Genomic DNA, 113,106 nt, shown 5'->3' on the forward strand with positions numbered 1-113,106 from the left:
CGAAAGTTCCGCGAACACCGCCTTCTTCACGCCCATGTCCTCGAACACGGCTTCGATGACCACGTCGGCCTGCGCGAGCGCGTCATACGACGTGCTGCCCTTGAAGCGCGCGAGCCGCGCCGCGTGCGCGGCCGGCGTCATCCGCCCCTTCGCGACGAGGCCGTCGTACACCTTCTCGACATGCGCGCGGCCGCGCGCGAGCGACGCTTCGTCGCGCTCGATCATCGTCACGGGCAGCCCGGCATCGAGCGCCGCGACCGCGATGCCGGCGCCCATCGTGCCGCCACCGACCACGCCGATCCGCTCGACCGCACGCGCGCTCGCGCGGCGCGCCTCGGGTGCCTTGGCCGCCTCGCGTTCCGCGAAGAATGCATGCACGAGGCCCGCGCGCTGCGGGCTGTCGATGCATTGCAGGAACAGGCCGCGTTCGAGCTTCATCCCCGCGTCGAACGACAGCGTGAGCGCGGCCTCGACCGCATCGACGATCTTCGCCGGCGAGAACAGGCCGCGCGACTTCTTCGGCAGGTCGGCGCGCGCCGCGTCGATCGCGGCCTGCGCGGCCGCGCGATCGGCAAGCCCCTGCGCATCGCGCGTGCGCCGCGCCGGCGCGCCGAGCGACACGAGCTCCTGCGCATAGGCGAGACCTTCGGCGAGCGTGTCGTCGCTGTGCGCGACGCGATCGACGAGGCCGAGCGCGAGCGCTTCGTCGGCGCTTGCGTGACGCCCCGTCAGCATCAGGTCGAGCGCGGCCTTCGCGCCGATCAGGCGCGGCGTGCGCTGCGTGCCGCCCGCGCCGGGCAGCAGGCCGAGCGTGACTTCGGGAAGGCCGAGCTTCGCGCCGGGCACCGCCAGCCGGTAATGCGCGGCGAGCGCGACCTCGAGGCCGCCGCCGAGCGTCGCGCCGTGCAGCGCCACCACGACCGGCTTCGCGCTCGACTCGATCCGCTCGCACACGTCCGGCAGCGACGGCGGCACCGGCGGCTTGCCGAACTCGCGGATGTCGGCGCCCGCGATGAAGTTGCGGCCGGCGCCGACGATCAGCACCGCACGGATCGCGTCGTCGGCCTGCGCGGCGTCGAGCGCGTCGGCGAGACCGCGCCGCACGTCGGCGGACAGCGCGTTGACGGGCGGATGGTCGATCGTGACGACGAGCACCTTGTCGCGCCGTTCGCGCGTGACGGTGCCGGCTCGGGATGGTTCGGTGGAAGCGGGTGAATTCATCGTGTCTCCAGTGCGGTGCGCCGCGCGGGCGGAACCGGTCGTCGGGCCGGCGAGCGGTGCCGGCTCCCGAGCCGGGTGCCGCGCGGCGGGAAACGATCCGGCGTGTTTGCCGGGCATGACTCGATTCTCGATTGATCGAGATTTATTGACAATTCCCGCGCGCCTTTACAAGCTGTCAAGTCTGACTTGACATTGAATGTTTTCGGACCGTTAAACGGGCCGGATCGGGAGACACCGGGCATGGACCTGAACGCGCTGACGCTGCTCGTCGAGATCCTCGACGCGGGCAATCTGAGCAAGGCCGCGCAGCGGCTCAAGATGAGCCGCGCGAACGTCAGCTACCGGCTGAACCAGCTCGAACGCTCGATCGGCCAGCAGCTCGTGCGTCGCACGACGCGCCGCATCGAGCCGACCGAGATCGGGCTGAAGCTGTACGAGCACGGCCGGCGCATCCGCAACGAACTGCTCGCCGCGCAGGAATCGGTGACGACGCTCGGCCAGGACCTGCAGGGCCGCGTGCGGCTGTCAGTGCCGAGCGGCTACGGGCAGATGGTGATGTCCGAGTGGCTGCTCGCGTTCAAGCGCCTGCATCCGGGCATCGTGCTCGACGTGGTGTTCGAGAATCGCGTGGAGGACCTGATGCGCGACGAAGTCGACATCGCGATCCGCGTGATGTCCGAGCCGCCTCAGAACCTCGTCGCGCGCGACATGGGCGCGGTGCGCTACGTCGCGTGCGCGTCGCCCGCGTTCGCGGCCGCGCACGGGATGCCCGCGAGCCTCGAGGCGCTGGCCGCCGCGCCGGTCGTCACCGCGACGGTGCTGGGGCGGCAGTTGCGGATCGCCGCGTATCTCGGCGACGAGCGCCACGAGGTGCTGCTCGAACCCACACTGATTTCGGAGAACTTCCTGTTCCTGCGCCAGGCGATCCTCGCCGGGATCGGCGTCGGCATCGTGCCCGACTACGTGATGCAGGACGACATGCGGCGCGGCATCGTCGTCACGTCGCTCGACGCGTACCGGCTCAGCATCTTCGGCACGCACATGTACATGCTCTACATGCCGAACCGGCACCACACGCGCGCGACCGCGACGTTCATAGAGTTCATCCTCGAACAGGCCGGAAAGACCGGCCGGGGCGGGCCGGACGGGATGCGTCAGGGTTTCCTGTCGGGTGACAACCCGCCGGCCGCGCGGCGACAATAGCGCGCCGCCCGTGCGGAGCGCGTGCCGCGCACACGCTGCCTCCTTCGAATTCACTGTTGCCGAGGGTTCAATGTTCGACCGGATTCGTCCGCATTCGCGTCCCTGGACGCCCGTTGCCGCGCTCGCGCACGTCACGCTCGCCGCGCTCGTCACGTTCAGCGCCGGCTGCACGTCCCCGTCCGCGCCGTCGGGCGCCGTCGTCCCGGTCGCCGCCGCGTCGGGCGCCGCGGTGCCGCTGCCCGGCGTGCACGCGCCGGAACAGTCGTCCGGCTGGACCGACAAGCCGGGCTGGACCTCGCAGCACTTCATGATCGCGGCCGCGAACCCGCTCGCGACGCAGGCCGGCTACGAGATGCTGAAGGCCGGCGGCACCGCGATCGACGCCGCGATCGCGACGCAGATGGTGCTCGCGCTCGTCGAGCCGCAATCGTCGGGGATCGGCGGCGGCGCGTTCATGCTGTACTTCGACGGCCGTGCGACGCAGGCGTACGACGGCCGCGAAACCGCGCCGGCCGCCGCGACCGACCGCCTGTTCTACGGGCCGACCGGCCAGCCGATGGGCTTCTACGAAGGCGTCGTCGGCGGTCGCTCGGTCGGCACTCCGGGCGTGCTGCGCATGCTCGACGCCGCGCACCGTGCGCACGGCAAGCTGCCGTGGCGCCGGCTGTTCCAGCCCGCGATCCGGCTCGCCGAGCACGGCTTCACGATCAGCCCGCGCCTGGCGATGCTGATCGCGAACGACCGGTACCTGAAGAACGACCCGGCCGCGCGTGCGTACTTCTACAACAAGGACGGCACGCCGAAGACGGCCGGCACGGTGTTGAAGAACCCCGCGCTCGCGACCGTGCTGCGCCAGATCGCCGAGCGCGGCGCGAACGCGTTCTACTCCGGCGCGATCGCGCGCGACATCGTCGCGAAGGTGCGCAAGCACCCGACCAACCCGGGCCTGCTGTCGCTGCAGGATCTCGCGCACTACAAGGCGAAGGTGCGCGCGCCGCTGTGCGCCGACTACCGGCGCTCGGTGGTGTGCGGGATGCCGCCGCCGTCGTCGGGCGGCCTCGCGGTCGCGCAGATGCTCGGCATCCTCGAGGCGATGCCCGACTGGCAGCAGATCGGCGCGCAGAAGCCGGTGCGGACCGAGCTGGGCTACGAGCCGACGCCGTTCGCCGCGCACCTGTTCAGCGAGGCCGGACGCCTCGCGTATGCGGACCGCGCGCGCTATGTCGCCGATCCCGATTTCGCGCCGCTGCCGGGCGGCAACTGGGCGAGCCTCACCGACAAGACCTATCTCGCGCAGCGCGCGCGCCTGATCGGCGACACGAGCATGGGCGTCGCGCAGGCCGGCACGCCGCAGGGTGCGACGCTCGCGCTGGCCGACGACCGCAGCCCCGACATGCCGTCGACGTCCGACATCGCCATCGTCGACCGCTACGGCCAGGCGCTGTCGATGACGACCAGCGTCGAGGACGCATTCGGCTCGCGGCTGATGGTGCGCGGTTTCATGCTGAACAACCAGCTCACCGATTTCTCGTTCGTGGCGAGCGAGAACGGCCGGCCCGTCGCGAACCGCGTGCAGCCGGGCAAGCGGCCGCGCTCGTCGATGTCGCCGGAACTCGTGTTCGACAAGAAGACGAAGCAGGTGACCATGATCGTCGGTTCGGCCGGCGGCCCCGCGATCATCAACCACGTCGCGAAGACGCTGATCGGCGTGATGGACTGGGGGATGACGATGCAGCAGGCGATCGCGCTGCCGAACCTCGGGTCGATGAACGGGCCGACGCAGCTCGAGCGCGGCCGCGTGTCGGACGCGCTCGTCGACGGGCTGAAGGGGCGCGGGCACGACGTGCAGGTCGTCGAGATGAATTCGGGACTGCAGGGGATCCAGCGGCTGAACGTGCAGGGGCAGACGGTGTGGTTCGGCGGCGCCGACCCGCGGCGCGAAGGGATCGCGATGGGGGATTGAAAGCAGCCGGCCGAGGCGGCGCGCATGCGCCGCCTGCTGCGTGTCATCCGCGCCCTTTCCACGGCACGATCCGCCGCTCGACCCATCGCATCGCGAGATCGAACAGCCACGCGATCGCGCCGATGATCAGGATGCCCATCACGACGATATCCGTGCGCAGGAAGCTCGACGCATTGAGCACCATCTGCCCGAGTCCGGCCGTCGCGGCGACCATCTCGGCTGCGACGAGCGTCGTCCAGCCGAACCCGATGGCGATCCGCAGGCCGGTGAGGATTTCCGGCAGCGCGGCCGGCAGCACGACGTGGCGCACGACCTGCGCGAAGCTGCCGCCGAGCGAATATGCGGCGTTGATCTGCTCGACCGTCGCCGCACGCACGCCCGCACGGGCGGCCATCGCGATCGGCGCGAAGCACGCGAGGAAGATCACGACCAGCTTCGCCGTCTCGTCGATGCCGAACCAGATCACGACGAGCGGCAGGTACGCGAGCGGCGGCAGCGGCCGGTAGAACTCCAGCAGCGGATCGAGCACGCCGCGCGCGACACGGCTCACGCCCATCAGGACGCCGGCCGGCACGCCGGCCACGGTGGCGAGCAGGAACGCCCCGAACACGCGCGCGGCACTCCACAGCAGATGCTCGGACAGCGGCAGGCCGCCCTGGATGCGGCCGTGCCACGCGTCGACGAATGCCGCCCACACCGCTTCCGGCGCGGGCAGGAACAGTGGCGGCAACCACTGCCGATGCGTCGCGACCCACCACAGCACGGCCAGCGCCGCGACCGTCGCCGCGCTGAGCCCTGCGGTTTTTCCCTGGCCCGGCAACCGGTAGCGGCGCGACGGCCGCGCCGCCTTGCGCCGCGTCGTGCGCTCGTCCTGCTCGAACCTCCCGGCCGCTCGATCGGCCACCCAGGAATCCTGCGTGCTCATGTCGTCCTGCCTGTGCAAAGTACTGATCCGGCCGCGCCCGACGGACGCGCCCTGCCGTGCGAACTCGTGCATCACGCGGTCTCCCCGACCGCCTCGTCGCGATGCAGATACGCGATCAGCCGCTCGCGCCATGCGATGAATTCCGGCGACGACTTCACCGCGCGCGCATCGCGCGATTCGACGTAGCGCCGCGCGAACGGCAGCTCGAAGGTTTCCGCGATGCGGCCGGGGCCGGGCGTCATCACGACGAGACGCGTCGCGAGGAACAGCGCCTCCTCGACGTCGTGCGTGATGAAGAACACCGTCTTGCCCGTGCGCGCCCATACTTCGAGGACGAGCGCCTGCATCGTGCCGCGCGTCATCGCATCGAGCGCGCCCATCGGCTCGTCCATCAGCAGCACGCGCGGATCGCTCGCGAGCGCACGCGCGATGCCGACGCGCTGCTGCATCCCGCCCGACAGTTCGTACACGCGCGCATGCGCATGGCGCTCGAGGCCGACGAGCGCGAGCATCTCCGTCGCACGCGCTTGGCGTTCGGCCTTCGACACGCGTGCGAAGCGCAGCCCGAGCGCGACGTTGTCGAGCACGTCGAGCCATGGCAGCAACGCGTATTTCTGGAATACGACGCCGCGATCGGCGCCGGGGCCCGTGACCGGTACGCCGTCGACGCGCACGTCGCCCGTCGTCGGCGCGACGAAGCCGGCCATGCAGTTCAGCAGCGTCGTCTTCCCGCACCCCGACGCGCCGAGCGCGACGACGAATTCACCGGAATCGATGCGCAGGTCGACGCGCGCGAGCGCCTGCGTCGTCGTCCGACCGCGTGCGCCCGGATAGGCGACCGATACCTGACGGACTTCCAGCGTGCTCATGATCGAGGGCTCCGCGATGAGTGGGCTGAGTCGCCTGATGCGCCGCGCTCAGCGCGCGGCCTTCTGCACGAACTGCGGATCGACGCCGACCGAGTAGTCGGCGAGCACCGTCTGGATCGTGCCTTGCGATTTGAGGAAGGTGGCGGTAGCCGCGAGCGACTTCGCGGCGCCCGACTGCGCACCGCCGCCGAGCCAGGTCGGCGACGCCTGCTCGGCCGGCGTCGGGAACGCGTAGAGCGCGAGGCTCGCGGGCACGTCCTGCACGTTCGCGCCCGACACCTTCGCGACCGCCGCGACCTGCGGCGAACCGGCCTTCCACGCGGTCGCGTGCGCGCGGTAATCGGCGTCGGCGGACGCGAGCACCTTCACGAAGCGCGTGACGAACTCGGGGTTCTCGCGCGCGAACTTGCGGCTCACGACGAAGCCGTCGAACGTCGCCTTGCCACTTTCTTTCGCAACCTGGCCGGACGTCGTCAGCACCGTGCCAGACTGCTTGACCTTCGCGAGCACGGGATCCCAGATATAGGTCGCGTCGATGTCGCCGCGCGCCCACGCGGCCGCGACTTCGGGCGGACGCAGGTTGACGATCTTCACGTCGTTCGGATTCACGCCGGCGGCCTGCAGCGCGACGAGCGTATGGAAATGCGACGTCGACACGAACGGCACGCCGATCTTCTTGCCCTTCAGCGCCGCGATGCTCGTGACGCCCGAGCCGTTGCGCGCGACGAGCGCCTCGGCGTCGTTGATGTTGTCGAGCACCCAGAACAGCGAGATATCGAGCCCCTGCGACAGGCCGGCCGCGATCGGGCTCGACCCGGCCTCGCCGAGCTGCACGGAGCCCGACGCGAGCGCGCGGATCACGTCGGCGCCGCTGTCGAGCTTGCGGAACGTGACCTTGTAGCCGGTCGCCTTTTCGACTTCACCGCTTGCCTGCGCGTAGCGCCACGGCACGACCATGTCCTGGTACGCGATCACGACTTCGCGCGATTCGGCGTGCGCCGCGCCCAGCGCGGCAAAGGCGGTCAGCGCGACGGTGGCGCGGCGGATGAAGCTGAAACGGGACATGCGGCTCTCCTTCGAATGCGGGCATTGCTGCGGGAGAGCCGACTTTACGAGCTTTGCGCGCGGCGGGAGCGAACTTATCCTGCGAAGCTATCGATGCCGTTTCAGCTTTGCTTTCCACGTTCGACCGGATCGGGCATCCGGTCGGGTGGCGATTGTCGTGCGAACGCGCGGGCGGCCGCCGCACCAACGAAAAAGCCCGCATCGCTGCGGGCTTTTTTCGACTGCATGACTTCTGCGGAACAGGCCAATGGCGCTCAGACCACCCCTGCCCCGTGCGCCTGCAGATCGGCGTGATAGCTCGACCGCACCATCGCGCCGACGGCCGCGTGCGTGAAGCCCATCTTGTACGCCTCTTCCTCGTACATCTTGAACGTGTCGGGATGCACATACGCACGCACCGGCAGGTGGTGCTCGGACGGCTGCAGGTACTGGCCGATCGTCAGCATGTCGACGTCGTGCGCGCGCAGGTCGCGCATCACCTGCAGGATTTCCTCTTCGGTCTCGCCGAGGCCGACCATCAGGCCCGACTTCGTCGCGACGTCCGGATGCTGCGCCTTGAAGTCCTTCAGGAGCTTCAGCGAGTGCGCGTAGTCCGAACCCGGGCGCGCTTCCTTGTACAGGCGCGGCACCGTTTCGAGGTTGTGGTTCATCACGTCGGGCGGTGCCGCGTTCAGGATCGAGATCGCGCGGTCGAGACGGCCGCGGAAGTCCGGCGTCAGGATCTCGATGCGCGTTTCCGGCGACTGCGCGCGCGTTTCGCGGATGCACTCGACGAAGTGGGCGGCGCCGCCGTCGCGCAGGTCGTCGCGGTCGACGCTCGTGATCACCACGTACTTGAGCTTCAGCGCGGCGATCGTGCGGGCCAGGTTCTTCGGTTCATCCGCGTCGAGCGGATCGGGACGGCCGTGGCCGACGTCGCAGAACGGGCAGCGGCGCGTGCACTTGTCGCCCATGATCATGAACGTCGCGGTGCCCTTGCCGAAGCATTCGCCGATGTTCGGGCAGCTCGCTTCCTCGCACACGGTGTGCAGGTTGTGCTCGCGCAGGATCGTCTTGATCTCGTTGAAGCGCGAACTGCCGGTGGCCGCCTTCACGCGGATCCATTCCGGCTTCTTCAGCTTCTCGATCGGAATGACCTTGATCGGGATGCGCGCCGTCTTCGCCTGCGCCTTCTGCTTGGCGGTCGGATCGTAGGCAGGGGTCGCGGCCGAATCGGCCGGTGCGGGGGAAGCGGTAACGTCAGTCATTCGATTGTTCCAGTGCCTGCGGCTTGTCGGCGGCCGCGGATTCGCCGTCGAGGTTGGCGATCAGACGCCCCACCAGCGTGTGGGCGACGTCGTTCCAGTCGGCGGCAACCTCGAGGCTCGCCATGTCGACGGTTTCCAGTCCGGCATAGCCGCACGGGTTGATCGCGAGAAACGGGCGCAGATCCATCTTCACGTTCAGGCTCAGGCCGTGATAGCTGCAGCCGTTGCGGATCTTCAGGCCGAGGGCCGCGATCTTCGCGCCCTCGTGCACGCCGGATGCCACGTAGATTCCCGGCGCGCCCGCCTTGCGGACCGAAGCGAGATTATACGCCGCGAGGGTTTCGATCACGGCCTCCTCGATCTTCGTCACGAGCGTGCGCACCATCAGCTTGCGCCGGCGCAGGTCCAGCAGCAGGTAGACGACGATCTGGCCGGGGCCGTGGTAGGTGATTTGTCCGCCGCGGTCGACCTTCACGAGCGGCACGCCGCTGTCGGCCACCAGCAGGTGGGCCGGGTCGCCGGCCTGGCCGAGCGTGTAGACGGGCGGATGCTCGACGACCCAGATTTCGTCGCCGGTGTCGGCCGTGCGCGTGTCGGTGAACGCGCGCATCGCGTCGAAGCTCGTCTCGTAGGCCTCGCTGCCCCGCCAGCGCACGGTGACCGGCACGACGGGCTGAACCGGAGACCCGGCGGGCGATTCGGAAACAGCGACAGGCGTGGACACGATGGCAACCGGCGAGACGGACATGGCCGGTAGTTTACCGAAAACCCATGCGTCTCGCCGGCTCTGGAAGGGGACGGATCGCGAGTATCCGTCGGAGGAAAGGCTCGTCAGACGGTGCGCCAGCCGTCGTGGAGCAGCGCATTCAAGCGATTGCGCAGCCGTGCGAGCGCGCCGCGCGCGACCTCCCCGGCCGGCCGCGACACCGAGAACGCGACCTGCGCGCCCTGCCGGCCTTCCGCGCTGAGCCACAGCCGCTCGCCGCGATGCAGCCGCAGCGTCTCGCCGTCGACCAGGAAGTAGTCTTCGACGTCATTGCTGCGCGTCGCCCATACCGGCCCGCACTGCACCGTCAGGCGGGTGCTGCGCTGCACCTTCATCGGCACGGTTTCGCCCGCGGGAATTTCGAAGGTGATGCTTGAAGAAATTTCTTGCATGATCGACTCCGCCAATAAATGCTTCGATGGCTACAATCGTAGTCATTTGAAGGCACTCGACCAAACGACCAATTTTCACGTCGATGTGAGGAAAATTAGCAAATGGACCTCCGCCAGCTGCCTGCGCTGAACGCGATTCGCGCGTTCGAAGCCGCCGCCCGCCACGAGAATTTCTCCCGCGCCGCTGACGAGCTGTATGTCACGCACGGCGCGGTCAGTCACCAGGTTCGCGCGCTCGAGGAGGAGCTCGGCGTGCAGCTGTTCACGCGCAACGGCAAGCGGCTGTGCCTGACCGACGCCGGCATGCGCTACGCGCAGCAGGTCCGCAGCGCGCTGATGGTGATCGCCGATGCGACGCGCGAGGTGCGCGCAAGCGACCGCAGCCGACGGCTGGTGGTGTCGATGCTGTCGTCGTTCGCCGCACGCTTCATCACGCCGCGCATCGGCACGTTCATCGAGCGGCATCCGGAAATCGACGTCGAGCTGCAGTCGACCAACTCGCTCACCGATTTCGCGCGCGACGACGTCGACCTCGCGATCCGGTTCGGCTCGGGCAGCTATCCGGGGCTGCATGTCGAGCCGCTGTTCGAGGAGGTGTTCTTTCCGGCGTGCTCGCCGACGCTGAACGGCGGCAAGCTGCCGCAGACGCCCGCCGATCTCGTGCACTACAAGCTGCTGCGCTCGGACGACGAGCTGTGGCGGCCGTGGTTCGACGCGGCCGGGCTCGATACGCTGACCGAGCCGAAACGGGGGATTCTGTACCAGGATTCGTCGAACCTGTTGCTGGCCGCGATCGACGGCCAGGGCATCGCGCTGGTGCGCCGCTCGCTCGCGGTGCACGACCTGCTGGACGGGCGCCTCGTGCGCCTGTTCGACATCGACGGGCAGAGCCCGTGGCACTATTTTTTCGTGTGTCCGCCGCCGCTCCTGAACACGCCGCGCGTGCAGGCGTTCAGGACCTGGCTGCTTCAGGAAGTCGCCGAATACAAGCTGCTGTGCGACGAGCTGGACGCGCGGCGCGCGGCGGGGAAGACCCCCGCCGAGTGCGCGCAGGAAGGCGGGTGGAAAGCGGCGCTCAGAGCACGACCTTGACCATCGGATGGCCGGTCAGTGCGCGGTAGATGTCGTCGAGCTGTTGCTGGCTGGTCGCGCGCACGGTGATCGTGAGGCCGGTGTAGTTACCGCCGCTCGATGCACGCTCCTCGATTTTCTCGACGTCGATCTCGTTGTCGTGGACGGCCACGACCTTGAAGATCGTGTCCTTGAATTCCGGGTGCGCCTTGCCCATGATCTTGATCGGGAAATCGCACGGAAACTCCAGCAGCGACTCCTTCCGGGTATCGATCGCGCCGGTGACCTCGATGGTTTTGGTCGGTTCGCTCATCATTTTCTCCGGGTTAGGTCAAACTGTTCAAACTCGCGTGCCTTCGCACGCTGATATGCGTCGTACAACGCCGCGAACACGGGGCCCGGTTTGCCGCCCTGCACGGGCAGATCGTCGAGCGACGTGACGGGCAAAATTTCCTTCGTGGCCGACGTGATCATGATCTCGTCCGCCGAACGCAACTCGACCTCGCTGATCTCGCGCGCGACGAACCGAATGCCGCACTCCTCGGCCAGCTGCTCGACCAGCGCGTAGCGGATCCCTTCAAGGATCCTGTTGCTGCGCGGCGGCGCCATCAGCTCGCCGTTCTTCACGATCCATACGTTCGACGACGAACCTTCGGTCACGTTGTCGTCGCGCAGCTGGATCGTCTCGAACGCGTCGCGTTCGGCCGCATGCTGCGCCATCAGCACGTTGCCGAGCAGCGAAATCGACTTGATGTCGCAATGCAGCCAACGGCGATCCTCCGCCGTCACGCAGCGCACGCCCCGCGCGCGTTCCTCTTCCGACGGCAGCCGCAGCGGGTTCGTCATGACGAACACCGTCGGCACCACATTCGCCGGGAACGCATGGCCGCGCTTCGCGACGCCGCGCGTCACCTGCAGGTAGACGAGCGCATGGCCGTCGCCGAGGCCTTCCGCGTTCGCGGCGACCACGCGCTCGATCAACGCGCGCCAGCCGGCCGCGTCATGCGGATCGTCGATGCCGATCTTCTTCAGGCTGCGCGCGAGCCGCTCCAGATGCTGTTCGATCCGGAACGGCACGTGCGCGCCGTCGTGCGCATAAACGGGGACGACTTCATACACGCCATCGCCGAAGATGAACCCGCGGTCGAGCACCGGCACCCGGGCTTGCGACAGCGGCACCAGCTCCTCCTGCGACGACACGCTGAGGTAGACGATCGGTTCGAATTCGGCTTGGCTCATGGCTATGACAGATGGGGATGAAGTCGTGAAAACAAAGGCCCGTCGTGCTTACTTCTTCTTGCTGAACATCAGCAGGATCGAGTCCCAGATACGACCGAAGATACCCGCTTCCGGCACCGCCTGCAGCGCGACGACCGGGAACTCCGACAGCGTCTTGCCGTCGGCGACGATCTTCACGGTACCGACCTGCTGGCCTTCCGCGAGCGGCGCGATCAGCGGCGCGTTGACCTCGACTTCCGGCTTGACCTTGTCACCCAGGCCGCGCGGCACGGTCACCCACTGGTCGCCCTTCACGCCGACCTGCACGGTGTTTTCCTTGCCCTTGTAGATGCGCGGCGTCGACATCGCCTGGCCGCCCTTGAACAGGCGCACCGCGTCGAACGCGCTATAGCCGTAGTTCAGCATCTTCATGCTGTCCTGCGTGCGCTCGCCTTCCTTCTGCTCGCCCATCATCACCGACACGAGACGGCGCTGGCTGTCGACACCCGGGATCGCGCGCTTGGCCGACGCGATCAGGCAATAGCCGGCCGCTTGCGTATGGCCCGTCTTCAGGCCGTCGACCGTCGGATCCAGCCACAGCAGGCGGTTGCGGTTGCCCTGGCGGATGTTGTTGTACTTGAATTCCTTCTCCGAGAAGATGCTGTAGTACTGCGGAAAATCGCGGATCAGGTGCGCGGACAGCTTCGCGAGGTCGCCGGCCGTCGTGTAGTGGTTCGGGTCGGGCATGCCGTTCACGTCGGCGAAGTGCGTGCCCTTCATGCCGAGGCGCGCCGCCTCGTCGTTCATCATCGTGACGAACTGCCCTTCGCTGCCGCCGACAAGCTCGGCCAGCGCGATCGCGGCGTCGTTGCCCGACTGGATGATCATCCCGTACACGAGATCGTGCACCGACACCGGCTTGTTCGCCTCGATGAACATGCGCGACTCGTCGCGGCCGACGCGGCGCACCGCTTCGCTCGGCGTGACGATCTGCTCCATCGAGATCTTCTTCTTGTCGAGCGCCTCGAACACCAGGTAGGCCGTCATCAGCTTCGTCAGCGACGCGGGCTCGACGCGTTCGTCGGCGTTGCCCGATGCGAGCACGGTGTTGCTCGTCGCATCGACGAGCACCCACGAGCGCGCGTTCACGCCCGGCGGCGGCACCGCGCCCGGCATGAACGTCGCGGGCGCGCCGGTGAACTGCTCGGTGGCGGCGGCCGGCGCGGCATGCGCGGCCTTTGCCTTGGCGGCCGGCTTCGCCTCGGCGACGACGATCGTCGACGCGAGTGCGACGGGCAGCATCACGCCCAGCGCGACGTTGCGCGCGGCGGTGCCGAAGGCGATGGAAGAAGCGAGGGACTTGAGGCCTTGGGGAGACAGACGCATGATCGATTCAGGCTGGTGGCAGAAAGTGCGGCGCGAAACGCGCAGGGGTTGAACGGCAAGGCGGCGAGCGTTCCGGCGTTCGTCCGACTGCGTCGGACGGCGCGAAACGCGCCGGTTGGACTCGTGCGGACGCGTTCGGTTCGCGGCCGTCGCGAGCGGGCGGACAGGCGGCGAAACGAGCGCCGCATGGGCCCGGCCGGGCCGCGGGCGACGCGAAATGCGGCCATTATACGTGGCCGCGAACGGCGTTTTCGCGAACCATGGCTCAGGTGGCCACACCCAGGCTTCGGGAGGATAGCGCGGCTTCGCTGCGGAGAATCGTGCGCGAAGCCGCGCGAAAGGCGTGCGCAGGCGCCGTGCAAGCCGGGTTGCGCCGCGCTGGAGCGGGCATGTGCGATCGTGTCGTGACACGGCGCGGCGCGATGTCGCGCGCGCGGCGGCATCGCGGTCGTGCGGCGGCGGCGCCGCACGCCGGGTTCAGCGGATCAACGCCACGCGTCGACGATGATGCGCTTCAGCACGTGCAGCTTGCGATGCAGGAAATGCTCGGCGCCGGGGATCACGACGACCGGCAGTTCCTGCGGCCGCGCCCAGTCGTAGACCGATCCGATCGGCACCGTGTCATCGGTTTCGCCATGGATCACGAGCGTGTTCTCCGGCACGTCGGCGACCTGCCAGCGGCTCGCGGCCGTGCCGACGAACACCATCCGCTCGACCGTCTCGCCCGCGTCGCGCAACCGCTTCGCGACGTGCGACAGCACGAAAGTGCCGAACGAGAAGCCCGCGAGCACGAGCGGCAGGTCCGCATAGGCGGGCTGCGCGCGCATGTGCGCGAGCACGGCGAGCAGGTCGTCGGCCTCGCCGATGCCGTTGTCGTGCACGCCCTCGGTCGCGCCGACGCCGCGGAAGTTCGACCGGTACACCACGTAGTCGAGCTGGACCAGCGTGCGCGCGAGCGTTTGCGCGACCTTGTTGTCCATCGTGCCGCCGAACAGCGGATGCGGATGCGCGACGAGCGCGATGCCGCGCGGCGCGGCGCCGCCTTCGCGCACGGCGTCGGGCAGGTCGACCGCGATTTCGATCTGCCCGACCGGGCCGGGGATCAGCGACTTCTGCGTATGAACGTTCATTCGGCCAGCCCGCTCAGATCTTCAGGCGGTCGACGACCTTGCCGTCGCGCAGGTGCGATTCGACGATCTCGTCGATGTCGGCCTGATCGACGTACGTGTACCACGTGCCCTCCGGATACACGACCATCACCGGCCCTTCCTCGCAGCGGTCGAGGCAGCCGGCCTTGTTGATGCGCACCTTGCCGGGCCCCGCGAGGCCGAGTTCCTTCACGCGCTTTTTCGCGTACTCCTGCATGGTCTGCGCATCGCATTGCGCGCAGCTCGGACGCTCGGCGCCCGGATCGCGCTGATTCAGGCAGAAAAAGACGTGGTGCTGGTAGTAGGAATCCATGATGGTGACGAGCGGCCCGGTGCGGTGCCGGGCGGAAAGAAGGGCGATTGCCGTTGCGCGCGGCAACGGATGTGCGGACGATTATAGCGACCGGCGCGCACGGCTGCCCGCGATCGCCGCGAGGCGCGGCCGCGCGGCCCCGTTGCCGCTCCTGCGGCGTCAGCGCCGCCGCGCGGCCGGCAGCCACGCGTGCTCGACCCGCTGACCGAGCCAGATCAGCGCCGCGTAGGGCCAGATCCACGCAAGCCAGCGCGCGATGCTGTTGAAGTGCACGTAGCGGCCCTGCCGCCAGCCCGACAGCGTGAAATCGAAGAACGGGTTGACGGGCAGCAGGTTGACGAGCACCACACCGGCCAGCAGCGCGAGCGCCGCGAGCAGCGCGCGCCACGCGGCCGGCACGCGCAACGCGAGCAGCGCCGCCGCGAAGCCGAGCTCGATGCCGAGCCGCGCGCCGGGCGTCGCCCACACGACGACGAGGCCGGTGCTCGACTGCATGAAGGTCGAGGCCGCCTTCAGCGCGAGCGTCGCGCCGACGAACGCGATCAGGAGCCGCACGCGCGGCGCGCCGGCACGCATCGCGAGCGACGCGATCGCCAACGCGGCGAACAGCATCAACCCGCCGAGCGCGGCTTCCCACGCGGAGTCGGACAGCCAGCCGTCGACGCGCTCGGGCCATTCGCTCACGCGCCACGCGGCCGGCAGCCATGCGAGCAGCGCGTCCTGCATCGAGCCGTCGGCGCGCTCCCACAGCGCGGCCGGCCAGTCGCCGATGCCGAACAGGAACGGCGACGGAAACAGGATCGCGAACGGCCACAGCGCGGCGAGCAGCAGCGGCGTCGCGCCGTCGGTCTCGAACCACGCGAAGCGCAGCCGGCGCAATGCGCCGCGGTCGAGCAGCGCGCCGGTGGCCGGTGCCGCGAGCGCCGCGCCGAGCAGCGCGCCGAGCGCGTTGGCCGCGAGGTCGAGATTCGACGCGACGCGCGTCGGCAGGTAGGTCTGCAGCGCCTCCATCGATCCCGACAGCAGCACGCCGAGGCCGCCCACGATCAGCGTCGCGGCGACGCCGCGCCAGCGCGGATGCAGCGCGAGCACGCCGAGTGCGCCGAACGGCATGTAGCCGAGCACGTTGGTGACCACGTCGAACGCGGTCACATAACGCTGCATCGGAGCGAACAAATAATCGAACGGCCCGATGCCGAGCGATACCCAGCCGCCGAACGGATACAGCGATGCATAGACGATGAGCGCCGCATACGCGGCGAACGCCTGCCGCGCCAGCGACGACGCGCGCGACGTGCCCGGCGCGCTCATCGCGGCTGCGCGTGCGGCGTCACGGGTTGCCCGCGTACGCCTGCACGCCGACCCACGCGGCGATCTGCGACACGAGCTCGTCGCTCGCGGCCGCGAGCGCCCGCGCGCCGCCGGCCGCATCGGGCGTGCTCGATGGCGCGCGCGCGACGAACGTGCGCTGGCCGAGCACCTTGCCGCCCTGCACCAGCGTCGCGCGCGCGGTGACCGCGCCGTGGCTCTTCGACTCCCCGTCGAACACCTGCTCGAATTCGTTCAGGTCGACCTTGAGCGTCGGCGCGCGCACGCCGTCGGAACCCTCGAGCACCGCGCCGCGCGACGACAACGCGCCGCGCAGCCGCTGCGTGAGCAGTTGCGCGGGCGGCGCGATCCAGCGGCTGTCGCGATAGACGGCCATGCGCTGCGCATCCGCATACGCGAGCCGGTAGACGAACTTGTCCGTGTCGAGCGCGTCGGGCGCGGCGACGTCGAGCACCTTCAGCGCGGGGCCCGTGCCGGCCGTGACGGCCGATGCGGCCGGCCCGAGGTCGTAGCGGACGTTCGACAGCGCCGCACTGTTGCCGGCGCAGCCGGCGGCGAACACGAGCGTCAGCATCGCGAGCGCGGTCGCGGCGGGACGCAGCCCGCGATCAGGGATTCGTGGCATGGCATGTTCCTGCATGATGTTTCCGGTTTCGATGGCGTCGTGGCCCGGTCTCGCGCCGGGCCGGCCGATCAACGTCGATGGACTGTCGATCGGCTTCATTTCCCGGCCGCGGCCCCTGCCCCCGGCCAGACGAAGCCCGCCTCGCCGGGGCCGGGCGCGGAGCCGGGCGAACCGAACAACAGACTGCTCGGATTGCGGCCGAGTTCACCGGCGACGTCCTTCAATTGCCGCGACGCATCGCCGACGCTGCCGGCCAGCGCGTTGAAGCGCGGCAGCGTGTCGTACTGGACCCGCGCGTTCAGGTCGTTCAGCGCGACGCCGACCTGCTCGGCAGCCGAGCCGGCCTTGTTCAGGTTCGACACGAGCGGCCCGTTCGGCTGCAGCAGCGTGTTCGCCGACGCCATCGCGCGATCGACCTGGTGCATCGTTTCCGGCAGCGCGGCCACCGCCGGCGCGAGCTGCTTCGACAGCGTCGTCGCGCCATCGGCCGCGTGCTGCAGGCTTTCGGCCGTCGCGCGCAACTGCTCGCGCATCTCGGGCGACATCAGCGCGTTCGCGCTTTTCGCGGCCAGTTCGAGCTGCCGCAGCAGCACGTCGCCGCGCTCCTGGATCTGGTCGAACAGGCTCGGCCGCATCGGGATCTGCGCGATCGCCTTCGGCGACGACGGCAGCGGCGCCAGGTCGCGGCCCGTATCCTCGAGCTGCACGAACGCGATGCCCGTCACGCCCTGGAAGCCGAGGCTGCCGTAGGTCGACTGCGTGATCGGCGCATCGTGGTCGACGAGAATCCGGATCCGGATCTGGCCCGGGTGCGTGCGGTCGAAGCCGATCGACTGCACCTTGCCGACGTCGAGGCCGCGAAAGCGCACGGCCGCGTCCGGGAACAGGCCCGTCACGTTGGTGCGCGCGAGCAGGTCGTACGGCACGCGCACGGTCCGGTCGACGTTGAACCAGAACACGGTGCCCGCGATCGCCAGCGTCAGCGCGATCGTGAACAGGCCGGCCCAGAACGCATGTGATTTGTTTTCCATTCGCGGGTTCCTTGCTTCTTGCCTTTCCTACAATTCGACGCTCGACAGCGCCGGCTCGAGGGCCGCCTTCGGCAGCTTCGCGCGCCGCTCGGGCGGCAGCGCCTGCAGTGCGCGGCGCCCGCGCAGCCCCAGGAAATATTCGTGGATGAACGGATGGTCGACGTTCGCGGCCTCCTCGACCGGCGCCGCGACCAGCACCTTGCGATCGGCCAGCACCGCGACGCGCGTCGACAGCGCGACCATCGTGTCGAGATCGTGCGTCACCATCACGACGGTCAGCCCGAGCGTGCGATGCAGCGTCGCGATCAACTCGACGAATTCGTCGGACGCCTGCGGGTCGAGGCCAGCGGTCGGCTCGTCGAGGAACAGCAGCTCGGGCTCGAGCGCGATCGCGCGCGCGATGCCGACCCGCTTCACCATCCCGCCCGACAGCGCGGCCGGCATCTTCGACGCGTGCTTGCACGGCAGCCCGACCATCTCGAGCTTCAGCATCACGATGTCGTGCAGCAGGTCCGACGGCACGCGGCCGAGCTCGCGCAGCGGCTGCGCGACGTTGTCGAACACCGTCATCGACGAAAACAGCGCGCCCTGCTGGAACAGCATCCCCGAACGCGTGCGCATCATCCGCGCGGTCGCGTCGTCGATCTTCGACGTGTCTTCGCCGAACACCTTGATCGTGCCCGACGTCGGCCGCTCGAGGCCGAGGATCTGCCGCACGAGCGTCGTCTTGCCCGAGCCCGAGCCGCCGACGATCGCGACGATCTCGCCGCGCCGCACGTCGAAATCGAGCTTCTGGTGAATGATGTTGCGCCCGTAGCGCTTGGTCAGGTTGCGCACCTCGATCACGAGGTCGCCGCCATGCGCGGCCGCCGCCGGCGGCATGCCGACCGTGCCCGCGCCGACTGCCGTGGCATGTGCGCTGGCGCCATCGGCCGGCGCGGCACCGGCCGGCGATTCATTCGACGCGTTCATCCGAGCCCCACGTTCTGGAACAGGATCGCGAACACCGCGTCGGCGAGGATCACGACCGTGATCGACGACACGACCGACGTCGTCGTGCCTTCGCCGAGGCTTTGCGAGTTCGCCTTGATCCGGAAACCGAAATGACATGCGACCAGCGCGATCAGCATGCCGAACACGACGCCCTTGCCGAGGCCGATGTACAGGTTCGCGATCGGCACGACGCCCGGCAGCGAGCGCACGAAATAGTTGACGTCGATCCCGAGCACGAACTTCGCGGCAAGCGCGCCGCCCGTCAGCGCGACGATGTTGGTCCACATCACGAGCAGCGGCATCGCGACGCCGAGCGCGAGCACGCGCGGCAGGATCAGCCGCAGCCCGTGCGGAATGCCCATCACGCGCATCGCGTCGAGCTCCTCGGTCACGCGCATCACGCCGATCTGCGCGGTGATCGCCGAGCCCGAGCGGCCCGCGACGAGGATCGCCGAAAGCACGGGCCCGAGTTCGCGAATCACCGACAGCCCGAGGATGTTCACGATGTAGCGGTTCGCGCCGAACATCTGCAGCTGCTGCGCGGACAGATAGCTGAGCACGATGCCGATCAGGAATGCGACCAGCGCGGTGATCGGCAGCGCCTGCGCGCCGGCGCTGTAGATGTTCGCCGAGGTTTCCTTCCACGGCATCGTCTGCGGACGGCGCAGCACCGACAGCGCGTCGAGGATCACGAGGCCGAACATCGCGATGCCGCCCTGCAGGTGTTCGCCGAACGCGAAGATCGCCTGGCCGAGGCGCGTGACGGGATCGAAGCGCACGACGCGCTCGGGTGCCTCGCGCTGGCTGTCGAGACGTTCGATCCGCTCGAAGATCGTGCGCTGCGTGTCGGTCAGCTCGACGCCCGCCGGCAGCTTGCGGCCCCATACGCGCCACAGCGCCTGGCCGCCGACGTGGTCGAGCCGCTCGATGCCGGACAGGTCCCATTCGTTCACGCGTCCGGACGCGATGCCCGCGATGCGGCGCGCGACCTCGCCGCGATTGCGTGCGAGCGCGAGCGCGGTCCACTGGCCGGTCAGGCGCACCGTCTGGCCCTGGCCGCCGGCGTCGACCAACAGGCCGGGAGGTGTCTCGAAGTCCAAGGGCGGGTTGTTTGCAAAAGGATGACAGCGGCCATTGTAGCGAACCGTCCGGCGCCGCGACGTGAGGATTTCCGTCGGGGCGCGCAGCCGGCGGCGTCCGGCGGAAATGCCGGGTGAGAGGCGCCTCTTTGCGGATGCCCGCCCCGCCACGGCACGGGGTTCGCCGCCGGAACGGCGTGCCGGGCACGCGACCTTTCATTCTTCCGTCACGTTTCCTTTCGATACTCTCACGCGCCGCACGTCAGGCCGTCGGCGCCCGCGCCGCCATTTCGCTGCGCTCCTCGCGATTCATAGAACAGAACACAGAACAGGACAATCGATGCGTCTCCCCCCGCTTTCCCGCCGCCGCGTGACCGCCGCCGCCGCGCTCGCCAGCCTCGCCTTCGCCCTCGCCGGTTGCGGCGGCGACGACGTCACCGCCCCGCCGTCGTCGCAGACGCAGGCGCCCGCCGGCACGACGGCCACGCTCGCGCTGCTCGAAACGACCGACCTGCACACCAACGTGCTGTCGTACGACTATTTCAAGCTCGCCGCCGACAAGTCGCTCGGCTTCGAGCGCGTGTCGACGCTGATCGCGCAGGCGCGCGCGCAGTACCCGAACACGCTGCTGCTCGACAACGGCGACACGATCCAGGGCACCGCGCTGTCGGACTACCAGGCGCTCGTGAACCCGATCGGCTGCGACCAGACGCTCGCGATCTACAAGGTGATGAACGCGGCGAAGTTCGACGGCGGCGGGATCGGCAACCATGAGTTCAACTACGGGCTGCCGTACCTGTCGCAGGTGACCGGCAACACGTTCGACGTCGACGGGCTGCCGGCCCCCGCGCAGCAGAAGAAGTGCGCGGGCCCGAGCTTCCCGCAGGTGCTCGCGAACGTGATCAGCGCGAAGACCAACGCGCCGCTGTTCACGCCGTACACGATCCTGACCCGCACGGTGACGGCCGTCGCGCCCGACGGCAAGACCATCAGCGCGCCGGTGAAGATCGGCATCATCGGCTTCACGCCGCCCGCGATCATGAGCTGGGACAAGCGCTGGCTCGACGGCAAGGTCTACACGACCGGCCTGAAGGAAGCGGCCGAGAAGTACATCCCGGAGATGCGCGCGAAGGGCGCCGATCTCGTCGTCGCGATCTCGCACGGCGGCCTCGACAACACCGCGTATTCGCCGACCATGGAGAACGGCAGCTGGTGGCTGTCGAAGGTGCCCGGCATCGACGCGATGCTGATCGGCCACTCGCACCAGGTGTTCCCGGACGCGAACAGCACCGTGGCGCAGTTCAACCTGCCGGGCGTCGACAAGGCGAAGGGCACCGTCAACGGCGTGCCGACCGTGATGGCCAACTACTGGGGCAAGCATCTCGGCGTGATCAAGCTCGGCCTGACGTTCGACGGCAAGACGTGGAGCGTCGACAAGTCGCAGACGACCGTCGAGGCGCGGCCGATCCAGAACGCGGACAAGAGCTACGTCGCCGCCGATCCGTCGGTGTCCGCCGCGATCGCCGCCGAACACCAGGCGACGATCGACTACGTGAAGACGCCGATCGGCTCGACCGACTACCGGATGAACTCGTACTTCGCGGACGTCGGCGATCCGGGCGCGATCCAGATCGTCAACGAGGCGCAGGCCGATTACGTGAAGACCTACGTGCAGGCGAACCTGCCGCAATACGCATCGCTGCCGGTGCTGTCGGTCAGCGCGCCGTTCAAGAGCGGCTTCGGCGGCGGCAGCGACTACACCGACGTCGCGCCCGGCGCACTTGCGATCAACAACGCGGCCGACCTGTATCTGTATCCGAACACCGTGTACGCGGTAAAGGTGAGCGGCAGCGACGTGAAGAACTGGCTCGAGACGGCCGCGAAGCGCTTCAACACGATCGATCCGACCAAGGCGACGGTGCAACCGCTCGTCAGCAGCTTCCCCGGCTACAACTTCGACATGTTCACGTCCGCGGATCTCGCTTACGAGATCGACGTCACGCAGCCGGTCGGCAGCCGGATCAGGAACCTGACGTACAAGGGCGCGCCGATCGACCCGAACGCGCAGTTCATCGTCGCGACCAACAACTACCGCGCGAGCGGTGGCGGCAACTTCCCGGGCCTCGACGGCAGCAAGACGATCTTCGCATCGCCCGACGCGAACCGCGACGTGCTGATCGCGTTCATCAAGAAGCGCGGCGCGATCACGCGCGCGGCGGACGGCGCGCAGCGCAGCTGGCGCTTCACGAAGCTGGCGAGCTCGGTCGCGCACGTGCAGTTCACGTCCGCGCCGAACCGGCTCGGCGACGCGGCGGCAGCCGGCCTGACCGGCCTCACGCAGGTCGCGGCCGACGACGGCTCGGGCAAGAACCTCGCCATCTACGAGATCGACCTCACGCAATGACCACGAGACCCGCGATGCAACCGATCCGGACGATGCGGCCTGCCGAGGCCGGCTTCACCACCGCCGCGCGGCGCCTGCTGCGCGCGAAACTCCCGCCGGCCGCGTTGCTCGCGGCGGCGGCCATCACCGTTGCGGCCGTGGTCGCTGCGACCGGCTGGCGCGCCGCCGGCCCCGCGCCGAGCGCCGCGCAGCTCGACGAATGGCAGGCGATGGTCGCGCAGGCCGTCGAGCCGCACGCGCTCGCGCAGTTGCGCACCCTCGCGCGGCACGGCTCGGGCGACGCGCAGGCGGCGCTCGGCATCGCGCTCGTCGATGCGCGCGAGCCGGGGCTGCGCGACGAGGGACGCGGCTGGCTCGAAACCGCCGCGCAGGCGGACACGAAAGCCGACACGCCGGCCGCACGGCGTGCGCAGCTGGCACTCGGCAAGGCGCTGCTGCTCGGCAGCGGCGACATCCCGAAGGACTACGCACGCGCCCGCACGCTGCTCGGCGAAGCGGCCGGCCAAGGCGAGCCAGCCGCCGCGTATTACCTCGGGCTGATCTATCGCAGCGGCTATGGCGTCGCAGCCGATCCGGTGCAGGCCGCGCACTGGTTCGAGATCGCGTCGCGCGCGGACATCCCGGCCGCGGATTTCATGCTTGCGAACGCGTACCGAGAAGGCAGCGGCGTGCCGCGCGACGAGGCGCGCGCGCTCGCGCTGTATCGCCGTGCGGCGGAGCACGAGCTGCCGGAAGCCGTGCAGACGCTCGCGATGGCTTATCGCAACGGCGAGCTGGGGCTGCGACCCGACGCGGACGCGTTCCACGCGCAGTGGATCGAGACCGCGCATGCGTTGAAGCATCCGGTCGTCGCGCCGTAGCGGTGCGTCGGCGGCGCGGGCACGAACGCGCGGCGGCGGCGCGACGGGCATGACCTGGCGCGCCGCCCGTCACGTACTGCCCCCTGTCGCTACAATAGGCGCCATGAACGCCCCCACCTCCTCCGACACGCCCGATTCCGGCGACGCGCACATCGCGCGCAACCGGCTCGAGGCGCACCTGGACGCCGCGCCGCGCGCGTGGCCGCTCGACATCGTCGCCGCCACCGGCTCGACCAACGCCGACGTCGCGACGCGCCTCAAGGCGCTGCCGCGCACCGCGAACGCGCTGCCCGCGCCGCTCGTGCGCGTCGCGTTCGAGCAGACGGCGGGCCGCGGCCGGCAAGGCCGTCCCTGGTTCGCGCAGCCTGGCAACGCACTGCTGTGCTCGGTCGGCTGCATCGTGCCGCGCCCCGTCGATGCGCTCGGCGGCCTCAGCATCGCGATCGGCGTCGCGCTCGCGGAAGGGCTCGCCACGCTGCCGCTCGACGCCCACTCGCGCGTCGCGCTCAAGTGGCCGAACGACCTGCTGCTGACGACCACCGACGACGGCACGTCGCGCATCGTCGGCAAGCTTGCCGGGATCCTGATCGAAACCGTCTGGACCACCGCCGACGCGACCGCCGTCGTGATCGGCTTCGGTATCAACGTGCGCGGCGCGGAGGCCGTCGCCGCGCAGGTCGATGCGCTGCGTGCGCGCGAAGCGTCGCTCGCGAGCGGGCTGCCGCCGGCCGCGTTGTCGGCCGCATGCGCATCGGCGAACCTCACCGATACGCTCGCCGCGGCGCTGAACGCGCTCACGCCCGCACTCGCGCAGTTCGGCACCGACGGGCTCGCGCCGTTCTTGCCGCGCTGGCACGCGCTGCACGCGTACGCGGGACGCGAAGTCGTGCTACTCGAACAGGGCGTCGAACGCGTGCGCGGCATCGCGACGGGCATCGACGCGACCGGCCAACTGCTGCTCGACACGCCCGACGGCATCAAGGCGATCGCGGCCGGCGACATATCGCTGCGCGAAGCGCAATGAACGAACCGCATCTGCTGATCGACGCCGGCAACAGCCGGATCAAGTGGGCGCTCGCCGACGCGCAGCGCACGCTCGTCGAGACCGGCGCATTCGGCCATACGCGCGACGGCGGTGCCGATCCCGACTGGTCGTCCCTGCCGCGTCCGCATGGCGCATGGATCTCGAACGTCGCGGGCGCCGACGTGGCCGCGCGGCTCGACGCGCTGCTCGACGCCCGCTGGCCGGGCCTGGCGCGCACGACGATCCGCTCGCGGCCTGCGCAATGCGGCGTGACGAACGGCTATACGACGCCCGAGCAGCTTGGCAGCGATCGCTGGGCCGGCCTGATCGGTGCACGGGCGGCGTTTCCGGGCGAGCATCTGCTGATCGCGACGTTCGGCACGGCGACGACGCTCGAAGCGCTGCGCGCGGACGGCCGCTTCGCCGGCGGGCTGATCGCGCCGGGCTGGGCCCTGATGATGCGCGCGCTCGGCACGCACACCGCGCAGTTGCCGACGCTGACCACCGACATCGCGAGCGGGCTGCTCGCGGGCGCGCAGGCCGAGCCGTTCCAGGTCGATACGCCGCGCTCGCTGTCGGCGGGCTGCCTGTATGCGCAGGCGGGGCTGATCGAGCGCGCATGGCGCGATCTCGCCGCTGCGTGGCAGGCACCCGTGCGGCTCGTGCTGGCAGGCGGCGCGGCGGACGATGTCGCGCGCGCGCTGACGCTGCCGCATACGCGGCACGACGCGCTGATCCTGTCGGGGCTTGCGTTGATCGCCGCAGAAGCCGCGGCGCAGAATTGACGGAAACCGGTCGGCATCGCGCCGGGCGCGTTGATGCAGGCTCGGCTGCGGGCTTCGTCACGGTGAGGATGGAAAGCGGGCGCCGGTGCGTGCGCCCATGCAGAATGCCGGCCGCGCATGCCTGCGGCCCGGCCGACGCGTAAGATCGCCGGCGGCAACCGCCGCGCGTGCCGTGCGGCCGGCCCGACCGAACGGTTGAACGACTGAACAACGACGAGGAGTGTCGACGATGCTGCGCTGGCTGATCGCTGTTCTCATTCTCGCGAACCTGCTTGCGTTCGTCGCCGTGCGCGGCGTGTTCGGGCCGCTGCCGGCGGCAGGCCCGCGCGAACCGGGCGTGCTGTCCCGGCAGGTTCGGCCCGATGCGTTGCATGCGATGCCGCTCGCGCAGGCGAGCGATCAGCCCGTGATCGGCGGTCCGATCGGCCCGCCGGCCGTGACGGCCGAGCCGCTCGCGGCTTCCGCGCCCTGACGGCGCGGCACCCGCATCAGGACTGCTGCGCGCGCACCTTCTTCAGCAGCGCGGTGGTCGAGCGGTCGTGCTCGAACGGAATCGCGAGCGCACGCCCGCCCCAGCTGCGCACGATGGCCGATTCCGGCAGCACGTCCATGTCGTAGTCGCCGCCCTTCACGAGAATGTCCGGACGGACGGCCTCGATCAGCGACACCGGCGTCTTTTCCTCGAATTTCACGACCCAGTCGACGCTTTCCAGCGCCGCGAGCAACGCCATCCGGTCTTCCTCGCGGTTGATCGGACGGTCGTCGCCCTTGCCGAGCATGCGCACCGACGCATCGCTGTTCACGCCGACGATCAGGCATGCGCCGAGCGCCTTCGCATCGGCGAGATACGTGACGTGGCCACGGTGCAGGATGTCGAACACGCCGTTCGTGAACACGACGGGCGAAGGCAGCGAAGCGCGCAGGGCAACCAAGGCGTCGCGGGTGATCAGCTTGCGTTCGAAGGTAGCGGACATGATGAATATCGGTTGGCGAGAGCGGCGCGCGGTGCACGTCGCGACGGAACACGGCGGCGCCAGATAAAAAGCCCGCCGGATGGCCGGGCGGGCTTCATGCGGGAATACACTGCGGCGATCGCGACCGGCGGCGCTTCACGCCGGCTGCGATGCCGCGCAGCCTCAAGCCGGTTGCGCGGCCGACGACGGGCCACTTTCGGACTGCAGGCGTCCGGTGACTTCCTTGCGGTAGCGGTTCAGCTCCTGGGCGGTCGCGAACGTGCGCTCGAACAGGATCGACAGGTTGTGCAGGATCCGTTCGACGACCTTCTTTTCCCATTCGCCGTCGAAGCGGATCTGCTCGTCGAGCCAGCGCTCGAGCCATTCCGGATCGGGCAGGCGCGACTGCACGGTGTCGCGCGGGAACAGCGCCTGGTTCACGTGCAGGTTGGTCGGGTGCAGCGGCTTCTCGGTGCGGCGCGCCGACGCCATCAGCACGCCGATCTTCGCGAACGCCGCGCGCGCGACGTCGCCGCAATTGTTCAGCGCCTTCTTCATGTAGCGCAGGTAGGCGCCGCCATGGCGCGCTTCATCGCGCGAAATCGTTTCGTAGATGTGCTTGATGACCGGCTCGGTGTGCCAGTCGGCCGCGCAGCGATACCAGTGGTTCAGGCGGATCTCGCCGCAGAAATGCAGCATCAGCGTCTCGAGCGGCGGCGCCGGATCGAACTCGAAGCGCACCGCGTGCAGTTCCTCTTCGGTCGGCACCATTTCCGGCCGGAAGCGGCGCAGGTATTCCATCAGCACGAGCGAATGCTTCTGCTCCTCGAAGAACCACACGCTCATGAACGCGGAAAAGTCGCTGTCGTGCTGGTTGTCGCGCAGGAACATTTCCGTCGCGGGCAGCGCCGACCATTCGGTGATCGCGTTCATCTTGATCGTCTTCGCCTGCTCGTCGGTGAGCAGCGAAGCGTCGAACTTGTCCCACGGAATGTCCTTCTCCATGTCCCAGCGGACAGCTTCGAGCGACCTGTAAAGTTCCGGATAAAGCATGGTGTTCATGATGGTCCCACCCCTGTTCTGCGCAATGCGACTTCTCTAAACGTGACTGTTGCCGCGTCGGCGCGCGAGCGCGCCTTTCGCAGCCAAGACTGTAATTTTACGCGTGTATCCAGCCCCCGGGACGCAGTTTCCGCCTCCGGCAGCCGGGCGGCCGCGTCGCCGCCTTGAAGCACGCCGCGACCCCGCTCCGCTCGAACGGAACCGGCCGCGCGTGCCTGATGTGGGGGCCGGCGCAGGCCGGCTCGGTGGCGAGCCCGCCCGGCGCCACGCGGTTCCCTGACGGGCTCCCGTGCGACCGCCGGACCGGCGGGCTGCTCGATATGGTGTATACGGCGGCGGCCATGATAGCACGTGCGCATGACGGTTCCGAGACGCGGAACCGGTCGCGCGCCGCCACCTGCGGTGCGGCGATCGGTCGCGGGCAGGCGTCGCGAAAACGCAACCGATATGTAAGTTTCATCCGTTTCGGCCCCGCTCTGCTCGCGTCAGACCCGTATTTCGCCGATCGCGCGGCCGCTCTCCGGCGGCATGCCGGATGCCGGCGCGCTGCCGCCGTCGGCCCCCGCGATCCAGTTCGCCAGCGTGTCGCGCTGCGCGCGCCCGTCGCGATAGCCGAGCTCGATCAGCTCGCGCGTGAAGGCTTCCTCGAACAGCAGGTAGCTCGCGAACGACGCGCCGGCCGGCTGGCTGCCGCCGATCGCGCCGAGCAGCCCGCGCATCGTCGCCGGCATCTGCTTCAGGTGTTTCGCGGCGATCAGCTCGATGCGCTCGGACGGCGCGATCGCGAGCACGTCGACGTGCCGCCAGCCGCTGTCCACTTCGACCTGGTGCGGCAGGTGCTCGATCATCCGGTTGATGTGCTCGATCCGCTCGATGTCCGAGCCGATCGAGTCGAGAAACACGCTCGCGAGCACCTGCTGGCCGATCTGCGCGAGCGTCGGGTAGCCGCGCACCCGTCCCGAGCCGTTCGCGGCCGGAATCTCCGGCCGCGGATCGGCCGCGCCGACGACGACGATCCGGTGCGCGCCGAAGTGGATCGCCGGCGACAGCGGCGCGACCTGCCGGATCGAGCCGTCACCGAAATATTCGATCTGGCCGTCGAGCACGAGCGGCACGGCCGGAAACACGAACGGAATGGCCGACGACGCGAGCAGGTGCGATGCCGACAGATCGACGAGCCGCGCGGTGCGCTGCGCGCGCCGCCATGCCTGGATCGGCTCGGCGGCCTGGTAGAACGTCAGGTGCCGGCCGCTCGAATAGCTGAGCGCCGTCACCGAGAGCGCGTGCAGCAGCCTGCTCTCGAGCATCTGCTCGATCCGGTGAAAGCTCAGCTCGCGCTGCAGCAGGTGCGCGAGCGGAGCGTTATCGAGCAGCCCGCGCGGCGAGCGGCGCGCCGCCCAGCCGAATGACATCGTCGCGAGCCAGCGTGCGCCCGCCGCCGCGATGCCGAGCCAGTCGGTGCGATAGACGTAGTCCGCGCGCAGCGGCTCCCAGAATTCGAGCAGACGCCGCACGCCGTGCGAAAAGTCGTCCGCGTGGCTCGCGATCGACGTCGCATTGATCGCGCCGGCCGACGAGCCGCAGACAACCGTGAACGGTACCGTGTGCCGGTTCGGATCGGCCTCGCGCGCGATCTCGGCCAGCGCCTTCAGCACGCCGACCTGGTAGGCGGCACGTGCGCCGCCCCCCATCAGCACGAGCGCGAGCCGCATGATCGACCTGCTATCCGGTTCGCGTCACGTCGAGCGCTTCGGCGGACGCGTTTCGGGCGACGAGGCCGCCGCCGCGCGCGCCGCGGCCGATCCTGCCGGCTTCGCACGCTTCGCGGCCGGCTTGCGCGGCGCGGCGGCCGCGGCCGCAGCCGGTGCGGGCTGCTCCGCCCGCGCCGTCGATGCGGTCTGCCCGGACGGCGCGGCGCCCGGCTCCGCGGGCTGCGCGCCCGGCTGCGTCATCGCGAGGCTCGCGAGCTGGTTGAACTGCGCCTGCAGCAGGTTCCACCAGCCGGCCGGATCGAACGCCTGCTGCGCGGCGTCGCCTGCCGGCGGTGCGTCAGCCGCGCCAGCGGCATCCGGCGCTTGCGGCGCATCGGCGCGCGGCGCGGACGCCGCTTGCGCGGCCGCGACCGCCGCTTCCTCGGCCGCCGACATCGAGCTTTGCGCGAACGCCCCGAACGCACGCAGCGTCGCGAGCGTCGCGCGCTGCACCTCGAGCGCCTGGATCGCGGACTGCAGCATGCCGAGATTGAGCTTGAGCCACTGCTCGACCGCGCGCAGATCGGTGATTCGCTTGTCGAGCTCCTCGACGCTCGTGAGCGGCGCCATCATGTCGGACATGCTCGACAGCGACGGCGGCAGCCCCGACGCGGCGCCGGGAAACGACGCCATCCCGCCGAACGGCGACATCCGCATCATGTCCCACATCCGGTCGAGCATGTCGGCAGGCTTGAAACCGGCAAAGCCGGCAAAAGGATTGGAGCCGGGGGCATCGGTCGTCATACGGGCATCCTGGTTGGCTGGGTGGGCGATGCGGTCGGCACGAGTCGTGCGGCCGCCCTTGGTCCGATCATAACGCGCGTCAGAACGGTGCGTCGCCGGGGAAGTCTGGCGGGCGCCGCTCGCGCAGCGAGCGGATGCCCTCCTGAACGTCGGGCCCCGAGAAGCCCATGAATTCGAGCGCGAGCGACGTATCGAAGGTTGGCCCGGCGCTGCGCAGCCAGTTGTTCAGCGCGTACTTGGTCCAGCGGATCGCCGACTGGGATCCGTGCGCGAGCCGCTCCGCGACCTCGTACGCCTTCGGCAGCAGGTCCGCCGGCTCGACCGCGAGCGACACGAGGCCGATCCGCTCGGCCTCCTCGCCGCTCACCGGTTCGCACAGCAGCAGGTAATACTTCGCCTTCGCCATCCCGCACAACAGCGGCCACACGATCGCCGCGTGATCGCCGGCCGCGACGCCGAGCCGCGTATGGCCGTCGATGATGCGCGCATCCTTCGCGGCGATCGAGATGTCGGCGAGCAGCCCGGCGACGAGCCCCGCGCCGACGGCCGGGCCGTGCATCGCGGACACGATCGGCTTGCTGCAGTTGATCACGTTGTAGACGAGGTCGCGCGCCTCGCGCCACACGCGGGCGCGCACGTCGAAGTCGTTCGCCATCGCCTCGACGAGCGCGAGATCGCCGCCCGCCGAAAAACCCTTGCCCTCGCCGCGGATCACCGCGACGCGCGTGTCGGGATCGCGGTCGACGTCGCGCCAGATGTCGGCGAGCTCGCGATGCATGCGCTCGTTCGCGGTCGCGAGGCCGCTGCGGTTGGCGCCCTCGCCGCTCATCACGATGTCGAGCACGCCATGATCGCGGCGCGTCACCTTCAATGCTTCGTAACCGCCGTATGCGGCGAGATCGGCCATGCGCAGCTCCCGGGTTCGTGAAATGCTTGAAACGCCTGAATCGAGTGTAGCCAAGCCCGCGCGGGCAAACATCAGGCGAAACCCGGCGCGCGGGCCGGGACCGGGTTTCGCGCGGACGTCAGGCCGCGCCGTCGGGCGGGGCGACCGCCTGCTCGATCGCACCGAAGATCGACTTGCCGGCCGCGTCGAACATTTCGATGCGCACGGTGTCGCCGTAGCGCATGAATTCGGTCTGCGGCGCGCCGTGCTCGATCGTCTCGAGGCAGCGCTTCTCGGCGATACAGCAGTAGCCGCGCTTCGCGTCCTTGTTCGACACCGTGCCCGAGCCGACGATCGAGCCGGCACGCAGGTTGCGCGTCTTCGCCGCATGCGCGATCAGCTGGCCGAAGTGGAACACCATGTCGGTGCCCGCGTCGGGCTGGCCGACCTTCCTGCCGTTCCAGTGAACGATCATCGGCCGGTGCACGCGGCCTTCGCGCCATTCGTCGCCGAGTTCGTCGGGCGTCACAGCGACCGGTGCGAATGCGGTGGCCGGCTTGCTCTGGAAGAAACCGAAGCCCTTCGCGAGTTCGGCCGGAATCAGGTTGCGCAGCGACACGTCGTTCACGAGCGTGACCAGCCGCACGGCCTTCAGCGCGTCGTCGGGCGATGCGCTCATCGGCACGTCGCCGGTGATCACCGCGACCTCGGCCTCGAAGTCGATGCCCCACGCCTCGGACGGGCACACGATGTCGTCGCGCGCGCCGAGGAAATCGTCGCTGCCGCCCTGGTACATCAGCGGATCTGTCCAGAACTCCGGCGGCATCTCGGCGCCGCGCGCGCGGCGCACGAGCTCGACGTGGTTCACGTACGCGGAGCCGTCGGCCCACTGGAAGGCGCGCGGCAGCGGCGCCATGCAGTTCGCCGGGTCGAACGCGAACGCGTTGCGCGCGCGGCCGTGGTTCAGCGCGTCGTACAGGTCGCGCAGCTGCGGCGCGTAGAACGCCCAGTCGTCGAGGACGCGCTGCAGCGTCGGTGCGATCGCATCGGCGATCGCCGCGGTGTGCAGGTCGCGCGACACGACGATCAGCTGGCCGTCGCGCGTGCCGTCCTTCAGCGATGCAAGTTTCATGGGGTATCTGCCGTTGTAGTGACGATGGAGGGAATCTATTTTACGATGGTGAATCCGCGCGGCGCGCCACGATCGTGCACGCCGTTTTCGTCCCGACCCTTGCCGCCTTGTCGCGCCCCGTTGCCCATGCCCGCCAGCCCGCTTCCCGACGACGATCTCGCCGATTCCGACACCGACGACACCGGCTCCGGCGAGCATGGCGAAGGCGGCGAGAAGGTCCGCTCCGGCATCCAGTCGATCGAGGTCGGCTTCCGCCTGCTCGACGTGCTGACGAGCGAGCCGCGCGCGATGATGCTGCGCGATCTCGCGCAGCGCGCGGGCATGAGCCCGGCGAAGGCGCACCGCTATCTGGTCAGCTTCTCGCGGCTCGGCGTCGTGTCGCAGGATCCCGTGTCGGGCCGCTACGAACTCGGCGGCTTCGCGCTGCAGATGGGGCTCGCGCGGCTCGCGCGCGTCGACGGTGTGAAGCTCGCGCGGATCGCGCTGACCGAGTTGCGCGACCGCGTCGACCAGACGGTCGGCATCGCGGTGTGGGGCAACCAGGGGCCGACGATCGTGCACTGGATGGAATCGAGCCATCCCGCGAAGGCGTCGCTGAAGCTCGGCGACGTGATGCCGCTGCTCGGCTCCGCGACGGGCCTGCTGTTCGCCGCGTACCTGCCGCGCAGCAAGACCGCGGCGATGCTCGAACGCGAGCTCGCCGACACGCGCCGCTCGCCGCATCACGGCGGCCCGCGCACGCTCGACGAGGTCGAGGCGGTGCTCGCCGACGTGCGCGCGCATCAGGCAGCACGCGTCGAAGGGATGCTGCTGCCAACGATCCATGCATTCTGCATGCCGGTGTTCGACGCGGTCGGCGAACTCGCGCTCGCGATCGTCGCGCTCGGCCAGGAAGGCATGTTCGACATCGCGTGGGGCGGCGAGATGGATACCGCGCTGCGTGCATGCGCGCAGAAACTGTCTTACGAACTCGGCTATAGTCCGGACGCGCGCGACGCCTGACACGCGGGGCGTGTGACACCCGCGCGATGTACCGCGAACGCGCGGCGCACCCGGCGGTCCGATGGCTGTGACGCGCGATGCGCGCCGCGACCGCCCCAACCCTGTTCCGTTTCGCCGATGCCGCCTGCCGACACCCGTCCTCGTCACGCCCTGCCCCGCCACTGGCTGCGCGTGGGCGTCGCGCTCGTCGTCGTGCTGGTGCTGCACGCGCTCGCGGCGTTGTGGCTGGCGCGCAGCCGCGACGCGTTCACGCCGCCCGCGCCCGCCGAGATACCGGTGCAGATCGAGCTGCTGAAGCCGCGGCCGATCGAGCGCCAGCCCGCGCCGAAGCCGGCAGAACGACCGGCCGAGCCAGCGCAGGCGAAGCCGGCCCCCGCCGCACCGAAATCAGCACCGAAATCTGCACCGAAGCCCGCGCCGTCGCCCGAGCCGGTCCTCACGTCGACGCAAACGGCCGAGCAAGGCGAGCCGCCAGCCGCCGCCTCAGCCGCCTCAGCCGCCTCAGCCGCCTCAGCCGCGAGCGGCGCGGCAGGCGCATCCGGCACGCATCCGGCATCGGCCGGCGATGCCGGCAGTGCCGCGACGCCGGGCCCCGCGACGCACGGCGTGAAGTTCGCGGCGCCGCCGCCCGGCGACCTGCAGTACGACACGTTCTACAACGGGATGCAGAACATGATCGGCACGATCCACTGGCGCACCGACGGCCGCACCTACGACCTGTCGGTGTCCATGCCCGTGCCGTTCGTCGGCCCGTTCACCTACCGCAGCGAAGGCCGCATCGACGCATTCGGCGTCGCGCCCGACCGCTATGTCGAGAAACGCGGCAAACGGCCCGAGGACATCGCGATCTTCAACCGCGAAATCCGCCAGGTGGTCTTCACGCGCACGCCGAACAACGCGCCGCTGCCCGACGGCGTGCAGGATCGCTTCAGCATGCTGATGCAGCTGTCGGGGCTCGTGCGCGGCAATCCGTCCGCCTACCAGCCGGGCGTCACGCAGCAGTTCTTCGTGATCGACAACAACAACGGCGAGACCTGGCCGATCACGGTGATCGGCGACGAGGACGTGCAGACGCAGGCCGGCATCGTCCGCGCACGCCACTTCATGCGGCTGCCGCGACGCGACGGCGACACGCGCCGCATCGACATGTGGCTCGCGCCGTCGCTCGACTGGCTGCCCGCGCGGCTCGTACAATCGGAGCCGAACGGCTCGCAGATCGAGCTGCTGTGGCACGGCCGGCTCGCCCCGCCCGGTGCGCCCGCCGATGGCGCGACGCGAGGCGCACCGAACGAAGACGCAACGAACGCGCCCGCCAGCGTGCCGGCCTCCGCCGCACCGGCCATGGAGCCGGCACAGCCCGCAGCGCCGCCCGCGGAGCAGGCGCCCGCGCCAGCGGCTGCGCCGCCGGCAGCGTCGCAGCCCGCGCCGTAACGATCGACTAATCGGCAATTTCGACCGATTAAAGCTCTCGCCAAAATGGCCGATGACACTCTTTAACAACTATTTCGGTATTCCGGATCACAATAAGAAACGTTTGATAGATATCGGCTTCTAACCCGATACACCCCACGCAAACGGGAGAACGGGGTGTGCAGCGCAAGCCCCTTGAAACCGGCAAGGTCTACCCCACCTACGGGACAACAAGGCCAGATGCCACTGCGAAGAGGAGTGCCGCCATGCAAATGATCTACAACAGCCCCAACTACTGCGTCGTCGAATTTGCGCCGCAGGCCGGCCACCATCTGATGAATGCCGGCGGATACGAAATCGTCGACAAGAACGCGCAGCGCGAGATCTTCATCGACGGCGAGCTCGCCGAGCGATTCCGCGCACACGTGAAGCAACTGATCGAGGATGAACCGTCGCTCGACGAAGTGGACGAGTTCCTCGGACAGTTCGACAGTCTGATGATGATGCCCGTCGTCCTGCACTGACGACCCGCGGCCCGGCGCATCGCCGGGCCATTCGCCGCTTTCGGGCGGCGCCGCGAGCACTCCGATCCAAGCCCCCGTCCGGTTCGCCGGGCGGGGGTTTTCATTTGGGGCGGGCCGGGCGGCGCCTTGGCGCACCGGCTACAATGACGGTTTTCCCGTCTTCGCCGCTCTTCCGCCATGTCCGCGACCCCTCTCGCCGCTTCCGCCCCGCTCGACGCGCCCTACACGCGCGGCGCCGACCTGCCCGCGCTGCTGAAATCGCGCATCCTGATCCTCGACGGCGCAATGGGCACGATGATCCAGCGCTACAAGCTCGACGAGGCCGCGTATCGCGGCGAGCGTTTCAAGGATTTCCCGCGCGACATCAAGGGCAACAACGAACTGCTGTCGCTCACGCAGCCGCAGATCATCAGTGAGATCCACGACCAGTATTTCGCGGCCGGCGCGGACATCGTCGAAACCAACACGTTCGGCGCGACGACGGTCGCGCAGGCCGACTACGGGATGGAAGACCTCGTCGTCGAGATGAATGTCGAATCGGCGCGGCTCGCGCGCGAGTCCGCCGCCCGCTACGCCACGCCCGACAAGCCGCGCTTCGTTGCCGGCGCGATCGGGCCGACGCCGAAGACGGCGAGCATCTCGCCGGACGTCAACGACCCGGGCGCGCGCAACGTCACGTTCGACGAGCTGCGCGACGCGTATTACCAGCAGGCGAAGGCGCTGCTCGATGGCGGCGTCGACCTGTTCCTCGTCGAGACGATCTTCGACACGCTGAACGCAAAGGCCGCGCTCTTCGCGCTCGACGAACTGTTCGAGAACACCGGAGAGCGCCTGCCGATCATGATCTCGGGCACCGTGACCGACGCGTCGGGCCGCATCCTGTCGGGCCAGACGGTCGAGGCATTCTGGAATTCGCTGCGTCACGCGAAGCCGCTCACGTTCGGCCTGAACTGCGCGCTCGGCGCGGCGCTGATGCGCCCGTACATCGCCGAGCTCGCGAAGCTGTGCGACACCTACGTGTCGTGCTACCCGAACGCGGGCCTGCCGAACCCGATGAGCGACACCGGCTTCGACGAAACGCCGGACGTGACGTCGGGCCTCCTGAAGGAATTCGCGCAGGCCGGGCTCGTGAACCTCGCGGGCGGCTGCTGCGGCACGACGCCCGAGCACATCGCCGAGATCGCGAAGGCGCTCGCCGACGTGAAACCGCGCCGCTGGCCGAGCCAGTACAGCGACGCCGCCTGACCGACAGCCCCAACGCCCGCCCTACATCACACGAATTCGCACCGCCATGACCGATCACATGATGCGCCTTGCCGGCCTCGAGCCGTTCAACGTCACGTCCGGGACACTCTTCATCAACGTCGGTGAACGCACCAACGTCACCGGCTCGAAGGCATTCGCGCGGATGATCCTCAACGGCCAGTTCGACGAGGCGCTCGCCGTCGCGCGCCAGCAGGTCGAGAACGGCGCGCAGGTGATCGACATCAACATGGACGAGGCGATGCTCGATTCGAAGGCGGCGATGGTGCGCTTCCTGAACCTGATCGCATCCGAGCCGGACATCGCGCGCGTGCCGATCATGATCGACTCGTCGAAGTGGGAAGTCATCGAAGCGGGCCTCAAGTGCGTGCAGGGCAAGGCGATCGTGAACTCGATCTCGCTGAAGGAAGGCGAGGAAGCGTTCCGTCACCACGCGAACCTGATCCGCCGCTACGGCGCGGCCGCGGTCGTGATGGCGTTCGACGAGAAGGGCCAGGCCGATACGTACGAACGCAAGACCGAGATCTGCAAGCGCTCGTACGACTTCCTCGTGAACGAAGTCGGCTTCCCGCCGGAAGACATCATCTTCGACCCGAACATCTTCGCGGTCGCGACCGGCATCGAGGAGCACAACAACTACGCGGTCGACTTCATCGAGGCGACCCGCTGGATCAAGCAGAACCTGCCGTACGCGAAGGTGAGCGGCGGCGTGTCGAACGTGTCGTTCTCGTTCCGCGGCAACGACCCGGTGCGCGAGGCGATCCACACCGTGTTCCTGTACCACGCGATCCAGGCGGGCATGGACATGGGCATCGTGAACGCGGGCCAGCTCGGCGTGTACGCCGATCTCGACCCGGAGCTGCGCGAGCGCGTCGAGGACGTGATCCTGAACCGCCGCGCGGATTCCACCGATCGCCTGCTCGAGATCGCCGACAAGTTCAAGACCGGCGGCGCGAAGAAGGAAGAGAACCTCGAGTGGCGCAACCAGCCGGTCGAGAAACGGCTCTCGCATGCGCTCGTGCACGGCATCACGACCTTCATCGTCGAGGATACCGAGGAAGTGCGCGCGAAGATCGACGCGGCGGGCGGTCGCCCGATCAACGTGATCGAAGGCCCGCTGATGGACGGGATGAACATCGTCGGCGACCTGTTCGGCCAGGGCAAGATGTTCCTGCCGCAGGTCGTGAAGTCGGCGCGCGTGATGAAGCAGGCCGTCGCGCACCTGATCCCGTTCATCGAGGAAGAAAAGCGCCTGCTCGCGGAAGCGGGCGGCGACGTGCGCGCGAAGGGCAAGATCGTCATCGCGACCGTGAAGGGCGATGTGCACGACATCGGCAAGAACATCGTGTCGGTCGTGCTCCAGTGCAACAACTTCGAAGTGGTCAACATGGGCGTGATGGTCCCGTGCAACGAGATCCTCGCGAAGGCGAAGGTCGAGGGCGCGGACATCATCGGGCTGTCGGGCCTCATCACGCCGAGCCTCGAGGAAATGGCGTACGTCGCGTCCGAAATGCAGCGCGACGACTACTTCCGCGTGAAGAAGATTCCGCTCCTGATCGGCGGCGCGACGACCTCGCGCGTGCACACGGCCGTGAAGATCGCGCCGCACTACGAAGGCCCGGTCGTCTACGTGCCGGACGCCTCGCGCTCGGTGTCGGTCGCGTCGAATCTGCTGTCGGACGAAGGCGCGGCGAAGTACCTCGACGAGCTGAAATCCGATTACGAACGGATCCGCGACCAGCACGCGAACCGCAAGGCGCAGCCGATGGTCACGCTCGCCGAGGCGCGCGCGAACAAGACGAAGGTCGACTGGGCAGGCTACCAGCCCGTGAAGCCGAAATTCATCGGCCGGCGCGTGTTCAAGAACTACGACCTGAACGAGCTCGCGAACTACATCGACTGGGGCCCGTTCTTCCAGACCTGGGATCTCGCGGGCCCGTACCCGGCGATCCTGAACGACGAGATCGTCGGCGAATCGGCGCGGCGCGTGTTCTCCGACGCGAAGTCGATGCTCGCGCGCCTGATCCAGGGCCGCTGGCTGACCGCGAACGGCGTGATCTCGCTGCTGCCCGCGAACACGGTCAACGACGACGACATCGAGATCTACACCGACGACTCGCGCTCGGAAGTGCTGATGACGTGGCGCAACCTGCGCCAGCAGAGCGTGCGTCCGGTGGTCGACGGCGTGATGCGCCCGAACCGCTCGCTCGCCGACTTCATCGCGCCGAAGGAAACGGGTGTCGCCGACTACATCGGGATGTTCGCGGTGACGGCCGGGCTCGGTGTCGACGTGAAGGAAAAGCAGTTCGAAGCCGACCACGACGACTACAGCGCGATCATGCTGAAGGCGCTCGCGGACCGCTTCGCGGAAGCGTTCGCCGAAGCGATGCACGCGCGCGTGCGCCGCGAGCTGTGGGGCTACGCGAGCGGCGAGACGCTCGACAACGATGCGCTGATCGCCGAAAAGTACGCGGGCATCCGCCCGGCGCCCGGCTACCCGGCCTGCCCCGACCACCTCGTGAAACGCGACATGTTCGACGCGCTGCAGGCGAACGAGATCGGCATGAGCGTGACCGATTCGCTGGCGATGCTGCCGGCGGCCAGCGTGTCGGGTTTCTACCTCGCGCACCCCGACAGCACGTATTTCTCGGTCGGGAAAATCGGTCAGGATCAGCTCGAGGACTACGCGCGACGCATGGCGCTGTCGCTCGACGATGCGCGCCGCGCGCTCGCGCCGCAGCTCTGATCGATGCGCGACCGGGGCGGCCTCGCCGCATTTTGATCAGACAAATAAAAAGCCCGCATCGAGCGGGCTTTTTCTTGCCGGACCCATCTTGCGGTCGGCGTCGCCGGGCGACGAGGCTCAGAAGCCCCAGTGCACGTCGGCCTGGCCGGCCTTCGCTTCGCGCAGCATCGTGAGGAACGGGGCCACGCGCTGCGCCAGGCTCGGCGGCACTTCGTGGTGCGCGTGGTCGTCTTCGTCCTCGTGGAAATGGCCGGCGTGCTCGGCGCGCTCCTGCTTCGCCTGCGCGACCGCGCCTTCCAGCTTCGCAATCGCGTGGTCCAGTTCGTCGTGCGTAATGACACCGCGTTCGCCCAGCTGCTTGCCGACGAGGCCCAGCACGTACACGGCGAAATCCTTCAGCACGTCGAGATCCTGTGCCGCCTTGCTCTTGAACGTAATCATGACAATTCCCTTTTCATCTTGTTGTGCCTGCGCGGCGCAGTTGGGGGGACGCCGGCAGACCGGCGTCCGGCCTCGCGGACGCGGGGCGCCTGAGCGGCATATTAGCACCTGTTAAAATTCTGCGATCCCTGAAACGCGCGCTTAAAAAGCGCGCCGGCCGGCCGGCGTTTCCGGCCGCCACCAACGAAGCCTTCTACCAGCATGCTGCCAGCACACAAACAGACCCTCGAAGCCCTGCTCGCGGATAGCGTCACGCAGGTCGCACACGCGCTGAAAGGCGCCGACGCGGCATTCGTCACCCCGGCCATCACGCTGGAGCGCCCGAAGGTCGCCGCGCACGGCGACGTCGCGTGCAACGTCGCCATGCAGCTCGCCAAGCCGCTCGGCACGAACCCGCGCCAGCTCGCCGAGAAGATCGTCGCCGCCCTCACGGCCCAGCCGGCCGCGCAAGGGCTCGTCGACGCAGCCGAAATCGCCGGCCCCGGCTTCATCAACCTGCGCCTGACGGCCGCCGCGAAACAGGCGGTGATCGCCGCCGTGTTCGACCAGGGCCGCGCGTTCGGCACGTCGGATCGCGAAAAGGGCAAGCAGGTGCTGCTCGAGTTCGTGTCGGCCAACCCGACCGGCCCGCTGCACGTCGGCCACGGCCGCCAGGCAGCGCTCGGCGACGTGCTCGCGAACGTGATCGCGAGCCAGGGCTACGCGGTACACCGCGAGTTCTACTACAACGACGCCGGCGTGCAGATCGGCAACCTCGCGATCTCGACGCAGGCGCGCGCGCGCGGCCTGAAGCCGGGCGACGCGGGCTGGCCGGAAGCCGCGTACAACGGTGAATACATCGCCGACATCGCACGCGACTACCTGAACCGCGAGACGGTGGCCGCGAAGGACGGCGAGCCGGTCACCGGCGCCGGAGACATCGACGATCTCGACGCGATCCGCAAGTTCGCGGTCGCGTACCTGCGTCACGAGCAGGACATGGACCTGCAGGCGTTCGGCGTGAAATTCGACCAGTACTACCTCGAGTCGTCGCTGTACAGCGAAGGCCGGGTCGAGAAGACGGTCGACGCGCTGGTCAAGGCCGGCATGACCTACGAGCAGGACGGCGCGCTGTGGCTGCGCACGACCGACGAAGGCGACGACAAGGACCGCGTGATGCGCAAGTCGGACGGCACGTACACGTACTTCGTGCCGGACGTCGCGTACCACGTGACGAAATGGGAGCGCGGCTTCACGAAGGTGATCAACATCCAGGGCTCGGACCACCACGGCACGATCGCGCGCGTGCGCGCGGGCCTGCAAGGCCTGCACGTCGGCATCCCGAAGGGCTACCCCGACTACGTGCTGCACAAGATGGTCACCGTGATGCGCGACGGCCAGGAAGTGAAGCTGTCGAAGCGCGCGGGCAGCTACGTGACGGTCCGTGACCTGATCGAATGGTCGGGCGGCGCGACGCCGGGCCAGGAAGCGGCACCCGACCTGATCGACGAGGCGACCATCACGCGCGGTCGCGACGCGGTCCGTTTCTTCCTGATCTCCCGCAAGGCCGACACCGAATTCGTGTTCGACATCGACCTCGCGCTGAAACAGAACGACGAGAACCCGGTCTATTACGTCCAGTACGCGCATGCGCGGATCTGCTCGGTGCTCAACGAACTGAAGTCGCGCTACAACGTCGAGGCGGCGCAGCTGCCGGGCGCCGACCTGTCGCAGCTCACGAGCCCGCAGGCCGTGTCGCTGATGCAGAAGCTCGCCGAGTATCCGGACATGCTCACGCACGCGGCGAACGAACTGGCGCCGCACGCGGTCGCGTTCTACCTGCGCGATCTCGCTGGTGAATTCCACTCGTTCTACAATGCGGAGCGCGTGCTGGTCGACGACGAAGCGCCGCGCAACGCGCGCGCCGCGCTCCTCGCCGCGACCCGGCAGGTGCTCGAGAATGGTCTGGCGGTACTCGGCGTGTCTGCGCCCGCCAAGATGTAACGACGCAAGCGGCCCGAACCGGGCAACGAATGGCCGCGGCAGCGCCCGCCGCGACCTTTTCACGATTCTTTTTGCAGGTGACTCAAGCAATGGCACAACCACGCCGAACTTCGAAGCAATCGAAACAAGCCGGAGGGACATTTCTTGGAATCGTGCTGGGCCTGATCGTCGGCCTCGCGATCGCGGTGGTGGTGGCGCTCTACATCACGCGTTCGCCGTCGCCGTTCGTGTCGAAGGTCGCGCCGCCGCCCGCCGACAACGGCGCGAGCCAGCCGCAGCAGTTCGACCCGAACCGCGCGCTGCAGGGCAAGACGCCCGGCCAGCCGGTGCCGCAGGCCGCGCAGTCCGCGCCGCCCAATACCGCGCCCGGCCAGGCCGCGAACCAGACCCAGGGCGGCCTGCTGCCCGAGCCGCAGATCGTCGAAGTGCCGCCGTCGGGCGACACGAACGGCACGACCGGCTCGAGCAACACCACCGCGTCGAACAATGCGTCTTCGGGCAACGGCGTCGCCGTCGCGCCGAAGCCGGCCGACAACACGCCGCCGCCGAAGAAGACGCAGCAGGCGCAGCAACACCCACAACAGCAGCAAGGCGGCGAGGACAATCTCGCGCGCTTCGCCGCGCAGAAGCAGGCGCAGCAGGCTGCCGCGCAAAAGCAGCAGCAACAGCAACTGGCCGCGAACACGCCGAAGCCGACCTCGTCGGCCACGGCCGCCGCCGCAGCGAAGCCGCCGACCGCGAACGACGCGAACACCGGCTACTTCCTGCAGGTCGGCGCGTACAAGACGGAAGGCGACGCCGAGCAGCAACGCGCGCGCCTGGGCTTCCAGGGCTTCGAGTCGAAGGTGTCGAAGCGCGATGTCAGCGGCGTGACCTATTTCCGCGTGCGCGTCGGCCCGTTCTCGAAATTCGAGGATATGAACTCGGCCCGTCAGCGCCTGTCCGATGCAGGTGTCGACACGGCGGTGATCCGTTTCACGAAGCAGTAAGCAACCGGCCGCGCCCACGCAGAACCCGTTACGTTTCGTAACCCGAGCAACTGATTCGACGTCTACAACATGAAAAAACTGCTTAGCACGCTTCTTCTGTCCCTGGGCCTCGCCGCTGCAGGCTTCGCCCAGGCAACGCCTGCCGCACCGGTGTCCGGCAAGGACTTCGAGGTGATGAAGTCGCCGCAGCCGGTGTCCGCGCCGGCCGGCAAGGTCGAGGTCATCGAGTTCTTCTGGTACGGCTGCCCGCACTGCTACGAATTCGAGCCGACGATCGAGGCCTGGGTGAAGAAGCAGGGCAACAACATCGACTTCAAGCGCGTGCCGGTCGCCTTCCGCGACGATTTCGTCCCGCACTCGAAGCTGTTCTACGCGGTGTCGGCGCTCGGCATCTCGGAGAAGGTCACGCCGGCGATCTTCAACGCGATCCACAAGCAGAAGAACTACCTGCTCACGCCGCAGGCGCAAGCCGACTTCCTGGCGACGCAAGGCGTCGACAAGAAGCAGTTCATGGACGCGTACAACTCGTTCAGCGTGCAGGGCCAGGTGAAGCAGTCGGCCGAGCTGCTGAAGAACTACGCGATCGACGGCGTGCCGACGGTCATCGTCCAGGGCAAGTACAAGACGGGCCCGGCTTACACGAACAGCATCCCGGGTACCGCGCAGGTGCTCGATTACCTCGTGAAGCAGGTTCAGGACAAGAAACTCTGATCCCCGCCCGCGCGCCGGCATGACTACTCCGCTGAAGGTCTTCATCACCGGCGCGTCGAGCGGCCTCGGCCTCGCGATGGCCGAGGAATACGCCCGCCAGGGCGCCACGCTCGCACTCGTCGCGCGCCGCACCGATGCCCTCGATGCGTTCGCGCGACGCTTTCCCAAGCTGTCCGTCTCCGTCTATTCCGCCGACGTGCGCGACGCCGATGCGCTCGCCACGGCCGCCGCGTCGTTCATCGCCGCGCACGGCTGCCCCGACGTCGTGATCGCGAACGCGGGCATCAGCCAGGGCGCCGTCACCGGACAAGGCGATCTCGCCACGTTCCGCAACGTCATGGACATCAATTACTACGGGATGGTCGCGACGTTCGAGCCGTTCGTCGGCCCGATGACGGCCGCGCGCCACGGCACGCTGGTGGGCGTCGCGAGCGTCGCCGGCGTGCGCGGCCTGCCCGGTTCCGGCGCGTACAGCGCGTCCAAATCGGCCGCGATCAAGTATCTCGAGGCGCTGCGCGTCGAGTTGCGCCCGGCCGGCGTCGGCGTCGTGACGATCGCGCCCGGCTACATCCGCACGCCGATGACCGCGCACAACCCGTACCGGATGCCGTTCCTGATGGACGCCGACCGCTTCGCGGCCCGCGCCGCACGCGCGATCGCTCGGCAGCACGCGTTCCGCGTGATTCCATGGCAGATGGGCGTCGTCGCGAAGGTGCTGCACGTGCTGCCGCGCTGGCTCTACGACCGTCTGTTCGAAAAGGCGCCGCGCAAGCCGAAGGCCGGCACGCACTGAGCGCATCGGGGGCATCGGGCGTCCGGCGCGTCTGGCGCGCCGTTCATGCCGGCCGGTGCAGCGCCACGGTTCGGTGCCAACGCAGCGCGCGCCGCTTCCTCCTGTCGGCCGTACCACGCGTCGCACGCCGGTACCGAGCTTCCTCCGCTTCTTCCGCTTCTTCCGCTTCTTCCGCTTCTTCCGCTTCTTCCGCTTCTTCCGCTTCTTCCGCTTCTTCCGCTTCCCTCGCCTCCGCCGCTCCAACAGATTCGCGCCGACCCGCTTCGATTCGCGGCCTCCCCACAACAGTCTCGCCCGCCCGCCGTTCGCCGCCGCACCTGCCCCGCCTCCCCGCCGCTGCGCCGCCCCAACACGCATTCCGTCGCCAACGCAGCCGTTTTTCGCTCAACTCACCTCGTTCCGGCGCCTTTTTTCACGCGCGGCACGCTTTGACGGTATGCTATCCGCCAGCCGCGCCGGCCCTGCCCGCTTCCGGGCCGCGCCCGCATTCCGACACCCGGCAAAAAATCACAAGTCACGTGGGAGATCCTATGCAGGTCAAGCTGTTCGCCGCGGCCACGCTCGCCGCCGCCCTCGCCGCCCCCGGCCTCGCCGCCAAGCCGCTCACCGTCTGCACGGAGTCGAGCCCGGACGGCTTCGACGTCGTGCAGTACAACTCGCTCGTCACGACCAACGCATCGGCCGACGTGATCTTCAACACGCTCGTGTCGTACGACGAAGCCGCGAAGAAGGTCGTACCCGCGCTCGCCGACAAATGGGAAGCGAGCGCCGACGGCCTGACGTACACGTTCCACCTGCGCCCCAACGTCGCGTTCCAGACCACCGACTACTTCAAGCCGGGCCGCACGCTCAATGCGGACGACGTCGTGTTCACGTTCTCGCGGATGCTCGACGATACGAATCCGTGGCACAAGGTGGCCGGCGCGAGCGGCTTCCCGCACGCGCAGTCGATGGGCCTCGTGAAACTCGTGAAGTCGGTCACGAAGGTCGACGACAGCACGGTGAAGTTCGTGCTGAACGAGCCGAATGCGACGTTCGTGCCGATCCTGACGATGGGCTTCGCGTCGATCTACTCGGCCGAATACGCGGACCAGCTGCTGAAGGCCGGCAAGCAGGCCGACCTGAATGCGAAGCCGGTCGGCACCGGCCCGTTCGTGCTCAAGAGCTACACGAAGGATGCGCTGATCCGCTACGACGTGAACCCGGCCTACTGGGGCACGAAGCCGAAGGTCGACCGGCTGATCTACGCGATCACGCCCGACGCGTCGGTGCGCATGCAGAAGGTGAAGGCCGGCGAATGCCAGATCGCGCTGTCGCCGAAGCCGCAGGACGTGCTCGCGGCGAAGGGCGAAAGCGCGCTGAAGGTCGTGCAGACGCCCGCGTTCATGACCGCGTTCGTCGCGCTGAACACGCAGAAGAAGCCGCTCGACAACGACAAGGTGCGCGAGGCCCTGAACCTCGCGTTCGATCGCGCGACCTATCTGAAGGTGGTGTTCGACAACACCGCGACGGCCGCGAACAACCCGTATCCGCCGAACACGTGGAGCTACGCGAAGGACATCGCGCCGTATGCGTACGATCCCGCGAAGGCGAAGCAGCTGCTCGCGCAGGCCGGCTTCCCGAACGGCTTTTCGACGACGATCTGGACGCGCCCGACGGGCAGCGTGCTGAACCCGAACCCGAAGGCCGGCGCGGAACTGCTGCAGGCCGACCTCGCGAAGATCGGTGTGAAGGCCGAAGTCAAGGTGATCGAATGGGGCGAGCTCATCAAGCAGGCGAAGCTCGGCCAGCATGACATGCTGTTCATGGGCTGGGCCGGCGACAACGGCGATCCGGACAACTACCTGTCGCCGCTGTTCAGTTGCAACGCGGTGAAGTCGGGCATCAACTTCGCACGCTTTTGCGACGCGCAGCTCGACAAGCTGATCGCCGACGGCAAGTCGACCGCCGATCAGGCCAAGCGCGCGAAGCTGTACGAATCCGCGCAGAAGATCATCCACGACCAGGCGCTGTGGATTCCGCTCGGCTACCCGACCGCGGCCGCGCTCACGCGCGCGAACGTGAGCGGCTATCGCGTGAGCCCGTTCGGCCGCCAGAACTTCGCTGCGGTCACGGTGCAGTAACCGCGCGTGGCACGCAAGCGACGGCATGCTCGCCCGTCGCTTGGGGCGCGCGCGCCGCGCTTGCTACACTGCGCGCTCATTCCTCATACCGGACGCCAGCCGAAGTGAACAACTAAGCCTTCCCAAAAATGTTTTCGCCGCCGTGCCACGCACGCCGCGCGAAGGGTTTCACGCATTTTCGGAGGTGCTTATGGCTGCTGCCACGCCGACCGGCGCGCTCGTCGCGCTTCATCACGTTTCCTTCCGCTTCGACGACGGCGTCACGCTGTTCGACTCGCTCGACCTGTCCATCGATCGCACGCCGACGGGCATCGTCGGCCGCAACGGCGCCGGCAAGAGCCTGCTCGCGCAACTGATCGCGGGCCGGCGTGCGCCGAGCGCGGGCACGATCGACCGGCAGACGCCGGTCGTCTACGTCGCGCAGCAGCATGACGACGCGCCGGCCGGCACGCGGACCGTCGCCGAGATCGCCGCGCTGGATGGGCCGCTCGCGGCCCTGGCGCGCCTCGCCGACGGGCGCGCGCACGCGCACGACTTCGACCTGATCGGCGATCGCTGGGACCTCGCCGAGCGGTTGCGCGCGGCGCTCGACGCAGCCGGCCTGCACGACGTGCGCGCCGACACGCCGGCGCACGCGCTGAGCGGTGGCCAGCTCGCGCGCGTCGCGCTGATCGGCGCCCTGCTGTCGGAAGCCGGGCTGCTGGTGCTCGACGAACCGACCAACCACCTCGATGCGCCGGGCCGTGCGTGGCTGCGCGCGGCGCTCGACGGCTGGCGCGGCGGTGTCGTCGTCGTCAGCCATGACCGCGCGTTACTCGCGCACGTGCAGCGCATCGTCGAACTGACGCCGCACGGCGTGCGCACGTATGGCGGCAACTACGCGCTGTACCGCGCGCAGCGCGATGCGGAGCACGATGCCGCGCAGGCGGCGCTCGAGCATGCGCGCAACGAGCGCGGACGCGCGCGGCGTCGGCTCGAACAGGAACACGACACGATCCAGCGTCATGCGGCCGGCTCGCTGCGCGATGCGAAGACGGCCAACCTGTCGTCGATGGCAAAACAGAGCCGCAAGGGAGCGGCACGCAGCATCATGGGGGCGGTCCGCCGTCACCAGAGCGAATTCAAGGCGACGCTCGATGCGCGCGTGCAGGAAGCAGCCGCGCGCGTCGAAGCCGCCGCGCCGGTGCTCGTATCGCTGCCGGGCACCGAGGTGAGCGCGCGCCGCCATCTGTTCGCGCTCGAGCGCGCGCAATTGCCGTGGCGCACCGCGGGCCGCACGGACGCGATCACCTGGTCGGCCAGCGGCCCCGTGCGCATCGCGCTGACGGGCCCGAACGGCTGCGGAAAATCGACGCTGCTGCGCATGCTCGCCGGCGAACTCGCTCCGCGCGCCGGGACCTGCACGACGCACGTGAGCGCTGCGTATCTCGACCAGCGGCTCGCGCTGCTCGATCCTGAACGCTCGATCGTCGAGCAGTTGGGACTCCTCGACACGCCGCTCTCCGAAGGCGAACTGCGCAGCCGGCTCGCGCTGCTGCAGCTCAATGCCGCGCGCGCGACGCAGCCGGTGCACCGCCTGAGCGGCGGCGAACGGCTGAAGGCCGCGCTCGCATGCGCGCTGTGGCGCGGCACGCCCGCGCAGCTGCTGCTGCTCGACGAGCCGACCAATCACCTCGATCTGGAATCGGTGCGCGCGATCGAAGCCGCGCTGGCCGGCTTCCCCGGCGCGATCGTGGTCGCGTCGCACGACGCCGCGTTTCTCGCGGCGCTCGCACCGACGCACACGATGCAATGGCAGCGCGACGGGTGGCGTTACGAACCCGTCGCGTGACGGTAACGACGCGCGCTCAGCGCGCGGTACGGAAACGCAGCACGCCGTCGTCACCCTGCTCGCGCACGAGTTCGCCCGCGAGCCACAGCAGGTTCAGGTGGGCGAGCGCCTCGCCGAGCGCGAACGTCATCTGGTGGATGTCGAGCTCGCGGCGGCGGAACATGATCGGCACGATGTCGGCCGCGCTCGCCGGCTTCTCCGCGCAGGCGACGCGCACTTCGTCGAGCCGCGCGTCGTGGTGCGCGCGCAGTTGCGCGATGCGCGTGCGCACGCCGCGGAACGGCTTGCCGTGCGACGGCAGCACGAGCGTGTCGGGCGCCATCGTCTCGTAGCGGCCGAGCGATTCCAGGTACAGCGCGAGCGGGTTGGCTTCCGGTTCGAGATCGAACACGGACACGTTGGTCGAGATGCGCGGCAGCACCATGTCGCCGGAAATCAGCACGCCGTCCGCTTCACTGTGGAGCGCGCAATGTTCAGGCGAATGACCGTAGCCGGTGACGACGCGCCACGTGCGCGCGCCGATCTTCACCGCGTCGCCTTCGCGCAGGCGCCGGTAGCGCGGCGGCACGGCCGGCACGAGGTCCGAGTAGTAGCTGCGGCGGCTGCGCAGCTTCTCGAGCGCGACCGGGTCGGTCAGGCCGTGGCGCGCGAAATGATCGGCCGCGGCCGCGCCGCCGGCGTTCGAACCGTTGCCGGCCGCCATCAGGCAGCCGAACATGTATTCGCCGAGCGTCATCCACAGCCGCACGTTCCAGCGGCCCTTGTCGCCGCCTTCGCAAAGCCAGTTCGCGAGGCCGAAGTGATCGGGATGGCAATGCGTGACGAGCACGCGCAGCACCGGCAGCCCGTCGAGATGCGTGTCGAAAATCTGTTCCCAGTGCGTACGGATCGCGTCCGACGAGATCCCGCAGTCGACGATCGTCCAGCCGGCCTGTCCGTCGATCTCGTCGCGCAGCAGCCAGAGGTTGATGTGATCCAGCGAGAACGGCAGCGGCATGCGCAGCCAGCGCACGCCGGGCGCGACCTCGAACGTGTCGCCCGCGGCGGGCAGCGTGTCGGCGAAGGGATAGTCGAGTTGGTGTTCCAGTGCGTTCATCGGTGGGGCGTCTCGTCGTTATCAGGGCAGGCAAGTGCGAATGCGGGGCAGGCGCGCGCGGGCTGCAGGCCGCGCGGGGATCGCGTCGATTCTATCGCCGTCGCGCGAAACGCGCGCCCGCGCTGGCGCCGGACGGGCAAAAAAAGTTCGTGCCAGAATCAATTCCGTACCCGTATCTTTACGCGAAGATGCACCGAACGGCATGTAACGGCGCACAACCCGCGCATTGACGGCGCTTGGGCGCCGGCCCTGAAAGTCATTGAAACGCCGACTTGGGCGCTAAAATGGCGAGTGCTTACAGCCCCTCTCGAACGAGCCTGCACGCGATGAATCACTTCCCCAAACTGCTGTCGTCGCAGATCGGTTTCGACGTCGCACAGACGATGCTCGAATACTTCGACCGCCACTACCGGATCTTCCGGGAAGCCGCCGTCGAGGCGAAGACGCTATACGAGCGCACCGACTGGCACGGCCTGCAGCGGCTGGCGCGCGAGCGGATCACGTCGTACGACGATCGCGTGCAGGAATGCGTCGAGGTGCTGGAGGACGAATACGACGCGGAGAACATCGACGACGAGGTGTGGCAGCAGATCAAGCTGCACTACATCGGCCTGCTCACGTCGCACCGCCAGCCCGAGTGCGCGGAGACGTTCTTCAATTCGGTGTGCTGCAAGATCCTGCACCGCTCGTATTTCAGCAACGATTTCATCTTCGTGCGGCCCGCGATCTCGACCGAATACCTCGAGAACGACGAGCCGGCCGCGAAGCCGACCTATCGCGCGTACTACCCGGGCACCGACGGGCTCGCGGCCACGCTCGAGCGCATCGTCACGAACTTCCAGCTCGAGCCGCCGTTCGAGGATCTCACGCGCGACATCGGCTGCGTGATGCAGTCGATCACCGACGAATTCGGCGAGTTCGACGCCGCGCCGAATTTCCAGATCCACGTGCTGTCGTCGCTCTTCTTCCGCAACAAGAGCGCGTACATCGTCGGCCGCATCATCAACGCCGATCGCGTGCTGCCGTTCGCGGTGCCGATCCGCCACGTGCGCCCGGGCCTGCTCGCGCTCGACACCGTGCTGCTGCGCCGCGAGCAGCTGCAGATCATCTTCAGCTTCTCGCATTCGTATTTCCTCGTCGACATGGGCGTGCCGTCCGCGTACGTGGACTTCCTCTGCACGATCATGCCGGGCAAGCCGAAGGCCGAGATCTACACGTCGGTCGGCTTGCAGAAGCAGGGCAAGAACCTGTTCTACCGCGACCTGCTGCACCATCTGTCGCATTCGAGCGACCGCTTCATCATCGCGCCCGGCATCAAGGGCCTCGTGATGCTCGTGTTCACGCTGCCGTCGTTCCCGTACGTGTTCAAGATCATCAAGGATCACTTCCCGCCGCCGAAGGAAACGACGCGCGCGCAGATCATGGAGAAGTACCAGCTCGTGAAGCGCCACGACCGTCTCGGGCGGATGGCCGACACGCTCGAGTATTCGAGCGTCGCGCTGCCGCTGTCGCGGCTCGACCATGCGCTCGTGCGCGAGCTGGAGAAGGAAGTGCCGTCGCTGCTCGAATACGAGGACGACAATCTCGTGATCAAGCACCTGTACATCGAGCGCCGGATGACGCCGCTCAACCTGTACCTGCAGAACGGCACCGACGCGGACATCGAGCACGGCGTGAAGGAATACGGCAACGCGGTGAAAGAGCTGATGAAGGCCAACATCTTCCCGGGCGACATGCTGTACAAGAACTTCGGCGTCACGCGCCACGGCCGCGTCGTGTTCTACGACTACGACGAGATCGAGTACCTGACCGACTGCAACGTGCGGCGCGTGCCGCCGCCGCGCAACGAGGAAGACGAACTGTCCGGCGAGCCGTGGTATACCGTCGGCCCGCACGACATCTTTCCGGAAACCTACGGACCGTTCCTGCTCGGCGACCCGCGCGTGCGGACGGTCTTCATGAAGCATCACGCGGACTTTTTCGACCCTGCGCTGTGGCAGTCCAGCAAGGACAAGCTGCTGCAGGGCGAGTTGCCCGATTTTTTCCCGTACGACGCGTCGCTGCGCTTCAGCGTGCGCTACCCCGCGCGCTTCGACGCGACGCCGGGCGCCGATGACGCCGGTGACGATGCAGGCGACGCGCAGCGCGCCGCCTGACGCGCGACCGGATCCGATCGAATCGAACCCGTTATCGACCCGCTTTCCGCCAACGGAATCCACACCGATGAATACCCAAGACAATCCGCTTTCACATCTGTTCGACAACAACGACGCCTGGGTCAAGCGCCAGCTCGCCGAAGATCCCGACTTCTTCGCGCGTCTCGCCGACCAGCAGGCGCCGGAATATCTGTGGATCGGCTGCTCGGATTCGCGCGTGCCCGCGAACCAGATCATCGGCCTGCCGCCGGGCGAAGTGTTCGTGCACCGCAACATCGCGAACGTCGTCGTCCATAGCGACCTGAACTGCCTGTCGGTCATCCAGTTCGCGGTCGACATCCTGCGCGTGAAGCACATCATGGTCGTCGGCCACTACGGCTGCTCGGGCGTGAACGCGGCGCTCCACAACCGCCGCGTCGGCCTCGCCGACAACTGGCTGCATCACGTGCAGGACGTGCGCGAGCGCCACGCGGCGCTGCTCGACGAATGGCCGGTCGGGGAGGCGCGCTATCGCCGCCTGATCGAGCTGAACTCGATCGAGCAGGTCGTCAACGTGTGCCGCACGACGATCGTCAACGACGCCTGGGCGCGCGGCCAGTCGCTCACCGTGCACGGGCTCGTGTATGGCGTGCACGACGGGCGGATGCGCAACCTCGGGATGTCCGTGTCGAACTTCGACGCGCTCGATGCGACCTACAAGCGCTGCGTCGCGGCGCTGACCGCGCGTGGCCAGCACGCGCCCGACAACGACATGGTCGCGGCGGATGCCGCGCGGCTCGACGACGTCGCGCAGGCGGTCGCCGCCACGCTGAAACCGTGCGGCGACGCGAAGTAACGTCCGCCGGCGCGGCGCGCACGCGCCGCGCGGCACCCGGCCGAAGACGCATCACGCGCCTGGCCGCGACGGGCATCGCATTGATCTGACACCGACACTGCCGCGACGGCGGTGCACTGAGAAGGAGCGGCGAACATGAAAACCGTATTGATCGTCGGCGCATCGCGCGGCCTCGGACGCGAATTCGTCCGGCAATACCGGCGCGACGGCTGGAACGTGATCGCGACCGCGCGCGACGACGCGTCGCTCGCCGCGCTGCGCGAACTCGGCGCGCACGCGCACGCGCTCGACATCGCGCGGCCCGAACAGATCGCGGCGCTCGGCTGGAAGCTCGACGGCGAACGGCTCGACGCCGCGGTGCTCGTGTCGGGCGTGTACGGGCCGCGCACCGAAGGCGTCGAAACGATCGGCGCCGAGGATTTCGACGCGGTGATGCATACGAACGTGCGCGGGCCGATGCAGTTGCTGCCGATCCTGCTGCCGCTCGTCGAGGACGCGCGCGGCGTGCTCGCCGTCGTCTCGAGCCGGATGGGCAGCATCGCCGAGGCGACCGGCACGACCGGCTGGCTGTACCGCGCGAGCAAGGCCGCGCTGAACGACGTGCTGCGCATCGCGTCGCTGCAGACGCGCCACGCCGCATGCATCTCGCTCCATCCCGGCTGGGTGCGCACCGACATGGGCGGCGCGCAGGCCGCGATCGATCCGGAAACCAGCGTGACCGGCATGCGCCGCGTGATCGCGGAAGCCGGCGCGGACGTGTCGCGGTCCAACGGCCGTTTCTTCCAGTACGACGGCGTCGAGCTCAGCTGGTGAGCCGACATCACAACCCGGCGTCGTTAATTCACGATTCGCATGATTTTGAACCGACCTGACGCGTGCCCGTGCGGCGGCGCGTCCCCCGCGCCTGCCGGCAAAGCCCCGGCACCGCGCTATGCGGCCTGCTGCGGCCGCTTCATCGACGGCGGCGAAGCCGCGCCGACCGCGCTCGAGTTGATGCGCTCGCGGTACAGCGCGTACGTGCTCGGCGCGACCGACTACCTGCGCGCGACCTGGGACGCGCGCACCTGCCCGGCCGATCTCGATGCGGACCCGGATGCGCCCGACGCGCCGCGCTGGCTCGGCCTCGCGATCAAGCGCCATGCGCCGCTCGACGAACGGCACGCGGAGGTTGAATTCGTGGCCCGCTACAAGGTCGGCGGGCGCGCTTACCGGCTCCACGAGACGAGCCGGTTCACCCGCGACGAGCACGGGTTCTGGCGCTATGTCGACGGTGAAGTAAGTGAACGCTGACAAATAGTTGCTGTGTCAGACGCCGGGTAATTCCCGCATTGCACAACCTGAATTTGTCGGGCTAGGATGGCCCTCAGATTGGTCATGTTGCATGGCAGGGCTTACGAATGGCGTTCAGCAAGGTATTGGTGGGATGGATGGCGGCCTGTGCGCTGTCGGCCGCTCAGGCCGGTGCGCTGCCGAACGTCGGCGCGGCCACGGCAAGCGGCTCGCTCGCCCACGCCGAGCGCTTCGATTACGGCGATTCGGGCCTCCCGCAAGTCGCCGCGAACCTCAACGAACAAATCATCAGCATTCCGGCCGATGCCTCGGGTTCCGTGATGCTCGAGGCCACGCTGTTCAAGCCGAACGGCCCCGGCCCCTTCCCGCTCGTCGTCTTCAACCACGGCAAGAACACCGGTGACCTCCATCAGCAGCCGCGCAGCCGGCCGCTCGCGTTCGCGCGCGAATTCGTGCGCCGCGGCTATGCGGTGATCGCGCCGAACCGCCAGGGCTTCGCCGGGTCGGGCGGCTCGTACCAGCAGGAAGGCTGCAACGTCGGCAAGAACGGGCTCACGCAGGCCGCCGACGTCGACGCGACGGTCCGCTACATGTCGCGTCAGTCGTACATCGATGCGTCGCGCATCGTCGTCGCGGGCACGTCGCACGGCGGCCTCGTGTCGGTCGCGTACGGCACCGAAGCGGCGCCCGGCGTGCGCGGCATCATCAACTTCTCCGGCGGGCTGCGCCAGGATCTTTGCGACGGCTGGCAGCGCAATCTCGTCGATGCGTTCGACCAGTACGGCGCGCATACGGCCGTACGTTCGCTGTGGCTGTACGGCGACAACGATTCGGTGTGGACCCCCGCGCTCGTCGCTCAGATGCACGACGCGTACGTGTCGCACGGCACGCAGGCGCAGTTCATCGATTTCGGCCGCTACAAGGACGACGCGCACCGGCTGATCGTCGATCGCGACGGCGTGCCCGTGTGGTGGCCGGCCGTCAATGCGTTCCTCGCGGAACTGAACCTGCCGACCTCGGTGCGCTACGCGGTCGCCAACCCGCACGAACCGAAGGCGACCGGCTATGCGTCGATCGATGCGATCGACGCGGTGCCGTTCCTCGACGAGGCCGGCCGCGAAGGCTATCGCCGCTTCCTGAGCCAGCATCCGAGCCGTGCCTTCGCGGTGTCCGCCGAAGGCGCGTGGTCGTGGGCCGAAGGCGGCGACGATCCGATGGCGCTCGCGCTCGACAACTGCTCGAAGCAGGGTGCGGGCGCATGCCGGCTGTATGCGGTCAACGACCGCGTCGTGTGGAACGCGAACGCGACGCAGACGGCCGACGACGGCAACGCCAACTCGCGCGCACTCGCTTCGCGCTGACGCGCGAGCCGCGGCGCTCCGGGGCGGGCGCGGCCTGCGTCTGCCCTTCTCCCTTCTCCGTTTCGTGAACGCTCGCGCGGCCCGTGGCGGCGTTCGCACGCCCGTTCCCACGCCCGTTCACGCGGCCGCATGAGCCGCCGAAGAGCGCCCCGCCCGCCAAGCCCTCCGGGGTCGCTTTCCGGTCTTTCCTGAACCGCGGCCGCGCCTGAGTCCGCACGCCATTCGCCTACGACCGCGCACATCGCATCGCGCTTCCGCCCCTTTTTATTCGTGCCCCGATTTTTCGCCCATCGGCAACCGCCTGCGCCGCGATTTTTTTCTGTCGGGGGGTGTCACTCGAACGTCGTCATCTGCGGTCATTTCTGGGCATCTGGCGCGTACCGTCCCGAGCACCCCGTATCTGCGCCGAACTCCCGTCCAGCAAGGCTTTGCGGTGTTTGTAACCGGTAGTGCAACGTGCGGCGGAACACGCTAATCTCACCGCGTTTTCCGTCTGTCGCCGCGCGGCATCCCGTTCGATGCCCGCCGCCGTTTTACCCCCGGAGTTGCCTTGAGTACGCCAGCCACCGACGACTGGGTCGCGCGCAGCCTGCGCGCGGTCTGGCATCCCTGCACCCAGATGAAGCACCACGAGCGCATGCCGCTCATTCCCGTCGCGCGCGGCGCGGGCCTGTGGCTGTACGATCGCGACGGGCGCCGCTACTTCGACGCGATCAGCTCGTGGTGGGTGAACCTGTTCGGCCATGCGAACCCGGACATCAACGCGGCGCTGAAGGACCAGCTCGACACGCTCGAGCACGCGATGCTCGCCGGCTGCACGCACGAGCCGGCGATCGAGCTCGCCGAGCGGCTGCATGCGCTCACCGCGCGCACGCTCGGCCATGCGTTCTTCGCGTCGGACGGCGCGTCGGCGGTCGAGATCGCGCTGAAGATGAGCTTCCATGCGTGGCGCAACCGCGGCCGCGCGGACAAGCGCGAATTCGTGTGCGTTGCAAACAGCTATCACGGCGAGACCATCGGCGCGCTCGGCGTGACCGACGTCGCGCTGTTCAAGGATGCGTACGACCCGTTGATCCGCCACGCGCACGTGGTCGCGTCGCCCGACGCACGCGGCGCGCTGCCGGGCGAGACGGCCGCCGACGTCGCGGGGCGCGCGCTCGACGACGTGCGGCGCCTGTTCACCGAACGCGCCGACCGGATCGCCGCGTTGATCGTCGAGCCGCTCGTGCAATGCGCGGCCGGCATGGCGATGCACGATCCGTCGTACGTGCGCGGGCTGCGCGCGCTGTGCGACGAATTCGGCGTGCACCTGATCGCCGACGAGATCGCGGTCGGCTGCGGCCGCACCGGCACCTTCTTCGCATGCGAGCAGGCAGGCGTGTGGCCCGATTTCCTGTGCCTGTCGAAGGGCATCAGCGGCGGGTACCTGCCGCTGTCGCTCGTGCTCACGCGCGACGACGTGTTCGCGGCCTTCTACGACGACGACACGACGCGCGGCTTCCTGCATTCGCATTCGTACACCGGCAACCCGCTCGCGTGCCGCGCGGCGGTCGCGACGCTCGACCTGTTCGCGCGCGACGACGTGCTCGCGAGCAACGCGCGCAAGTCGGCCGCGATGCGCGCGGCGCTCGCTCCGCTCGACGCGCACCCGCAGGTGCGTCACCTGCGCGAGCGCGGCACGCTGTTCGCCTTCGACGTCGCGCTCGACGGCGACGCGGCACGCGGCTTCTCGCGGCGCTTCTTCGAACGCGCGCTGGAACGCGAGCTGCTGCTGCGCCCGATCGGCACGACCGTGTACCTGATGCCGCCGTACGTGATGAGCGACGACGACATCGCGTGGCTCGCGCAACGCACGCGCGACACGCTCGACGTGACGCTCGCGGAGGTGGCGCGATGAAGCAATCCTCACGGGAAACGACCATGCCCCTGCTCGACACGCTGCAGCGCGGCCTCGCCGAACTCGATGCGCAGGGCCTGCGACGCGTGCGCCGCACCGCCGACACCGCGTGCGACGCGCACATGCGCGTCGACGGCCGCGACATCGTCGGCTTCGCGAGCAACGATTACCTCGGCCTCGCCGCGCATCCCGCGCTCGTCGCCGCGTTCGCCGAAGGCGCGCAGCGCTACGGCTCCGGCAGCGGCGGCTCGCATCTGCTCGGCGGCCATTCGCGCGCGCACGCGACGCTCGAGGACGAACTCGCCGGCTTCGCGGGCGGCTTCTCCGATGCACCGCGCGCGCTGTACTTCAGCACCGGCTACATGGCGAACCTCGCCGCGATGACGGCGCTTGCGGGCAAGCACGCGACGATCTTCTCGGACGCGCTGAATCACGCATCGCTGATCGACGGGATCCGGCTGTCGCGCGCGACCGTGCAGGTCTACCCGCATGCGGACATGGCCGCGCTCGCCGCGCTGCTCGATGCGTCGGAGGCCGAAACGAAACTGATCGTCAGCGACACCGTGTTCAGCATGGACGGCGACATCGCGCCGCTCGCCGAACTCGTCGCGCTGGCCGAACGCCACGGCGCGTGGCTCGTCGTCGACGACGCGCACGGCTTCGGCGTGCTCGGCCCGCAGGGCCGCGGCGCGCTCGCGGCCGCCGCGCTACGCTCGCCGAACCTTGTGTACGTCGGCACGCTGGGCAAGGCCGCCGGCGTCGCGGGTGCATTCGTCATCGCGCACGAGACCGTGATCGAATGGATGATCCAGCGCGCGCGCAGCTACATCTTCACGACGGCCGCGCCGCCGGCCGTCGCGCATGCCGTCTCGGCAAGCCTGAAGGTCATCGCCGGCGACGAAGGCGATGCGCGACGCGCACACCTCGCAGCGCTGATCGAGCGCACGCGCGCGCTGCTGCGCATGACGCGGTGGCAGCCGGTCGACTCGCACACGGCCGTGCAGCCGCTCGTGATCGGCAGCAACGACGCGACGCTCGCGGCGATGCGCTCGCTCGACGCGCACGGCCTGTGGGTGCCCGCGATCCGGCCGCCGACGGTGCCCGCCGGCACGTCGCGGCTGCGCATCTCGCTGTCGGCCGCGCATTCGTTCGACGATCTCGCGCGGCTCGAAACCGCGCTGATCGAAGCCAGCGAAGGACCGGACCACCCCGACGCTCACGCGCGTTCGCTGCCCCCCGAGGAGGCTGCAGCATGACGGCCCCGCTTTCCCTCTTCGTCACCGGCACCGACACCGAGATCGGCAAGACCTTCGTGTCGGCCGCGATGCTGCACGGCTTCGCGCGGCACGGGCTGCGCGCGGCCGCGCTGAAGCCCGTCGCCGCCGGCGCGTACGAACGCGACGGCGTCTGGCGCAACGAGGACGCCGACCAGCTCGACGCGGCCGCGAACGTCGTGCTGCCGCCCGAGCTGCGCACGCCGTTCCTGCTGAAGGCGCCGGCCGCACCGCACATCGTCGCCGCGCAGGAAGGCGTGACGCTCGACATCGACACGATCGTCGCGAGCCACCGCGAAGCGCTGACGCGCGCGGACGTCGTCGTCGTCGAAGGCGTCGGCGGCTTCCGCGTGCCGCTGAACGACACGCAGGACACGGCCGATCTCGCGGTTGCGCTCGCCCTGCCCGTCGTGCTGGTCGTCGGCGTGCGGCTCGGCTGCATCAGCCACGCGCTGCTGACGGCCGACGCGATTCGCCAGCGCGGTCTCACGCTCGCCGGCTGGGTGGCGAACCACGTCGACCCGGCCATGTCGTACACCGACGAGAACATCGCGACGATCCGCGACTGGCTCGCGCGCGAGCATCGCGCGCCGCTCCTCGGCCGCATCGCGCACCTGCGCCCGGCCGCCCCCGAATCCGCGGCGGCGATGCTCGACATCGCCACGCTCATCGACACGCTGCGCCACGCGCGGCACTGATCTCCCGATCCCCGCATCCACGACAGGAAAACCACCATGACCCAAGCCCAGACCGCCGCCGTGCAACCCGACGCGATCCCCGTGGCCGCCCCGGCATCGCAGCGCTGGCGCGTCGCCGACGTCGTCGCGCTGTTCGAGCTGCCGTTCAACGACCTGATGTTCCGCGCGCAGCAGGTGCATCGCGAGCACTTCGACGCGAACGCGGTGCAACTGTCGACGCTGCTGTCGATCAAGACGGGCGGCTGCGAGGAGGATTGCGGCTACTGCTCCCAGTCGTCGCATCACGAAACGGGCCTGAAGGCCGAGAAGCTGATGGACGTCGACACGGTGCTCGACGCCGCGCGCGCGGCGAAGGCGAACGGCGCGAGCCGCTTCTGCATGGGCGCCGCATGGCGCAACCCCAAGGAGCGCCACATGCCGGCGCTGACCGAGATGGTGCGCGGCGTGAAGGAGCTGGGCCTCGAGACCTGCATGACGCTCGGCATGCTCGAGGACGAGCAGGCGCAGCAACTCGCCGACGCGGGCCTCGACTACTACAACCACAACCTCGACACGTCGCCGGAGTTCTACGGCCAGGTGATCTCGACGCGCACGTACCAGGACCGTCTCGACACGCTCGACCGCGTGCGCGATGCGGGCATCAACGTGTGCTGCGGCGGCATCATCGGGATGGGCGAATCGCGCCGCGAACGCGCGGGCCTGATTTCGCAGCTCGCGAATCTGAACCCGTATCCGGAGTCGGTGCCGATCAACAACCTCGTCGCGATCGAAGGCACGCCGCTCGAAGGCACCGCGCCGCTCGACCCGTTCGAATTCGTGCGCACGATCGCGGTTGCGCGCATCACGATGCCCAAGGCCGTGGTGCGCCTGTCGGCCGGCCGAGAGCAGCTCGACGACGCGATGCAGGCGATGTGCTTCCTCGCGGGCGCGAACTCGATGTTCTACGGCGACCAGTTGCTGACCACGAGCAATCCGCAGACGCAGCGCGACCGCGCGCTGTTCGAGCGCCTCGGCATCCGCGCAAGCCAGGCCGACGCGCTGGCGGAGAACGCGTAAGCGACTGCGGCGCGTCTGGCTTGCAGACGAAAAAGCCGGGGCAGGCCCCGGCTTTTTTTCACCCGATCGTCAGCGCACGGCTTTCAGCACCGCCCGTCACACATGCGCCGCCGCGCCGTCGAGCGCCGCGCGCACGCGCTCGACGCGCTGTTCGTCGACGGGCGCCAGCACCTCGCCGCGCGGCCGCACGCCCGAGCCGAAATGCACCGCGCGCACGCCGGTGGCGCGGATGAAATCACCCACGGCGTCGATCGTGAGCCCCGAGCCGGCCAGCACCGTGCAGGTCGAACCCGCCGCCTGCCGCACCAGCCGCGTGATCGTCGCGACCGCGTCCAGCACCGACGGATGGCCGCCCGAGGTCAGCACCGACGTGACGGCCGGCACGCGCAGCAGCGCGTCGAACGCGGCATTGAGGTCGCGCGACACGTCGAATGCACGATGAAACGTCAGGTCGCGTCCGTCCACGGCTGTCGCGACGCGCTCGAGCGCATCGAGATCGACGTCGCCGCGCGCATCGAGCGCGCCGAACACGACGCCGTTCGCACCGGCCGCGACAGCCGCGCGCACATCGCGCTCGATCACGCGCAGGTCGTCGGTGTCGTAGACGAACGATCGGCTGTGCGGCCGCACGATCACGTTCACCGGAATCGCCACGGCAGCCACGACGGCCTCGATCAGGCCGATGCTCGGCGTCAGCCCGCCTTCGCTGATGGCGGTCACGAGTTCGAGGCGGTCGGCGCCCGCGCGGGCGGCGGCCTTCGCGTCGCCGACGGTGGTGGCGATCACTTCGAGGAGGACGGAGGAAGCGGCGGTTCGGCTCATCGGCGGCTCGCGAATCGTCAGGACAATTCGCGCATCCTAGCCGAGCGGCGTGAACCGCGCCAGCGCGACGCCGTGGCTATGCGCCGTCCGCTTCCTCGTCGATCCAGTCGATATCGCCGCACAGCACGTGCTGCGCATCGCCGATGCGCACGGCCACCGACAGCGTCACGCATGGCTGCGCCTCGTTGATCGACAGGTACGGGCGCGTGACCTGCACGCGTCCGGGCTCGGCGATCGCCGTGCGGAAATACGGCCTGCGCAGCCAGTTCGCACCCTGCGCGTCGGACAGCGGCGAGAAACGCGCCTCGGCGAGCGCGCGGTCCGCGCGCAGCACGACGTTGCGGCCCGCCTGGCGGCCCCGCGCGTCGAGCAGGAAGCAGCGCGCGGCGGCGTCGAGGGCGAGGAAGTTCCAGCACACCTCGTCGAGCGGCGCGCCGGCCGCCACCCGCTCGGCCGCACGCTCGAACGCGCGCAGGTACGGCGCGAGCCGCTGCGTATCGCGCCGCTCGCGCGCTTCGGTTTGTTGCCGAAAGCGCTCGGTCAGCTCGCCGATGCAGCCGGTCGCCGTCGCGCTGTCGGGCAGCCCGGGCGCCGGGCGGCCGAAGTAATAGCCCTGCACGAAATCCGCCTCGCACGACAGCGCGATCTGCGCGTCGTGCTCGGTCTCGATCCCCTCGACGAGCACGAGCTTGCCGGCCTCGTGCAGCAGCGTGACGAGCCCGTGCAGGATCGCGGTGAGCCCCGTGCGGTGCGCCGCGTGCGACAGCATGATCCGGTCGAGTTTCACGATGTCGGGGTTCAACTGCCAGATCCGCTCGAGGTTCGAGTGGCCGGCGCCGAAATCGTCGAGCGCGATCAGGAAGCCCTGCGCGCGGAATTCGCGCACGGCTTCGGCGAGCCGCTCGATGTCCTCCGCGCGCTGTTCGAGCACTTCGAGCACGACGCGGCGCGGCGGCATGCCGACCCGCTTCAGGTTCGCGAGCAGCGCGGCCGCCTGGAACGGGTCGGTGAGCACGCCGGGATGCACGTTGAGGAACAGCCATTCGCGCTCGGCGCCGAGCAGCGCGAAGTTCTCGAGATGCAGCGCCTGCGCGAGCCGGTCGAGCTGCAGCAATTCGCCCTGGCGCGCGGCCTCGCCGAACACGTCGAGCGGCGACACCGCCCGGTCGAGCGCGTCATGGGCGCGCAATAGCGCCTCGTAGCCCACCGCACGCTGGTGCGACAGGCTGAAGATCGGCTGGAACACGGTCGTGAGCGTCAGGTCGCGATGCTGCGTCGCGAGGCGTTCGAGGCCGGAGCTCATCTCCCGCTCGAAACGATACGGCGAAGCGGTGGCCGGACGCTCCTGTTGCACGATCGTCATGGCGCCCTCCTGGTGTTGCAGCCGAACGCGGCGAGTGCTTGAAACGGCGCGCGCAATGTCATGGTGGAATCCTCGGTTGTCCGGCCGGTGCCGGACGGTACGCAAGCATCAAGCAAGCTCCGTGCAAGGCCTTGAACCACGCGCCACGCATACGTGCGGCGCCGCCGCACCAGCGTGGCGCAGGCCGGATGCACCGTTTGCGTGCACCCGCACCGGCGCGCTCGAGCGCACCCGTCATGCCGTCACGCTAAACTCCGTACGGTCGTTTCATTCTCCGCAATTGCCGTATCGATGGAAATCGTCTTCACAGTCCTGATCCTGCTGCTGACCGTCGCGCTGTCCGGCGCGGTCACGCGCATCCTGCCGCTGCAGTTGCCGCTGCCACTGATGCAGATCGCGTTCGGCGCGATGCTCGCGTGGCCGAAGCTGAACCTGCACGTCACGTTCGATCCCGAAATCTTCATGCTGCTGTTCATTCCGCCGCTGCTGTTCGCGGACGGCTGGCGGATTCCGAAACGCGAGCTGTACCTGCAGCGCCGCGCGATCCTGATGCTCGCATTCGGGCTCGTGTTCATGACGGTACTCGCAGTCGGGTACTTCGCGCACTGGCTGATACCCGAGTTGCCGCTGCCGATCGCGTTCGCGCTCGCGGCCGTGCTGTCGCCCACCGACGCGGTCGCGCTGTCAGGCATCGCCGGCAAGGGGCGGATTCCGCCGCAGCTGATGCACATCCTCGAAGGCGAGGCGCTGATGAACGACGCGTCGGGCCTGGTCGCGCTGAAGTTCGCGGTCGCGGCTGCGCTCACCGGCGTGTTCTCGCTGCGCGATGCGTCGATCTCGTTCGTGATCGTCGCCGCCGGCGGGCTCGCGACGGGCGCGGTCGTGTCGTGGGTGTTCAGCGCGCTGTCGACGCGCTTCCTGAACGCCGAGCAGGAAGGCGACCCGGCCCCCGGCATCGTGATGACGCTGCTCGTGCCGTTCGCCGCCTATCTGTTCGCCGAGCACCTCGAGCTGTCGGGCGTGCTCGCGGCCGTGTCGGCCGGGATGATGATGAACTACACGAGCTTCTCCCGCAAAAGCACGGTCGCGTCGCGCGTGCGGGCCGAAAGCACGTGGGCGATGATCGAGTTCGTGTTCAACGGCATGGTGTTCATCATGCTCGGGCTGCAGCTGCCGCACATCATCGGCCGCGCGCTCGTCGACGCGCATCACACGAGCGACGCGCTCGTCGGCCGGATGATCTTCAACGTATGCGCGATGATGCTCGCGCTGTACGCGATCCGCTTCCTGTGGGTCTGGCTGCTGCGCTGGATCGCGAGCCGCCGCGCCGCGCGCCACGGCCTCGCGGGCACGATGGCCGGCGTGCGCACGATCGCGGTGATGACGGTCGGCGGCGTGCGCGGCGCGGTCACGCTCGCGGGCGTGCTGTCGATCCCCGTCGCGCTCGCCGACGGCGCGCCGCTGCCCGGGCGCGACACCGCGATCTTCGTCGCGTCGGCCGTGATCCTCGGTTCGCTGGTCGTGGCGGTGATCGGCCTGCCGTTGCTGCTGCGCGGCGTGCGCTCGACGCGCAACCCGCTCGCCGACGAGGAGCGCACCGCGCGCGCGGCCGCCGCGCAGGCCGCGATTCGCGCGATCGACTCGTCGCACGACGCGATCTCGGCCGATCTCGACGAATCGGGCGCCGCGCGCTGCGCTGACATCTCCGCGCGCGTGATGGACCAGTATCGCCGCCGCCTCGCCGCGCTCGCCGAGGATGGCCCGACGCCGCGCGCGGAAGCCAAGCAGACCGAAACGATGGAACTGCAGATGCGGATCGCGGCGGTGCGCGCGGAACGTTCGGTGTTGTACCGGCTGCGCAGCGAAAGCAAGATTTCCGACGAAACGCTGACGAAGCTCATCCGCGAGATCGATCTGTCGGAAACGGCGCTGTCGACGCGCAAGAAAGGCATTCTCTGACGGGCTGGTCGATGCTCGTAAGCAATCGCCCATAAAAAACGGCGACGCCGAAGCGTCGCCGTTTCCCCATCCGCCCGTGTTCGCGTTACTTCGCGACGACGACCGGAATTCCCTTCAACATGCCGGCGCCCTTCATCTCGTCGAGCGCGTGCTGCACGGCCGCGCTCGTCGCCGCGTCGATGCCGAGCTGCAGCGCGAGCTCGCGCTCCGCGCGCTTCACGCCGGCCAGGTTGCGCACCTTCACGTGACCGAAGCCGCGCACGCGGGCGTGCAGGTCGGCCAGTTGCGCGACCTGCGCCGCATTGCCGGCCGTCATCGCGGCGAGCGCACGGGCGATCGTCATCTCGTAGTCGTCCGCGAGCGCGCGCTCCATCCTGCGCTCGACGGTGCGGCCGAACGGATCGAGCCACGTGCCGCGCAGGCTGCGCACACGCGCCAGCATGCCGAACACCGGCCACATCCACTGGCCGAACACGCGCTTCTTCGGCACGCTGCCGTCGCGGCCGGCCTTCGCGACCGTCGGCGGCGCCAGGTTGAACTTCACGCGATATGCCTGCCCCGGCACGCCTTCGAACTGCGCCTCGAGCGCCGTGCGGAACGCGTCGTCCGTGAAAAGCCGCGCGACCTCGTATTCGTCCTTCACCGCGAGCAGCCGGTAGAACGTCGTGGCGACCGCGCGTGTCAGCGCGTCGTCGCCCTTCGCGGCCGCCGCGTTCACGAGCGCACGGTAACGCTCGACGTAACGCGCGCCGCCATATGCCTCGAGACGCGCTTCGCGATCGGCGATCAGTTCGGCAAGCGTTTCCGGCGCGGCGTGCGCGGCCACCGCGTGACGCGCGTTCCACAACGCATCGAGGCCCGCCGCATCGCCGGCCGCCATTCGGCCGATCGCGAACGCGAGCTTGTTCATCGGCACCGCGACGTTGTTCAGCTCGATCGCGCGCATCATCGCGGCGAGCGACACCGGCACGAGGCCGAGCTGCCATGCGTAGCCGAGCATCAGGATGTTCGCGCCGATCGAATCGCCGAGGAATTTCGCGGCGAGCGCCTGAGCGTCGCAGCTCGACAGGTAGCCTTCACCGGCCGCATGGTGCATTTTTTCGAGCAGCGCATCCGCGTGCAGGTTCGCGTCGGGGTTCTGCACGAACGACGCGTTCGGAATCCTGTGCGTGTTGACGACGATCCGCGTGCGCTCATGGCGCACCGTCTGCAGCGCCTCGGCGCTCGCGCCGACGACCATGTCGCACGCGAGCAGCACGTCGGCCTGCTGCGTGTCGATGCGCACCTGGTTGAGCCACCGGTCGCTCGACGCGATCCGCACGAACGACAGCACCGAACCGCCCTTCTGCGCGAAGCCCATGAAGTCGAGCACCGACGCGCTCTTGCCTTCGAGGTGCGCGGCCATGCTGATAAGCGCGCCGACCGTCACGACGCCGGTGCCGCCTACGCCCGTGACGAGCATGTCGTACGGCGCCGCGTCGAGATGCGTCGCGGGCACCGGCAGCGCGTCGACGCGCACGGCGAGCGCCGCCTCGTCGAACGCCGCGCCCGCGGCCTTCTTCAACGCCGCGCCTTCGACCGTCACGAAGCTCGGGCAGAAACCGTTCACGCACGAGTAGTCCTTGTTGCACGACGACTGATCGATGCGGCGCTTGCGGCCGAGCGGCGTCTCGAGCGGCTCGACCGACAGGCAGTTCGACTGCACGCCGCAGTCGCCGCAGCCTTCGCATACTGCGTCGTTGATGAACAGGCGCTTGTCCGGGTCGGGGAACTCGCCCTTCTTGCGGCGGCGGCGCTTCTCGGCCGCGCAAGTCTGGTCGTAGATCAGCACGGTGACGCCCGGCGTCTCGCGCAGCTCGCGCTGCACCGCGTCGAGTTCGCTGCGGTGATGGAACGTCGTGCCCTTCGGGAACAAGCCGTGATGGCCGTCGTACTTCTCCGGTTCGTCGGACACCACGACGAAGCGCGACACGCCTTCCGCCTCGACCTGCCGTGCGATCTGCGGCACCGAGATGCTGCCGTCGACCGGCTGGCCGCCCGTCATCGCGACCGCATCGTTGTAGAGGATCTTGTACGTGATGTTCGCTTTCGCGGCGACGGCCTGGCGGATCGCGAGGATGCCCGAGTGGAAGTAGGTGCCGTCGCCGAGGTTCTGGAACACGTGCTTCGTGTTGGTGAACATCGCGTGCGCGGCCCAGTCGACGCCCTCGCCGCCCATCTGGATGAGGCCCGTCGTGTCGCGCTCCATCCACGACGCCATGAAGTGGCAGCCGATGCCGGCCTGCGCGATCGATCCTTCGGGCACCTTCGTCGACGTGTTGTGCGGGCAGCCGGAGCAGAAGTACGGCGTGCGCTTCACCGCGTCCGCCTCGTTCGACAGGATCTGCGGCGCGACGAGATCGACGACGCGCTCGCGGCGATCGAGCGCCGGCTTGTGGCGCGCGAGCCAGGTGGCGAACACCGGCAGAATGCGCGACGGGCGCAGCTCGCCGAGCTCGGACAGCAGGCACGCGCCTTCGGCATCGTGCTTGCCGAGCACGCGCGGGCGCGCACCGTCCGCGCGGTTGTACAGGTAGTCCTTGATCTGCTGCTCGATCACCGGGCCCTTCTCTTCGATGACGAGCACTTCCGACAGGCCGTCGACGAAGGTTTCGATCCGCGTCATCTCGAGCGGATACGACAGGCCGACCTTGTAGATCCGCACGCCGGCCGCTTCCAGGTCGGCGACGGTGAGGTCGAGCCGGCGCAGCGCTTCCATCAGGTCGAGGTGCGCCTTGCCGCACGTGACGATGCCGACGTTCGCGTGCGTGCTCGGCGCGATCCACTTGTCGATGCTGTTGGTGCGCGCGAAATGGCGCACCGCGTCGAGCTTCGCCGCGAGGCGCGCCTCGATCGTGAGGCTCGGCAGGTCGGGCCAGCGGTTGTGCAGACCGCCCGACGGCGGCGTAAAGCCCGCTGGCGCCGGCCATTGCGTCTGCAGCGCGTCGAGATCGACGGTCGAGCCCGACTCGACGGTCTCCGAGATCGCCTTGAAGCCGACCCACGCGCCCGAGAAGCGCGACAGCGCCCAGCCGTACAGCCCGAACTCGAGCATGTCCGCGATGTTCGACGGGTTCACGACCGGCATGTGCCACGCGATCATCGCGAAGTCGCTCTGGTGCGGCATCGACGACGACACGCAGCCATGGTCATCGCCCGCCACCACCAGCACGCCGCCGTGGGGCGACGAGCCATATGCGTTGCCGTGCTTCAGCGCGTCGCCGGCGCGGTCGACGCCGGGGCCCTTGCCGTACCACATCGCATACACGCCATCGACGGTGCGCTCCGGGTCGGCCTCGACGCGCTGCGTGCCGAGCACCGCGGTGCCGCCGAGTTCCTCGTTGATCGCGGGCAGGAAGCGCACGCCGCCGCCGTCGAGCAGCTTCTTCGCCTTCCATAGCTGCTGGTCGACCATCCCGAGCGGCGAGCCGCGGTAGCCGCTGACGAAGCCGGCCGTGTTCAGGCCCTGCGCGGTATCGGACGCGCGCTGCATCAGCAGCAGGCGTACCAGCGCCTGCGTGCCGGTCAGGAAGATCCGGCCGCGCGTGGCGGTCAGGTTGTCGGTCAGGCGGTAGTCGGATAGCGCGGGCGTGCCGTCAACGGGCAGTCGGGCGGTCATGGGGGATGTCTCCTGATTGTGTGTTCTGGGCTGTGCATCGGGGGCGTCGGGCGACGCCGGCCGGGGCCAACTGGATGGCTCTATTTTTTCGCGGGAGGACGAGAAAGTTTTTTCTCATCTTGCTCGAACGGCGCCGGAGTGAGAAAAACTGCGCAGGATTTGGCCGGGAATTGAGAGAGTTTTCGCGCGGGGCGGCGGACGGCTTCTGGAGGCATCTCGGCGTGGGCGAAGCGGTTGCCTCGAAAACGCGGGGATAGGCGGGAAGCCGCCCGCGGGCGCGGCGGTGGGCGCTCGCGGGCCGTGCGGCAAGGGTTCACGCGGCAGAACAGGCGCGTCCTCACCCATCGGATGCACAGCGTTCCGATTGGTCGCGGATGCGGGATGTCCACAATGCCGGGGATTGCGGGCGAAACGGGCGGGCGCGCTCACCGGTCGATTGCACAGGGTTTCGAGTCGCGTCGGAGGCCGGATGTCCACACCTCGATCGCCCCGCGGTTCGAGCGGATGCCGGCGCTCACCGTTGAAATCCACAGCAAGGCGAGTCGATGTTGGCGGGAGATATCCACACCGCCCGATGCCTGTCCGGCCGCGGCGACGCTCGCTCTCACCTGTCGGATGCACAGATTTGCGACTCGGTTCGGCGGTGCGATATCCACACCGCTGTCCGCCCGTGCGTTGCTCCGGAGCGCGGTCCGCTCGTCGCGGCAATGCAAGCGCGGGTCCTGCGAGCGCGTGTCGGGTGCCGCGGCCGGCTTCGGCGCGGATGGGGGCGTCCGTGCGCGAGCCCTGACGAGGCTTTGGGGTTCATCGATACATGCCGTCGCGCGGCCGAACGAGGCGCAGGTCCGCGTGTGGACATCACCACCACCAGACACTAAAAACCCTGTGAATTTCGATGGTGAGCACCGGCACGCGATCGAACGAGGATGTCGATTCAGGTGTGGACAACCCAACCCGCGACGACTCGAAACGCTGTGAAATTCGACGGTGAGCGGCAATCGTCGATCAAACGAGAGCGCCGATTCCGGTGTGAACAGCGCGATCCACGACGACTCGAAACGCTGTGAATTCCGACGGTGAGCGGTGGCACGGCGATCGAACGAGGACGCCACCCCCGGGTGCGGACAGCCCGACCCACGACCACTCCAAACGCTGTGAAATTCAACGGTGAGCGTCGGCACGCTATCGCACGCAGTCGCCGCACGCAGTCGCCGATTCAGGCATGAACAGCAGCGCCCGCAACCCCGCCGAGGCCGCTAGATCCGGCCTCACACCGACGCGGCCGAACAGCACGCGCCCGCCCTCACCGCTGAAATACACAGCACGTCGACTGGTTCCGGCGACCGGATATCCACATCGCGGCACACACTCGAATGAAACGCGCGATCGCGAGTGCGGTTAGAATGCGCGACCCTCGAAGCCGCAGTCGACGATCAGAAACCGGCGCACGAGCCGACGCCCGGTCCGACCGGTCGCCGACGCTCACCATTGAAATACACAGCGATTCGAGTGAAGCCTGCGGCAGGATATCCACACCATGATGCGGGTGCGGACCTGTCGACGATCCGCGCACGCCGTTAGAATGCGCGGCGTTCCGGATTGTGCGCGACGCCCTGAAAGTCCGCACCAGGCAAGTCTCACGTGCAATCGGGCGACGGCGCTCACCGTTCCAGCGCACAGCTTTTTTCGTCGTCGGGAACCCGGTTGTCCACACCCCGCCTCGCGCATCGGGCCGCACGAGGTCGCACTCACCGGTGAAATGCACAGCGTGCCGAGTGGTTCCGGGGCCCGGATATCCACAACCGCCCCGGCGCGAAGATTTGCCGTCGGCGCATCGGCAACGTCGGTTCACGGCCCTGCCGGCGATCGGCGTCAAATGCCGGAAAGCCCCGCAAATTCGGCCTCCGGCGGCACGCTCACCGCTCGAATCCACAGCATTTCGAGTGAACCGCGCGGCCGGTTGTCCACATTCGCTCCGCAGCCGGCGGCGCCCGCAAGCGCCCTCACTCGGCAATCGAACGGATGATCCGCGCCGGGTTTCCGCCGACCAGCGTATTCGGTGGAACGTCGCGCGTCACGACGGAACCCGCGCCGACAACCGAGTTCTCGCCAACCGACACGCCGCCGATGATCGTCGCGCCCGCGCCGATCCACACATTGCGCCCGATCGCGATCGGCCGGGCGACGACTGCGTCGCGTCGGCGGGATGGCTCGAGCGGATGGCCCGACGTGATGAGGCTGACGTTCGGGCCGATCATCACGTCGTCGCCGATATCGAGGCCGCCGAGGTCGTAGAATGTGCAGTTCTGGTTGACGAATACATTGCGGCCGATCCGCGTATCGGCGCCGCCCGTTGCGTAGAACGGCGGGATCAGCAGGAAGCCGTCGTCCATCGGCTTGCCGATCAGTTCCCCGAACAATGCCCGGACTTCGTCCGCATCGTCGAACGTCAGACGGTTGAGCCGCGTCGTGATCGCCATCGTCCGCTGGAGCTCCGTGCGCATCGCAGCCGATTGCGGCGTGCGCCGGGGAATGATCGTGGTGCGATCGTCGTTCGCCATTCGTTGATGTGCTCCGTATGCGATCGAACCGGCACGCTGCGCATCACGCAGCGCCTGACTCGCCGAATGCGATCGCCTGGCCTTGAATTCAATCTACTCGTTCGACCCGCTGGGTGGCCGACTTTCGTGTTTCGCGTCCCGTCGACGACCATCGTCCGGGCTCGCGCGACCAGCCGCCGACTCTGCCGTCGGACCCGCGTGGTCGCGGCCGCGTCGGTCGGGCATTCATCCGTCAATTCACGACTAGTTCATTAATAACTAGTTATTTCATGAACTTCGGCAGCACCTGGCTTTGCGCGGAACTCGCTACCAGATTCCAGCTTCCACCTTCCGCCCCTGTCCGAACCTCTCCCGCTCGGGTACGCTTGAGCATCCACCGAACGACACGCACACCGATACGCGGAGGCGCGATGAAGCTCTACTACTGGCCGAAGACCCGGGCATTCCGGGCGCTGTGGATGCTGGAGGAAATCGGCGCCGTCTACGAGCTCGTGCCGATCGACCTGCGTTCGCACGAACAGGGCAGCGACGCGTTCGTCCAGGTCAATCCGATGGCCAAGCTGCCCGCGCTCGACGACGGCAGCGAACCGTTCGCCGAATCCGGTGCCGTGCTGCTCTATCTCGCCGATCGCTGCCCGGGCGCCGGGCTCGGCATCGCGCCGGACGATCCGCTGCGTGGCCGCTTCCTGCAGTGGATGTTCTTCACGTCCACCTGCCTCGAACCCGCGATGGCCGAGAAATTCACCGGCGCGTCGGGCAATCCGGTCGCCTTCGGCTGGGGCAACATCACGCGCGTGCAGCGTGCACTCGCGCAAACGCTCGCTCACAATCGCTGGCTCGTCGGCGATCATTTCACTGCGGCCGACCTGTTGCTCGCCAGCACGCTGAAGACCGCGTTCGACGCGCACCTGCTGCCGCACGAAGGCGTGCTCGGCGACTATGTCGCGCGCGCCGAGGATCGCGACGGCCATCGCCGCGCGGTCGTGGTCGAACAGCGGGAAGCGGCGCGTCTGCTGCATGCGTGACGCATGAACGGCACGGCATTCGGTCGCGACAGCCGCGACCGAATGCCGGCGACCGTTAGCGCCGGTCGCCGACGTCATGCAGCCGACCCGGGCGCCTGCGTCGCCGCGTCGGCCCCGACCACCACGCCCGGCGAGCCACGCTCGTCGGTATCGGCATCGACCGGCACGACTTCGTGAAAATGCGTGTAATCGATGTGCGTGATGCCGCCTTCGTCGTGCATCAGGTCGACATAGCGATGACGCCAGCGGATCTCCGCATGCGCCCATGAGTAGCGCGCCTGCATGACTTGCGCGGTCGTCTCGTCGGAACCTTCGATCGTGATCAACAGCGACGCATCGCGCGCGGCGAGCGACTCGGCGGTCTCGCCGAACAGCGGGCTCGTTTCGTCGATCACGTGCATCAGGTTCCAGCCGAGCAGGAAGATCGGATGCTCGCTGCGCACGAGCGGCAGGTCGTGGATCTTGCGCAGCGTATAACCCTCGTGCGTGCCTTCGACGCGCATCAGCCGCAGTTTCGCCTGCGCTTCGGCGATCACGTTCTGGCGCGCATTCGCGGCACGCACCATCAGCGTCATCTTGCCGTTCAGCGGGCGCACGATCGCGTAACGCGCGAACAGGATCTTCGCCTGCGGCCGCGAGAACCGCGCGAACACGAGGCCGGTCGCCAGCGCGATGCCCGACATCCCGATGAAGATTTCGAAGGTTGAGACAAGATGCGCATAGACGGTCTGCGGATGCATGTCGCCGTAGCCGACCGTGGCGAGCGTCTCGACGCTGAAGAAGAATGCGCCGACGAACCCGGCCGGCGACTGGTTCGCGATCGGCGCGTCGCCGAGCAGGTAAAGCGTCGCGAAGCCGCCGTTGAGCAGCAGGAACAGCACCGCGAGCGACAGGAAGAATACGGGCCAGCTCACCGTCAGCGCACGGTGATAGAGGTCGCGCCAGCCGAGCGGCGGCATCCCGTAAGCAATCACGGGGCGAGTGCCCGACCAGAGCTTGCGGCCACGGCCGCGGGAAGCTGGAGAGGACGGATCGACGTTCATCGCGCGAGGCCTGAAGCAGGGAGGCGATGAGCGTAGCACGCGAAGGCGGTGGCCGGGAATGCGGAGCGGGCGTGACGCGTGACGCGCAAAAAAAACGGCCGCATGAGCGGCCGGTTTCGCGGTCAGCTTGACCGCACGCGCGCGGCGTGCGGCGTGCTTACTTGCGGTCGACGATCACGCGGTCGAACGTGCCGCCGTCGGCGAAGTGGGTCTTCTGCGCGTTCGCCCAGCTGCCGAAAACCTGCTCGACGCTGAACGTCTTCAGCGGCTTGAACTCGGCCGCATGCTTCTTCAGCACGGCCGCGTCGCGCGGGCGCAGATGGTGCCGCGCGATGATCTCCTGCGCCTGCGGCGTGTACAGGTAGTCGAGATACGCCTGCGCGACCTTGCGCGTGCCCTTCTTGTCGACGACCTTGTCGACGACGGCGACGGGCGGCTCCGCGAGGATGCTCGCCGACGGGTACACGGCGTCGAATTCCGCCCCCGACGCGCCCGTGTCCATCAGCGCGACCTCGTTCTCGAACGTGACGAGCACGTCGCCGATGCCGCGCTGCGTGAAGGTCGTCGTCGCGCCGCGGCCGCCCGAGTCCAGCACCGGCACGTTGCGGAACACCGCCTTCTCGAAGTCGAGCGCCTGCTGATCGGTCGCGCCCTTCTGCTTCTGATAGCCCCACGCGGCGAGGTACGCGTAGCGGCCGTTGCCCGACGTCTTCGGGTTCGCGATGATCACCTGCACGCCCGGCTTCGCGAGATCGCTCCAGTCCTTGATCGCCTTCGGATTGCCCTTGCGCACGAGGAACACCATCGTCGTCGAGTACGGCGAGCTGTTGTCCGGGAAGCGCGTGCGCCAGTCCTTCGGCAGCAGCTGGCCGCGCTCGGCGAGCAGGTCGATGTCGTTCGGCTGGTTCATCGTCACGACGTCGGCCTGCAGCCCCTGCAGCACCGACAGCGCCTGCGCGCTCGACGCGCCGTGCGACTGCTTGATCGTCACGGTTTCGCCTGTCTGCTGCTTGTACGCGGCCGCGAAGCTCGTGTTGATGTCCTTGTACAGCTCGCGCGTCACGTCGTACGACACGTTCAGGATCGACGTGTCCGCGTGCGCGGCCGTTGCCGCCACGACCAGCGCCGCCGCGGCGCCCGTGTGCAGCCAGCGGCCGATCCCGTTGATGCTTGCCATCGTGATATGCCCCGTTTCCAGTGATGGTGAATGTGCGTGACGGCACGCGTACGCGCTGTCATCCAAACGTAAGCGGGCATTCTAGCGGCCGGACGCCGCGCGCTTTCCAATCTGTCGTGCAAAGCAAATCTCGAATCCTGCTAAACGGGGCGCGCATCGCTCGCGTACGCGCCGGATCCGATGTTAAGATCGCCGCTCAGCCCTTTTCACGGTTCATCCATGTCCGCTGCCCTGCGCTCGCCCTCGATCCTTGCCGCCATCGCGGCAGGTGCGCGCGCGGCCGGGCTGAAACTGAAAAAACGACTCCTCGACTGACGGGGACGTCGCGTCCCGTCAGGCGAATGCCGGACGGGATGCGCGCAGGTCGTTTTCATCTTCTTGCTTGCACGCCTCGCTCCGGCGCACCGCCGGCGGAACGGTTCCTTTCCACTCCGTTTCCACCATGAGGTTTTTCATGCAAGCACGTTTCGAAGGTATCTGGCTGCCGCTCATCACGCCGTTCCACGACGGCGACGTCGACCACGGCGCGCTCGCGCGGCTCGCGCGTCACTATGCGACGGCGGGCATCGCGGGTTTCGTCGCGTGCGCGACGACCGGTGAAGGCGTGCTGCTCGACGCGCGCGAACAGGACGCCGTGTTCGCGACGCTGCGCGATGCCGTACCCGGCCTGCCGATCGTCGTCGGGCTCACCGCGAGCGCGACGCACTTCGCGGCCGCCCGCGCACGCGAACTCGCCGCGCTGCGCCCCGACGGGCTACTCGTCACGCCGCCCGTCTACGTTCGGCCGACGCAGGACGGAATCCGCCGCCACGTCGAAGCGATCGTCGATGCGGCCGACCTGCCGGTGCTCGTCTACAACATCCCGTACCGCACCGGCGTGAACGTCGAACTGGAAACGCTGCAGGCGCTCGCGCGCGATCCGCGCGTCGCGGGCATCAAGGAGTGCGGCGGGACGCTCGACCGGATGAGCCGGCTCGTGCACGACACGCCGCTCGCGATCCTCTCCGGCGACGACAACCAGAACTTCGCCGCGCTGTGTGCCGGTGCGCACGGCGCGATCGCCAGCAGCGCGCATGTGCTGCCCGAATGGCACGTGCGCATTCATGCGCTGCTGCGCGACGGCCGGCTCGCCGACGCGCGGCGGCTGTCGGTCGCGCTGCAGCCGCTCGTCGCGGCACTGTTCGCGGAGCCGAATCCGGCACCGGTGAAGGCGGTGCTGGCCGCGCAAGGGTGGTGCGAAGACGGGTTGAGGTTGCCGTTCGTGCCGGCGAGCGAGGGGTTGCGGGAGCGGCTGGCAGCGACGCTTGCGGCACTCGACGAGATCGAGCCGGACATGGCCGTTGCATAGGCAACGGCTCGCTGCTCGACTCGGCTCGACTCGACTCGGCAACCAGCGCGTTCTGCGTCCGGCGTGTTTCAAGCAGTCGGAACCTGAGACAGGCCGTAGCGTGCAAGCCGGGCGTCGGCCGTCACGCGTTTCTGCGGTTCATGCCGAGCTTGCGCGACGAGCAAGCGATCGAACGGGTCGCGACGATGGTGCGGCAGATCATGCACTGCGGCCCCGTGCACGGCGCGAACCGGCAGTTCGCCTTGCGGGACGCCGAGTCACGCCGCGAGCGCCGCCCCCTCCCGCGCCGTCGCGTCCCGCACCGCCTGCGTGACGATCCGCGCGAGCCGCTCGACGGTCGGTGTCGCCGACGACGTTCGCCGCAGCAGCATCAGCGGCAGGCTCGGCAGCGCCGGCAGCCCGGACGACCCCGCGTCGAGCACGCGCACCGACGCGGGCAACCCGTAGTGCGAGCGCACCGTCAGCCCGAGGCCGGCCGCCGCCGCGGCCCACAGCCCGGCCAGGCTCGGCGTCGTGAACGCGACGCGCCACGGCACGTTCGCGCGATCGAGCGCATCGGTCGCCGCGCCGAAGAAGCGGCACGGCCGGTCGAACACGACGAGCGGCAGCGGCTCGCCCGACGCGCGCATCGCACGAAGACGCGCGCCGCCGTCGTCATCCGCCTCCGCCGGCCCGTCGCCGTCCGGCATCCCGAAGCCGCTCGCGCCGACCGCCGCGATCCACTGCATCGGCACCTGCGCGATCGCGTCGCTGTCGATGCCCGCGCGCGACACCAGCGTCGCCGACGCCGGGTCGCCCCACACGAGCGCGAGATCGAGCTGGTTGGCGTCCAGCCGCTCGAGCAACTCGGCATTGCGCGCGACGCGCGCCTCGATCCTCACCTTCGGATGCGCCCGCGCGAAACGCCCGAGCACGTCGGGCAGGATCGCTTCGCCGAAGTCCTCCTGCAGGCCGACCCGCACCCAGCCGTCGAGATTCACGCCGCGCACCGCCGCGGCCGCTTCATCGTTCAACTCGATCATCCGCCGCGCATAGCGCAGCATCGCGTCGCCGGCGTCGGTCAGGGCGAGCCCGCGCCCGGCCTTCACGAACAACGGCGTGCCGGCCTGTTCCTCGAGCTTGCGGATCTGCGCGCTCACCGCCGACGACGAACGCGCGACGCGATCGGCGGCCTTCGCGAAGCTGCCGAGATCCACGCCCGCCACCAGGCTGCGCAACGCCGCGACGTCGAAGTTCGGCCGGGCCAGCGCGGCGTCGGGTGCGAGCGCCACCGCGCCGTGGGCATTGTCTTGTCCGGACATCTCAATCATCCCGTTTTATCGAACGATTCATCAAAAACTTTCCGATTTTCGGGATGAATGTAGATCGCCACACTGACGATGTCAATTTCCAGAACGGGCCCTGTCGCCATGGATACCTCCTGCCTTGCTTCCCCGCCCTCGCCCGCGCACGCCGCGCGCGGCCCGGCCCACCGCTGGCGCGTGCTCGCGGCCGGCGTCGCCGCGAACATGAGCTTTTCCGCGGCCGCGGCCGGCATTCCGACCACCGCCGTGTGGATGCGCTCGGCCTATCACCTCGACAACGGCGCGCTCGGCCTCGTGCTCGGCGCGCTCGGCTTCGGCGTCGCGCTCTCGGAGTTGCCGTGGGGAATCGCCGCCGACCGTTTCGGCGATCGCCGCGTGCTGCTCACCGGCCTCGTCGCGACGGCCGCGATGCTCGCGCTGATGGTGGCCACGATCGTCCCGACCGCGCACGCGGTGCCGCCGCTCATGCGCGTCGTCGCGGCGATGTGCTGCGTCGGCCTGCTCGGCGGCAGCGTGAACGGATCGAGCGGACGCGCGGTGATGCGCTGGTTCGGCGAGCGCGAACGCGGGCTCGCGATGAGCATCCGCCAGACGGCCGTGCCGCTCGGCGGCGGCGTCGGCGCGGCGCTGCTGCCGTCGCTCGCGTCGCATGCGGGCTTCGCCGCGGTGTACGGCGCGTTGATGCTGCTGTGCGCCGGATCGGCCGCGCTGACGTGGCGCTGGCTGCACGAACCGCCCAACGCGCCGGCCGGCACGCACCGCCCTGTCGCGCAGCAGCAGCCGGCCGCGCCCGTGCGCAGTCCGCTTGCGAGCGGCCGCGTGTGGCGCATCGTGCTCGGCATCGGCGCGCTGTGTGCGCCGCAGTTCGCGGTGCTCACGTTCGCGACCGTCTTCTTGCACGATTTCGGCCGGCTCGGCCTCGCCGGCATCAGCGCGGCGATGGTGGCGCTGCAGCTCGGCGCAATGGTGATGCGCGTGTGGAGCGGCCGCCATACCGACCGGCACGGCAACCGGCGCGCGTACCTGCGCGGGTCGGTCTGCGTCGCGGCCGGATCGTTCGCGCTGCTCGCGGCCGCGACCGCCGGCAGCCCACACGTACCGCTCGCCGCGATCGTCGCGATCCTCGTGTTCGCCGGCATCTGCGTGTCGGCCTGGCACGGCGTCGCGTATACCGAACTTGCGACGCTCGCGGGCGCGAACCACGCAGGCACCGCGCTCGGGATGGCGAACACGATCGTCTATCTCGGGCTGTTCGCGACGCCGCTCGCGATTCCGCCGCTGCTCGCCGTCAGTTCGTGGAGCGTGGTCTGGCTCGCGGCCGCGCTGATCGCGGGCGCGACCTGGCCGCTGTTTGCCCGATAGCGAGCCGTCGCGCGGAACACGCGGACGCCGCGCGGTCCATACCGCGACGCAAGCACGCCGTCGTCCCACCTCGCGGGCCAGCGCGCGCCGAGCGGCGGCTGCGTCGCCCGCACGGCCACCGTGCGACATCCGTTGCGCGTTCGCACGTGATCGCTTCCACTGCGTTGCCCTCCCGTGCAAACGTGGTGGTTGCGTGCGCGGCGCGCACGGCGGCGGCGATGTTCGGGGACGCGCCGCAGCGACACAGGTTGCCGCTCATGCGCTCGCGAATCTTGTCGTCCGACAGTTGCACGGGACGATGCCGCACGTCGCCGGTGGCAGCGCTCGCGGCACCCGCCGCGAACGCGTCGAACAGCGCGGCCGCGCAGCAGGGCTGGCCGGACGTGGAATAGCCGCCCTGAAATGCATCGTGTTCGATGAATGATGCTGCACCGGGCTCGACACGCCGCCGCGTGCGGGCCCTTCGACGGTCGTGATCCGCGCACCTTCGTGCATCACCGCGAGCCCCCGGTCGTCGCGCCGCACGCGCATGCTAATGCGTGCAGCATCTGCATCCGCCGGAAAATTCCGCCATCCGTGGATGCGACTTTCCGCGAAAGCGTTCGGTCAGGTTTGCGAAAGCATTTCGCGATCATGCTCCGGTCGCAAACGATTCACCGAATCGTCGCATCCTCCCGGCATACTCGAAAACGTTTCCCGATCCGCCTGCCAGGAGAGAAGTCATGCGTCGCGCTGCCCTCGTCGTCGTTCTATGTGCCGCCACCCTCGCCGCCGCCTGCAGCGACGACGCGCCGCACGACGCGCACGCGGCCGACGCCTCCCAACAGGCCGGCGCATCGTCCGGCTCCGCGAGCGCGTTCAACAGCGCCGCGGGCGCGAGCGCCGCCGCGTCCGATGCCGCACCGCTCGCGCCGCCCGTCGTCCACTACCCGCCCGACGATGACGACGACACGAAGCCCGCGATGAACCCGGGCGCGTCCGGCGTCGCCGCATCGTCGGCGCATTGATTCCGCCGTTCCTGTCCCTGCCCCCCGATCGCAGAACCGAGGTGAAATAACATGACGTCATCGAGCCGCCGCCGTTTCCTGCATACCGTCGCACAATCCGCGGGCGCCGCCGTCGCGCTCAACGCGTTCCCCGAATCGATCCGCCGCGCGCTCGCGATTCCTGCCGCGCGCGGCACCGGCACGATCCGCGATGTCGAGCACATCGTCGTGTTCATGCAGGAGAACCGTTCGTTCGATCATTACTTCGGACACCTGCGCGGTGTGCGCGGCTACAACGACCGCTTCCCGATTCCGCTGCCGAACGGCAAGCCGGTGTGGTATCAGCCGTCCAAGGAAGACCCGGCGAAGCCCGTGCTGCCGTTCCGGCTCGACACGAAGACGACCAGCGCGCAGTGCCTCGGCGCGCTCGACCACTCGTGGGCGAAGACCCACGCGGCGATCGACGGCGGCCGCTACGACCAGTGGCCCGCGAACAAGACCGACATGACGATGGGCTATCACGTGCGCGAGGACATCCCGTTCCACTACGCGCTCGCCGATGCGTTCACCGTCTGCGACAACTACTTCTGCTCGCTGCCGGGGCCGACGCACCCGAACCGCTCGTACCTGATGACGGGCACGGTCGACCCGACCGGCAAGTTCGGCGGCCCGCTGCTCGACAACGCCGACTACGTCGACGGCGACCTGCCGCCCGCGTACCAGCTGCTGTCGTGGACGACCTTCCCCGAACGGCTCGAGGCGCGCGGCGTGTCGTGGCAGATCTACCAGCAGGGGCTCACGTGGGCCGATCCGTACAACGGCAACTACGGCACGAACATCCTGCAGAACTTCACGAACTTCATCAACGCGAAGCCGGGCTCGTCGCTGTACCAGCGCGCGCAGACGGTACGCACGCTCGACAACCTGAAGGACGACGTGATCAACGACCGGCTGCCGCAGGTGTCGTGGCTGCTGCCGCCCGCCGTGTTCTCCGAACATCCGAAATACACGCCGGCATACGGCGCGAACTACACGTCGCAGATCCTCGACGCGCTCACGGCGAATCCGGACGTGTGGGCGAAGACCGTGCTGTTCATCATGTACGACGAGAACGACGGCTTCTTCGATCACGTCGTGCCGCCGCAGCCGCCGACGTCGGCCGCGCAGGGCGCATCGACCGTGACCACCGACGGCGAACTGCACACGGTCGTGAATCCCGGCCGAGGTGGCAGCTACACGGCCGACGGCCTGCCGTACGGCCTCGGGCCGCGCGTGCCGATGACGGTCGTGTCGCCGTGGTCGAAAGGCGGCTTCGTGTGCTCGCAGGTGTTCGACCATACCTCGGTGATCCGCTTCATCGGCGAACGCTTCGGTGTCGACGAGCCGAACATCACGCCGTGGCGCCGGACCGTCTGCGGCGACCTCACCGCCGCGTTCGACTTCCGCTCGTCCGACGCGTCGTTTCCGACGCTGCCCGACACGAGCCAGTACCGCTCGATCGCCGACCAGCAATGCACGTCGCAACCCGCTCCGACCGTACCCGCGATGCCGTCGCCGATCGATCCGCAGGAGCCCGGCGTGCGGCCGGCCCGCGCGCTGCCGTACGAACTGCACGTGAACGCGAGCATCTACGGCGGCAACACGCTGCGCATCGAGTTCGCGAACCGCGGCAACCAGGGCGCGCACTTCCAGGTGTACGCAACGAACCGCACCGACGGCCCGTGGCGCTACACGGTCGGCGCGCGCCGCGTGCTGCACGCGGACTTCGACCTGACGGAGACGAACGGCGCGTATGCGTTCTCGGTGTACGGCCCGAACGGCTTCGTGCGGATGTTCGCGGGCAACGTGTCGGCCGCAACGGCGCGCCGCCGCAACCATGCGCAGCCGGAAGTGAAGGCCGGCTACGACATCGCGAACGGCAACCTGTACCTGAAGCTGCGCAACCATGGCGCGGGCCACGTGACGCTCACGCTGGCCGACAACGCATACGGCACGCCCGCGCGCCAGGTGACGCTGCACGGCGGCGACGAACACGTCGAGCAATGGGCGCTCGCGTCGAGCCATCACTGGTATGACGTGACGGTGAGCGACGGCGCGAACGGCACGTTCTCGCGCCGCTTCGCGGGCCACGTCGAGAACGGCCGGCCGAGCTACTCGGATCCGGCCGCGGTGCGGCCCGTTTCAGCGTCGTAAGTCCGGCGGCACGACGGTGCGCGGCCCGCGCCGCGCAGCGCGTGCGCGTGAGTGTCAGATCGCGTGCGCGAGCGCGCGGTCGACGAGCGCGGCGTCGAAGCCGTCGTCCGCGTCGCGAAAGCGCAGCGGCGCCGCGCAGTGCACCAGCGTGTCGATGAAATGCTTCGCGCGCGGCCACGGCCCGAAGCCGGCCGCGGTGTTGATGTGCCCGGCGTCGCCGAGATTGACGAATGCGCTGCCGAGCCGCTGCGCGAGCGTGCGCGCATCGGCGAGCGGCATCCACGGATCGGTCTCGCTGCCGATCACGATCGACGGCACCGCGAGCCGGCGCGCGTCGAACGGCCCGGCGAACGTGAATTTCTTCGGACTGGCCGGTGCGACAAGCAGCACGCCCGCGACGTCGGCCGCCAGCGGCCATTGCGCGAGCGCATGCGCGGCCGCGAGGCAGCCGAAGCTGTGCGCGGCCAGCACGAACGGGCCGCGCTCGCGCTCGAGCAGCGCGCGCACGGACTGCGCCCAGCGCGCGAGATCGGGGGCATCCCAGTCGGCCTGTTCGACCCGCAGCGAACGCGAGAACTGCCGCTCCAGCCAGGTCTGCCAGTGGGCGCCTTCGCTGCCGTGCAGGCCCGGAACGGTCACGAGCCGCGGCGGCCACGCCGATTTGCTGCATGCGCGCATGATTGCCCTCGCTTGCTTTGCTTGGAGACGAGATTCAATTGTGGCGTGCCGCGCACGGCGGCCGAACCAATATTTTGTGCTTTGCTTTTGCGCGGGACGGCCGCCGGCTCGGGCCGCGCGGTATGGGCTGGCCGCCTCGCGGCGGCGCAACGCGCCGCGAAACCGTAGAATGTGGGCTTCCCGCTTGCCTTGCATCGGATCGAACCGGGCGCCGCCGCGCCGGTTCCGATCGACAGGAGACGCCCGATGTCCGCTACGCCCGCCGGCGCGCTGCGCCCGTTCCATCTCGCCTTTCCCGTGTCGAGCCTCGCCGGCGCGCGCGCGTTCTACGGCGGCCTGCTCGGCTGCCCCGAGGGCCGCAGCTCGGAACACTGGGTCGACTTCGATTTCTTCGGGCACCAGCTCGTCGCGCACCTCGCGCCGGACGAAACCGGCAAGAGCGCGGTGAACCCGGTCGACGGCGACGACGTGCCCGTCCGCCATTTCGGCGTCGTGCTGTCGATGGATGAATGGCATGCGCTCGCCGACAAGCTCAAGGCCGCGCATACGCGCTTCGTGATCGAGCCGCACATCCGCTTCAAGGGCGAGGTCGGCGAGCAGGCGACGATGTTCTTCCTCGATCCATGCGGCAACGCGCTGGAATTCAAGGCGTTCGCCGACATCGGCCAGCTGTTCGCGAAGTAGGCGCATGAAGATCCTGTTCTACTCGCCGCATCAGGAAGCCGACGCATGGCGCGGCGCGATCGCACGGGCGCTGCCCGAGGCCGAGCTGCGCGCCTGGCAGCCGGGCGACACGGGCGCGGCCGACTACGCGCTCGTATGGCGCGCGCCCCGCGAGCTGTTCGCGCCGCGCGACGGCCTGCGCGCGATCTTCAATCTGGGCGCGGGCGTCGACGCGCTGCTCGCGCTCGACCGCGCGCATCCCGGCACGCTGCCGCGCGACGTGCCGCTGGTGCGCCTCGAGGATTCGGGCATGGCGCGGCAGATGATCGAATACGTGACGCACGCGGTGCTGCGCTATCTGCGCCGCTTCGACGAATACGACGCGCTGCAGCGCGAGCGCCGCTGGCAGGCGCTCGAACCGCATCCGCGCGCGAGTTTCACCGTCGCGGTACTCGGTCTCGGCGTGCTCGGCGCGCAGGTCGCGCAGGCGCTCGCGGCGCTCGGCCTGCCGGTGCGCGGCTACAGCCGCAGCCCGAAACGGCTCGACGGTGTCGAGACCTTCGCGGGCGACGACGCGTTCGACGCGTGCATCGACGGCGCGAAGGTGCTCGTGAACCTGCTGCCGAGCACGCGCGATACCGACGGGATCCTGTCGGCACGGACCTTCGCCAGGCTGGCGCCGGGCGCATACCTGGTGAACGTCGCACGCGGCGCGCATCTCGTCGAGGCCGACCTGCTCGACGCGCTCGCGAGCGGCCGGATCGCCGCCGCCACGCTCGACGTGTTCCAGCATGAGCCGCTGCCCGTCGACCACCCGTTCTGGCACGCGCCGCGCATCACGATCACGCCGCACAGCTCGGCCGAGACGCTGCGCGACGAAGCCGTCGAGCAGATCGCCGGCAAGATCCGCGCGCTCGAGCGCGGCGAGCGCGTCGGCGGCATCGTCGACTACGCGCGCGGCTACTGAATTCCGCTTATACAAAACTGGAGACAACCATGACGTTCCCCACCGCCGTCAAGATCGTCGAAGTCGGCCCGCGCGACGGGCTGCAGAACGAAAAGACCTTCGTGCCGACCGACGTGAAGATCGCGCTCGTCGACCGGCTGTCGCGCGCCGGCTTCCGCAATATCGAGGCCGCGTCGTTCGTGTCGCCGAAATGGGTGCCCCAGATGGCCGACGGCGCCGACGTGATGGCCGGCATCGAGCGTCGCGCGGGCACCGTGTATTCGGTGCTCACGCCGAACCTGAAGGGCTTCGAGAACGCGCTCGCCGCGCGCGCCGACGAAGTGGTGATCTTCGGCGCGGCGAGCGAGGCGTTCTCGCAGCGGAACATCAACTGCAGCATCGCCGAGAGCATCGCGCGCTTCGAGCCGGTCGCGAAGGCCGCGAAGGATGCCGGCCTGCGGCTGCGCGGCAGCGTGTCGTGCACGCTCGGCTGCCCGTACCAGGGCGAGGTGCCGGTCGCCTCGGTCGTCGACGTCGTCGAGCGCTTCGCCGCGCTCGGCTGCGACGAGATCGACATCGCCGACACGATCGGCGTCGGCACGCCGAAGCGCACGCGTGAAGTGCTCGAAGCGGTCACCCGCGTGTTTCCGCGCGAGCGGCTGTCGGGCCACTTCCACGACACCTACGGCCAGGCGCTCGCGAACATCTACGCGGCGCTGTTCGAAGGGATCGAGATCTTTCACGCGTCGGTCGCCGGCCTCGGCGGCTGCCCGTATGCGAAGGGCGCGACCGGCAACGTCGCGACCGAGGACGTGCTGTACCTGATGCAGGGCCTCGGCATCGACACCGGCATCGACCTCGCGCAGGTGGTCGCCGCCGGCGACTTCATCTCCAACGCGATCGGCCGCGCGAACGTGTCGCGCGCCGGTCGCGCGCTGCTCGCCAAGGCGCAAAGCGCGGCCGACACGCCGAGTTGCGTCTGACCCCAACACTGACGGATTCTCCATGACGACACCCGCTTCATTCGACTCTCTCCCCGACTCCGCGCGACGCGTCGCGCTGCTGCTGCGCGAACGCGGGCACGCGAAAGGGATCGTGATGCTCGCCGAAACCGGCAAGACCTCCGCCGAGGCCGCGGCCGGGCTCGGCTGCGAGGTCGCGCAGATCGCGAAGTCGATCCTGTTTCGCCGCGAATCGGACGGCCTGCCGGTACTCGTCGTCGCGAGCGGCGTGAACCGCGTCGACGAGAAGAAGGTCGCCGCGCAAGTTGGCGCGGTCGGCCGCGCCGATGCGAAATTCGTGCGCGACAACACCGGCTACGCGATCGGCGGCGTCTGCCCGATCGGCCATCTCGTCGAACCGGTCACGCTGATCGACGCCGACCTGCTCGAACTGGACAGCCTGTGGGCGGCCGCCGGCCATCCGCACGCGGTGTTCAACCTGTCGCCGCAGGAACTCGTGTCGCTGACGGGTGCGCCGGTCGCCGACGTCGCGCTGCGCAACGACGCATGAGCGAGATGCCGGTATCGGTCGGCACGGTCGCGTCGCCGTGCACCGACGTATGCAGGATCGATCCGCGCACCGACTGGTGCGCGGGCTGCCTGCGCACGCGCGACGAGATCAAGGGATGGCGCGCGTCCGACGACGACGCGAGGCGCGTGTTGCTCGCGCGGCTCGACGCGCGGCGGCGCCTGCTCGCGCGGAGCGGCGCATAAAAAAATGCCGTTCGGCCTGCTTGGCGAACGGCATGAGATCGGAATCCTGTGAACGTGATCAACGTCACAGCCCGCATCATACGAGCGACGCTGCGGCGTCGCATCGGGTGTTTCCCTACAACTTCTTACAGCGTTTTTCACGCGCAACCTTCGTTCCCGGGCGCGGCGCCAGCGGGTGTCGGCAACCTGCCGTGGCGGCAAGCCGAATCGCACGACCGTTTCAGTTGCCGGCCGCCGCGCGACGCGCGGGCACGATGCGCCAGCCGAGATTCACGCCGGCCGCCGCGAGCAGGATCAGCAGCGCGCCGAGCACCTGCGTCCACGCGAGCGTCTGCCCGAACGCGATGCGATCGACGATGATCGCGACGACCGGATAGACGAACGACAGCGCGCCCGTCATCGCGACCGGCAGCTTCTGGATCGCACCGTACAGCAGCACATACATCACGCCGGTGTTCACGACGCCGAGCACGACGAGATCGAGCCACTGCGCGGCCGTCGCGGGCAACGTGCCGAAGTGCGCGAACGGCGCGAGCAGCACGATGCCGAGGCCGGCCTGCAGCAGCGCGAGCAGGTGCGGCGGCGTGCCCTTCAGGTGCTTCGTGATGATCGACGACACCGCGTACAGAAACGCCGCGCCAAGCGACAGCGCGACGCCTTCGAGATATTCGCCGGGCACCGCGAGCACGGCCGGCTCGACGCGCACCACGCACACGAGCCCGATGAAGGCGAGCGCGAGCCACGCGATCGTCGACGCGCTGATCCGTTCGCGGAACACGATCGCGCCGAGCGCGACGAGCATGAACGGCTGCGTGTTGTAGACGGCGGTCGCCATCGAGATCGACGCACGCGAATACGCGGCGAACAGCAGCAGCCAGTTTGCGACGATCGCGATGCTGCCGAGCGCCGCGAGCGCGAGCATGCGCGGCGAGAACAGCGCGCGACGCAGGAAGCCGAGCGCCGCGCAGACGATCGCGAGCGTCGCGGCGCCGAACAGGCAGCGGAAGAACACGACGTTGGTGAGCGGCTGCTGCGACGACATCACGAGCCAGCCGATCGTGCCGGACATCATCATCGCGACGACCATCTCGGCGGCACCGCGGCGGGTTTCGTTCGAGGCCATCATGGACTCCGTTTGACGAGAGAAGATGACTTCGATTCTAGGAACTTGCTTTCCGCGCATCCACGACTAAACTGAAGCGAAACCACCGATTCACCTTCGAAAGCAAAGCGATCATGGCGAAACGCCTTTCCCCTCCCGCCGTCGCGTCGCTGGACGCAACCGACCGCGCGATCCTCGCGGCGCTCGCCGAGGATGCGCGCATTGCCACCAGCGAACTGGCGCGACAGATCGGGCTGTCGGCGCCCGCGACCGCCGACCGCGTGCGACGGCTCGAAGCGCAGGGTGTGATCGCGGGTTTCACCGTCGAGCTCGACCCGCGCGCGCTCGGCTACACGCTGCAGGCGATCGTGCGCGTGAAGCCGCTGCCGGGGCAGCTGCATCTCGTCGAGGAAGTGTTGCGGCGGATTCCGGAATTCGTCGAATGCGACAAGGTGACCGGCGAGGACTGCTTCATCTGCCGGCTCTATCTGCGCACGATCGAGCACCTCGACGACATCCTGTCGAAGGTGACGGAGCGCGCGGAAACGAGCACGGCGATCGTGAAATCGACGCCGGTGCCGCGCCGCCTGCCGCCGCTCGTCGACGACGACGACGCCACGCGCCGCTGATCGTCGTCGCGCGGCAAGCACCGCGCTGCCCGCGGCGGCCGGCGCCGCTCACGCGGCCGCGTCGCGTGCCTCGAAGAACGCGAGCAGCTCGTCGATCAGCGCGACGGGCGCCTCCTCCGGAATGTAGTGCCCGCAATCGAGCGCGCGGCCGCCGACGTCGCGCGCGACGCGCCGCCACTCGCCGAGCGGATCGAAGCAGCGCCCGACGATCCCGTGCTCGCCCCACAGCACGCGCAGCGGGCACGCGACCTTGTTGCCGCGCTCGAGATCCGCGCGGTCGTGCTCGAGATCGATCGTCGCCGACGCGCGGTAGTCCTCGCACATCGCATGCACCGCGCCCGGCTGCGCGAGCGCGGCGCGATACGCGGCGAGCGCCTCCGGCGCGAACGGCGCGAGCCCGGCGGACCGGTTGCCCATCACGCGCTCGATGTACGCATCGGTGCGGCCTTCGATCAGCGTTTCGGGGAGCGGCGCCGGCTGGATCAGGAAGAACCAGTGAAAATACGCGGTCGCGAACGCGCGGTCCGTCTGCTCGTACATCGCGAGCGTCGGCGCGATGTCGAGCAGCATCATCCGCTCGACGGCCGCCGGATGATCGAGCGCGAGCCGGTGCGCGACGCGCGCGCCGCGATCGTGTGCGCAGACGTGGAATTGCTCGAAGCCGAAATGCCGCATCACGGCAACCTGGTCGGCCGCCATCGCGCGTTTCGAATACGGCGCATGCCGCGCGTCGCTCGGCGGCTTGCCCGACGCGCCGTAGCCGCGCAGGTCGGTCGCGATCACCGTGAAGTGATCCGCCAGCGTCGCGGCGACGCGATGCCAGATCATGTGGGTCTGCGGATGGCCGTGCAGCAACAGAAGCGGTGGCCCCGCGCCTCCTTTGACACCGAAGATGTCGGTGTCCTGCACCGTCACGCGAAACGGTGCAAACGCCTCAAACGACATGGTTTGTTTCTCGTTGGTTTGTTATGGCGGCTATTGTAGGAGCGCGCGGCCGACCGCTGCGCGCGGCAGATGCCCGAATGCGTAGAAAGAGAACACTCACTCGATTGCCGCCATGCCGCGCCGTTTGCTAAGCTCGCGTAGAATCGCACGACCGTTCGTATTAATATGGGCGAATCGCTGCACCGCTACACTCGAAGCACCGTTCGACCGCCAAGCATGGATGCCGGCGTCGGCGCGACCGCGCCGCATCCGGCCGCCCCTCGAGACTGGAGACATCACATGGCATTGCCCGCCGTCCTGCAGAACCTGACGCTGCCCGTCATCGCGTCGCCGATGTTCATCGTCAGCTACCCCGAACTCGTGCTCGCGCAGTGCAAGGCGGGTATCGTCGGATCATTTCCCGCGCTCAACGCCCGTCCGGCCGAACTGCTGGACGAGTGGCTCACGCAGATCCAGTCGGAGCTTGCCGACCACAAGGCGAAGCACCCGGATGCGGTGATCGGCCCGATCGCGGTCAACCAGATCGTCCATCAGTCGAACGTACGGCTCGAGCATGACGTGCGCGTGTGCGTCGAGCACAAGGTGCCGATCTTCATCACGAGCCTGCGCGCGCCGGCGCGCGAGATCGTCGACGCCGTGCACAGCTACGGCGGCATCGTGCTGCACGACGTGATCAACCTGCGCCACGCGCAGAAGGCGCTCGAAGCCGGCGTCGACGGGCTGATCCTCGTCGCGGCCGGCGCCGGCGGCCACGCGGGCACGACGTCGCCGTTCGCGCTCGTCGGCGAAGTGCGCAAGATCTTCGACGGTCCGATCGTGCTGTCCGGCTCGATCGCGAACGGCGGCTCGATCCTCGCCGCGCAGGCGATGGGCGCCGACTTCGCGTACATGGGCACGCGCTTCATCGCGACGCAGGAAGCGCACGCGGTCGACGACTACAAGCACGCGATCCTCAACGCGAAATCGTCCGACATCATCTACACGAACCTCTTCACCGGCGTGCACGGCAACTACATCCGCGAGAGCATCGAGAAGGCCGGGCTCGATCCGGACGCGCTGCCGGAATCCGACAAGACGAAGATGAATTTCGGCGGCGACAAGACGAAGGCGTGGAAGGACATCTGGGGTGCCGGCCAGGGCGTCGGCCTGATGGACGACCTGCCGAGCGTGGGCACGCTCGTCGAGCGGCTCAAGCGCGAGTACGACGACGCGAAGGCACGGCTCGGCATCGCACGCTGACGCAGGCGGCGGGTTGCGCCGCCGCCGCGCATGACGTCGGACAAAAAACAAAAAGCGCGAACCGCAACGGCTCGCGCTTTTTTCACGTCCGCCCGCGGGCGGCCGACGCCGCTCAGCTGGCGCGCTTGATCCGCGTGATCGGCAGCACGCGCAGGCGCGACTCGATCGACGGGCACAGCGACTGCCCTTCGAAGCGTGCGGCAAGGAAGTCGACGAACGAGCGCACCTTCGCAGACACGTGGCGGCGGCTCGCATACACCGCGTAGATCGGCGCCTCGTGCGGCGGCACCGCGTCGAGCAGCACCGGCACGAGGCGGCCGGATTCGATGTCGTCGCCGATCACCTCGGTGCCGAGCAGCGCGATGCCCGCGCCCGCGAGCACCGCCGCGCGCAGCCCCTCGAGGTGGTTCACGATCAGGTTGCCGTTCAGGTTCACGCGCGACGCGGCGGCCGCGTCGATCATCAGCGAATCGAGCATCGTCGAATTCGAATCGCGGCGCAGGTAATTGTGATGCGCGAGATCGGCGATCGTCTGAGGCGTGCCGTGCTTCTCGAGATACTCGGGCGACGCGACCAGCAGGATGTGCGCGGTCGCGATCTGGCGCGCGACCAACGACGACGATTTCAGCCCGTTCGGCGCCGCGCGCACCGCGACGTCGTAGCCTTCCTCGATCAGGTCGACCACGCGATCGGACAGCGTCATGTCGACGGTCACGTCCGGGAACCGGCCCGCATAATCGGTGACGGCCTGCATCACGTGCCGCAAGCCGAACGCGGACAGCGACGTCACGCGCAGGCGGCCCTGCGGCACGACGCTCGCGGCGCCGACCGCCTGTCCGGCTTCGTCGAGTTCCGACAGCGCCTGCACGAGGCGCTCATAGTATTCGCGTCCCGCCTCGGTCGGCGCGACACGTCGTGTCGTGCGATGCAGCAGCCGCGCGCCGAGCTGCTGCTCGAGATGCATCACGTGCTTGCTCGCCATCGCGGCCGACATCTGCATGCGCTCGGCCGCGCCGACGAAGCTGCCCACTTCGACGACGTAGCGAAACACATTCATGCTGACGAGGGTATCCATCGAACTAGCCCGTAATGACGGGGGAATGGTGCAATTACGAGATAGGGTAACAAAGGCGAGGAAACAGAAAGGTCAACAAAAGCAAAACGGCGCCGCGAGTGGCGGCGCCGTTCCGTTCCGTTTCGTTTCGAGAGGGAAAACATGCGGCCGGCACGCGCGATTTTCGCGCGCGGCCGGCGCACCGATCGCACGTGCGCGTCAGAACTTCGCGCGGATCCCCGCGCCGAACGTGTTGCCGGTCGACAGGCTGCTGATGTGGTCGTTCATGTACGCGGCGTAGATGTCCGTGCGCTTGGACAGCGGATAGTCGTAGCCGACGGCCCAGGTCTGGCGCGTCTGGTCGAGGCCGCCGGCATCGCGCGAATACGCGTACGACGCCATCGCGTTGCCCACGCCGAGCGGCACCGACACGCCGCCCTGCGCGGTGTTCACGTGCCAGCTGCCCGCGACCTGGTCATTCTTCGTATACATGTACTGGCCGAACAGCTTCACGTACTTCAGGTCGTAGGTCGCGCCGACCAGCGCGATGCCCTGGCTCTTCATGCCCGTCACGAGCGCGCTCAGGTCCTGCGGGCCGTTGTTGAAGTTCACGTACTGATAGACGGCGGTCGCCGCGAACGGGCCGTTCGCGTAATTGAACTGCGCGCTCCATTTCTTCGAGCGGTTGTCGCCGGCCGTGTTGCCGAGCGCGTACATCGCCGCGAAATTCAGGCCGCCGAACGAAGGCGACGTGTACGACAGCGCGTTGTTCCAGCCCGAATCGCCGACCGCGCCCTGGTCGCTCGGATAGGTCGGGAACGTGCCGAGGCCGAGGAACACGTGGTACACCATCGGCGAGAAGGTGTACGAATCGTAGAACGGGTTGAACAGGATCGTCGACAGGAACAGGTGGGTCGTCAGGCGGCCGGCCGTCACCGTGCCGTACGGCGAGCTGACGCCGACGTATGCGTTGCGCGCGAAGAACGTGTCGCCCTGGAAGCGGCCGAACTGGCCGTTCTGCGCACGGAAGAAGCTCTCCAGCGTGAAGATTGCCTTGTAGCCGCTGCCCAGATCCTCTGCGCCGTGCAGGCCCCAGTACGACGTCGACATCCCGCCGCCCGATACGTTCCATGCGCGATCGCCGCCCGGGAACTTGGTTGCGCCGACCCATTCGTCGACCTGACCGTAGAGCGAGACGCTCGACTGCGCGTGGACGGGTACGGTTGCGGCCACGCAGGCGGCCGCGGCGATCAGCTTGACGGACGTGCGCGACGCACGGCGAGCGAATGCTTTCATGGGATCTCCAGGTGTTGTCGAATGTCGATAAGTGGCGCGAGCGTTGTTTTTTGGAGCCGACTGCTTGCGTCGTATGGGGCGCAGCCATCTTTACGGATCGTGCGTCCGGTCAAAATTGCGCACACTTATTGCGGGTATAGCGGCGGCATTAACTTCGCGGAATCGGCACATGGCCAGGCGCGCGGCAGCGGCTGCGCGCAGCGCGCGGCACGCGACGGGACGGCCGCGGGGCGCGCGCGCCGGGCGCGAAAGATAGCGCAATGCGGCGGGAAAATCAGCGGAAATATGCGCGCGACTGTGGCGAATTCGCATCACAGCCGGCGGGGGACGAACGCGCGGGCGCTCAGTTTCGGTAGAACGGGGAGAAAAACGGCGAGTGGGCAGGTTCTTCCTGCGCGCGGGGGGGCGGCATCGGACGGCCGCCGCGCTCCTCGTTGTAGCGCGCGACGTCGGCGCGGATCGAGCCGGCACGCAGCGGAACATTGCCGCCGCCCGGCGGACGCGGCATCTGGCGGGAGTCGGCGCTGATCGGACGATACGGGCTTTGCGCGGCGTAATGGCCGTAGGACGGCGTCGGCCGCAGCCCCCAGCGGGAACCGTAGCCGCTCACGCCGCCGGCACGCGCGCCGCCTGGCGGCAGCGCCCGGCGCCACGCCGGCGCGTTGCCGGCCGGCCGGCCGTACGCGTGCATGTCGCCGCCACCGAAACCGTGACCGAAACCGTGGCCGCCGCCGAACGCCTGACCGCCGTGCGGCGGTTGCGCGAGCGCGAGCGGTATCAGCAGCGCGCCGAGCACGCCCGCCACCCATCGTCCGACCCTCAGTTTCACCCGTTCCGTCATCATTCAGTGCCTGTTGCAGCTCGCCGCCGGTTGTTTCCGGCCGACGCAAGCCTTTCAGCAGTAATTTATGAGCGGCCCGAAACGGTGTCGAGCCAAAAAGTGTTAGGTCGCGGGCATGGGTGTAACACCATGTTACTGCTAGGTTTTTTCACTTGCGGGCGTACTCGCGGCAGAACATTCTTCTGCCGTTTTGCGCATCGGCCGCCTCCGTTGACGCTTACCGTCACATGCAACCGATTCATCAATCGATTCACACAATGAATTTGTGTATTGAATGACCTACCGGGACAATATCGGTTTCGCGCGCGACCTGCGCGCCTGCCGTTTCCGAATCAACATCCCCGATGGCCCGTCCCCGTTTTCTCCCCGACAACTTCACGCTCGCGCTCGTCGGCACCGTCGTGCTCGCGAGCCAGCTGCCGTGCCGCGGCCCGGCCGCCCATGCGTTCAACTGGGCGACCAACATCGCGGTCGGCCTGCTGTTCTTCCTGCACGGCGCGAAGCTGTCGCGCGAGGCTGTCGTCGCGGGCGCGACCCACTGGCGGCTGCATGCGGTCGTGCTGCTCAGCACGTTCGCGCTGTTCCCGCTGCTCGGCCTCGCGCTCAAGCCCGTGCTGCAGCCGCTCGTCACGCCTGCGCTCTACGCCGGCGTGCTGTTTCTGTGCACGCTGCCGTCGACAGTCCAGTCATCGATCGCGTTCACGTCGATCGCGAAGGGCAACGTGCCGGCCGCCGTGTGCGCGGCGTCCGCGTCGAGCCTGCTCGGAATCTTCGTGACGCCGGCGCTCGTCGGGCTGATGATCACGTCTCAGTCGGCCGCGGCCGCGTCGCCGTGGAGCACCGTCGGGAGCATCGTGATGCAGCTGCTCGTGCCGTTCGTCGCCGGCCAGCTGCTGCGGCCCGTGATCGGCGGCTGGATCGAACGCAATCGCGGCGTGCTGCGCTTCGTCGACCAGGGCTCGATCCTGCTCGTCGTCTACGTCGCGTTCAGCGAGGCCGTGAACCAGGGGCTGTGGCACCAGATGCCGGCGCGCGCGCTCGGCGGCCTGCTGGTCGTCAACGTCGTGCTGCTCGTGATCGCGCTGGTGCTGACCACGTTCGTCAGCAAGCGGCTCGGCTTCAACCGCGCCGACCAGATCACGATCATCTTCTGCGGCTCGAAGAAGAGCCTCGCGGCCGGCGTGCCGATGGCGAAGGTGATCTTCTCCGCGCAGGCGGTCGGCGCGATCGTGCTGCCGCTGATGCTGTTCCACCAGATCCAGCTGATGGCGTGCGCGGCGCTCGCGCAGCGCTGGGGCACGCGCGACATGCGCGGCGAGCGTGACGGCGACGAGGGGGCGGCCGGTGCCGCACGCGGACGCGGTGCGCTGAGCGCGGGCAAGCGCTGACGCGGGAGGCCGCGCGGCCGGCACGGCTGGCCGCGCGGGTGCATTCGCGTCTTTCTCGTTCCGTTTCTTCCGCTTCCTCCGCTTCTTCCGCCTCCTCCGCCTCCTCCGCCTCCTTCGCCTCCTCCGCTTCCTCCGCTTCCTCCGCCTCCTCCGCCTCCTCCGCCTCCTCCGCTTCCTCCGCTTCCTCCGCTTCCTCCGCTTCCTCCGTCGCACCGCCCCCGTCCACCCAACGCGATGCATGCACCATCAACGCGCATCGCGTCACGAAATCTTCATTCAATTCTTCGCACACGCTGCCGTTAAAGTCGGGCGTCCCGTCGCCTCGGCCGCCCTCACCCTCACCCTCGCCCATGCCCGCGCCCCATCCCGACTCGTCCACCGCCCACACCACGCGCCTGATCGTGGAGCGTGCGCTCGCGGCCGTGTTCCAGCCGATCGTCGACCTCGGGTCGGGGACGGTCGTCGGCTACGAAGGCCTGATCCGCGGCCCGCGCGGCACCGACCTCGAGGCGCCCGCCGCGCTGTTCGCGCAGGCCGCGCGCGAAGGCGCGACCATCGCGCTCGAACAGGCCGCCGCGCTCACCTGCCTCGACGCGTTCGCGGCGCTCGGCTGCGACGGCAAGCTGTTCCTCAATTTCAGCGCCGGCACGATCCTGCAGCTCGCCAGCGAACGCGAGCGCGCGCGCGCGCGCCAGTTTCTCGGCCGCGCGCGGATCGGCGCGGAGCGCATCGTGATCGAGCTGACCGAGCAGAACGCGATACTGGATGTCGCGCACATCGGGCCGGCGGTCGCGTCGCTGCGCGACGCCGGCATCCAGTTCGCGCTCGACGACTACGGCACCGCCAACGCGAGCATGAACCTGTGGCTGCGCCTGCAGCCGGACGTCGTGAAGGTTGACCGCTTCTTCATTCACGACATCTCGCGCGACCCGCTCAAGTTCGAGGCCGTGAAGGCCATGCAGCACTTCGCGCAGGCGAGCGGCGCGCGACTGATCGCGGAAGGCATCGAGAACGAATGCGACCTGATCGTCGTGCGCGACATGGGCATCTGCTGCGTGCAGGGCTTCCTGCTCGGCCGGCCGGACGCGCAGCCGTCGCGGGTCGTCGCGCCGGCCGCGCGCGATGCGATCCGCGCGCCGCACATCGCGGTGTTTCCCGGCGCGACGCGCACCGTGCGGCCGGCCGGCACGATCGCCGCGAAAATGCTCGTCGCCGCGCCGCCGCTGCCGCGCGACGCGACCAGCAACGACGTGCTCGACCTGTTCAACCGGATGCCCGACCTGCATGCGGTCGCGCTCGTCGAACACGGGCGGCCGGTCGCGCTCGTGAATCGCCGCGGCTTCATCGACCGCTTCGCGCTGCCGTATCACCGCGAGGTGTTCGGAAAGAAACCGTGCCTGCAGTTCGCGAACGATGCGCCGCTGATGATCGACAACGCGACGACGTTCGAGCAACTCGCGACGCTGCTCGCGAGCCACGACCAGCGCTATCTCGCGGACGGCTTCGTGATCACCGAACACGGCCGCTACGTCGGGCTCGGCACCGGCGAGAGCCTCGTGCGCGCGGTGACCGAGATGCGCATCGAAGCCGCGCGCTACGCGAACCCGCTGACCTTCCTGCCCGGCAACATTCCGATCAGCGCGCACATCGACCGCCTGCTCCAGCGCGACGCCGGCTTTCATGCGTGCTACGTCGACCTGAACCAGTTCAAGCCGTTCAACGACCAGTACGGCTACTGGCAGGGCGACGAGGTGCTGAAGTTTGCCGCGACGGTGCTGGCCGGCGTGTGCGACCCGCAGCGCGACTTTCTCGGGCACGTCGGCGGCGACGATTTCCTCGTGCTGTTCCAGCGCGACGACTGGCACGCGCGCGCGACCGACGCGATCGCGCGCTTCAACGAAGGCGCGCAGCGCTTCTACACGCAGGCCGACCGGCAGGCAGGCGGGCTGCGCGGCGAGGACCGCCACGGCAACCCGGCGTTCTTCGGCTTCGTGACGATGGCGATCGGCGCGGTCGGCGTGCCGGCGGGTGCGCACGGCGCGATGCGCTATGGCAGCGACGAGATCGCGTCGGTCGCGGCGCTCGCGAAGCGGCGCGCGAAACAGCAGCCGGGCGGGCTCGCGGTCGTCGATCTCGATTCAGGCCGCGCGGCGCTGCGCGATCGCGGCGGGCCGCCGCACGCGGCGGCGGGCTGAACGGCGGGCGGTTGCCGCAGGCAAGCGCGCTGCCGGCCGGTGCGGACGGCGGTGCCGGCGCCGCGCACCTGCGCCGGCCCCCAATCGACTCCGGGCAACGGCCTGCCGTTCGTCCGTCGCGGACCGGGCATCCGAACGCGTGCGCCTCGTCCGCCCCGCCGGCATCGCCCCTTTCCATGCGATCACCTTGCCTTTTCCGCGTTTTGTTTAGTATTTTTAGTAACGTCGTTTTCGCAGATTAGCGCGTAAAAACCCGTTATTTCCGGGTATTCCCCGGTTATCCGGCCCGAATTTGGCGCCGTGTTTTACTATACAATCGCCATCATCCTAAACAAACCGGACCCGAACGATGGGCACCACCATTCGCGACGTAGCGCGGGCGGCAGAGGTCTCGATCGGCACCGTCTCCCGTGCGCTGAAAAACCAGCCGGGCCTGTCGGAAGCCACGCGGGCGCGCGTCGTCGAGATCGCGCAGCACCTCGGCTACGACCCGGCCCAGTTGCGCCCGCGCATCCGCCGGCTCACCTTCCTGCTGCACCGCCAGCACAACCGCTTTCCCGCCAGCCCGTTCTTCTCGCACGTGCTGCACGGCGTCGAGGACGCGTGCCGCGAGCGCGGCATCGTGCCGACGCTGCTCACGGTCGGCCCGAACGACGACGTGTTGCGCCAGATGCGCCCGCACGCGCCCGACGCGATCGCGGTGGCCGGCTTCATCGAGCCCGAGACGATCGAAGCGCTCGCCGCGACCGGCCGACCGCTCGTGCTGATCGACCTGTGGGCGCCCGGCCTGCGCTCGGTGAACATCGACAACGCGACGGGCGCGGCGCTCGCGATGCGCCACCTGCTCGCCATCGGCCGCTCGCGGATCGCGTTCATCGGCGGCTCGGCCGCGCACTTCAGCATCGCGCAGCGCGCGATCGGCTACCGCCGCGCGTTCTTCGAGGCCGGGAGGCTGTTCGATCCCGCGTACGAAGTGACGATCGACGCCGGGCTCGACCCCGACACCGGCGCCGCGCGCGCGATGCAGCAGCTGCTCGACGCGCCCGGCCCACGCCCGGACGCCGTGTTCGCGTACAACGACGCCGCCGCGCTGGCCGCGCAGCGCGTGTGCATCGCGCGCGGCGTGCGGATTCCGGAAGACATCGCGATCGTCGGCTTCGACGACATCCCGGCCGCCGCGCACGCGAACCCGCCGCTCACGACGCTCGCCGTCGACAAGGAAGCGCTCGGCCGCCGCGGCGTCGAACTGCTGCTCGCCGAATCGCCCGAGCGCACCGAGATCTCCCTGCCCGTCGAACTGATCGTACGGGCCAGCAGCCAGCCCGCCGGCTCACCGGCACTCGATACCGCCACGGTCACCGAATCATGAACATGCCCCCGGTCCAATCCCGCACGGCCGCGCCGGCCGCCCACGCGCAAGCGGCACCGTTCGTCGCGAGCTTCCGCGAGCCGTCGTTCCTGCTGTCGCACATCGAGGACACGCTGCGCTTCTACGCGCAGAACGCGTTCGACCCGACGGGCGGCTTCTACCATTACTTCCGCGACGACGGCAGCATCTACAACCGCACGTCGCGGCACCTGGTCAGCAGCTGCCGGTTCGTCTTCAACTACGCGATGGCGTACCGGCATTTCGGCGATCCGCGCCACCTCGACTACGCACGCCACGGGCTGCGCTTCCTGCGCGACGCGCACTGGGATGAAGCGCTGCAGGGCTACGACTGGGAACTCGACTGGCGCGACGGCGCGAAACGCGCGACGCTCGACGGCACGCGCCACTGCTACGGGCTCGCGTTCGTGCTGCTGGCGGCCGCGCACGCTGCGATGGCCGGCATCGATGAAGCGCGCGCGCTGATCGCGTCGACCTACGAGCTCGCCGAGCACCGCTTCTGGGACGCGGCCGCCGGCCTCTATGCGGACGACGCGACGCCGAACTGGAACGTGTCGTCGTACCGCGGCCAGAACGCGAACATGCACATGACGGAAGCGCTGCTCGCGGCGTACGAGGCGACCGGCCATCTCACCTATCTCGATCGCGCGGAAAAGCTCGCGACCCACATCACGCGGCGCCAGGCTTCGCTGTCGGGCGGCCTCGTGTGGGAGCACTACCATGCGGACTGGTCGGTCGACTGGGACTACAACAAGGAGGACAGCTGGAACATCTTCCGTCCGTGGGGCTTCCAGCCCGGGCACCAGACCGAATGGGCGAAGCTGCTGCTGATCCTGGAGCGGCACCGCCCGCTCGACTGGCTCGTGCCGCGCGCGGCCGAGCTGTTCGACGCGGCGCTCACGCATGCGTGGGACGCCGATCACGGCGGCCTCTGCTACGGCTTCGGCCCCGACTTCACGATCTGCGACCACAACAAGTATTTCTGGGTGCAGGCGGAAACCTTCGCGGCGGCCGCGATGCTCGGCGCGCGCACCGGCAGCGAGCGCTTCTGGGACTGGTACGACGAGATCTGGCGCTACAGCTGGACGCATTTCGTCGATCACCGCTACGGCGCGTGGTACCGGATCCTCACCTGCGACAACCGCAAGTACAGCGACGAGAAGAGCCCGGCCGGCAAGACCGACTATCACACGATGGGCGCATGCTACGACGTGCTCGCGACCCTCGCGCGCGCGGCGCGCAGCGAGCCGACGCAATGAGCGGCGGCACCTTTCCGGCCTTCGTGTCGGCGGGCGACATCCTGACCGACATGGTGCGCGCGGGCGACGCGCAGTGGACCTCGGTGCCGGGCGGCGCCGGCTGGAACGTCGCGCGCGCGGTCGCGCGGCTCGGCGTGCCGAGCGCGCTCGCGGGCGCGATCGGCGAAGACTGCTTCTCCGACGTGCTGTGGCGTACCAGCGAGGCGGCCGGGCTCGACCTGCGCTTCCTGCAGCGGGTGCCGCGTGCGCCGCTGCTCGCGATCGTCCACGAGACGCGGCCGCCTGCGTACTTCTTCATCGGCGAAGCGAGCGCGGATCTCGCGTTCGACCCGGCGCGGCTGCCGGCCGGCTGGGCCGGACACGTGAAGTGGGCGCACTTCGGCTGCATCAGCCTCGTGCGCGAACCGCTCGCGAGCACGCTCGTCGCGCTCGCGGCCGACCTGCACGCGCGTGGCGTGAAGATCAGCTTCGATCCGAACTACCGGAACCTGATGACGGCCGCGTACCGGCCGACGCTCGAGAAGATGGCCGCGCTCGCCGACCTGATCAAGGTGTCCGACGAGGACCTGCGCCACCTGTTCGGCGGCGACGGCCCCGATGCGGTCGCGGCGGTGCGCGCGCTGAATCCGCGCGCGGCCGTGCTCGTCACGCGCGGCGCGCAGGCGGCCACGCTTTACGCGGACGGCGACGTGCTCGAGGCCAGCCCGCCGCGCGTCGAGGTGGTCGACACCGTCGGCGCGGGCGACGCGTCGATCGGCGGCATGCTGTTCAGCCTGATGGCCGCGCCGCAGCGGTCGTGGCGCGAGCATCTCGCGTTCGCGCTCGCGGCGGGCGCCGCCGCGTGCCGGCATACGGGCGCGCATGCGCCGACGCTCGACGAGGTCGTCGCGCTGCTCGAACGGTGACGGGACGATGACGGCGCGCTGATCGGTCGCCGATTAGCGGCGCTGTACATGCTGCGCCGCAGTGCTACGATGAAGTGTCCTATTGCGGGAGAGGCACGATGGACACGAACACGTTCACGAAAGGCATCTACACGGCCAAGGCGCATACGCAGCACGCCGCCAACGGACAGTTCCAGGGTTACGTGATCCTCGCCCGGGACGACGGCGACGAGACGGAGAACATGCGCTACGACGTCCACACGACGAGTCCGAGCGAGGAAGAGGCGTTCGACGAAGCGAAGGCGCTCGCGCACCGGATCCTCGGCGAAATCGAACTGTAACGCGCCGAACCATCCCACGCGCGCCGCGGCCCGGTCGCGGCGCGCCGCCGCATTCGGCGCGGCTCAGAGCAGCCGCGCCACCATCGACACCAGCATCGTCAGCACCAGCGTCGACATGAACGGGAACGGGTAGCGCCGCCCGCCGAGCGTCAGCGTGACGTCGCCCGGCATCCGCCCGATGCCGAACTTGCCGAGCCACGGCCAGCAGCGCGTCAGGATCATCACCGCGACGAACGACGCCATCAGCCAGCGCAGCATCCCGGGCTCCCCGTCAGAGCGCGTGCGAGCGGTCGCCGCGCGCGAAGGCGTCGAGCGTGCCGTCGATCCCGCGCGAGAACGCGATCACCTTGAACAACTCGCCCATCTCCGCTTCCGAGATCAGCTTCTGCACCGCGTTCGCGGCCGGCAGGAACTGGTGGATGTCGGAAGGATCGATCGCGGCCAGCGCGTCGGTGATGCCTGCGTTCAACAGGAAGCGCGCCTGCGACGTGTAGCCGAGCAGGTCGGCGCCGGTCGCGACGCCCGCGTCGTAGATGCCCGTGAATTCGACGTGTGCGGTGATGTCCTGCAGCCCCGGGTACAGGAATGCGTCGTCATGCGCGTGATGGCGGTAGTGGCACATCAGCGTGCCGCGGTCGCGCTGCGGATGGTAGTACTCGTGCGCGGGGAACCCGTAGTCGACCAGCAGCACCGCGCCACGCCCGAGCATCGTGCACACGGTACGCGTGAACGCCAGCGCGGCTTCGTGCGTCTCGGTCACGTAGCCGTCGTCGACGTCGAGCGTCGCGAGCACCGGCGGCAGGCCGGCCGCGCCGGCGGGCCGGTCGTCGAACACGAACGCGTGCCGCGCGTCGAGCGCGACGCCGCGCTCGAGCCACACGCCGCCCGCCTTCGCGAAGAGGCGCACCGGCATCGCGTCGAGCACCTCGTTGCCGACCACGACGCCGTCGAAGCGCTCGGGCAGCGCGTCGAGCCAGCGCACCTTCGCGGCGAGCGCCGGCGCGGCCGCCGCAATCGTGTCGCGCTGCCGTTCGCGCAGTTCGCCGGACAGGTCGACGATCAGGTATTCGTCGAGCTCGACGCCGAGCGCATCGAGCGCCGCGAGCAGCCCGGCCGCGAGCTTGCCCGTGCCCGCGCCGAACTCCATCACGCGGCGCGTGCCGCTTGCCGCCAGCGCTTGCGCGACGGGATTCGCGAGCGTCTGCGCGAACAGCGGCGACAGCTCGGGGGCCGTCACGAAGTCGCTGCCGTCGTCGGCGCGGCGGCCGAACTTGCGCGCGCCGCCGCTGTAATAGCCGAGGCCGGGCGCATACAGCGCGCGCTCCATGAAGCGGTCGAACGGCAGCCAGCCGCCGGCCGCCGCGATCTCGTCGCGCAGTTGCGCGGCAAGGGTTTCGGACTGCGCGAGCGCGTCAGGGCCGGGAGCAGGTAAACTAGCGGGTTCGTGAGCTTTCGGGTTCATCCCGGCATTGTAAATGACCGTTTCAGCCGATACGTCGCCCCCGCGCATCGCGCTCGTCGCCGGCGCGCTGGGCAGCGCGGCCGACGCCGCGTCGCTCGGTCGCGCGCTCGCGACCGGATTCGCGCAACACGGCTGGGACGTCGCGCTGCAGCGCAGCCCCGGCACGCCGCGCGCGGCCGCCGACGCGCTCGTCGCCGAAGTCGCCGCCCGCGGGCGCCGTGCAGCCGTGCTCGACGCCGATCTGGCCCTGGAAACCGACGCGGCCGCGCTCGTCGCCGCGTGTGCTGCGGCGCTCGGCCGGCCCGCCTGTGCGGTGTTCGTGAGTGCATGCGCCGCCACCGACGACGCGCACACCGTGGACGGCGCATCGCTCGCCGCCGCGCTCGCGCGCAACGTGACGGCGCCGCTCGCGCTGGCCCGGGCGCTTGCCGACGCGACGCCCGACGCCGCGCGTGACGACGAATCGCTGCGCGCCTGCGTGATCCACGTGCTGGATCAGGCCCTGTTTCACCCGGCGCCGGCGCAGTTGTCGCACGCGCTGATGCAGGCCGCGCTGAACCGCGCGACCTCCGCGCTGGCGCTGGCCCTCGCGCCGAAGGTGCGCGTCGCGGCGCTCGTGCGCGGCCATGCGCCGCACGCGAACGACATCGCGGCGGCGGCCTGCTATCTCGCGAGCGCGCCCGGCGTCACGGGCGCGACGCTGACCGTCGACGGCGGCGAGCACCTGGTGCCGCCCGCCGCCGGCCCGAATGAATGAACCGCGCGGATCGCGCGGCGTGATCGCCGCCGCCCGCGCCGCTTTGCGTGCGCGCACGCCAATTTGACTGGGACGACCATGTTTTCCGCTCTCCTGCACCCCCGCCTCGCGGACTGCCGCAGGCTCTACCTGCGCGACTACGAGGTGCACATCAACATCGGGGCCTTCGAACACGAGAAGCGCGGCGAGCAGCGCGTCGTCATCAACGTCGACCTGTTCGTGCCGCTCGCGCTGTCCACCCCCGTCGACGACCGGCTGCATGAAGTCGTCGACTACGACCTGATGAAGCAGAGCGTCGCGCAGTGCGTGGCGCGCGGCCACATCCACCTGCAGGAAACGCTGTGCGACGCGATCGCCGCGAACCTGCTGGCGCACGACGCCGTGCGCGCGGTACGCGTCTGTACCGAGAAACCGGACGCCTATCCGGACTGCGACGCCGTCGGCGTCGAAGTCTTTCGCATCAAGGACGAGGAGCGCGCATGAACGCCCCCCACATGAACGACACGGCGGCCGATGGCGCCGCCATCGAAGCCACCGCCGCCGACACCGGCCGCCGCGTGCTGACGCGCCGCGAGCAGAAGGAAGCGTACGAGAACAACAAGCTGTTCAAGCGGATCGTGCGCCAGGTCGGCCAGGCGATCGGCGACTACAACATGATCGAGCAGGGCGACAAGGTGATGGTGTGCCTGTCGGGCGGCAAGGACAGCTACGCGATGCTCGACGTGCTGCTGCGCCTGCGCGAGCGCGCGCCGATCGACTTCGACATCGTCGCGGTCAACCTCGACCAGAAGCAGCCGGGCTTCCCTGAACACGTGCTGCCCGAGTACCTGACGCAGGTCGGCGTGCCGTTCCACATCGAGAACCAGGACACCTACAGCATCGTCAAGCGGCTCGTGCCCGAAGGCAAGACGACCTGCTCGCTGTGCTCGCGGCTGCGCCGCGGGATCCTGTACCGCGTGGCCGGCGAGCTCGGCGCGACCAAGATCGCGCTCGGCCACCACCGCGACGACATCCTGCAGACGCTGCTGCTCAACATGTTCTACGGCGGCAAGCTGAAGGGAATGCCGCCGAAGCTGCAGTCGGACGACGGCAGGAATGTCGTGATCCGCCCGCTCGCATACGTGAAGGAAACCGATCTCGAGAAATACGCGGAGCTGCGCGAATTCCCGATCATCCCGTGCAACCTGTGCGGCAGCCAGCCGAACCTGAAGCGCGCGGAAATGAAGGCGCTGATCCGTGAATGGGACAAGCGCTTCCCGGGCCGCGTCGACAACATGTTCAGCGCGCTCGCGAACGTCGTGCCGTCGCACCTGATGGATACGACCCAGTTCCCGTTCGCGTCGCTGCGCGCGACCGGCGTTGCCGATCCGCAGGGCGACATCGCGTTCGACGAGGAGCCGTGCGCGTCCGGCGAAGAGACCGCCGCGCCGGGCGCCGCGAAACCGATCTCGATCGTCCAGTTCGACGACCTGTAAGCAGGGTCCGAACACCCGCCGGAACCGGGGCCGCAGCCTCGTTCCGGCGCTGTCGCCCCGCCGCGACAGGCCCGGAACGACGGGGGCCGCATGCTAAAATGGACGGCTTCGAACTCCTCTGACAAGCTGGCGCCATGAATATCGTGATTTTGGCGGCAGGCACCGGCAAGCGCATGCGTTCCGCGCTGCCGAAAGTGCTCCATCCCCTGGCCGGCAGGCCGCTCCTCTCCCACGTCATCGCCACCGCGCGCACGCTGCAGCCGTCGCGGCTCGTCGTCGTGGTCGGTCACGGCGCCGAGCAGGTCCAGGCCGCCGTCGCCGCGCCCGACGTCCAGTTCGCGGTGCAGGCCGAGCAGCTCGGCACCGGCCACGCGGTACGCCAGGCGCTGCCGCTGCTCGATCCCGCGCAACCGACGCTGGTGCTGTACGGCGACGTGCCGCTCACCCGCGCGTCGACGCTGCGGCGTCTCGTCGACGCCGCGCGCGAGGGCCGCTACGGGATTCTGACCGTCACGCTCGACGACCCGACCGGCTACGGCCGCATCGTGCGCGACGCGTCCGGCTTCGTCACGCGCATCGTCGAGCAGAAGGACGCGTCGCCCGAGCAGCTGAAGATCGCCGAGATCAACACCGGCATCATCGTCACGCCCACGGCCCAGCTGTCGATGTGGCTCGGCGCGCTGAAGAACGAGAACGCGCAGGGCGAGTACTACCTGACCGACGTCGTCGAGCTCGCGATCGAGGCCGGCTTCGAGATCGTCACGGCGCAGCCCGACGAGGAATGGGAAACGCTCGGCGTGAACAGCAAGGCGCAGCTCGCGGAGCTCGAGCGCATCCATCAGCGCAACGTCGCCGATGCGCTGCTCGTCGACGGCGTCACGCTCGCCGATCCGGCGCGGCTCGACGTGCGCGGCACGCTGCGCTGCGGCCGCGACGTGTCGATCGACGTGAACTGCGTGTTCGAAGGCAACGTGACGCTCGCCGACAACGTGACGATCGGCGCGAACTGCGTGATCCGCAACGCGTCGGTCGGCGCCGGCACGCGCATCGACGCGTTCACGCACATCGACGGCGCCGAGCTCGGCGCGAACACCGTGATCGGCCCGTACGCGCGGCTGCGCCCCGGCGCGCAGCTCGCGGACGAGGCGCACGTCGGCAACTTCGTCGAGGTGAAGAACGCGGTGATCGGCCACGGTTCGAAGGCGAACCACCTCACCTACATCGGCGACGCCGACATCGGCGCGCGCGTGAACATCGGCGCGGGCACGATCACCTGCAACTACGACGGCGCGAACAAGTTCCGCACCGTGATCGAGGACGACGTGTTCGTCGGCTCCGACACGCAGCTCGTCGCGCCGGTGCGCGTCGGCCGCGGCGTGACGATCGCGGCCGGCACGACGATCTGGAAGGACGTTGCCGACGGCCTGCTCGCATTGAACGAGAAGACCCAAACGACGAAGAGCGGCTACGTCCGCCCGGTCAAGAAGAAGAGCTGAACCTTTAGCGGGCGCCCGGACGGCGCCCGCGTCGACTTACAGGATGGACCATTCATGTGCGGCATTGTCGGCGCAGTTGCGCAGCGTAATATCGTTCCGGTGCTGATCGAAGGATTGCGGCGCCTCGAATACCGTGGCTACGACTCGTGCGGCGTCGCCGTGCTCGAGCCGGGCGCGCCAAAGCGCGCGCGCAGCGTCGCGCGCGTCGCCGATCTCGATGCGCAGGTGCAGGAATCGCATCTCGAAGGCACGACCGGCGTCGCGCACACGCGCTGGGCGACGCACGGCGCGCCCGTCACGCACAACGCGCACCCGATCTTCTCGTCGAACGCGCTCGCGCTGGTGCACAACGGCATCATCGAGAACTTCGAGCCGCTGCGCGAAGCGCTGCGCGCGAAGGGCTACGAGTTCGTGTCGCAGACCGACACCGAAGTCATCGCGCACCTCGTGCACAGCCTGTATCGCGGCAACCTGTTCGACGCGGTGCGCGAAGCCGTGCAGCAGTTGCACGGCGCGTATGCGATCGCCGTGATCCACAAGGACCAGCCGCACACCGTCGTCGGCGCGCGCCAGGGTTCGCCGCTCGTCGTCGGCCACGGCGACGGCGAGAACTTCCTCGCGTCCGACGCACTCGCGCTGGCCGGCAGCACCGACCACTTCACGTTCCTCGAGGAAGGCGACGTGTGCGAGCTGTCGCTCGACGGCGTGAAGATCGTCGATCGTCACGGCGCGCTCGCGCAGCGCGAGATCCGCGTCGTCAGCGCATACGGCGGCGCGGTCGAGCTGGGCCCGTATCGCCACTTCATGCAGAAGGAAATCTTCGAGCAGCCGCGCGCGATCGGCGACACGGTGCCGCAAACCGAAGCGTTCGACGCGACGCTGTTCGGCGATGCGGCCCCCGCCGCGTTCGCGGAGATCGACAGCCTGCTGATCCTCGCGTGCGGCACGAGCTACTACTCGGGCCTCACCGCGAAATACTGGCTCGAATCGATCGCGAAGATCCCGACCCAGGTCGAGATCGCGAGCGAATACCGCTACCGCGAATCCGTGCCGAACCCGCGCCAGCTCGTGCTGGTGATCTCGCAGTCGGGCGAGACGGCCGACACGCTCGCCGCGCTCAAGCACGCGCAGTCGCTCGGTCACACGCATACGCTCGCGGTGTGCAACGTCGCGACGAGCGCGATGGTGCGCCTCACGGAGATGCAGTTCCTGACGCACGCAGGCACCGAGATCGGCGTTGCGTCGACCAAGGCGTTCACGACGCAGCTCGTCGCGCTGTTCGTGCTGGCCGCGACGCTCGGCAAGCTGCGCGGGCACGTCGACGCCGCGCAGGAAGCCGAATTCCTGAAGCAGTTGCGCCACCTGCCGGCCGCGCTGAACAGCGTGCTCGCGCTCGAGCCGCAGATCATCGCGTGGTCGGAGGAATTCGCGCGCAAGGAAAACGCACTGTTCCTCGGCCGCGGGCTGCACTACCCGATCGCGCTCGAAGGCGCGCTGAAGCTGAAGGAAATCTCATACATCCATGCCGAGGCGTATCCGGCCGGCGAACTGAAGCACGGGCCGCTCGCGCTCGTCACCGAAGCGATGCCGGTCGTCACGGTCGCGCCGAACGACACGCTGCTCGAGAAGCTGAAGTCGAACATGCAGGAAGTGCGCGCACGCGGCGGCGAGCTGTACGTGTTCGCGGATGCCGACACGCAAATCGTCAACGACGAAGGCCTGCACGTGATCCGGATGCCGGAACACTACGGGCAGCTGTCGCCGATCCTGCACGTCGTGCCGCTGCAACTGCTCGCATATCACACCGCATGCGCGCGCGGCACCGACGTCGACAAACCGCGCAACCTCGCGAAGTCGGTGACGGTGGAGTAAGCAATCGGCGCAGCGCGGTCCGGCGCGCCGACGAGACTGACGGAGAGACCATGGTAAGACTGTTTGGATGCGGATTGCTGGCGCTGACCTTCGCGTCGACGGGCTGGGCGGCCGAGCACTACGTCGAAGTCTGGAACCCGCCCGAGGCGCGGTCGCCGGCGGCGCGTACGCCGGATGCCCGTACGCCGGATGCCCGCACGCCGGCAGCGCGCCCAGGTGCCGACGCGCACGCCGGCGGCAAGACCGTGGAAAAGCACGCGAGCGTGCAGCCGAAGGCTGCGGTCAAGCCGCACAAGCGCCGCGTCGCACAAGCCGTGAAAAGCACGCCGCATCGACCGACCGCCGCGACGGTCGATGCGCCGGCCGCACCGCGCCCGGTCGCGCAGCCTACGCCGGGCCGGCTCACGGTGATGCAGCCGGCCATGCCCGACACGCCGCACGCACTCAAGTTCTCGGACATCCCGCGGCAATACACACCGGACGGCAACGTGCTGCGTGTCGGCACGAGCAGCCGCTCCGCGGAGGTGACGCGATAATGGAAGCGCAGACCTATCACGGCTACCAGATCTGGGGCCATTCGATCCTGCAGCAGGATGAAATCCTGCAGCCCGAACGCTTCGCGGCGAGCGGCACGATCACGCAGAACAATCGGCTCGTCGAAGCGTCGGGCGTGCTCGGCGTGTTCGATACCGAGGACGAAGCGCGCGAAGCGGGGCTCGAATGGGCCCGCGCATGGATCGACAACCATCGCTGAACGGGCCGCGCGGCTGCGCGCGAGCCGTCAACGCAAGAAAAAAGGGGCGTCCATGACGCCCCTTTCTGCATTCGGCCCCGGCCCGCTCAGGCAACGGGCCGCGGCGGCGGCACCACCGTCCGGGGCCGGCCGACGAGCCGCGCCAGCACGACGATCGCGACCAGCGTGACGACGTACGCAACGATCTGGATCCCCGCCGGACGCGCGGTATAGCCGATCAGCGTATGCAGCGCCTTGCCGACGATGCTCGATTCCTTGAGCAGCCACGAGGTATCCCAGACCGCATCGCCCCACGACGGCACGAGGCCGGCTGCAAGCAGGAAGCCGACGCACTGGCTCGCCATCCCCGCCGCGAGCAGCACGATCAGCGCGTTGGTGACGGAGAAAAGGCGCTTGAGCGGAATCTGCAGCAGGCCCGCATACATCGCGTAGCCGAGCCCGGCGCCGCCCAGCACGCCGAGCAGCCCGCCGACGATCATCTGCGGCGTCTGTCCCGGATCGCCCGCCGCGATGCCGTACAGGAACAGCACGGCCTCGGAGCCCTCGCGCAGCACCGCGACGCCGACGACGATCGCGAGCCCCGTCAGCGGCCGGCTGCCGGCTGCGACGGCCCGGCCGACCTCGCCCATGTGCAGCGCCATCTCGCGGCCGTGGCGACTCATCCAGATGCAGTGCCACGCGAGCATCAGCGTCGCGACGAACATCACGCCGGCGTTGAAGACTTCCTGCCCCATGCCGGAGGCCCACTGCGAAATCACGTCGGCGAACGCGGCGATCAGGCCGGCGCCGATCACGCCGCCGACGAGGCCGCCGCCGACCCACCAGCCGCGGCTCGGCACGCCCTTGGTCGCGGCCATCACGATCGACACCACCAGCGCGGCCTCGAGCACTTCACGAAAGACGATCAGGGCGGTAGACAGCATGGCGATATCCGCTTATTTGACGGTCAGGTGCGTCTTCGACTGCGCTTCATGATACTCGTCGTGGAACTCGTAGGTGCCGGCGTTCAGCGGCCCGACCAGGATCTCGACCGACTTGCCGGCCGGCACGACCTTCTCCGCCTTGAAATCGTCACTTTCGAATTCCGCGGGCGTCGCATCGAGGTTCTTCACGACGAACTTCACCTTCTCGCCGGCCGGAATCGTCACGCCGTCGGGCGAAAACTTGTGGTTCTTCAGGGTCAGGTTGACGACGTCGTCGGCAGCGAATGCGGACGTTGCCGATGCGCCCAGCAGGGCCAGTGCGAAACCGAAAGCGAAGCGATTCATACGGGTACCGAAATGAAATATCGAGGGGAATCGATAGTAAGATCGATTCGCATTTCCCTCTCCCAGTACCCTTACTCACGGCATGGACATCGGGCGTCAGTGATGCGACGCGCACCTTGTCGCGCAAGGCTCCGCGAGATTTCGCCGGCAATACGCGGCCGTCAATCGGGAAAAATTCGGACTGACGCACACGGGCAGATTGCGATTCGTCTGACATCAGCTTTACAAATTGCTTGTGCGGTGTCGAACGCGACGAATGGCTTGACCTTCCCACCATGGCAAGCTTCATGCTGGCAATGTTTGTGAATCGCCAATCAACCCAGGAGAACACGATGGAATTCGAAGTCCAGGACATGACCTGCGGCGGCTGCGCCAACGCCATCACGCGCGCCGTGACGGCAGCGGACCCCGCCGCGAAGCTCGACATCGACGTGGCCGCGAAGACGGTCAAGGTCGAATCGGCGCAAGGTGCCGAACGCGTGCAGTCGATCATCGAAGCCGCGGGCTTCCACCCGGCATTGCGCTCGGCCTGACGCGCGCGGGCGCGGCGCCCCTCGGCACCGCGCCCGTACACCGGCCGCGTCAGCGCAGCCGGATCAGCGTCGACTTCAGCTCGGTGTATTTCTCGAGCGCGTGCAGCGACTTGTCGCGGCCGTTGCCCGACTGCTTGTAGCCGCCGAACGGGAAGTTCATGTCGCCGCCTTCGTCGTAGCAGTTCACCCACACCGTGCCCGCCCGTAGCCGGCGCGACACGTCGTGCGCGGTCGTCAGGTTCGACGTCCACACGGCCGCGGCCAGCCCGTATTCGGTGTCGTTCGCGATCCGCACCGCCTCGTCGACATCGTCGAACACGATCACCGACAGCACGGGGCCGAAGATCTCCTCGCGCGCGATCTTCGCATCGGGCTTGACCTCGAACACCGTCGGTTCCACGTAGAAGCCGCCCGTCTCCTCCTTCACGCGCGCGCCGCCCGTGACGAGCGTGCCTTCCTTGCGCCCGGCATCGATGTAGCCGAGCACGCGCTCGAGCTGGATCCCGTCGACGATCGCGCCCATCGATACCGACGGATCGAGCGGGTTGCCCGGCACGTACGCACGCGCGGCCGCCACCAGCTTCTCGATGAACGCGTCCTTGATGTCGCGATGCACGAGCAGGCGCGAGCCGGCCGTGCACATCTCGCCCATGTTGTAGAAGATCGCCCCGGCCGCGGCCTGCGCGGCGCGCTCGAGGTCCGGACAATCCGGCAGCACGATGTTCGGCGACTTGCCGCCGAGCTCGAGCCACGCGCGCTTCAGGTTCGACTGCGCGGCGTACTGCATGATCAGCTTGCCGACCGCGGTGGAGCCGGTGAACGCGATGCAGTCGACATCGCGATGCAGCGCGAGCAGCTTGCCCGGTTCGCCGGCGCCCGGCACGACGTTGAACACGCCGGCCGGGATGCCGGCCTCGTATGCGAGCTGCGCGACGCGGATCGCGGTCAGCGGCGATTTCTCCGACGGCTTCAGCACGACGCTGTTGCCGGCCGCGAGCGCCGGGCCGAACTTCCATGCGGCCATCAGGATCGGGAAGTTCCACGGCACGACGGCCGCCACCACGCCGACCGGCTCGCGCGTGACGAGACCGACGAGATGATGGTCGGCCGGCGCGACTTCGCCGCCGACCTTGTCGATCGCTTCGGCGAACCACTCGACGCAATAAGCGGCGCCCGGCACGTCAACCGTCGTGGTGTCGCCGATCGGCTTGCCCGCATCGAGAGTCTCGAGCAGCGAAAGTTCGTCGAGATGCTCGCGCATCAGCGCGGCCCAGCGCAGCAGCACGGCCTTGCGCGCGCGCGGGTTCAGTCCGGCCCACACGCCGGCGTCGAACGCGCGGCGCGCGGCCGCGACGGCGGCGTTCACGTCGGCCTCTCCGCAATCGGCGACCTTCGCGAGCACGCGGCCGTCGATCGGGCTCACGCAGTCGAACGTCCTGCCGCCGTGCGCGTCGCGCGACGTGCCGTCGATGAATGCGCGCCCTTCAATCGTGAGCGACGCCGCCTTGTCCTGCCAGTCAGCCAAAGTCAACTTGTTCATCAGGATGCCTCAATTGTCGTGGCATTCGCGCTGCGGCACGCCGCGCAACGGCAAGACTGCCGGCGACGAATGCAGTGATGCGGGCTCAGAAGGTGGCCGGCGAATTCGCCGACACGACCTCGCAGAGCTGTTCCGCGCTGGGATTGCGAAAACGGTGCGGCAAACGGCTTTCGAAGTAGTAGCCGTCTCCGGGGTCGAGCAGCCAGGTCGCGCCGTCGACGGTGAGCTCGAGCCGGCCCGACACGACCACGCCGCCCTCGTGCCCCGCGTGCACGAGCATCTCGGGCCCCGTATCGGCGAGCGGCTGGTAGATCTCGCGCATGATGCACATGTTGCGGTCCTTCACGCCCGCGCCGACGAGATGAAATGCGAGCGCGTCGTTGCCAAGGTTCGGCATCTCGTCGCGGCGCGATACGACCGAGCGCGATTCGACGAGTTCGAACGTGAAGAACTCCGCGAGACTCATCGGAATGCATTCGAGCAGTTTCTTCAGCGAGCCGACCGACGGGCTTACGCGCCCCTGTTCGATCAGCGAGATCGTGCCGTTGGTCACGCCGGCCCGCTTCGCGAGTTCACGCTGCGACAGGCCATGCTTGTTGCGCACGAAACGCAGGCGCTCGGCGACTTCGGTGGACATCGATTCGGTTTCGGACACGATAGAAGTGCGGTGAAAAAGTGAAACGACGCGTGGAGCGGCGTTACGCAGCCGTTGAATATTCTAATCACTTTATGCCGCGCATCAGCGGGGAAAACCCTGAAAGGCGTTCGAAATAATGAACACCCAGCGGGTCATTCCATTTACGAATATTTTGTTCGGAGTGCCTCGGGAAAGCCCTGACACGAGACCGTCAAAAAACATTTGACGCCGTTTTTGGCTCGTATATGCTGGCTCTCAGGTCAGCGTCATTGGCCATTCATCGGCACCGAAAAACGTTATTGCAACGTAAAAATTGATGCCCATCGATGTAAATGACGCAGGTCCGGCACCTCGATTATTTTAAACGCCTCGCGCGCCGAAACGATCAGGTGTTCAATACTTTCAACAAATCAGTCGAGTGTAATCGTGAGAGTCCGTGGCCCTCTGGTGAGGTGGGATCGAGGCGATGTGCGAAGTTTGCGCAGCGCTGTTCCCGCTTCCGATGGCAGTTGCGGCTGGCATAGTCCTCGCCTGCTGCATCTGTCGATCTACACCATCCTGTCCCGTCGTTCCGTTCGCCGTCACAACGCCGTTTCCGCACGCGCGTTCGTGGCCGTCGATACCGACGAAGTCGCATCGCTGCTGCCATAGCGCCTCTCCTCCTTTTCTCGTCGTTCGTTTCAACTGCCTGCTCGTCAGCCGCGTCGTCTGCGCGGTGACGGAACGCGTTCGCGCATCCATTGCCGCGTCGCGCAGCGCAACGAAACGAACGACGGCCTGACCGTCGCGCGCAGCGCGGATCGCCATGCGACCCCGTTGCGCCCATTCACCAGCGGCCTTGCGCATTTCGCCAGGCTGCGGGGCCGTGTCGCGCCTGCATTTCGCGATTTTCCCGCGTAACGCACGCCATGGCCCTACGGACAACTGATTGACGTCATGGAAAGGAAACCCCTCGTCGGCATCACCGCCGACTTCACGCAAATCGGCGCACATGCGTCGCACACGGTCGGCGACAAGTACGTCGCGGCGATCGTCGACGGCGCACACGCGCTCGCGATGGTGCTGCCCGCGCTCGGCGATCGCCAGTCGACCGACGACGTGCTCGCCACGGTCGACGGCCTGTTGTTTACCGGCAGCTATTCGAACGTCGAGCCGCACCTGTATGGCGGCGAGCCGAGCGAGCCCGGCACGAAGCACGATCCCGCGCGTGACGCGACGACGCTGCCGCTGCTGCGCGCGGCGATCGCCGCTGGCGTGCCCGTGCTGGCCGTGTGCCGCGGCTTCCAGGAGCTGAACGTCGTCTGCGGCGGCACGCTGCATCAGCGCGTGCACGAAGTGCCCGGCCTCGCCGATCACCGCGAGGACGACGACGCGCCGATGGACACGCAATACGGCCCCGCGCACGTCGTGCGCCTGACGCCCGGCGGCGTGCTGCACACGCTCGCCGGCGGCCGCGACGACGTGCACGTGAACTCGCTGCACAAACAGGGCGTCGCGCAGCTCGGTGCCGGCCTCGCCGTCGAAGCCGTCGCGCCGGACGGCCTGGTCGAGGCCGTCAGCGTCGTCGATGCACCAGCCTTCGCCCTCGCCGTGCAATGGCACCCGGAATGGCGGCATGCGCATGACCCGCTGTCGAGCGCGATCTTCCGCGCCTTCGGCGACGCATGCCGCGCCCGCCGGAACGCCAGCGAGCGCACCAGGGCCGCCGCCGCGCTCGCATGAGCGCGTCGAACAACCAACGAGAACGAACATGCAAGACATCGACGAATTTCTGAAGCAGTACCGGATCACCGAGATCGAAGCAATCATTCCCGACATGGCCGGCATCGCGCGCGGCAAGATCACGCCGCGCAACAAGTTCACGTCCGGCGAATCGATGCGCCTGCCGCAGGCCGTGATGGTACAGACCGTCACCGGCGAGTATCCGGAAGACGGCTCGCTGACCGGCGTGACCGACCCCGACATGGTGTGCGTGCCCGACACGTCGACCATTCGCCTGATCCCGTGGGCGGTCGACCCGACCGCGCAAGTGATCCACGACTGCGTGCACTTCGACGGCTCGCCGGTCGAGATCTCGCCGCGCTACGTGCTGCGCCGCGTGCTCGACCTGTACAAGGCGAAGGGCTGGAAGCCCGTCGTCGCGCCGGAGCTCGAGTTCTACCTGGTCGACATGAACAAGGACCCGGACCTGCCGCTGCGTCCGCCGGTCGGCCGCACGGGCCGCCCCGAGACGGGCCGCCAGTCGTATTCGATCGAGGCGGTCAACGAGTTCGACCCGCTGTTCGAGGACATCTACGAGTACTGCGAAGCACAGAACCTCGACATCGACACGCTGATCCACGAAGTCGGCGCCGCGCAGATGGAGATCAACTTCATGCACGGCGACGCGCTGTCGCTCGCCGACCAGGTGTTCCTGTTCAAGCGCACGGTGCGCGAGGCCGCGCTGCGTCACAACATGTACGCGACGTTCATGGCCAAGCCGATGGAAAACGAGCCGGGTTCGGCGATGCACGTGCACCAGAGCATCGTCGACGAGGAGACGGGCCAGAACCTGTTCACGTCGCGGGAAACCGGCGGCGCGACGTCGATGTTCTACAACTACCTCGCGGGGCTGCAGAAATACACGCCCGCCTTGATGCCGATCTTCGCGCCGTACATCAATTCGTACCGCCGGCTGTCGCGCTTCATGGCCGCGCCGATCAACGTGCAGTGGGGCTACGACAACCGCACGGTCGGCTTCCGCATCCCGCACTCGGGCCCGGCCGCGCGCCGCATCGAGAACCGGATCCCGGGCGTCGACTGCAACCCGTATCTCGCGCTCGCGGCGACGCTCGCGGCCGGCTATCTCGGCATGACGCAGCGTCTCGAACCGACCGAACCGCTCGTCAGCGACGGCTACGAACTGCCGTACCAGCTGCCGCGCAACCTCGAGGAAGGGCTCACGCTGATGGCCGCGTGCGAGCCGCTCGGCGAAATTCTCGGCCACAAGTTCCTGAAGGCGTATTTCGCACTGAAGGAAACCGAA

Annotated in this window: 103 protein-coding genes and 2 pseudogenes (2 of these 105 running past the window's edge); 58 read left to right on the forward strand and 47 right to left on the reverse strand. The window is 68.6% G+C overall.

From position 1 onward, the window contains the following. Positions 1-1,221, reverse strand: the 5' portion of a protein-coding gene (locus ACT2FV_RS31340) for a 3-hydroxyacyl-CoA dehydrogenase NAD-binding domain-containing protein (RefSeq protein ID WP_444505369.1). The gene continues 915 nt to the left of window position 1, outside the view; 1,221 of the gene's 2,136 nt are visible here — the first part of the coding sequence; its start codon is at positions 1,219-1,221; its stop codon lies beyond the left edge, outside the window. A gap of 240 nt (positions 1,222-1,461) precedes the next feature. Between ACT2FV_RS31340 and ACT2FV_RS31345 the strand changes: the two genes are divergently transcribed. Continuing rightward, positions 1,462-2,424 (forward strand): LysR family transcriptional regulator, encoded by a 963-nt coding sequence (locus ACT2FV_RS31345; protein ID WP_124626378.1) that lies wholly within the window; start codon positions 1,462-1,464, stop codon positions 2,422-2,424. A gap of 70 nt (positions 2,425-2,494) precedes the next feature. Continuing rightward, complete coding sequence (ggt, locus tag ACT2FV_RS31350) at positions 2,495-4,387, forward strand: gamma-glutamyltransferase (RefSeq protein WP_444505370.1); 1,893 nt, start codon at positions 2,495-2,497, stop codon at positions 4,385-4,387. Positions 4,388-4,430: 43 nt separating this feature from the next. Here the strand turns inward: ggt and ACT2FV_RS31355 are convergent, their stop codons facing one another. From ACT2FV_RS31355 to ACT2FV_RS31380, 6 genes are all read right to left on the reverse strand, one after another. Continuing rightward, positions 4,431-5,384, reverse strand: coding sequence for an ABC transporter permease subunit (locus ACT2FV_RS31355; protein ID WP_124902044.1), 954 nt, complete (start codon positions 5,382-5,384; stop codon positions 4,431-4,433). Next, positions 5,384-6,181: a taurine ABC transporter ATP-binding protein gene (locus tag ACT2FV_RS31360; RefSeq protein ID WP_444505371.1), complete on the reverse strand. Its 798-nt coding sequence runs from the start codon at positions 6,179-6,181 to the stop codon at positions 5,384-5,386. The genes ACT2FV_RS31355 and ACT2FV_RS31360 overlap by 1 nt, the downstream gene beginning before the upstream one ends. Before the next feature lie 48 nt (positions 6,182-6,229). Further along, on the reverse strand, positions 6,230-7,246 hold the full coding sequence (gene tauA, locus ACT2FV_RS31365) for a taurine ABC transporter substrate-binding protein (RefSeq protein WP_444505372.1): 1,017 nt from the start codon (positions 7,244-7,246) through the stop codon (positions 6,230-6,232). A 254-nt stretch (positions 7,247-7,500) separates the two neighbouring features. Beyond that, positions 7,501-8,493, reverse strand: a complete 993-nt coding sequence (gene lipA / locus ACT2FV_RS31370) for a lipoyl synthase (RefSeq protein ID WP_059600040.1) — start codon at positions 8,491-8,493, stop codon at positions 7,501-7,503. Further along, entirely contained in the window at positions 8,486-9,241 is a 756-nt protein-coding gene (gene lipB, locus ACT2FV_RS31375) for a lipoyl(octanoyl) transferase LipB (RefSeq protein ID WP_124902004.1), read from the reverse strand. The genes lipA and lipB overlap by 8 nt, the downstream gene beginning before the upstream one ends. Before the next feature lie 83 nt (positions 9,242-9,324). Next, positions 9,325-9,651 carry a DUF2917 domain-containing protein gene (locus tag ACT2FV_RS31380; protein WP_059600045.1) on the reverse strand — a complete coding sequence of 109 codons (327 nt, stop codon included), beginning with the start codon at positions 9,649-9,651 and terminating at the stop codon, positions 9,325-9,327. Positions 9,652-9,753: 102 nt separating this feature from the next. On the opposite strand from ACT2FV_RS31380, the gene ACT2FV_RS31385 reads away from it, so the two are divergent. Further along, entirely contained in the window at positions 9,754-10,743 is a 990-nt protein-coding gene (locus ACT2FV_RS31385; RefSeq protein WP_059600038.1) for a transcriptional regulator GcvA, read from the forward strand. Here the strand turns inward: ACT2FV_RS31385 and ACT2FV_RS31390 are convergent. The 10 genes from ACT2FV_RS31390 to ACT2FV_RS31435 form a co-directional block, all read right to left on the reverse strand. Beyond that, positions 10,727-11,035: an HP0495 family protein gene (locus ACT2FV_RS31390; protein ID WP_057928637.1), complete on the reverse strand. Its 309-nt coding sequence runs from the start codon at positions 11,033-11,035 to the stop codon at positions 10,727-10,729. The two genes, ACT2FV_RS31385 and ACT2FV_RS31390, sit on opposite strands and share 17 nt — an antisense overlap. Further along, on the reverse strand, positions 11,035-11,961 hold the full coding sequence (locus ACT2FV_RS31395; RefSeq protein WP_226117692.1) for a D-amino acid aminotransferase: 927 nt from the start codon (positions 11,959-11,961) through the stop codon (positions 11,035-11,037). The genes ACT2FV_RS31390 and ACT2FV_RS31395 overlap by 1 nt, the downstream gene beginning before the upstream one ends. 48 nt (positions 11,962-12,009) lie before the next feature. Then, a complete protein-coding gene (locus ACT2FV_RS31400; RefSeq protein ID WP_124626390.1) occupies positions 12,010-13,326 on the reverse strand; it encodes a D-alanyl-D-alanine carboxypeptidase family protein in 1,317 nt (438 codons plus the stop codon). 485 nt (positions 13,327-13,811) lie between these two features. Next, entirely contained in the window at positions 13,812-14,456 is a 645-nt protein-coding gene (locus ACT2FV_RS31405) for an alpha/beta hydrolase (RefSeq protein WP_226117691.1), read from the reverse strand. A gap of 13 nt (positions 14,457-14,469) precedes the next feature. Next, the gene (locus tag ACT2FV_RS31410; RefSeq protein ID WP_006485233.1) at positions 14,470-14,787 is read right to left on the reverse strand and encodes a (2Fe-2S) ferredoxin domain-containing protein; all 318 of its coding nucleotides are present in this window, start codon (positions 14,785-14,787) and stop codon (positions 14,470-14,472) included. 159 nt (positions 14,788-14,946) lie between these two features. Then, positions 14,947-16,098, reverse strand: a complete 1,152-nt coding sequence (locus tag ACT2FV_RS31415) for a VanZ family protein (RefSeq protein ID WP_444505373.1) — start codon at positions 16,096-16,098, stop codon at positions 14,947-14,949. Positions 16,099-16,117: 19 nt separating this feature from the next. Further along, a complete protein-coding gene (locus tag ACT2FV_RS31420) occupies positions 16,118-16,741 on the reverse strand; it encodes an ABC-type transport auxiliary lipoprotein family protein (RefSeq protein ID WP_059681695.1) in 624 nt (207 codons plus the stop codon). A 95-nt stretch (positions 16,742-16,836) separates the two neighbouring features. Then, positions 16,837-17,772, reverse strand: a complete 936-nt coding sequence (locus ACT2FV_RS31425; RefSeq protein WP_124901999.1) for an MlaD family protein — start codon at positions 17,770-17,772, stop codon at positions 16,837-16,839. Between the two features lie 27 nt (positions 17,773-17,799). Next, positions 17,800-18,744 carry an ABC transporter ATP-binding protein gene (locus ACT2FV_RS31430; RefSeq protein ID WP_151052246.1) on the reverse strand — a complete coding sequence of 315 codons (945 nt, stop codon included), beginning with the start codon at positions 18,742-18,744 and terminating at the stop codon, positions 17,800-17,802. Beyond that, positions 18,741-19,865, reverse strand: a complete 1,125-nt coding sequence (locus tag ACT2FV_RS31435) for an MlaE family ABC transporter permease (RefSeq protein ID WP_124626397.1) — start codon at positions 19,863-19,865, stop codon at positions 18,741-18,743. The genes ACT2FV_RS31430 and ACT2FV_RS31435 overlap by 4 nt, the downstream gene beginning before the upstream one ends. A gap of 319 nt (positions 19,866-20,184) precedes the next feature. Between ACT2FV_RS31435 and ACT2FV_RS31440 the strand changes: the two genes are divergently transcribed. From ACT2FV_RS31440 to ACT2FV_RS31460, 5 genes are all read left to right on the forward strand, one after another. Further along, positions 20,185-22,248: a bifunctional 2',3'-cyclic-nucleotide 2'-phosphodiesterase/3'-nucleotidase gene (locus ACT2FV_RS31440; protein ID WP_151052244.1), complete on the forward strand. Its 2,064-nt coding sequence runs from the start codon at positions 20,185-20,187 to the stop codon at positions 22,246-22,248. Positions 22,249-22,262: 14 nt separating this feature from the next. Continuing rightward, positions 22,263-23,108, forward strand: a complete 846-nt coding sequence (locus ACT2FV_RS31445) for a tetratricopeptide repeat protein (RefSeq protein ID WP_444505374.1) — start codon at positions 22,263-22,265, stop codon at positions 23,106-23,108. A 103-nt stretch (positions 23,109-23,211) separates the two neighbouring features. Further along, on the forward strand, positions 23,212-24,132 hold the full coding sequence (locus ACT2FV_RS31450) for a biotin--[acetyl-CoA-carboxylase] ligase (RefSeq protein ID WP_175815870.1): 921 nt from the start codon (positions 23,212-23,214) through the stop codon (positions 24,130-24,132). Then, positions 24,129-24,917, forward strand: coding sequence for a type III pantothenate kinase (locus ACT2FV_RS31455; RefSeq protein ID WP_444505375.1), 789 nt, complete (start codon positions 24,129-24,131; stop codon positions 24,915-24,917). The genes ACT2FV_RS31450 and ACT2FV_RS31455 overlap by 4 nt, the downstream gene beginning before the upstream one ends. 229 nt (positions 24,918-25,146) lie before the next feature. Continuing rightward, a complete protein-coding gene (locus ACT2FV_RS31460) occupies positions 25,147-25,389 on the forward strand; it encodes a hypothetical protein (RefSeq protein ID WP_059600026.1) in 243 nt (80 codons plus the stop codon). Between the two features lie 16 nt (positions 25,390-25,405). Here the strand turns inward: ACT2FV_RS31460 and rfaE2 are convergent, their stop codons facing one another. From rfaE2 to ACT2FV_RS31490, 6 genes are all read right to left on the reverse strand, one after another. Then, a complete protein-coding gene (gene rfaE2, locus ACT2FV_RS31465) occupies positions 25,406-25,891 on the reverse strand; it encodes a D-glycero-beta-D-manno-heptose 1-phosphate adenylyltransferase (RefSeq protein ID WP_226117680.1) in 486 nt (161 codons plus the stop codon). A gap of 162 nt (positions 25,892-26,053) precedes the next feature. Further along, positions 26,054-26,932, reverse strand: coding sequence for a ferritin (locus tag ACT2FV_RS31470; RefSeq protein WP_059451551.1), 879 nt, complete (start codon positions 26,930-26,932; stop codon positions 26,054-26,056). Positions 26,933-27,417: 485 nt separating this feature from the next. Beyond that, positions 27,418-28,644 carry a patatin-like phospholipase family protein gene (locus ACT2FV_RS31475; RefSeq protein WP_124626406.1) on the reverse strand — a complete coding sequence of 409 codons (1,227 nt, stop codon included), beginning with the start codon at positions 28,642-28,644 and terminating at the stop codon, positions 27,418-27,420. Between the two features lie 24 nt (positions 28,645-28,668). After that, on the reverse strand, positions 28,669-29,427 hold the full coding sequence (locus ACT2FV_RS31480; protein WP_124901994.1) for a PhaM family polyhydroxyalkanoate granule multifunctional regulatory protein: 759 nt from the start codon (positions 29,425-29,427) through the stop codon (positions 28,669-28,671). 79 nt (positions 29,428-29,506) lie between these two features. Continuing rightward, positions 29,507-30,334, reverse strand: coding sequence for an enoyl-CoA hydratase/isomerase family protein (locus ACT2FV_RS31485; RefSeq protein ID WP_059600022.1), 828 nt, complete (start codon positions 30,332-30,334; stop codon positions 29,507-29,509). Positions 30,335-30,452: 118 nt separating this feature from the next. After that, positions 30,453-31,445, reverse strand: coding sequence for a fumarylacetoacetate hydrolase family protein (locus ACT2FV_RS31490; RefSeq protein ID WP_059681568.1), 993 nt, complete (start codon positions 31,443-31,445; stop codon positions 30,453-30,455). A gap of 126 nt (positions 31,446-31,571) precedes the next feature. Between ACT2FV_RS31490 and ACT2FV_RS31495 the strand changes: the two genes are divergently transcribed. The 5 genes from ACT2FV_RS31495 (at position 31,572) to metH (ending at position 38,390) form a co-directional block, all read left to right on the forward strand. Continuing rightward, a complete protein-coding gene (locus ACT2FV_RS31495; protein ID WP_059523979.1) occupies positions 31,572-32,447 on the forward strand; it encodes an IclR family transcriptional regulator in 876 nt (291 codons plus the stop codon). A gap of 117 nt (positions 32,448-32,564) precedes the next feature. After that, positions 32,565-33,878: a DUF3108 domain-containing protein gene (locus ACT2FV_RS31500; protein ID WP_444505376.1), complete on the forward strand. Its 1,314-nt coding sequence runs from the start codon at positions 32,565-32,567 to the stop codon at positions 33,876-33,878. A 245-nt stretch (positions 33,879-34,123) separates the two neighbouring features. Further along, complete coding sequence (locus ACT2FV_RS31505; protein WP_006477667.1) at positions 34,124-34,381, forward strand: BTH_I0359 family protein; 258 nt, start codon at positions 34,124-34,126, stop codon at positions 34,379-34,381. 177 nt (positions 34,382-34,558) lie between these two features. Further along, complete coding sequence (locus ACT2FV_RS31510; protein ID WP_059600019.1) at positions 34,559-35,626, forward strand: homocysteine S-methyltransferase family protein; 1,068 nt, start codon at positions 34,559-34,561, stop codon at positions 35,624-35,626. 46 nt (positions 35,627-35,672) lie between these two features. After that, positions 35,673-38,390 carry a methionine synthase gene (gene metH, locus ACT2FV_RS31515; protein WP_444505377.1) on the forward strand — a complete coding sequence of 906 codons (2,718 nt, stop codon included), beginning with the start codon at positions 35,673-35,675 and terminating at the stop codon, positions 38,388-38,390. Between the two features lie 117 nt (positions 38,391-38,507). Here the strand turns inward: metH and ACT2FV_RS31520 are convergent, their stop codons facing one another. After that, positions 38,508-38,831: a DUF1840 domain-containing protein gene (locus ACT2FV_RS31520; RefSeq protein ID WP_044846191.1), complete on the reverse strand. Its 324-nt coding sequence runs from the start codon at positions 38,829-38,831 to the stop codon at positions 38,508-38,510. A 201-nt stretch (positions 38,832-39,032) separates the two neighbouring features. On the opposite strand from ACT2FV_RS31520, the gene argS reads away from it, so the two are divergent. From argS to ACT2FV_RS31550, 6 genes are all read left to right on the forward strand, one after another. Beyond that, on the forward strand, positions 39,033-40,814 hold the full coding sequence (gene argS / locus ACT2FV_RS31525; RefSeq protein WP_444505378.1) for an arginine--tRNA ligase: 1,782 nt from the start codon (positions 39,033-39,035) through the stop codon (positions 40,812-40,814). Between the two features lie 89 nt (positions 40,815-40,903). Next, positions 40,904-41,803 (forward strand): SPOR domain-containing protein, encoded by a 900-nt coding sequence (locus ACT2FV_RS31530; RefSeq protein WP_444505379.1) that lies wholly within the window; start codon positions 40,904-40,906, stop codon positions 41,801-41,803. Positions 41,804-41,872: 69 nt separating this feature from the next. Then, positions 41,873-42,514, forward strand: coding sequence for a thiol:disulfide interchange protein DsbA/DsbL (locus ACT2FV_RS31535; protein WP_059523964.1), 642 nt, complete (start codon positions 41,873-41,875; stop codon positions 42,512-42,514). A 19-nt stretch (positions 42,515-42,533) separates the two neighbouring features. Then, positions 42,534-43,307: an SDR family oxidoreductase gene (locus ACT2FV_RS31540; protein ID WP_124901990.1), complete on the forward strand. Its 774-nt coding sequence runs from the start codon at positions 42,534-42,536 to the stop codon at positions 43,305-43,307. Between the two features lie 530 nt (positions 43,308-43,837). Then, a complete protein-coding gene (locus ACT2FV_RS31545; RefSeq protein ID WP_444505380.1) occupies positions 43,838-45,430 on the forward strand; it encodes an ABC transporter substrate-binding protein in 1,593 nt (530 codons plus the stop codon). A 190-nt stretch (positions 45,431-45,620) separates the two neighbouring features. Beyond that, positions 45,621-47,261, forward strand: a complete 1,641-nt coding sequence (locus ACT2FV_RS31550; RefSeq protein WP_444505381.1) for an ABC-F family ATP-binding cassette domain-containing protein — start codon at positions 45,621-45,623, stop codon at positions 47,259-47,261. Positions 47,262-47,277: 16 nt separating this feature from the next. Here ACT2FV_RS31550 and ACT2FV_RS31555 read toward each other — a convergent pair whose 3' ends face one another. Further along, positions 47,278-48,357, reverse strand: a complete 1,080-nt coding sequence (locus ACT2FV_RS31555) for an MBL fold metallo-hydrolase (protein ID WP_059600012.1) — start codon at positions 48,355-48,357, stop codon at positions 47,278-47,280. A gap of 326 nt (positions 48,358-48,683) precedes the next feature. On the opposite strand from ACT2FV_RS31555, the gene aceK reads away from it, so the two are divergent. The 9 genes from aceK to bioB all read left to right on the forward strand — a co-directional run bounded on the left by aceK (position 48,684) and on the right by bioB (position 58,924). Beyond that, entirely contained in the window at positions 48,684-50,513 is a 1,830-nt protein-coding gene (aceK, locus tag ACT2FV_RS31560) for a bifunctional isocitrate dehydrogenase kinase/phosphatase (RefSeq protein ID WP_059600011.1), read from the forward strand. A gap of 67 nt (positions 50,514-50,580) precedes the next feature. After that, positions 50,581-51,348 carry a carbonate dehydratase gene (gene can / locus ACT2FV_RS31565; protein ID WP_151048822.1) on the forward strand — a complete coding sequence of 256 codons (768 nt, stop codon included), beginning with the start codon at positions 50,581-50,583 and terminating at the stop codon, positions 51,346-51,348. A gap of 135 nt (positions 51,349-51,483) precedes the next feature. Beyond that, the gene (locus ACT2FV_RS31570; protein ID WP_059600010.1) at positions 51,484-52,161 is read left to right on the forward strand and encodes an SDR family oxidoreductase; all 678 of its coding nucleotides are present in this window, start codon (positions 51,484-51,486) and stop codon (positions 52,159-52,161) included. 39 nt (positions 52,162-52,200) lie between these two features. After that, positions 52,201-52,638, forward strand: a complete 438-nt coding sequence (locus ACT2FV_RS31575) for a YchJ family protein (RefSeq protein ID WP_059691402.1) — start codon at positions 52,201-52,203, stop codon at positions 52,636-52,638. Positions 52,639-52,745: 107 nt separating this feature from the next. Further along, positions 52,746-53,999, forward strand: a complete 1,254-nt coding sequence (locus tag ACT2FV_RS31580; protein ID WP_151048823.1) for a dienelactone hydrolase family protein — start codon at positions 52,746-52,748, stop codon at positions 53,997-53,999. A 550-nt stretch (positions 54,000-54,549) separates the two neighbouring features. Further along, on the forward strand, positions 54,550-55,896 hold the full coding sequence (gene bioA / locus ACT2FV_RS31585) for an adenosylmethionine--8-amino-7-oxononanoate transaminase (RefSeq protein WP_151048824.1): 1,347 nt from the start codon (positions 54,550-54,552) through the stop codon (positions 55,894-55,896). A 23-nt stretch (positions 55,897-55,919) separates the two neighbouring features. After that, positions 55,920-57,152, forward strand: coding sequence for an 8-amino-7-oxononanoate synthase (gene bioF / locus ACT2FV_RS31590; RefSeq protein ID WP_124626427.1), 1,233 nt, complete (start codon positions 55,920-55,922; stop codon positions 57,150-57,152). Then, the gene (bioD, locus tag ACT2FV_RS31595; protein ID WP_444505382.1) at positions 57,149-57,868 is read left to right on the forward strand and encodes a dethiobiotin synthase; all 720 of its coding nucleotides are present in this window, start codon (positions 57,149-57,151) and stop codon (positions 57,866-57,868) included. The genes bioF and bioD overlap by 4 nt, the downstream gene beginning before the upstream one ends. Positions 57,869-57,904: 36 nt before the next feature. Then, on the forward strand, positions 57,905-58,924 hold the full coding sequence (bioB, locus tag ACT2FV_RS31600) for a biotin synthase BioB (protein ID WP_124901982.1): 1,020 nt from the start codon (positions 57,905-57,907) through the stop codon (positions 58,922-58,924). 96 nt (positions 58,925-59,020) lie between these two features. Here the strand turns inward: bioB and ACT2FV_RS31605 are convergent, their stop codons facing one another. After that, positions 59,021-59,746, reverse strand: a complete 726-nt coding sequence (locus ACT2FV_RS31605) for a copper homeostasis protein CutC (protein ID WP_444505383.1) — start codon at positions 59,744-59,746, stop codon at positions 59,021-59,023. Positions 59,747-59,822: 76 nt separating this feature from the next. Beyond that, on the reverse strand, positions 59,823-61,109 hold the full coding sequence (locus ACT2FV_RS31610) for a sensor domain-containing phosphodiesterase (protein WP_444505384.1): 1,287 nt from the start codon (positions 61,107-61,109) through the stop codon (positions 59,823-59,825). Between the two features lie 291 nt (positions 61,110-61,400). On the opposite strand from ACT2FV_RS31610, the gene ACT2FV_RS31615 reads away from it, so the two are divergent. Further along, complete coding sequence (locus ACT2FV_RS31615; RefSeq protein ID WP_124626435.1) at positions 61,401-63,068, forward strand: Na+/H+ antiporter; 1,668 nt, start codon at positions 61,401-61,403, stop codon at positions 63,066-63,068. A gap of 85 nt (positions 63,069-63,153) precedes the next feature. On the opposite strand, the gene ACT2FV_RS31620 is transcribed toward ACT2FV_RS31615, so the two are convergent. Together ACT2FV_RS31620 and ACT2FV_RS31625 are read right to left on the reverse strand one after the other, a co-directional pair. Next, a complete protein-coding gene (locus ACT2FV_RS31620) occupies positions 63,154-66,726 on the reverse strand; it encodes an indolepyruvate ferredoxin oxidoreductase family protein (RefSeq protein WP_444505385.1) in 3,573 nt (1,190 codons plus the stop codon). 2,003 nt (positions 66,727-68,729) lie between these two features. Beyond that, entirely contained in the window at positions 68,730-69,287 is a 558-nt protein-coding gene (locus ACT2FV_RS31625; protein ID WP_151048829.1) for a sugar O-acetyltransferase, read from the reverse strand. Between the two features lie 410 nt (positions 69,288-69,697). On the opposite strand from ACT2FV_RS31625, the gene ACT2FV_RS31630 reads away from it, so the two are divergent. Beyond that, on the forward strand, positions 69,698-70,312 hold the full coding sequence (locus ACT2FV_RS31630) for a glutathione S-transferase family protein (protein ID WP_059599998.1): 615 nt from the start codon (positions 69,698-69,700) through the stop codon (positions 70,310-70,312). A gap of 74 nt (positions 70,313-70,386) precedes the next feature. Here the strand turns inward: ACT2FV_RS31630 and ACT2FV_RS31635 are convergent, their stop codons facing one another. From ACT2FV_RS31635 to ACT2FV_RS31645, 3 genes are all read right to left on the reverse strand, one after another. Next, on the reverse strand, positions 70,387-71,355 hold the full coding sequence (locus tag ACT2FV_RS31635) for an ion channel (RefSeq protein ID WP_151048830.1): 969 nt from the start codon (positions 71,353-71,355) through the stop codon (positions 70,387-70,389). Positions 71,356-71,512: 157 nt separating this feature from the next. Next, complete coding sequence (locus ACT2FV_RS31640) at positions 71,513-72,532, reverse strand: sulfate ABC transporter substrate-binding protein (RefSeq protein WP_444505386.1); 1,020 nt, start codon at positions 72,530-72,532, stop codon at positions 71,513-71,515. 333 nt (positions 72,533-72,865) lie between these two features. Further along, positions 72,866-72,988, reverse strand: a complete 123-nt coding sequence (locus tag ACT2FV_RS31645) for a hypothetical protein (RefSeq protein ID WP_260436514.1) — start codon at positions 72,986-72,988, stop codon at positions 72,866-72,868. Here ACT2FV_RS31645 and dapA point away from each other — a divergent pair. Next, entirely contained in the window at positions 72,987-73,880 is an 894-nt protein-coding gene (gene dapA / locus ACT2FV_RS31650; protein WP_444505387.1) for a 4-hydroxy-tetrahydrodipicolinate synthase, read from the forward strand. The two genes, ACT2FV_RS31645 and dapA, sit on opposite strands and share 2 nt — an antisense overlap. Before the next feature lie 68 nt (positions 73,881-73,948). Here the strand turns inward: dapA and ACT2FV_RS31655 are convergent. Both ACT2FV_RS31655 and ACT2FV_RS31660 read right to left on the reverse strand, forming a co-directional pair. Continuing rightward, positions 73,949-74,119: pseudogene (locus tag ACT2FV_RS31655) on the reverse strand (PIN domain nuclease); the annotation flags it as partial. 18 nt (positions 74,120-74,137) lie between these two features. Continuing rightward, positions 74,138-75,181: a LysR substrate-binding domain-containing protein gene (locus ACT2FV_RS31660; RefSeq protein WP_444505388.1), complete on the reverse strand. Its 1,044-nt coding sequence runs from the start codon at positions 75,179-75,181 to the stop codon at positions 74,138-74,140. A 108-nt stretch (positions 75,182-75,289) separates the two neighbouring features. On the opposite strand from ACT2FV_RS31660, the gene ACT2FV_RS31665 reads away from it, so the two are divergent. After that, positions 75,290-76,546 (forward strand): MFS transporter, encoded by a 1,257-nt coding sequence (locus ACT2FV_RS31665; protein WP_444505389.1) that lies wholly within the window; start codon positions 75,290-75,292, stop codon positions 76,544-76,546. 190 nt (positions 76,547-76,736) lie between these two features. On the opposite strand, the pseudogene ACT2FV_RS31670 reads toward ACT2FV_RS31665, so the two are convergent. Then, positions 76,737-77,050: pseudogene (locus ACT2FV_RS31670) on the reverse strand (2Fe-2S iron-sulfur cluster-binding protein); the annotation flags it as partial. A gap of 218 nt (positions 77,051-77,268) precedes the next feature. Here ACT2FV_RS31670 and ACT2FV_RS31675 point away from each other — a divergent pair. Continuing rightward, positions 77,269-77,553, forward strand: coding sequence for a hypothetical protein (locus ACT2FV_RS31675; RefSeq protein ID WP_151052324.1), 285 nt, complete (start codon positions 77,269-77,271; stop codon positions 77,551-77,553). 51 nt (positions 77,554-77,604) lie between these two features. Continuing rightward, the gene (locus ACT2FV_RS31680; protein WP_124626451.1) at positions 77,605-79,725 is read left to right on the forward strand and encodes a phosphocholine-specific phospholipase C; all 2,121 of its coding nucleotides are present in this window, start codon (positions 77,605-77,607) and stop codon (positions 79,723-79,725) included. A gap of 54 nt (positions 79,726-79,779) precedes the next feature. Here ACT2FV_RS31680 and ACT2FV_RS31685 read toward each other — a convergent pair whose 3' ends face one another. Further along, on the reverse strand, positions 79,780-80,403 hold the full coding sequence (locus ACT2FV_RS31685; protein WP_059599990.1) for an RBBP9/YdeN family alpha/beta hydrolase: 624 nt from the start codon (positions 80,401-80,403) through the stop codon (positions 79,780-79,782). A gap of 246 nt (positions 80,404-80,649) precedes the next feature. Here ACT2FV_RS31685 and ACT2FV_RS31690 point away from each other — a divergent pair, with 246 nt between their 5' ends. The 5 genes from ACT2FV_RS31690 to ACT2FV_RS31710 are packed head-to-tail and all read left to right on the forward strand — an operon-like array spanning position 80,650 to position 83,727. Continuing rightward, positions 80,650-81,087: a VOC family protein gene (locus ACT2FV_RS31690; protein ID WP_044846155.1), complete on the forward strand. Its 438-nt coding sequence runs from the start codon at positions 80,650-80,652 to the stop codon at positions 81,085-81,087. A 4-nt stretch (positions 81,088-81,091) separates the two neighbouring features. Beyond that, entirely contained in the window at positions 81,092-82,033 is a 942-nt protein-coding gene (locus tag ACT2FV_RS31695) for a 2-hydroxyacid dehydrogenase (RefSeq protein WP_174920171.1), read from the forward strand. A gap of 29 nt (positions 82,034-82,062) precedes the next feature. Further along, positions 82,063-82,995 carry a hydroxymethylglutaryl-CoA lyase gene (locus ACT2FV_RS31700; protein ID WP_059599987.1) on the forward strand — a complete coding sequence of 311 codons (933 nt, stop codon included), beginning with the start codon at positions 82,063-82,065 and terminating at the stop codon, positions 82,993-82,995. A gap of 22 nt (positions 82,996-83,017) precedes the next feature. Continuing rightward, a complete protein-coding gene (locus ACT2FV_RS31705) occupies positions 83,018-83,524 on the forward strand; it encodes a YbaK/EbsC family protein (RefSeq protein ID WP_124626458.1) in 507 nt (168 codons plus the stop codon). Then, the gene (locus tag ACT2FV_RS31710; RefSeq protein WP_059599985.1) at positions 83,521-83,727 is read left to right on the forward strand and encodes a DUF1289 domain-containing protein; all 207 of its coding nucleotides are present in this window, start codon (positions 83,521-83,523) and stop codon (positions 83,725-83,727) included. Before ACT2FV_RS31705 ends, ACT2FV_RS31710 begins: the two co-directional genes overlap by 4 nt. 220 nt (positions 83,728-83,947) lie before the next feature. On the opposite strand, the gene ACT2FV_RS31715 is transcribed toward ACT2FV_RS31710, so the two are convergent. Further along, positions 83,948-84,850 carry a DMT family transporter gene (locus ACT2FV_RS31715; protein ID WP_151052448.1) on the reverse strand — a complete coding sequence of 301 codons (903 nt, stop codon included), beginning with the start codon at positions 84,848-84,850 and terminating at the stop codon, positions 83,948-83,950. 113 nt (positions 84,851-84,963) lie between these two features. On the opposite strand from ACT2FV_RS31715, the gene ACT2FV_RS31720 reads away from it, so the two are divergent. Next, a complete protein-coding gene (locus ACT2FV_RS31720; protein WP_059599983.1) occupies positions 84,964-85,458 on the forward strand; it encodes an Lrp/AsnC family transcriptional regulator in 495 nt (164 codons plus the stop codon). A gap of 48 nt (positions 85,459-85,506) precedes the next feature. Here the strand turns inward: ACT2FV_RS31720 and ACT2FV_RS31725 are convergent, their stop codons facing one another. Next, positions 85,507-86,403 carry an alpha/beta fold hydrolase gene (locus ACT2FV_RS31725; protein ID WP_059599982.1) on the reverse strand — a complete coding sequence of 299 codons (897 nt, stop codon included), beginning with the start codon at positions 86,401-86,403 and terminating at the stop codon, positions 85,507-85,509. Between the two features lie 279 nt (positions 86,404-86,682). On the opposite strand from ACT2FV_RS31725, the gene ACT2FV_RS31730 reads away from it, so the two are divergent. Beyond that, the gene (locus ACT2FV_RS31730; protein ID WP_059599981.1) at positions 86,683-87,642 is read left to right on the forward strand and encodes an NAD(P)H-dependent flavin oxidoreductase; all 960 of its coding nucleotides are present in this window, start codon (positions 86,683-86,685) and stop codon (positions 87,640-87,642) included. Positions 87,643-87,754: 112 nt separating this feature from the next. Here ACT2FV_RS31730 and ACT2FV_RS31735 read toward each other — a convergent pair whose 3' ends face one another. The 3 genes from ACT2FV_RS31735 to ACT2FV_RS31745 form a co-directional block, all read right to left on the reverse strand. Continuing rightward, positions 87,755-88,717: a LysR family transcriptional regulator gene (locus ACT2FV_RS31735; protein WP_059685303.1), complete on the reverse strand. Its 963-nt coding sequence runs from the start codon at positions 88,715-88,717 to the stop codon at positions 87,755-87,757. A 198-nt stretch (positions 88,718-88,915) separates the two neighbouring features. Then, positions 88,916-89,992 carry a porin gene (locus ACT2FV_RS31740; RefSeq protein WP_059599979.1) on the reverse strand — a complete coding sequence of 359 codons (1,077 nt, stop codon included), beginning with the start codon at positions 89,990-89,992 and terminating at the stop codon, positions 88,916-88,918. Positions 89,993-90,335: 343 nt separating this feature from the next. Next, the gene (locus tag ACT2FV_RS31745; RefSeq protein WP_124626478.1) at positions 90,336-90,833 is read right to left on the reverse strand and encodes a peptide-binding protein; all 498 of its coding nucleotides are present in this window, start codon (positions 90,831-90,833) and stop codon (positions 90,336-90,338) included. Positions 90,834-91,177: 344 nt separating this feature from the next. Here ACT2FV_RS31745 and ACT2FV_RS31750 point away from each other — a divergent pair, with 344 nt between their 5' ends. The 6 genes from ACT2FV_RS31750 to ACT2FV_RS31775 all read left to right on the forward strand — a co-directional run bounded on the left by ACT2FV_RS31750 (position 91,178) and on the right by ACT2FV_RS31775 (position 98,287). Further along, the gene (locus tag ACT2FV_RS31750) at positions 91,178-92,221 is read left to right on the forward strand and encodes a bile acid:sodium symporter family protein (protein ID WP_444505390.1); all 1,044 of its coding nucleotides are present in this window, start codon (positions 91,178-91,180) and stop codon (positions 92,219-92,221) included. Positions 92,222-92,571: 350 nt separating this feature from the next. Next, positions 92,572-94,416, forward strand: coding sequence for an EAL domain-containing protein (locus tag ACT2FV_RS31755; protein WP_174920173.1), 1,845 nt, complete (start codon positions 92,572-92,574; stop codon positions 94,414-94,416). A 349-nt stretch (positions 94,417-94,765) separates the two neighbouring features. Further along, positions 94,766-95,785: a LacI family DNA-binding transcriptional regulator gene (locus tag ACT2FV_RS31760; RefSeq protein WP_059605698.1), complete on the forward strand. Its 1,020-nt coding sequence runs from the start codon at positions 94,766-94,768 to the stop codon at positions 95,783-95,785. After that, positions 95,782-97,062, forward strand: a complete 1,281-nt coding sequence (locus tag ACT2FV_RS31765) for an AGE family epimerase/isomerase (protein WP_444505391.1) — start codon at positions 95,782-95,784, stop codon at positions 97,060-97,062. The genes ACT2FV_RS31760 and ACT2FV_RS31765 overlap by 4 nt, the downstream gene beginning before the upstream one ends. Then, positions 97,059-97,967 (forward strand): carbohydrate kinase family protein, encoded by a 909-nt coding sequence (locus ACT2FV_RS31770; RefSeq protein WP_059685317.1) that lies wholly within the window; start codon positions 97,059-97,061, stop codon positions 97,965-97,967. The genes ACT2FV_RS31765 and ACT2FV_RS31770 overlap by 4 nt, the downstream gene beginning before the upstream one ends. A 98-nt stretch (positions 97,968-98,065) precedes the next feature. Continuing rightward, entirely contained in the window at positions 98,066-98,287 is a 222-nt protein-coding gene (locus tag ACT2FV_RS31775; protein ID WP_059450680.1) for a hypothetical protein, read from the forward strand. A gap of 63 nt (positions 98,288-98,350) precedes the next feature. Here ACT2FV_RS31775 and ACT2FV_RS31780 read toward each other — a convergent pair whose 3' ends face one another. Together ACT2FV_RS31780 and ACT2FV_RS31785 are read right to left on the reverse strand one after the other, a co-directional pair. Next, the gene (locus ACT2FV_RS31780) at positions 98,351-98,545 is read right to left on the reverse strand and encodes a DUF2905 domain-containing protein (protein ID WP_057928625.1); all 195 of its coding nucleotides are present in this window, start codon (positions 98,543-98,545) and stop codon (positions 98,351-98,353) included. A gap of 13 nt (positions 98,546-98,558) precedes the next feature. Further along, the gene (locus ACT2FV_RS31785) at positions 98,559-99,749 is read right to left on the reverse strand and encodes a class I SAM-dependent methyltransferase (RefSeq protein ID WP_059605708.1); all 1,191 of its coding nucleotides are present in this window, start codon (positions 99,747-99,749) and stop codon (positions 98,559-98,561) included. A gap of 13 nt (positions 99,750-99,762) precedes the next feature. Here ACT2FV_RS31785 and ACT2FV_RS31790 point away from each other — a divergent pair, with 13 nt between their 5' ends. From ACT2FV_RS31790 to ACT2FV_RS31820, 7 genes are all read left to right on the forward strand, one after another. Further along, the gene (locus ACT2FV_RS31790) at positions 99,763-100,506 is read left to right on the forward strand and encodes an SDR family oxidoreductase (RefSeq protein WP_124901963.1); all 744 of its coding nucleotides are present in this window, start codon (positions 99,763-99,765) and stop codon (positions 100,504-100,506) included. A gap of 78 nt (positions 100,507-100,584) precedes the next feature. Beyond that, positions 100,585-100,989, forward strand: coding sequence for a dihydroneopterin aldolase (locus ACT2FV_RS31795; protein ID WP_059450683.1), 405 nt, complete (start codon positions 100,585-100,587; stop codon positions 100,987-100,989). Then, a complete protein-coding gene (gene ttcA / locus ACT2FV_RS31800) occupies positions 100,986-101,981 on the forward strand; it encodes a tRNA 2-thiocytidine(32) synthetase TtcA (RefSeq protein WP_059605714.1) in 996 nt (331 codons plus the stop codon). Before ACT2FV_RS31795 ends, ttcA begins: the two co-directional genes overlap by 4 nt. 134 nt (positions 101,982-102,115) lie before the next feature. Then, positions 102,116-103,477, forward strand: a complete 1,362-nt coding sequence (glmU, locus tag ACT2FV_RS31805) for a bifunctional UDP-N-acetylglucosamine diphosphorylase/glucosamine-1-phosphate N-acetyltransferase GlmU (RefSeq protein WP_444505392.1) — start codon at positions 102,116-102,118, stop codon at positions 103,475-103,477. Between the two features lie 54 nt (positions 103,478-103,531). Further along, on the forward strand, positions 103,532-105,349 hold the full coding sequence (glmS, locus tag ACT2FV_RS31810; protein ID WP_226117641.1) for a glutamine--fructose-6-phosphate transaminase (isomerizing): 1,818 nt from the start codon (positions 103,532-103,534) through the stop codon (positions 105,347-105,349). A gap of 50 nt (positions 105,350-105,399) precedes the next feature. Next, entirely contained in the window at positions 105,400-105,885 is a 486-nt protein-coding gene (locus ACT2FV_RS31815; RefSeq protein ID WP_444505393.1) for a hypothetical protein, read from the forward strand. After that, entirely contained in the window at positions 105,885-106,103 is a 219-nt protein-coding gene (locus ACT2FV_RS31820) for a hypothetical protein (RefSeq protein WP_059450688.1), read from the forward strand. Before ACT2FV_RS31815 ends, ACT2FV_RS31820 begins: the two co-directional genes overlap by 1 nt. A gap of 86 nt (positions 106,104-106,189) precedes the next feature. On the opposite strand, the gene ACT2FV_RS31825 is transcribed toward ACT2FV_RS31820, so the two are convergent. Both ACT2FV_RS31825 and ACT2FV_RS31830 read right to left on the reverse strand, forming a co-directional pair. After that, positions 106,190-107,026, reverse strand: coding sequence for an FTR1 family iron permease (locus ACT2FV_RS31825; protein WP_124629788.1), 837 nt, complete (start codon positions 107,024-107,026; stop codon positions 106,190-106,192). A gap of 12 nt (positions 107,027-107,038) precedes the next feature. After that, positions 107,039-107,371, reverse strand: coding sequence for a cupredoxin domain-containing protein (locus ACT2FV_RS31830; RefSeq protein ID WP_444505394.1), 333 nt, complete (start codon positions 107,369-107,371; stop codon positions 107,039-107,041). Between the two features lie 332 nt (positions 107,372-107,703). Here ACT2FV_RS31830 and ACT2FV_RS31835 point away from each other — a divergent pair, with 332 nt between their 5' ends. Continuing rightward, on the forward strand, positions 107,704-107,904 hold the full coding sequence (locus ACT2FV_RS31835) for a heavy-metal-associated domain-containing protein (protein ID WP_006754615.1): 201 nt from the start codon (positions 107,704-107,706) through the stop codon (positions 107,902-107,904). Positions 107,905-107,953: 49 nt separating this feature from the next. Here the strand turns inward: ACT2FV_RS31835 and ACT2FV_RS31840 are convergent, their stop codons facing one another. Both ACT2FV_RS31840 and ACT2FV_RS31845 read right to left on the reverse strand, forming a co-directional pair. After that, entirely contained in the window at positions 107,954-109,444 is a 1,491-nt protein-coding gene (locus tag ACT2FV_RS31840) for an aldehyde dehydrogenase (protein WP_444505395.1), read from the reverse strand. Between the two features lie 85 nt (positions 109,445-109,529). Beyond that, entirely contained in the window at positions 109,530-110,081 is a 552-nt protein-coding gene (locus ACT2FV_RS31845) for a cupin domain-containing protein (RefSeq protein ID WP_014895828.1), read from the reverse strand. A gap of 468 nt (positions 110,082-110,549) precedes the next feature. On the opposite strand from ACT2FV_RS31845, the gene ACT2FV_RS31850 reads away from it, so the two are divergent. From ACT2FV_RS31850 to ACT2FV_RS31860, 3 genes are all read left to right on the forward strand, one after another. Beyond that, positions 110,550-110,732 carry a hypothetical protein gene (locus ACT2FV_RS31850; protein WP_006488040.1) on the forward strand — a complete coding sequence of 61 codons (183 nt, stop codon included), beginning with the start codon at positions 110,550-110,552 and terminating at the stop codon, positions 110,730-110,732. 285 nt (positions 110,733-111,017) lie between these two features. Next, positions 111,018-111,803, forward strand: coding sequence for a gamma-glutamyl-gamma-aminobutyrate hydrolase family protein (locus tag ACT2FV_RS31855; RefSeq protein WP_444505396.1), 786 nt, complete (start codon positions 111,018-111,020; stop codon positions 111,801-111,803). A 28-nt stretch (positions 111,804-111,831) separates the two neighbouring features. After that, a protein-coding gene (locus ACT2FV_RS31860) for a glutamine synthetase family protein (RefSeq protein ID WP_059605738.1) crosses the window boundary here: on the forward strand, positions 111,832-113,106 show its 5' portion. The gene runs 63 nt beyond the window's last position; only the first 1,275 of its 1,338 coding nucleotides appear in the window; its start codon is at positions 111,832-111,834; the stop codon falls past the right edge of the window.

Origin of the sequence: Burkholderia sp. PR2 (genome assembly GCF_052372875.1) — a bacterium.
In the GTDB taxonomy this organism is placed as follows: Bacteria; Pseudomonadota; Gammaproteobacteria; order Burkholderiales; family Burkholderiaceae; genus Burkholderia; species Burkholderia diffusa.

Bases quoted from the DNA above. Each gene is read 5' to 3' on its own strand.
- ACT2FV_RS31795 (WP_059450683.1), top strand. From the start codon at position 100,585: ATGTTTTCCGCTCTCCTGCACCCCCGCCTCGCGGACTGCCGCAGGCTC.
- ACT2FV_RS31725 (WP_059599982.1), bottom strand. From the start codon at position 86,403: ATGTCGTTTGAGGCGTTTGCACCGTTTCGCGTGACGGTGCAGGACACC.
- ACT2FV_RS31440 (WP_151052244.1), top strand. From the start codon at position 20,185: ATGCGTCTCCCCCCGCTTTCCCGCCGCCGCGTGACCGCCGCCGCCGCG.
- ACT2FV_RS31425 (WP_124901999.1), bottom strand. From the start codon at position 17,772: ATGGAAAACAAATCACATGCGTTCTGGGCCGGCCTGTTCACGATCGCG.
- can (WP_151048822.1), top strand. From the start codon at position 50,581: ATGAATACCCAAGACAATCCGCTTTCACATCTGTTCGACAACAACGAC.
- ACT2FV_RS31355 (WP_124902044.1), bottom strand. From the start codon at position 5,384: ATGCACGAGTTCGCACGGCAGGGCGCGTCCGTCGGGCGCGGCCGGATC.
- ACT2FV_RS31400 (WP_124626390.1), bottom strand. From the start codon at position 13,326: ATGCGTCTGTCTCCCCAAGGCCTCAAGTCCCTCGCTTCTTCCATCGCC.
- ACT2FV_RS31665 (WP_444505389.1), top strand. From the start codon at position 75,290: ATGGATACCTCCTGCCTTGCTTCCCCGCCCTCGCCCGCGCACGCCGCG.
- ACT2FV_RS31815 (WP_444505393.1), top strand. From the start codon at position 105,400: ATGGTAAGACTGTTTGGATGCGGATTGCTGGCGCTGACCTTCGCGTCG.
- ACT2FV_RS31690 (WP_044846155.1), top strand. From the start codon at position 80,650: ATGTCCGCTACGCCCGCCGGCGCGCTGCGCCCGTTCCATCTCGCCTTT.
- ACT2FV_RS31745 (WP_124626478.1), bottom strand. From the start codon at position 90,833: ATGACGGAACGGGTGAAACTGAGGGTCGGACGATGGGTGGCGGGCGTG.
- ACT2FV_RS31660 (WP_444505388.1), bottom strand. From the start codon at position 75,181: ATGTCCGGACAAGACAATGCCCACGGCGCGGTGGCGCTCGCACCCGAC.
- dapA (WP_444505387.1), top strand. From the start codon at position 72,987: ATGCAAGCACGTTTCGAAGGTATCTGGCTGCCGCTCATCACGCCGTTC.
- ACT2FV_RS31770 (WP_059685317.1), top strand. From the start codon at position 97,059: ATGAGCGGCGGCACCTTTCCGGCCTTCGTGTCGGCGGGCGACATCCTG.
- argS (WP_444505378.1), top strand. From the start codon at position 39,033: ATGCTGCCAGCACACAAACAGACCCTCGAAGCCCTGCTCGCGGATAGC.
- aceK (WP_059600011.1), top strand. From the start codon at position 48,684: ATGAATCACTTCCCCAAACTGCTGTCGTCGCAGATCGGTTTCGACGTC.
- ACT2FV_RS31545 (WP_444505380.1), top strand. From the start codon at position 43,838: ATGCAGGTCAAGCTGTTCGCCGCGGCCACGCTCGCCGCCGCCCTCGCC.
- rfaE2 (WP_226117680.1), bottom strand. From the start codon at position 25,891: ATGTCCGCTACCTTCGAACGCAAGCTGATCACCCGCGACGCCTTGGTT.
- ACT2FV_RS31570 (WP_059600010.1), top strand. From the start codon at position 51,484: ATGAAAACCGTATTGATCGTCGGCGCATCGCGCGGCCTCGGACGCGAA.
- ACT2FV_RS31520 (WP_044846191.1), bottom strand. From the start codon at position 38,831: ATGATTACGTTCAAGAGCAAGGCGGCACAGGATCTCGACGTGCTGAAG.
- glmS (WP_226117641.1), top strand. From the start codon at position 103,532: ATGTGCGGCATTGTCGGCGCAGTTGCGCAGCGTAATATCGTTCCGGTG.
- ACT2FV_RS31675 (WP_151052324.1), top strand. From the start codon at position 77,269: ATGCGTCGCGCTGCCCTCGTCGTCGTTCTATGTGCCGCCACCCTCGCC.
- ACT2FV_RS31530 (WP_444505379.1), top strand. From the start codon at position 40,904: ATGGCACAACCACGCCGAACTTCGAAGCAATCGAAACAAGCCGGAGGG.
- ACT2FV_RS31550 (WP_444505381.1), top strand. From the start codon at position 45,621: ATGGCTGCTGCCACGCCGACCGGCGCGCTCGTCGCGCTTCATCACGTT.
- ACT2FV_RS31490 (WP_059681568.1), bottom strand. From the start codon at position 31,445: ATGAAACTTGCATCGCTGAAGGACGGCACGCGCGACGGCCAGCTGATC.
- ACT2FV_RS31485 (WP_059600022.1), bottom strand. From the start codon at position 30,334: ATGGCCGATCTCGCCGCATACGGCGGTTACGAAGCATTGAAGGTGACG.
- ACT2FV_RS31695 (WP_174920171.1), top strand. From the start codon at position 81,092: ATGAAGATCCTGTTCTACTCGCCGCATCAGGAAGCCGACGCATGGCGC.
- ACT2FV_RS31710 (WP_059599985.1), top strand. From the start codon at position 83,521: ATGAGCGAGATGCCGGTATCGGTCGGCACGGTCGCGTCGCCGTGCACC.
- ACT2FV_RS31625 (WP_151048829.1), bottom strand. From the start codon at position 69,287: ATGGCGAACGACGATCGCACCACGATCATTCCCCGGCGCACGCCGCAA.
- ACT2FV_RS31700 (WP_059599987.1), top strand. From the start codon at position 82,063: ATGACGTTCCCCACCGCCGTCAAGATCGTCGAAGTCGGCCCGCGCGAC.
- ACT2FV_RS31735 (WP_059685303.1), bottom strand. From the start codon at position 88,717: ATGGATACCCTCGTCAGCATGAATGTGTTTCGCTACGTCGTCGAAGTG.
- ACT2FV_RS31615 (WP_124626435.1), top strand. From the start codon at position 61,401: ATGGAAATCGTCTTCACAGTCCTGATCCTGCTGCTGACCGTCGCGCTG.
- ACT2FV_RS31390 (WP_057928637.1), bottom strand. From the start codon at position 11,035: ATGAGCGAACCGACCAAAACCATCGAGGTCACCGGCGCGATCGATACC.
- ACT2FV_RS31645 (WP_260436514.1), bottom strand. From the start codon at position 72,988: ATGAAAAACCTCATGGTGGAAACGGAGTGGAAAGGAACCGTTCCGCCG.
- ACT2FV_RS31450 (WP_175815870.1), top strand. From the start codon at position 23,212: ATGAACGCCCCCACCTCCTCCGACACGCCCGATTCCGGCGACGCGCAC.
- ACT2FV_RS31380 (WP_059600045.1), bottom strand. From the start codon at position 9,651: ATGCAAGAAATTTCTTCAAGCATCACCTTCGAAATTCCCGCGGGCGAA.
- ACT2FV_RS31580 (WP_151048823.1), top strand. From the start codon at position 52,746: ATGGCGTTCAGCAAGGTATTGGTGGGATGGATGGCGGCCTGTGCGCTG.
- ACT2FV_RS31635 (WP_151048830.1), bottom strand. From the start codon at position 71,355: ATGAACGTCGATCCGTCCTCTCCAGCTTCCCGCGGCCGTGGCCGCAAG.
- ACT2FV_RS31780 (WP_057928625.1), bottom strand. From the start codon at position 98,545: ATGCTGCGCTGGCTGATGGCGTCGTTCGTCGCGGTGATGATCCTGACG.
- ACT2FV_RS31360 (WP_444505371.1), bottom strand. From the start codon at position 6,181: ATGAGCACGCTGGAAGTCCGTCAGGTATCGGTCGCCTATCCGGGCGCA.
- ACT2FV_RS31775 (WP_059450680.1), top strand. From the start codon at position 98,066: ATGGACACGAACACGTTCACGAAAGGCATCTACACGGCCAAGGCGCAT.
- ACT2FV_RS31415 (WP_444505373.1), bottom strand. From the start codon at position 16,098: ATGAGCGCGCCGGGCACGTCGCGCGCGTCGTCGCTGGCGCGGCAGGCG.
- ACT2FV_RS31505 (WP_006477667.1), top strand. From the start codon at position 34,124: ATGCAAATGATCTACAACAGCCCCAACTACTGCGTCGTCGAATTTGCG.
- ACT2FV_RS31555 (WP_059600012.1), bottom strand. From the start codon at position 48,357: ATGAACGCACTGGAACACCAACTCGACTATCCCTTCGCCGACACGCTG.
- ACT2FV_RS31500 (WP_444505376.1), top strand. From the start codon at position 32,565: ATGCCGCCTGCCGACACCCGTCCTCGTCACGCCCTGCCCCGCCACTGG.
- ACT2FV_RS31445 (WP_444505374.1), top strand. From the start codon at position 22,263: ATGCAACCGATCCGGACGATGCGGCCTGCCGAGGCCGGCTTCACCACC.
- ACT2FV_RS31715 (WP_151052448.1), bottom strand. From the start codon at position 84,850: ATGGCCTCGAACGAAACCCGCCGCGGTGCCGCCGAGATGGTCGTCGCG.
- ACT2FV_RS31620 (WP_444505385.1), bottom strand. From the start codon at position 66,726: ATGACCGCCCGACTGCCCGTTGACGGCACGCCCGCGCTATCCGACTAC.
- ACT2FV_RS31405 (WP_226117691.1), bottom strand. From the start codon at position 14,456: ATGAACGTTCATACGCAGAAGTCGCTGATCCCCGGCCCGGTCGGGCAG.
- bioF (WP_124626427.1), top strand. From the start codon at position 55,920: ATGCCCCTGCTCGACACGCTGCAGCGCGGCCTCGCCGAACTCGATGCG.
- ACT2FV_RS31765 (WP_444505391.1), top strand. From the start codon at position 95,782: ATGAACATGCCCCCGGTCCAATCCCGCACGGCCGCGCCGGCCGCCCAC.
- ACT2FV_RS31410 (WP_006485233.1), bottom strand. From the start codon at position 14,787: ATGGATTCCTACTACCAGCACCACGTCTTTTTCTGCCTGAATCAGCGC.
- ACT2FV_RS31680 (WP_124626451.1), top strand. From the start codon at position 77,605: ATGACGTCATCGAGCCGCCGCCGTTTCCTGCATACCGTCGCACAATCC.
- ACT2FV_RS31720 (WP_059599983.1), top strand. From the start codon at position 84,964: ATGGCGAAACGCCTTTCCCCTCCCGCCGTCGCGTCGCTGGACGCAACC.
- ACT2FV_RS31610 (WP_444505384.1), bottom strand. From the start codon at position 61,109: ATGACGATCGTGCAACAGGAGCGTCCGGCCACCGCTTCGCCGTATCGT.
- ttcA (WP_059605714.1), top strand. From the start codon at position 100,986: ATGAACGCCCCCCACATGAACGACACGGCGGCCGATGGCGCCGCCATC.
- ACT2FV_RS31835 (WP_006754615.1), top strand. From the start codon at position 107,704: ATGGAATTCGAAGTCCAGGACATGACCTGCGGCGGCTGCGCCAACGCC.
- bioD (WP_444505382.1), top strand. From the start codon at position 57,149: ATGACGGCCCCGCTTTCCCTCTTCGTCACCGGCACCGACACCGAGATC.
- ggt (WP_444505370.1), top strand. From the start codon at position 2,495: ATGTTCGACCGGATTCGTCCGCATTCGCGTCCCTGGACGCCCGTTGCC.
- ACT2FV_RS31470 (WP_059451551.1), bottom strand. From the start codon at position 26,932: ATGAACACCATGCTTTATCCGGAACTTTACAGGTCGCTCGAAGCTGTC.
- ACT2FV_RS31605 (WP_444505383.1), bottom strand. From the start codon at position 59,746: ATGAGCCGAACCGCCGCTTCCTCCGTCCTCCTCGAAGTGATCGCCACC.
- ACT2FV_RS31575 (WP_059691402.1), top strand. From the start codon at position 52,201: ATGATTTTGAACCGACCTGACGCGTGCCCGTGCGGCGGCGCGTCCCCC.
- ACT2FV_RS31420 (WP_059681695.1), bottom strand. From the start codon at position 16,741: ATGCCACGAATCCCTGATCGCGGGCTGCGTCCCGCCGCGACCGCGCTC.
- ACT2FV_RS31740 (WP_059599979.1), bottom strand. From the start codon at position 89,992: ATGAAAGCATTCGCTCGCCGTGCGTCGCGCACGTCCGTCAAGCTGATC.
- ACT2FV_RS31845 (WP_014895828.1), bottom strand. From the start codon at position 110,081: ATGTCCACCGAAGTCGCCGAGCGCCTGCGTTTCGTGCGCAACAAGCAT.
- ACT2FV_RS31540 (WP_124901990.1), top strand. From the start codon at position 42,534: ATGACTACTCCGCTGAAGGTCTTCATCACCGGCGCGTCGAGCGGCCTC.
- ACT2FV_RS31685 (WP_059599990.1), bottom strand. From the start codon at position 80,403: ATGCGCGCATGCAGCAAATCGGCGTGGCCGCCGCGGCTCGTGACCGTT.
- ACT2FV_RS31855 (WP_444505396.1), top strand. From the start codon at position 111,018: ATGGAAAGGAAACCCCTCGTCGGCATCACCGCCGACTTCACGCAAATC.
- glmU (WP_444505392.1), top strand. From the start codon at position 102,116: ATGAATATCGTGATTTTGGCGGCAGGCACCGGCAAGCGCATGCGTTCC.
- ACT2FV_RS31830 (WP_444505394.1), bottom strand. From the start codon at position 107,371: ATGAATCGCTTCGCTTTCGGTTTCGCACTGGCCCTGCTGGGCGCATCG.
- ACT2FV_RS31705 (WP_124626458.1), top strand. From the start codon at position 83,018: ATGACGACACCCGCTTCATTCGACTCTCTCCCCGACTCCGCGCGACGC.
- lipB (WP_124902004.1), bottom strand. From the start codon at position 9,241: ATGTCCGTCTCGCCGGTTGCCATCGTGTCCACGCCTGTCGCTGTTTCC.
- ACT2FV_RS31535 (WP_059523964.1), top strand. From the start codon at position 41,873: ATGAAAAAACTGCTTAGCACGCTTCTTCTGTCCCTGGGCCTCGCCGCT.
- ACT2FV_RS31395 (WP_226117692.1), bottom strand. From the start codon at position 11,961: ATGAGCCAAGCCGAATTCGAACCGATCGTCTACCTCAGCGTGTCGTCG.
- ACT2FV_RS31755 (WP_174920173.1), top strand. From the start codon at position 92,572: ATGCCCGCGCCCCATCCCGACTCGTCCACCGCCCACACCACGCGCCTG.
- metH (WP_444505377.1), top strand. From the start codon at position 35,673: ATGACCGATCACATGATGCGCCTTGCCGGCCTCGAGCCGTTCAACGTC.
- ACT2FV_RS31820 (WP_059450688.1), top strand. From the start codon at position 105,885: ATGGAAGCGCAGACCTATCACGGCTACCAGATCTGGGGCCATTCGATC.
- ACT2FV_RS31460 (WP_059600026.1), top strand. From the start codon at position 25,147: ATGCTGCGCTGGCTGATCGCTGTTCTCATTCTCGCGAACCTGCTTGCG.
- bioB (WP_124901982.1), top strand. From the start codon at position 57,905: ATGACCCAAGCCCAGACCGCCGCCGTGCAACCCGACGCGATCCCCGTG.
- ACT2FV_RS31430 (WP_151052246.1), bottom strand. From the start codon at position 18,744: ATGAACGCGTCGAATGAATCGCCGGCCGGTGCCGCGCCGGCCGATGGC.
- ACT2FV_RS31455 (WP_444505375.1), top strand. From the start codon at position 24,129: ATGAACGAACCGCATCTGCTGATCGACGCCGGCAACAGCCGGATCAAG.
- ACT2FV_RS31480 (WP_124901994.1), bottom strand. From the start codon at position 29,427: ATGACGACCGATGCCCCCGGCTCCAATCCTTTTGCCGGCTTTGCCGGT.
- lipA (WP_059600040.1), bottom strand. From the start codon at position 8,493: ATGACTGACGTTACCGCTTCCCCCGCACCGGCCGATTCGGCCGCGACC.
- ACT2FV_RS31345 (WP_124626378.1), top strand. From the start codon at position 1,462: ATGGACCTGAACGCGCTGACGCTGCTCGTCGAGATCCTCGACGCGGGC.
- ACT2FV_RS31760 (WP_059605698.1), top strand. From the start codon at position 94,766: ATGGGCACCACCATTCGCGACGTAGCGCGGGCGGCAGAGGTCTCGATC.
- ACT2FV_RS31510 (WP_059600019.1), top strand. From the start codon at position 34,559: ATGTCCGCGACCCCTCTCGCCGCTTCCGCCCCGCTCGACGCGCCCTAC.
- ACT2FV_RS31750 (WP_444505390.1), top strand. From the start codon at position 91,178: ATGGCCCGTCCCCGTTTTCTCCCCGACAACTTCACGCTCGCGCTCGTC.
- ACT2FV_RS31385 (WP_059600038.1), top strand. From the start codon at position 9,754: ATGGACCTCCGCCAGCTGCCTGCGCTGAACGCGATTCGCGCGTTCGAA.
- ACT2FV_RS31495 (WP_059523979.1), top strand. From the start codon at position 31,572: ATGCCCGCCAGCCCGCTTCCCGACGACGATCTCGCCGATTCCGACACC.
- ACT2FV_RS31785 (WP_059605708.1), bottom strand. From the start codon at position 99,749: ATGAACCCGAAAGCTCACGAACCCGCTAGTTTACCTGCTCCCGGCCCT.
- tauA (WP_444505372.1), bottom strand. From the start codon at position 7,246: ATGTCCCGTTTCAGCTTCATCCGCCGCGCCACCGTCGCGCTGACCGCC.
- ACT2FV_RS31825 (WP_124629788.1), bottom strand. From the start codon at position 107,026: ATGCTGTCTACCGCCCTGATCGTCTTTCGTGAAGTGCTCGAGGCCGCG.
- ACT2FV_RS31475 (WP_124626406.1), bottom strand. From the start codon at position 28,644: ATGCGGCTCGCGCTCGTGCTGATGGGGGGCGGCGCACGTGCCGCCTAC.
- ACT2FV_RS31640 (WP_444505386.1), bottom strand. From the start codon at position 72,532: ATGGCAAGCATCAACGGGATCGGCCGCTGGCTGCACACGGGCGCCGCG.
- ACT2FV_RS31730 (WP_059599981.1), top strand. From the start codon at position 86,683: ATGGCATTGCCCGCCGTCCTGCAGAACCTGACGCTGCCCGTCATCGCG.
- ACT2FV_RS31840 (WP_444505395.1), bottom strand. From the start codon at position 109,444: ATGAACAAGTTGACTTTGGCTGACTGGCAGGACAAGGCGGCGTCGCTC.
- ACT2FV_RS31630 (WP_059599998.1), top strand. From the start codon at position 69,698: ATGAAGCTCTACTACTGGCCGAAGACCCGGGCATTCCGGGCGCTGTGG.
- ACT2FV_RS31790 (WP_124901963.1), top strand. From the start codon at position 99,763: ATGACCGTTTCAGCCGATACGTCGCCCCCGCGCATCGCGCTCGTCGCC.